Source organism: Hyphomonas sp. CY54-11-8, from assembly GCF_000682735.1.
In the GTDB taxonomy this organism is placed as follows: Bacteria; Pseudomonadota; Alphaproteobacteria; order Caulobacterales; family Hyphomonadaceae; genus Hyphomonas.
The window spans coordinates 226,155-308,429 of the sequence record NZ_AWFD01000023.1 but is presented as its reverse complement, the minus strand read 5'-3'; the positions used below and the strand labels follow the sequence as shown (position 1 = coordinate 308,429).

Annotated in this window: 92 protein-coding genes (1 of these 92 cut by a window edge); 43 read left to right on the top strand and 49 right to left on the bottom strand. The window is 62.1% G+C overall.

Annotated elements, in window-relative coordinates:
* The 9 genes from HY17_RS12725 to HY17_RS12680 form a co-directional block, all read right to left on the bottom strand.
* Positions 1 to 1,500: beta/gamma crystallin-related protein (locus HY17_RS12725; RefSeq protein WP_034766997.1), on the bottom strand; the 1,500-nt coding region annotated here is incomplete at its 3' end.
* A 70-nt stretch (positions 1,501 to 1,570) separates the two neighbouring features.
* Entirely contained in the window at positions 1,571 to 2,122 is a 552-nt protein-coding gene (gene rimM / locus HY17_RS12720) for a ribosome maturation factor RimM (protein ID WP_034766996.1), read from the bottom strand.
* A gap of 52 nt (positions 2,123 to 2,174) precedes the next feature.
* On the bottom strand, positions 2,175 to 2,882 hold the full coding sequence (locus HY17_RS19490; RefSeq protein WP_051600055.1) for a beta/gamma crystallin-related protein: 708 nt from the start codon (positions 2,880 to 2,882) through the stop codon (positions 2,175 to 2,177).
* A 184-nt stretch (positions 2,883 to 3,066) separates the two neighbouring features.
* The gene (gene rpsP / locus HY17_RS20745) at positions 3,067 to 3,510 is read right to left on the bottom strand and encodes a 30S ribosomal protein S16 (RefSeq protein WP_034766995.1); all 444 of its coding nucleotides are present in this window, start codon (positions 3,508 to 3,510) and stop codon (positions 3,067 to 3,069) included.
* A 37-nt stretch (positions 3,511 to 3,547) separates the two neighbouring features.
* The gene (locus HY17_RS12700; protein ID WP_034766994.1) at positions 3,548 to 3,859 is read right to left on the bottom strand and encodes a chorismate mutase; all 312 of its coding nucleotides are present in this window, start codon (positions 3,857 to 3,859) and stop codon (positions 3,548 to 3,550) included.
* Positions 3,856 to 5,313 carry a signal recognition particle protein gene (gene ffh / locus HY17_RS12695; RefSeq protein WP_034766993.1) on the bottom strand — a complete coding sequence of 486 codons (1,458 nt, stop codon included), beginning with the start codon at positions 5,311 to 5,313 and terminating at the stop codon, positions 3,856 to 3,858. The genes HY17_RS12700 and ffh overlap by 4 nt, the downstream gene beginning before the upstream one ends.
* Positions 5,314 to 5,514: 201 nt before the next feature.
* The gene (locus HY17_RS19485) at positions 5,515 to 6,105 is read right to left on the bottom strand and encodes a GNAT family N-acetyltransferase (protein ID WP_051600054.1); all 591 of its coding nucleotides are present in this window, start codon (positions 6,103 to 6,105) and stop codon (positions 5,515 to 5,517) included.
* A gap of 99 nt (positions 6,106 to 6,204) precedes the next feature.
* Positions 6,205 to 8,298: a prolyl oligopeptidase family protein gene (locus HY17_RS12685; protein WP_233348787.1), complete on the bottom strand. Its 2,094-nt coding sequence runs from the start codon at positions 8,296 to 8,298 to the stop codon at positions 6,205 to 6,207.
* 98 nt (positions 8,299 to 8,396) lie between these two features.
* Complete coding sequence (locus HY17_RS12680) at positions 8,397 to 8,990, bottom strand: hypothetical protein (RefSeq protein WP_034766991.1); 594 nt, start codon at positions 8,988 to 8,990, stop codon at positions 8,397 to 8,399.
* Between the two features lie 142 nt (positions 8,991 to 9,132).
* Between HY17_RS12680 and HY17_RS12675 the strand changes: the two genes are divergently transcribed.
* The 3 genes from HY17_RS12675 (at position 9,133) to HY17_RS12665 (ending at position 11,499) form a co-directional block, all read left to right on the top strand.
* A complete protein-coding gene (locus HY17_RS12675; protein WP_081813127.1) occupies positions 9,133 to 10,275 on the top strand; it encodes an AGE family epimerase/isomerase in 1,143 nt (380 codons plus the stop codon).
* A gap of 70 nt (positions 10,276 to 10,345) precedes the next feature.
* Positions 10,346 to 11,059, top strand: coding sequence for a 2,3-diphosphoglycerate-dependent phosphoglycerate mutase (gpmA, locus tag HY17_RS12670; protein ID WP_034766987.1), 714 nt, complete (start codon positions 10,346 to 10,348; stop codon positions 11,057 to 11,059).
* The gene (locus tag HY17_RS12665; protein WP_233348785.1) at positions 11,056 to 11,499 is read left to right on the top strand and encodes a bifunctional diaminohydroxyphosphoribosylaminopyrimidine deaminase/5-amino-6-(5-phosphoribosylamino)uracil reductase RibD; all 444 of its coding nucleotides are present in this window, start codon (positions 11,056 to 11,058) and stop codon (positions 11,497 to 11,499) included. The genes gpmA and HY17_RS12665 overlap by 4 nt, the downstream gene beginning before the upstream one ends.
* Here the strand turns inward: HY17_RS12665 and HY17_RS12660 are convergent.
* The gene (locus HY17_RS12660; RefSeq protein ID WP_034766985.1) at positions 11,496 to 12,545 is read right to left on the bottom strand and encodes a glycosyltransferase; all 1,050 of its coding nucleotides are present in this window, start codon (positions 12,543 to 12,545) and stop codon (positions 11,496 to 11,498) included. The genes HY17_RS12665 and HY17_RS12660 overlap by 4 nt on opposite strands.
* Before the next feature lie 133 nt (positions 12,546 to 12,678).
* On the opposite strand from HY17_RS12660, the gene HY17_RS12655 reads away from it, so the two are divergent.
* Positions 12,679 to 13,704 carry a glutathione S-transferase family protein gene (locus HY17_RS12655; RefSeq protein WP_051600052.1) on the top strand — a complete coding sequence of 342 codons (1,026 nt, stop codon included), beginning with the start codon at positions 12,679 to 12,681 and terminating at the stop codon, positions 13,702 to 13,704.
* Between the two features lie 76 nt (positions 13,705 to 13,780).
* On the opposite strand, the gene HY17_RS12650 is transcribed toward HY17_RS12655, so the two are convergent.
* Positions 13,781 to 14,257, bottom strand: a complete 477-nt coding sequence (locus HY17_RS12650) for an Hsp20 family protein (protein WP_034766983.1) — start codon at positions 14,255 to 14,257, stop codon at positions 13,781 to 13,783.
* Positions 14,258 to 14,458: 201 nt separating this feature from the next.
* On the opposite strand from HY17_RS12650, the gene HY17_RS12645 reads away from it, so the two are divergent.
* The 5 genes from HY17_RS12645 to HY17_RS12625 all read left to right on the top strand — a co-directional run bounded on the left by HY17_RS12645 (position 14,459) and on the right by HY17_RS12625 (position 17,640).
* Positions 14,459 to 15,361 carry a class I SAM-dependent methyltransferase gene (locus tag HY17_RS12645; protein WP_034766981.1) on the top strand — a complete coding sequence of 301 codons (903 nt, stop codon included), beginning with the start codon at positions 14,459 to 14,461 and terminating at the stop codon, positions 15,359 to 15,361.
* Between the two features lie 65 nt (positions 15,362 to 15,426).
* Positions 15,427 to 16,041: a TIGR02466 family protein gene (locus HY17_RS12640; protein ID WP_034766979.1), complete on the top strand. Its 615-nt coding sequence runs from the start codon at positions 15,427 to 15,429 to the stop codon at positions 16,039 to 16,041.
* Positions 16,042 to 16,054: 13 nt separating this feature from the next.
* On the top strand, positions 16,055 to 16,357 hold the full coding sequence (locus HY17_RS12635; RefSeq protein ID WP_034766977.1) for a putative quinol monooxygenase: 303 nt from the start codon (positions 16,055 to 16,057) through the stop codon (positions 16,355 to 16,357).
* Between the two features lie 97 nt (positions 16,358 to 16,454).
* Positions 16,455 to 16,985, top strand: a complete 531-nt coding sequence (ppa, locus tag HY17_RS12630; RefSeq protein ID WP_034766975.1) for an inorganic diphosphatase — start codon at positions 16,455 to 16,457, stop codon at positions 16,983 to 16,985.
* A gap of 25 nt (positions 16,986 to 17,010) precedes the next feature.
* A complete protein-coding gene (locus HY17_RS12625) occupies positions 17,011 to 17,640 on the top strand; it encodes a LysE family translocator (RefSeq protein ID WP_034766973.1) in 630 nt (209 codons plus the stop codon).
* On the opposite strand, the gene HY17_RS12620 is transcribed toward HY17_RS12625, so the two are convergent.
* The gene (locus HY17_RS12620; RefSeq protein WP_034766970.1) at positions 17,637 to 18,260 is read right to left on the bottom strand and encodes a carbonic anhydrase; all 624 of its coding nucleotides are present in this window, start codon (positions 18,258 to 18,260) and stop codon (positions 17,637 to 17,639) included. The genes HY17_RS12625 and HY17_RS12620 overlap by 4 nt on opposite strands.
* Positions 18,261 to 18,429: 169 nt before the next feature.
* On the opposite strand from HY17_RS12620, the gene HY17_RS12615 reads away from it, so the two are divergent.
* On the top strand, positions 18,430 to 19,029 hold the full coding sequence (locus tag HY17_RS12615) for a TetR/AcrR family transcriptional regulator (RefSeq protein ID WP_034766967.1): 600 nt from the start codon (positions 18,430 to 18,432) through the stop codon (positions 19,027 to 19,029).
* A gap of 98 nt (positions 19,030 to 19,127) precedes the next feature.
* Positions 19,128 to 20,180 carry an acyltransferase family protein gene (locus HY17_RS12610; RefSeq protein WP_034766965.1) on the top strand — a complete coding sequence of 351 codons (1,053 nt, stop codon included), beginning with the start codon at positions 19,128 to 19,130 and terminating at the stop codon, positions 20,178 to 20,180.
* 10 nt (positions 20,181 to 20,190) lie between these two features.
* Here HY17_RS12610 and HY17_RS12605 read toward each other — a convergent pair whose 3' ends face one another.
* A complete protein-coding gene (locus tag HY17_RS12605) occupies positions 20,191 to 20,739 on the bottom strand; it encodes a DUF1465 family protein (protein WP_051600051.1) in 549 nt (182 codons plus the stop codon).
* Positions 20,740 to 20,801: 62 nt separating this feature from the next.
* A complete protein-coding gene (locus tag HY17_RS12600) occupies positions 20,802 to 20,990 on the bottom strand; it encodes a DUF1192 domain-containing protein (RefSeq protein ID WP_034766963.1) in 189 nt (62 codons plus the stop codon).
* Positions 20,991 to 21,043: 53 nt separating this feature from the next.
* Between HY17_RS12600 and HY17_RS12595 the strand changes: the two genes are divergently transcribed.
* Positions 21,044 to 22,048: an NAD(P)H-quinone oxidoreductase gene (locus tag HY17_RS12595; protein ID WP_233348783.1), complete on the top strand. Its 1,005-nt coding sequence runs from the start codon at positions 21,044 to 21,046 to the stop codon at positions 22,046 to 22,048.
* 162 nt (positions 22,049 to 22,210) lie between these two features.
* Entirely contained in the window at positions 22,211 to 22,882 is a 672-nt protein-coding gene (locus tag HY17_RS12590; RefSeq protein WP_034766961.1) for a DUF1013 domain-containing protein, read from the top strand.
* A 147-nt stretch (positions 22,883 to 23,029) separates the two neighbouring features.
* On the opposite strand, the gene HY17_RS12585 is transcribed toward HY17_RS12590, so the two are convergent.
* The 3 genes from HY17_RS12585 to HY17_RS12575 are packed head-to-tail and all read right to left on the bottom strand — an operon-like array spanning position 23,030 to position 25,435.
* On the bottom strand, positions 23,030 to 23,554 hold the full coding sequence (locus HY17_RS12585; RefSeq protein ID WP_034766958.1) for a Smr/MutS family protein: 525 nt from the start codon (positions 23,552 to 23,554) through the stop codon (positions 23,030 to 23,032).
* Positions 23,555 to 23,563: 9 nt separating this feature from the next.
* Positions 23,564 to 24,787 carry a murein transglycosylase A gene (locus HY17_RS12580; RefSeq protein WP_034766956.1) on the bottom strand — a complete coding sequence of 408 codons (1,224 nt, stop codon included), beginning with the start codon at positions 24,785 to 24,787 and terminating at the stop codon, positions 23,564 to 23,566.
* A gap of 60 nt (positions 24,788 to 24,847) precedes the next feature.
* A complete protein-coding gene (locus HY17_RS12575) occupies positions 24,848 to 25,435 on the bottom strand; it encodes a Tim44/TimA family putative adaptor protein (protein ID WP_233348781.1) in 588 nt (195 codons plus the stop codon).
* Positions 25,436 to 25,588: 153 nt separating this feature from the next.
* On the opposite strand from HY17_RS12575, the gene secB reads away from it, so the two are divergent.
* Complete coding sequence (gene secB / locus HY17_RS12570; protein ID WP_034766952.1) at positions 25,589 to 26,101, top strand: protein-export chaperone SecB; 513 nt, start codon at positions 25,589 to 25,591, stop codon at positions 26,099 to 26,101.
* On the opposite strand, the gene dnaQ is transcribed toward secB, so the two are convergent.
* From dnaQ to HY17_RS12545, 5 genes are read right to left on the bottom strand one after another with little or no spacing between them, the layout of a single operon-like run.
* Positions 26,089 to 26,790 (bottom strand): DNA polymerase III subunit epsilon, encoded by a 702-nt coding sequence (gene dnaQ / locus HY17_RS12565; RefSeq protein WP_034766950.1) that lies wholly within the window; start codon positions 26,788 to 26,790, stop codon positions 26,089 to 26,091. The genes secB and dnaQ overlap by 13 nt on opposite strands.
* The gene (coaE, locus tag HY17_RS12560) at positions 26,787 to 27,395 is read right to left on the bottom strand and encodes a dephospho-CoA kinase (RefSeq protein WP_034766948.1); all 609 of its coding nucleotides are present in this window, start codon (positions 27,393 to 27,395) and stop codon (positions 26,787 to 26,789) included. Before coaE ends, dnaQ begins: the two co-directional genes overlap by 4 nt.
* Positions 27,392 to 28,207: a shikimate dehydrogenase gene (gene aroE / locus HY17_RS12555; RefSeq protein WP_034766947.1), complete on the bottom strand. Its 816-nt coding sequence runs from the start codon at positions 28,205 to 28,207 to the stop codon at positions 27,392 to 27,394. The genes coaE and aroE overlap by 4 nt, the downstream gene beginning before the upstream one ends.
* The gene (locus HY17_RS12550; protein WP_034766946.1) at positions 28,204 to 28,800 is read right to left on the bottom strand and encodes a Maf family protein; all 597 of its coding nucleotides are present in this window, start codon (positions 28,798 to 28,800) and stop codon (positions 28,204 to 28,206) included. Before HY17_RS12550 ends, aroE begins: the two co-directional genes overlap by 4 nt.
* A complete protein-coding gene (locus tag HY17_RS12545; RefSeq protein WP_034766945.1) occupies positions 28,797 to 29,639 on the bottom strand; it encodes a pyruvate, water dikinase regulatory protein in 843 nt (280 codons plus the stop codon). The genes HY17_RS12550 and HY17_RS12545 overlap by 4 nt, the downstream gene beginning before the upstream one ends.
* Positions 29,640 to 29,980: 341 nt before the next feature.
* On the opposite strand from HY17_RS12545, the gene hemE reads away from it, so the two are divergent.
* From hemE to HY17_RS12500, 9 genes are all read left to right on the top strand, one after another.
* Complete coding sequence (hemE, locus tag HY17_RS12540; protein ID WP_034766944.1) at positions 29,981 to 31,018, top strand: uroporphyrinogen decarboxylase; 1,038 nt, start codon at positions 29,981 to 29,983, stop codon at positions 31,016 to 31,018.
* A 2-nt stretch (positions 31,019 to 31,020) separates the two neighbouring features.
* The gene (gene hemH, locus HY17_RS12535; RefSeq protein ID WP_034766942.1) at positions 31,021 to 32,091 is read left to right on the top strand and encodes a ferrochelatase; all 1,071 of its coding nucleotides are present in this window, start codon (positions 31,021 to 31,023) and stop codon (positions 32,089 to 32,091) included.
* A gap of 13 nt (positions 32,092 to 32,104) precedes the next feature.
* Positions 32,105 to 32,533 carry a CopD family protein gene (locus HY17_RS12530; protein ID WP_034766940.1) on the top strand — a complete coding sequence of 143 codons (429 nt, stop codon included), beginning with the start codon at positions 32,105 to 32,107 and terminating at the stop codon, positions 32,531 to 32,533.
* A 158-nt stretch (positions 32,534 to 32,691) separates the two neighbouring features.
* A complete protein-coding gene (rho, locus tag HY17_RS12525; protein ID WP_369802201.1) occupies positions 32,692 to 33,981 on the top strand; it encodes a transcription termination factor Rho in 1,290 nt (429 codons plus the stop codon).
* Between the two features lie 16 nt (positions 33,982 to 33,997).
* Entirely contained in the window at positions 33,998 to 35,323 is a 1,326-nt protein-coding gene (gene mnmE, locus HY17_RS12520) for a tRNA uridine-5-carboxymethylaminomethyl(34) synthesis GTPase MnmE (RefSeq protein ID WP_034766938.1), read from the top strand.
* Between the two features lie 65 nt (positions 35,324 to 35,388).
* On the top strand, positions 35,389 to 37,254 hold the full coding sequence (gene mnmG / locus HY17_RS12515) for a tRNA uridine-5-carboxymethylaminomethyl(34) synthesis enzyme MnmG (RefSeq protein ID WP_034766937.1): 1,866 nt from the start codon (positions 35,389 to 35,391) through the stop codon (positions 37,252 to 37,254).
* A gap of 3 nt (positions 37,255 to 37,257) precedes the next feature.
* Positions 37,258 to 37,878, top strand: coding sequence for a 16S rRNA (guanine(527)-N(7))-methyltransferase RsmG (gene rsmG / locus HY17_RS12510; protein ID WP_051600049.1), 621 nt, complete (start codon positions 37,258 to 37,260; stop codon positions 37,876 to 37,878).
* Entirely contained in the window at positions 37,874 to 38,677 is an 804-nt protein-coding gene (locus tag HY17_RS12505) for a ParA family protein (protein WP_034767098.1), read from the top strand. The genes rsmG and HY17_RS12505 overlap by 5 nt, the downstream gene beginning before the upstream one ends.
* A 5-nt stretch (positions 38,678 to 38,682) precedes the next feature.
* Positions 38,683 to 39,597 carry a ParB/RepB/Spo0J family partition protein gene (locus HY17_RS12500; RefSeq protein ID WP_034766935.1) on the top strand — a complete coding sequence of 305 codons (915 nt, stop codon included), beginning with the start codon at positions 38,683 to 38,685 and terminating at the stop codon, positions 39,595 to 39,597.
* A 2-nt stretch (positions 39,598 to 39,599) separates the two neighbouring features.
* On the opposite strand, the gene holA is transcribed toward HY17_RS12500, so the two are convergent.
* Genes holA through HY17_RS12480 form a run of 4 tightly spaced genes read right to left on the bottom strand, consistent with a single transcriptional unit; the run spans position 39,600 to position 44,136 of the window.
* Positions 39,600 to 40,634 carry a DNA polymerase III subunit delta gene (gene holA, locus HY17_RS12495; RefSeq protein WP_034766931.1) on the bottom strand — a complete coding sequence of 345 codons (1,035 nt, stop codon included), beginning with the start codon at positions 40,632 to 40,634 and terminating at the stop codon, positions 39,600 to 39,602.
* Positions 40,634 to 41,107, bottom strand: coding sequence for an LPS assembly lipoprotein LptE (lptE, locus tag HY17_RS12490; RefSeq protein WP_034766928.1), 474 nt, complete (start codon positions 41,105 to 41,107; stop codon positions 40,634 to 40,636). The genes holA and lptE overlap by 1 nt, the downstream gene beginning before the upstream one ends.
* Entirely contained in the window at positions 41,104 to 43,668 is a 2,565-nt protein-coding gene (gene leuS, locus HY17_RS12485) for a leucine--tRNA ligase (RefSeq protein ID WP_034766927.1), read from the bottom strand. Before leuS ends, lptE begins: the two co-directional genes overlap by 4 nt.
* Positions 43,669 to 43,707: 39 nt before the next feature.
* On the bottom strand, positions 43,708 to 44,136 hold the full coding sequence (locus HY17_RS12480) for a DUF3576 domain-containing protein (protein WP_034766926.1): 429 nt from the start codon (positions 44,134 to 44,136) through the stop codon (positions 43,708 to 43,710).
* Positions 44,137 to 44,240: 104 nt separating this feature from the next.
* Between HY17_RS12480 and HY17_RS12475 the strand changes: the two genes are divergently transcribed.
* Positions 44,241 to 45,407, top strand: coding sequence for a porin (locus HY17_RS12475; protein WP_034766925.1), 1,167 nt, complete (start codon positions 44,241 to 44,243; stop codon positions 45,405 to 45,407).
* A gap of 160 nt (positions 45,408 to 45,567) precedes the next feature.
* Positions 45,568 to 45,945: an NtrZ family periplasmic regulatory protein gene (locus HY17_RS12470; RefSeq protein ID WP_139068925.1), complete on the top strand. Its 378-nt coding sequence runs from the start codon at positions 45,568 to 45,570 to the stop codon at positions 45,943 to 45,945.
* Here the strand turns inward: HY17_RS12470 and HY17_RS12465 are convergent.
* Positions 45,942 to 46,607 (bottom strand): thiamine phosphate synthase, encoded by a 666-nt coding sequence (locus HY17_RS12465; RefSeq protein ID WP_081813133.1) that lies wholly within the window; start codon positions 46,605 to 46,607, stop codon positions 45,942 to 45,944. The genes HY17_RS12470 and HY17_RS12465 overlap by 4 nt on opposite strands.
* On the opposite strand from HY17_RS12465, the gene HY17_RS12460 reads away from it, so the two are divergent.
* On the top strand, positions 46,582 to 47,247 hold the full coding sequence (locus tag HY17_RS12460; RefSeq protein WP_034766919.1) for a YggS family pyridoxal phosphate-dependent enzyme: 666 nt from the start codon (positions 46,582 to 46,584) through the stop codon (positions 47,245 to 47,247). The genes HY17_RS12465 and HY17_RS12460 overlap by 26 nt on opposite strands.
* Before the next feature lies 1 nt (position 47,248).
* On the opposite strand, the gene HY17_RS12455 is transcribed toward HY17_RS12460, so the two are convergent.
* Positions 47,249 to 47,758 carry a L,D-transpeptidase gene (locus tag HY17_RS12455; RefSeq protein WP_034766917.1) on the bottom strand — a complete coding sequence of 170 codons (510 nt, stop codon included), beginning with the start codon at positions 47,756 to 47,758 and terminating at the stop codon, positions 47,249 to 47,251.
* A 99-nt stretch (positions 47,759 to 47,857) separates the two neighbouring features.
* On the opposite strand from HY17_RS12455, the gene HY17_RS12450 reads away from it, so the two are divergent.
* Positions 47,858 to 48,544 (top strand): response regulator transcription factor, encoded by a 687-nt coding sequence (locus HY17_RS12450; protein WP_034766915.1) that lies wholly within the window; start codon positions 47,858 to 47,860, stop codon positions 48,542 to 48,544.
* 19 nt (positions 48,545 to 48,563) lie between these two features.
* Here the strand turns inward: HY17_RS12450 and HY17_RS12445 are convergent, their stop codons facing one another.
* Both HY17_RS12445 and HY17_RS12440 read right to left on the bottom strand, forming a co-directional pair.
* Positions 48,564 to 49,370, bottom strand: coding sequence for an exodeoxyribonuclease III (locus tag HY17_RS12445; protein WP_034766913.1), 807 nt, complete (start codon positions 49,368 to 49,370; stop codon positions 48,564 to 48,566).
* A gap of 308 nt (positions 49,371 to 49,678) precedes the next feature.
* On the bottom strand, positions 49,679 to 50,338 hold the full coding sequence (locus HY17_RS12440) for an outer membrane lipoprotein carrier protein LolA (protein ID WP_034766911.1): 660 nt from the start codon (positions 50,336 to 50,338) through the stop codon (positions 49,679 to 49,681).
* A gap of 231 nt (positions 50,339 to 50,569) precedes the next feature.
* Here HY17_RS12440 and trxA point away from each other — a divergent pair, with 231 nt between their 5' ends.
* The 4 genes from trxA to HY17_RS12420 are packed head-to-tail and all read left to right on the top strand — an operon-like array spanning position 50,570 to position 52,716.
* Positions 50,570 to 51,457 (top strand): thioredoxin, encoded by an 888-nt coding sequence (gene trxA / locus HY17_RS12435; RefSeq protein ID WP_034766909.1) that lies wholly within the window; start codon positions 50,570 to 50,572, stop codon positions 51,455 to 51,457.
* Positions 51,458 to 51,516: 59 nt separating this feature from the next.
* A complete protein-coding gene (locus HY17_RS12430; protein ID WP_034766906.1) occupies positions 51,517 to 52,167 on the top strand; it encodes an LON peptidase substrate-binding domain-containing protein in 651 nt (216 codons plus the stop codon).
* Positions 52,168 to 52,174: 7 nt separating this feature from the next.
* Entirely contained in the window at positions 52,175 to 52,399 is a 225-nt protein-coding gene (locus HY17_RS12425; RefSeq protein ID WP_034766904.1) for a Trm112 family protein, read from the top strand.
* Positions 52,396 to 52,716 carry a DUF971 domain-containing protein gene (locus HY17_RS12420; protein WP_034766903.1) on the top strand — a complete coding sequence of 107 codons (321 nt, stop codon included), beginning with the start codon at positions 52,396 to 52,398 and terminating at the stop codon, positions 52,714 to 52,716. The genes HY17_RS12425 and HY17_RS12420 overlap by 4 nt, the downstream gene beginning before the upstream one ends.
* Here HY17_RS12420 and HY17_RS12415 read toward each other — a convergent pair.
* Positions 52,706 to 53,956 carry an FAD-dependent oxidoreductase gene (locus HY17_RS12415; RefSeq protein WP_034766900.1) on the bottom strand — a complete coding sequence of 417 codons (1,251 nt, stop codon included), beginning with the start codon at positions 53,954 to 53,956 and terminating at the stop codon, positions 52,706 to 52,708. The genes HY17_RS12420 and HY17_RS12415 overlap by 11 nt on opposite strands.
* A 212-nt stretch (positions 53,957 to 54,168) precedes the next feature.
* On the opposite strand from HY17_RS12415, the gene HY17_RS12410 reads away from it, so the two are divergent.
* Positions 54,169 to 55,554 carry an ammonium transporter gene (locus HY17_RS12410; protein ID WP_034766898.1) on the top strand — a complete coding sequence of 462 codons (1,386 nt, stop codon included), beginning with the start codon at positions 54,169 to 54,171 and terminating at the stop codon, positions 55,552 to 55,554.
* A gap of 74 nt (positions 55,555 to 55,628) precedes the next feature.
* On the opposite strand, the gene HY17_RS12405 is transcribed toward HY17_RS12410, so the two are convergent.
* Positions 55,629 to 56,063, bottom strand: coding sequence for a hypothetical protein (locus tag HY17_RS12405; RefSeq protein WP_034766896.1), 435 nt, complete (start codon positions 56,061 to 56,063; stop codon positions 55,629 to 55,631).
* A 225-nt stretch (positions 56,064 to 56,288) separates the two neighbouring features.
* Between HY17_RS12405 and HY17_RS12400 the strand changes: the two genes are divergently transcribed.
* Positions 56,289 to 58,859 (top strand): DNA translocase FtsK 4TM domain-containing protein, encoded by a 2,571-nt coding sequence (locus HY17_RS12400; protein WP_233348779.1) that lies wholly within the window; start codon positions 56,289 to 56,291, stop codon positions 58,857 to 58,859.
* A gap of 95 nt (positions 58,860 to 58,954) precedes the next feature.
* Here HY17_RS12400 and HY17_RS12395 read toward each other — a convergent pair whose 3' ends face one another.
* Together HY17_RS12395 and HY17_RS12390 are read right to left on the bottom strand one after the other, a co-directional pair.
* Positions 58,955 to 59,971 (bottom strand): aldo/keto reductase, encoded by a 1,017-nt coding sequence (locus tag HY17_RS12395; RefSeq protein WP_034766894.1) that lies wholly within the window; start codon positions 59,969 to 59,971, stop codon positions 58,955 to 58,957.
* Positions 59,972 to 60,067: 96 nt separating this feature from the next.
* Positions 60,068 to 60,580, bottom strand: a complete 513-nt coding sequence (locus tag HY17_RS12390) for a prolyl-tRNA synthetase associated domain-containing protein (protein WP_034767090.1) — start codon at positions 60,578 to 60,580, stop codon at positions 60,068 to 60,070.
* 52 nt (positions 60,581 to 60,632) lie between these two features.
* On the opposite strand from HY17_RS12390, the gene HY17_RS12385 reads away from it, so the two are divergent.
* Entirely contained in the window at positions 60,633 to 61,370 is a 738-nt protein-coding gene (locus HY17_RS12385) for a DUF6065 family protein (protein ID WP_034766892.1), read from the top strand.
* The gene (locus tag HY17_RS12380) at positions 61,367 to 61,855 is read left to right on the top strand and encodes a GNAT family N-acetyltransferase (RefSeq protein ID WP_034766891.1); all 489 of its coding nucleotides are present in this window, start codon (positions 61,367 to 61,369) and stop codon (positions 61,853 to 61,855) included. Before HY17_RS12385 ends, HY17_RS12380 begins: the two co-directional genes overlap by 4 nt.
* A gap of 3 nt (positions 61,856 to 61,858) precedes the next feature.
* Here HY17_RS12380 and hisE read toward each other — a convergent pair whose 3' ends face one another.
* Positions 61,859 to 62,206, bottom strand: coding sequence for a phosphoribosyl-ATP diphosphatase (gene hisE, locus HY17_RS12375; RefSeq protein ID WP_034766889.1), 348 nt, complete (start codon positions 62,204 to 62,206; stop codon positions 61,859 to 61,861).
* Between the two features lie 97 nt (positions 62,207 to 62,303).
* Between hisE and HY17_RS12370 the strand changes: the two genes are divergently transcribed.
* Positions 62,304 to 63,119, top strand: coding sequence for a crotonase/enoyl-CoA hydratase family protein (locus tag HY17_RS12370; protein ID WP_034766887.1), 816 nt, complete (start codon positions 62,304 to 62,306; stop codon positions 63,117 to 63,119).
* Between the two features lie 3 nt (positions 63,120 to 63,122).
* Here HY17_RS12370 and hisF read toward each other — a convergent pair whose 3' ends face one another.
* On the bottom strand, positions 63,123 to 63,896 hold the full coding sequence (gene hisF / locus HY17_RS12365) for an imidazole glycerol phosphate synthase subunit HisF (RefSeq protein ID WP_034766885.1): 774 nt from the start codon (positions 63,894 to 63,896) through the stop codon (positions 63,123 to 63,125).
* Between the two features lie 188 nt (positions 63,897 to 64,084).
* On the opposite strand from hisF, the gene HY17_RS19480 reads away from it, so the two are divergent.
* Together HY17_RS19480 and HY17_RS12355 are read left to right on the top strand one after the other, a co-directional pair.
* Positions 64,085 to 64,849, top strand: coding sequence for a GGDEF domain-containing protein (locus HY17_RS19480; RefSeq protein ID WP_051600046.1), 765 nt, complete (start codon positions 64,085 to 64,087; stop codon positions 64,847 to 64,849).
* A gap of 48 nt (positions 64,850 to 64,897) precedes the next feature.
* Positions 64,898 to 65,596, top strand: coding sequence for a M24 family metallopeptidase (locus HY17_RS12355; protein ID WP_034766883.1), 699 nt, complete (start codon positions 64,898 to 64,900; stop codon positions 65,594 to 65,596).
* A 122-nt stretch (positions 65,597 to 65,718) separates the two neighbouring features.
* Here the strand turns inward: HY17_RS12355 and HY17_RS12350 are convergent, their stop codons facing one another.
* The 3 genes from HY17_RS12350 to hisH are packed head-to-tail and all read right to left on the bottom strand — an operon-like array spanning position 65,719 to position 67,904.
* Positions 65,719 to 66,477, bottom strand: coding sequence for a DUF4136 domain-containing protein (locus HY17_RS12350; RefSeq protein WP_034766881.1), 759 nt, complete (start codon positions 66,475 to 66,477; stop codon positions 65,719 to 65,721).
* A 42-nt stretch (positions 66,478 to 66,519) separates the two neighbouring features.
* Entirely contained in the window at positions 66,520 to 67,248 is a 729-nt protein-coding gene (gene hisA / locus HY17_RS12345; protein WP_034767085.1) for a 1-(5-phosphoribosyl)-5-[(5-phosphoribosylamino)methylideneamino]imidazole-4-carboxamide isomerase, read from the bottom strand.
* 8 nt (positions 67,249 to 67,256) lie between these two features.
* Positions 67,257 to 67,904, bottom strand: a complete 648-nt coding sequence (gene hisH / locus HY17_RS12340; RefSeq protein WP_034766879.1) for an imidazole glycerol phosphate synthase subunit HisH — start codon at positions 67,902 to 67,904, stop codon at positions 67,257 to 67,259.
* Positions 67,905 to 68,025: 121 nt separating this feature from the next.
* Here hisH and HY17_RS12335 point away from each other — a divergent pair, with 121 nt between their 5' ends.
* Together HY17_RS12335 and HY17_RS12330 are read left to right on the top strand one after the other, a co-directional pair.
* Positions 68,026 to 68,343, top strand: coding sequence for an AraC family ligand binding domain-containing protein (locus tag HY17_RS12335; protein WP_034766877.1), 318 nt, complete (start codon positions 68,026 to 68,028; stop codon positions 68,341 to 68,343).
* Positions 68,344 to 68,431: 88 nt separating this feature from the next.
* The gene (locus HY17_RS12330; RefSeq protein WP_034766875.1) at positions 68,432 to 69,868 is read left to right on the top strand and encodes an amidohydrolase; all 1,437 of its coding nucleotides are present in this window, start codon (positions 68,432 to 68,434) and stop codon (positions 69,866 to 69,868) included.
* A 68-nt stretch (positions 69,869 to 69,936) separates the two neighbouring features.
* On the opposite strand, the gene HY17_RS19475 is transcribed toward HY17_RS12330, so the two are convergent.
* The 3 genes from HY17_RS19475 to hisB all read right to left on the bottom strand — a co-directional run bounded on the left by HY17_RS19475 (position 69,937) and on the right by hisB (position 73,162).
* Complete coding sequence (locus tag HY17_RS19475; RefSeq protein ID WP_065383260.1) at positions 69,937 to 70,233, bottom strand: hypothetical protein; 297 nt, start codon at positions 70,231 to 70,233, stop codon at positions 69,937 to 69,939.
* 382 nt (positions 70,234 to 70,615) lie between these two features.
* On the bottom strand, positions 70,616 to 72,439 hold the full coding sequence (gene ftsH, locus HY17_RS12320) for an ATP-dependent zinc metalloprotease FtsH (RefSeq protein WP_034766874.1): 1,824 nt from the start codon (positions 72,437 to 72,439) through the stop codon (positions 70,616 to 70,618).
* Positions 72,440 to 72,565: 126 nt separating this feature from the next.
* Entirely contained in the window at positions 72,566 to 73,162 is a 597-nt protein-coding gene (hisB, locus tag HY17_RS12315; protein ID WP_034766872.1) for an imidazoleglycerol-phosphate dehydratase HisB, read from the bottom strand.
* Positions 73,163 to 73,285: 123 nt separating this feature from the next.
* Here hisB and HY17_RS12310 point away from each other — a divergent pair, with 123 nt between their 5' ends.
* Positions 73,286 to 75,034, top strand: a complete 1,749-nt coding sequence (locus HY17_RS12310) for a bifunctional diguanylate cyclase/phosphodiesterase (RefSeq protein ID WP_051600044.1) — start codon at positions 73,286 to 73,288, stop codon at positions 75,032 to 75,034.
* Here the strand turns inward: HY17_RS12310 and HY17_RS12305 are convergent.
* The 3 genes from HY17_RS12305 to HY17_RS12295 form a co-directional block, all read right to left on the bottom strand.
* A complete protein-coding gene (locus HY17_RS12305) occupies positions 75,031 to 75,549 on the bottom strand; it encodes a GNAT family N-acetyltransferase (protein WP_034766870.1) in 519 nt (172 codons plus the stop codon). The genes HY17_RS12310 and HY17_RS12305 overlap by 4 nt on opposite strands.
* Positions 75,546 to 75,977, bottom strand: coding sequence for a nuclear transport factor 2 family protein (locus HY17_RS12300; RefSeq protein ID WP_197020278.1), 432 nt, complete (start codon positions 75,975 to 75,977; stop codon positions 75,546 to 75,548). The genes HY17_RS12305 and HY17_RS12300 overlap by 4 nt, the downstream gene beginning before the upstream one ends.
* 78 nt (positions 75,978 to 76,055) lie before the next feature.
* Positions 76,056 to 77,111: a CoA ester lyase gene (locus HY17_RS12295; RefSeq protein ID WP_034766864.1), complete on the bottom strand. Its 1,056-nt coding sequence runs from the start codon at positions 77,109 to 77,111 to the stop codon at positions 76,056 to 76,058.
* 145 nt (positions 77,112 to 77,256) lie between these two features.
* Here HY17_RS12295 and HY17_RS20010 point away from each other — a divergent pair, with 145 nt between their 5' ends.
* Complete coding sequence (locus HY17_RS20010) at positions 77,257 to 77,433, top strand: YqaE/Pmp3 family membrane protein (protein ID WP_065383184.1); 177 nt, start codon at positions 77,257 to 77,259, stop codon at positions 77,431 to 77,433.
* A 26-nt stretch (positions 77,434 to 77,459) separates the two neighbouring features.
* On the opposite strand, the gene HY17_RS12290 is transcribed toward HY17_RS20010, so the two are convergent.
* Both HY17_RS12290 and HY17_RS12285 read right to left on the bottom strand, forming a co-directional pair.
* Positions 77,460 to 77,696 carry a hypothetical protein gene (locus HY17_RS12290; RefSeq protein WP_034766863.1) on the bottom strand — a complete coding sequence of 79 codons (237 nt, stop codon included), beginning with the start codon at positions 77,694 to 77,696 and terminating at the stop codon, positions 77,460 to 77,462.
* Positions 77,697 to 77,773: 77 nt separating this feature from the next.
* On the bottom strand, positions 77,774 to 78,688 hold the full coding sequence (locus HY17_RS12285) for a tyrosine recombinase (protein WP_112074153.1): 915 nt from the start codon (positions 78,686 to 78,688) through the stop codon (positions 77,774 to 77,776).
* A gap of 94 nt (positions 78,689 to 78,782) precedes the next feature.
* On the opposite strand from HY17_RS12285, the gene HY17_RS12280 reads away from it, so the two are divergent.
* The gene (locus HY17_RS12280; RefSeq protein WP_034766859.1) at positions 78,783 to 79,985 is read left to right on the top strand and encodes an MFS transporter; all 1,203 of its coding nucleotides are present in this window, start codon (positions 78,783 to 78,785) and stop codon (positions 79,983 to 79,985) included.
* A gap of 72 nt (positions 79,986 to 80,057) precedes the next feature.
* On the opposite strand, the gene HY17_RS12275 is transcribed toward HY17_RS12280, so the two are convergent.
* Entirely contained in the window at positions 80,058 to 82,025 is a 1,968-nt protein-coding gene (locus HY17_RS12275) for a DUF3604 domain-containing protein (protein WP_065383185.1), read from the bottom strand.
* 87 nt (positions 82,026 to 82,112) lie between these two features.
* Positions 82,113 to 82,275, bottom strand: partial view of a hypothetical protein gene (locus tag HY17_RS12270; RefSeq protein ID WP_034766857.1) — the 3' end only. 1,640 nt of this gene lie beyond the right edge of the window; 163 of the gene's 1,803 nt are visible here — the last part of the coding sequence; the start codon falls outside the window, past its right edge; it ends in the stop codon at positions 82,113 to 82,115.

The following is an 82,275-nucleotide window of genomic DNA, read 5'->3' as shown; positions in this document are numbered from 1 at the left end:
GGGCGCGCGCACCGCCGGCTGACGGACTTCCGGCGCACGGCGGACCGGGGTTGCCGGACGGCTTTGCGGCTCGATCCGGCGCATGCCCGGCGGGCGGGTGTCACGCGTTGGCGCAGCACGCACATCCGGGGCTTTTGGTGTCAGGCTGCGCGGCGTTCCCCGACGCTCAGGCGCGCTGATGCGCGGCTGTTCGATCCGGGCGCGGTTCGGTGCAGGCGTTGCGCGAACGCCTGTTCCGCTGCGCCCCGCCGGGCCACCCGACAGGCTCCGCTCAATCCGGCGTTCTTCCACGCGCTCACCCGGCCGGCGGACCGGTTGGGACGTCACTGCACGCGGGGGAGGCGCGGCCGATTGTGCAGCGGCGGCTTCAGATTGCATGTTCCGGATTCCCGGCGGCAGGCGGCCTGCCTTTGGCGGCGTACGGGCGGCGGAATCATAGGTGCCGGCGCTCACACCCGCCTGCGGCGTATCGCGTCTTGCGCGGTCCCTATCCCTATCGCCTCTGTCTCTGCGGTCACCACCTGTCCAGTCGCCCCGGCGTCCATCCCGGCCGTCCCGTTCATGGCGGTCCCAACGGTCATGACCGGTGCTGCCGACCGGGCGGATGGAGGAGATATTATCGTTCAGGCGCAGGCCGTTCAGCTTGTCGACCGAGGCATCGACGATCTGGCAGCGGCCCTGGAAATTGGCGTGCTCGCACACTTCCCATTTGCCGGACCGGATCTGGATTGACGACACATTGTCATTGAACCGGTACCGGCTGAGATCGCGGATGCCGCGATTGATGCCCAACGAAGCGCCGCGGTCATAGGAGTCGGTATACAGCGTGACCGCCGCATCGCGCGCGCCATAGTGCCCGCGCAGCGGCGGACGTTCCCGCCGGTAATGGGTCGAGGAATAATAAGGCTGGGAGTAGCCATACCAGCCAAACCCGTACGGGTCGTAGCCAAGGCGCGGATCGTAATAGCCATAGCGCCGGTAATCGGGCGAATAACCATAATGGTAGACCTGGATCGAGGTCGAGGCGCCGTAGCCATAGCTGTAGGTGTCATAGCCATACTGCTCGTCATCGACATAGCGGATGTAGCCATTCTCATCGCGCACGAACATCAGGCCATGCTCGGCATCTGTATATTCATATACAGGACGCACCGATGAAATCTCTGCGTCCATGCCATACCAGGCAAGATCCGGAACGTCATAGCGCAGGAAGACGCAGCGGCCGGTAAAGTCGCTGTGCTGGCAGACTTCCCACTGTCCAGACAGCACCGCGATGGAGCGGGCCCGGTCGTTGAACTGCAGGTTCGGCAAGGCGTAGATCGGGTCGTATATTTCGCGGGCTTCACCGGAATAATTGGCACCGCTGTAGAGGATCAGCGTTGGCGGTCCCTCTTCCATCGCGGGGTCATAGTCATAGGTTTCTGTCTGGGCCTGTGCCCCCGCAGCCATTGCGATTGGCGCGGCGAGCACTGCCAGGAGGCGGAGGAACCTTGTCATCATCGGCCATACTTTCACTCAGTCTGGCAGAAAGTATGGCAAATCCTGTCTGAACAACCCGCAACAAACTGTGTCAGGCCCCGGGCGGGGGTTCTTCCTCTTCCGGCTCAGCCATCCATTCGTCCAGCGTCGCCACCACGACGCGGCGCGCGGCGAGGTCCACAACCGGCACATCCGCGAGGGTAAAAGGCACGAACACGCTGCCGCCGCCAGTGAGGTCTATCTCCAGCAGATCCCCTGCCCCGAAATCCTGAACGGCGCGCACGCGGCCGGCCCGATCGCTGCCGCCCGCATAGACATCGAGACCAACGAGATCCTCGATATAGAATTCGTCCTCGTCCGCTTCCGGCAGGCTGGCGCGGGGCACGTACAGCAGGGTGCCGCGCATGGCGTCCCACGCTTCCTTCTGCTTCTGCTCTTTCGGGCGGACGATGAAATGCTCCTTTCCCGGACGGGCAGATTTCGGCGTCAGGATCACTTTGCCGGACTCATCCAGCAGGGGGCCGAAATCGAACACGGCGTCAGGATCGGCGGTGAAGCTTCTCACCCGTACATCGCCGCGAACGCCATGGGCGCCCTTCAGGACGCCCACCACGATCAGCCTGTTGTCTGCTGTCTTGTTCATGACGCCTGTGTAGCGGCGCGCGCGCCAAGGGCAAGCGGCAGCTACCGTCGCCTTAGCGCCACCCGCTGTACCGGCGGATGGACGAGATATTGTCGTTCATCCGGATTGGGCCGAGGTCGCCGGCCGTCAGGATCGCACAGCGGCCGCGATAGTTCGCGTGTTCGCACACCTGCCAGGTGCCGCCGCTGACATAGAAGGAGCTGGCCTTGTCGTTGAACCGGTACTGGCTGAGATCGGCGACATCCCGGCTGATCTCCATCGCGTAGCCGCGCTGATTGGAATCCGGGAACAGGACAACACCCTGTCTGCCACCCCAATCGCCCCGACGGCCATCGCGCCGGCCATCCCCGCCGTCGTCCCAACGGTCATGACGTCCACCCCGGTCATACCCGGCCGGGCGGATTGAGGAGATAGTGTCGTTCAGGCGGTAGGCATTCAGATGCCTTTTGCTGGCATCGATGATTTCACACCGGCCACGGAAGTTCGCGTCCACGCAGACTTCCCACACGCCGCGATTGATCGCGATGGATGAGGCCCGGTCGTTGAAGCCGATACGGCCAAGACTGGGCACCGCGCCGTCAATCCGGACGGCTTCTCCACGGAAACCGGCATTGGAATACAGGACGGCCCCGCCCTGGCGGCCCTGATAGTCCCCGCCGCGCCAGCTATCCCGGTCACCGCGATGATCGGCACTCGCAGGCAAGGCCAGGGCAGCAAGACCCGCCGCAAAGGCGAGCGCGGAAACAAGCGTCTTCTTCATAACAGGCTCCTTTTCGGACAGACCGCTTTTAGGTGAAGCGATCTGAACCCGATCAGGATTCCCCGTTATCCTGTGTTCAGCTTTTCGGTCGGTTTTCGGGCCGCATACGGAAAAGGCCGGCACCCTTCCCGGATGCCGGCCCTTCCATGGCCCGTCAGAGGGCGCCTGCCTGTTGGCGGGCAGCTTATTCGGAAGCGGCTTCTTCTGCCGGGGCTTCCTCAGCCGGTGCTTCTTCGGCCGGAGCGGCAGCAGCTTCAGCAGCGGCTTCTGCCGCAGCAGCGGCTTTCTCTTCACGTTCCTTGATGCGTTCCTGGGCTTTCTTGCCCGGCTCGCCCTTGTTCGGGTTGTTGCCGTGCGTCCAGGTCACGACCGGCTTGCCGTCGACTTCGAGCTGCGACAGGAAGCGGGCGACGCGTTCGGTCGGCTGGGCACCCTTGCGGACCCATTCAGCAGCTTTCTCGGCGTCGATCTGTACGCGGTTTTCCGAGTCTTTCGGAAGGCGCGGATCATAGGTGCCGATCTTCTCGATGAAGCGGCCGTCACGCGGGGCGCGAGCGTCGGCAACAACGACGGAGTAGAAAGGGCGTTTCTTTGACCCGCCGCGAGCGAGCCGGATTTTGAGGGCCATGGGGTTATCTCCTGTGTACTGGCGTCTCTGGAATGTTCTAGTCGGCCTCTAGGCCGCGGATGTGCTCATGATGGCGGATCACTTCCGCCACGATGAAATTGAGGAATTTCTCGGCAAAGGCCGGATCGAGACCGGAGTCCTGCGCCATGGCGCGGAGCCGTTCGATCTGTTCTGCTTCGCGGGTCTTGTCCGCAGGCGGAAGATTATGCTGAGCTTTCAGCTTGCCAACCTGTTGGGTCAACTTGAAACGCTCGGCCAGCGTGTGGACGAGGATCGCATCGAGATTGTCGATGCTGTCGCGGAACTGGCTCAGCTGGAACTTGGCCAGTGTCGTGTCGATGTCGGTCATTTCTTTTTACCCCCCAACAGGTCGCCCATGCCCGGCGGAAGCGATCCGCCGCCAAGGCCCGGCAGCTGCTGGCCGCCCATCTTTGCAAGATCAGCCTGCGAGATGCCGGCCTGCTGCGCCATGCTCAACATGTTCTTCATGCCGCCCTTGGTGCGCATCTTCTTCATCATGCCCGCCATCTGCTGGTGCATCTTTAGCAGCTTGTTCACGTCCTGCACCGTGGTGCCGGAGCCGGCGGCGATGCGCTTGCGGCGCGAGGCGTTGAGCAGCGCAGGCTTTTCACGCTCGGCTTTCGTCATGGAGGAAATGATCGCCTCCTGACGTTTCAGGACATTATCATCGAGGTTTGCCGCTTCCATGGCCTGCTTGGCCTTGCGGGCGCCGGGCAGCATGCCCATCAGGCCGCCAAGACCGCCCATCTGCTGCATCTGCCGCAGCTGATCAGCCAGATCGTTGAGGTCGAAGATGCCCTTGCGCATCTTCTCCGCCATCCGCTCGGCCTTTGCGGCGTCCATCTGCTCGGCAGCTTTTTCGACCAGCGAGACGATATCCCCCTGCCCGAGGATGCGGCCCGCGACGCGTTTCGCATCGAAGGCGTCGAGCCCGTCGAGCTTTTCGCCGACACCGAGGAACTTGATCGGCAGGCCGGTGACCGCACGCATGGAGAGCGCGGCCCCGCCGCGGCCATCACCATCCATCCGGGTCAGGACAAGGCCGGTCAGCGGCAAGCGCTCATGGAAACGCCGCGCGGTTTCGACCGCATCCTGGCCGGTCAGGGCATCTGCGACGAGCAACGTTTCCTGCGGCTGGGCGATCTCTGCGATCTCGGCCGCCTCGGTCATCATCTGTTCGTCGATACTGGTCCGGCCGGCGGTATCTAGGAAGAGAACGTCATAGCCGCCGATCTTCGCGGCATTCATGGCGCGCCGGGCGATGTCCGCCGGCAGCTGGCCCTGCACGATCGGCAGGGAGCTGACATTCTCGCCACACTGGTCTGCCAGAATTGCCAGCTGTTCCATGGCCGCCGGGCGGCGCACATCGAGCGAAGCGAGCAGGACTTTCTTGCGGCCCTTCTCCGACAGGCGCTTGGCCAGCTTGCCGGTCGTGGTGGTTTTACCGGAGCCCTGAAGGCCCGCCATCATGACGACGGCCGGCGGGCTGTCGACGCGCAGGCTGGTATCGGCGTCTTCGCCGCCCAACATGTCGACCAGACCGTCATAGACGATCTTGATAACCTGCTGGCCCGGCTTCACGGAGCGGATGACTTCCTCGCCTACGGCGCGGGTCTTCACCTTGGCGATGAAGTCCTTGACCACGGGCAGCGCGACGTCTGCTTCCAGCAGCGCAACACGGATTTCGCGCAGCGCTTCGGACACATCCTTCTCGGACAGCGCGCCGCGCCCCGTCAGGTTGTCGAAAATGCCGCCGAGCCGTTCGCTGAGGGCGTCAAACATCGCGTTACTCCTTATGCCGTCTGTCAGAACTGTCCTGACATGGGCACTCCATGGGTTCAACGCAAAGACCAAGAGCCCCGCTGAGCGACACTTCGCCGGGCGGGGGGCCTCGCTGTCCTCACGGGAACGGTCAAGGCGCGCTTCTGGATTTGCGCAGATTTGGCGCGCCTAAAGCACGCGAATGCCAGCGGCGTCAAGCTTTTAAGCCTGTTGCAACTCCCGCACCCGGTCCTGCAGCAGGGCGATTGCCGCTTTCGCCTCATCCCCGACCAGCGACAGGACGGCCATATCGGCCCATGTTCCGTTGGCCATGCGGAAATAGCTGCGCAGCGTGCCTTCGCGCTTGGCCCCGAACCGTTCGATGGAACGGATGGAGCGCTCATTGCTTTCCGGCGTCAGGATCTCGATCCGCCGCATACGCGAGGCATACGCACGCTGGATGGTGGCAAGTTGAACCGCCGGGACGATTGCGGTGCCGCGCATCTCGTCGACGATCCAGAGAGAAGCAATCCGCAACCGCCGGTGCGTGCGGGATATATCTGCATAGGCGACCACACCGGCAAAGGCGCCGTCCGACTTCCGCCAGATCGTGAACGGGATGTAGTCACCGGACTTTTTCAGCTCCAGCGTATGATCGAAATAGGAATGGAAATTGGTGCCGGTCGCGATCACCGGCATCCATTGCCACATGGCTTCGACCGCAGACGTGTTCATCAGAACGTCCCGGTCTGCTTCCGTCAGCACTTTCAGGCTGACCAGCTCGTTCTCAAAGCCCGGATCGTCCAGTTTCATGCCCTGACAGTCTCACGCTTGGGCATTTTGGCAAGGCTCCGGAATAGAAAAACCCGGCACTTCATCCAAATGTGATTTAAGCCGACCTGGAATCCGGACTCAGTTCGTGTCGGCCAGCTTCTGGCTGAGATAGGTGAATTCCAGAGCCGTCCGCTTGGCGCGCTCGGTCTGGTTGGCCGCCGCGGCATGTCCGCCATCGATGTTCTCGTAATAGAGGAATGGCAGGCCTGCCGCCTCGAACTTCTTCGCCATCTTGCGCGCATGGCCGGGGTGCACCCGGTCATCCTTCGTGGACGTCACAAAGAATGGCTCGGGATAGGGCTTTGACGCGTCGAAATTCTGGTAGGGCGAGATCGTCTCGAGGAAGGCCCGCTCTTCCGGCACTTCCGGAGACCCGTATTCATCGACCCAGGACGCCCCTGCCAGCAGGAGATGGTAGCGCAGCATGTCGAGCAGCGGGACCTGCACCACAACGGCATTCCAGAGATCCGGCCGCTGGTTCAGCATCACGCCCATCAGCAGGCCGCCATTGGAGCCGCCCATGATGCCGAGATGATCCGCGCTGGTCACGCCGGAGGCAATGAGATCCTCGCCCACGGCGATGAAGTCGTCATAGATGCGCTGGCGGTTCTGCTTCAGGCCGGCCTGGTGCCAGGCCGGGCCGAACTCGCCGCCGCCACGGATGTTCGCCAATACATAGGCCCCGCCCTGCTCCAGCCAGAGCCTGCCCGTCACGGGGCTGTAGGCCGGGTTCATCGACACCTGGAAACCGCCATAGGCATAGAGCAGCGTCGGCGTGGTCCCGTCCATCGGGATGTCTTTCCGCGCGACGAGGAAATACGGCACCTTCGTTCCATCCTTGGAAGTCGCGAAATGCTGCTCCACCTTCAGGCCTGCCGCATCGAACTTGGCCGGCACACTTTTCAGCAGGGCCGCCGCATCGCTCGCGGCATCGTATTCGAGCAGCGAGTCCGGGGTCAGGAAGTCTTCATAGTTCAGGAAGACGGTCTTTTCGTGCGGATTGGCAAAGGCGATGCTGGCCTGGCCTTCGCCCGGCAGCGCCACGCTCCAGGTCCGCCAGCCATCGCTGCCGGGTTCAGCCCGCATCACCTTGCCGACAGCCGTGTCGCTGACAGACAGCAGCATGGCGTCCCTGGCGATGGCAACACCTTCCAGCGCCTGCGCTTCGGAAGGCCGGTAAACGAGGGAGACTGCCGGCAGCGCCCGGGTCTCCATGAACGCGGCCACATCAAAGGCAACAAGATCGCCGGACCTGAACGCATCTGACTGGCCTTCCGGTGCCCAATCTTCCTGCAGGGAGACGAGGAACTGGCCCCGGTAAATGCCTTCCGGAGACGATTTCATTGGAATCGGCCACCGGACCGCCGTGGTCTCCCCTTCCGGGAACCACCAATAGCTCGACGTGAAGAAGGTTTCCGCCTCCACAGCGCCCTGAAGCACCCTGCCGTCATCCAGTTCCAGCGTCATCGGCCAGACGCCGACATCCGTCACTTTGCCGCGGAAGACTTCCTCAGCGCTTTCCAGGGATGTGCCGCGCGCCCAGCGTTTGACGACGAAGGGGTAGCCCGACTCCGTCACCGTGCCTTCGCCCCAGTCCGTTGAGATCAGCACCGTATCCGGCCCGGCCCAGGCGAGGCCCTGTTTGGCTTCCGGTGTGACGAAGCCATCTTTCACGAAAGTCCTGGTCGCCAGATCGAATTCGCGCTGGATCACGGCATCCTTGCCGCCATCCGACAACGAGACCATGCACTTATAGGTCCCTGTGCCTTTCGGCTCGAAACAGTTCGCGCCCTTGTAGACCCAGTTCTTGCCTTCCGATTCCGCCAGCTGGTCGAAATCGACCACGGTTTCCCAATCCGGTTCATCGGTGCGGTAAGACGCGATGGATGCCCGGCGCCAAAGGCCGCGCACATTGGTGTCGTCTTGCCAGAAATTGTAGACATAGCCGGAGCGCACCACGCCATAGGCAATGCGCTCCTTGGAATTCAGTGCATCCAGCGCCGCCGCCTCAAAGTCGGAATAACGGGGGTCCGCCTGAAGCTCGGCCAGCGTCCGCGCATTCTGCGCGCGAACCCAGGCGAGCGCGTCGTCCCCTTCAACTTCTTCGAGCCAGGGGTACGGATCCTCGCCCGGGAGAGACCCAGCAGGTTTCAGGGATTCTGTATCGGCCAATTTGCTCTCCGGAAATTGTGTCACTGCACATGTGGCGATCGCCAGTGCGACCAGACAAATGGAAATGCTGCGATTGAGCAACCCGCGGGATCCGCCAACTATTCGGCCCAGCGGCCAAGGCGTTCGAATTTCACCGATTCAACGATCAGCGCCCGGGACTTGTCCGGCACGACCGGGCGGATGCCGAGATAATCGACCCCCTGCTCGCCCTCAATGACCGGCACATCATATTCAAAGCTGTAATCCTGGAACTCGCGTTGCAGGTCGAACACCTGCCAGCCCGAATCACCGACCCGGCCGGCGGAATAATTTGCCTCCATCTGAAGGGCGCCCCGCGTATCCGCCGGGCGGGCCCGCACGGTGCACCGGACCGTAAAGCCGGAGAACTGCACTTCCATGTCCGCCGCCAGCCGGAAGTGGGGCCCAAGTTCGGGCGCTCTCTCGAGCGTATCCGCATCCACCTCGATATAAAGTTGTTTGCGTCCTTTCGGCCCGTCAATCAGCCGGGTGGTGGCATCCCCGCCGGCGACGACCTTGTTCAGATAGGCCCCGGAAACGGTGATTTCGTTGTAGTTCTGGCCATCCCCGGTCACTGCGCCGGACGGCAGGCGGCCGACGCCCGGCATGATGGCGATGCCCACCATTCCGGCCGCAACAAGCAGGGCGAGAGGAAAGAATATCCTGTCCTTCATCGGGGCCTTTCTCACTCTGGTGCGTTCGTAACGCTGCAACCGCCGGTCGCCGCTGGTCAACCGGGTCTGCTCCTGTTAGCAGGTGCTCGTCGGTTCTGGCGAGCGGCATTCGCCGACGCATCTGCTACGGGGTTTGCGCCATATGTCAAAGTCAGCCTTGAAGCGCCGGGCGCGGGAAGCCCGTCACTGGCTGATGGACGCCTGTTTTCCCCTCTGGTCTGAACGCGGTGTCGGCGAGCACGGCCTGTTCCGCGAATCGCTGACGCTCGACCACCAGGCCGGAGACCAGAAAACGACCCGCGTCCGTGTTCAGGGGCGTCAGACTTATGTCTTCACCGAAGCCCTGCGGATGGGCTGGAAGCCGGACACCGCCGCCGACCATATCGGTATGGGCCTGTCTACACTGGCAGGCCCGGCCCTGCGCAGCGACGGGCTCCCCGGATGCGTTCTGAATGCGGATGGTTCGGGTCTGGCCGACGATAGGGTCGACCTCTACGACATCGCCTTTGTCCTTTATGCTCTGGCTGAATCCGCCATCGCCCTCGACGGGGCGGAAGAGGCTCTGGCGGGCGCGGCGGCCATTCTCAAAACGGTCGATGCAAAACTGCGCGCCCCTGATGGCGGGTATTTCGAGCACATTCCCGGCATAGACCAGAATCGCCATCAGAATCCCCACATGCATTTCCTGGAAGCCTGCCTCGCCCTGCACCGGGCGAATCCGGAAGGCGGTCACCTGACCCGCGCGGGCGAGATCATCAGCCTGTTCGACCGGTTCCTGACCGCCGGACCGGGAGACCTGCTGGGCGAGCATTTCGCCCCGGGCTGGACCCAGCCGACCGGACGCGATGCAGAGATTGTCGAGCCCGGCCATCAGTTCGAATGGGTCTGGCTGCTGCATGCTTTCGCGAAGGCCAGCGGTACGCCGATCCCTCCCCGGGCGGAGACCCTTTACGTCTTTGCATGCTCTACGCTGGACGAAGAAAGCAGGGCCCTGCTGGAGGTGACCCGCGAAGGCGCAGTCGCCGACGGGTCGCGCCGTACCTGGCCACAGACCGAAGCCCTGAAGGCCCATCTCGCCATGTTCGAAGCGACTGGCGAGGAAAGCTTTGCCGCTGCTGCCTGCCGCAGTTTCGATGTGCTGATGGACGAACACCTGACCCCGGAAGGCGGCTGGATCGACAGGTACGACGCCACCGGCAAACCTGTCGCCCACATGATGCCAGCCTCGACAGGCTATCATGTCGTGCTGGCCATGGTGGAGCTGATGCGGATCATGGACGCTTGAATCGGCAGCGTTTTGCGCCGAAAAGGCCGCCAGACAGACATTCAGGACTATAAAAGGACCACTGATCGCGATGCCGAAGCTAGCTCTCGTCCGCCACGGACAATCCGCCTGGAACCTCGAAAACCGTTTCACCGGCTGGTGGGATGCCGACCTGACCGAAAAAGGCGAAGGCGAAGCCAAGAAGGCCGGCCAGTTGCTGAAAGGCGTCGACGCTGATTTCCGCGCCGCCTTCACCAGCTACCAGACCCGCGCCATCCGCACGCTTTGGCTGGCGCTGACGGAGATGGGACGCGCCTGGGTGCCGGTGGAAAAAGCCTGGCAGCTGAATGAGCGCCACTATGGCGGCCTGACCGGCCTCGACAAGGCGGAGACCGCCGCAAAGCATGGCGACGAACAGGTTCATGTCTGGCGCCGTTCATATGACGTGCCGCCGCCGCCGCTGGAAAAGGGCTCCACCTGGGACCTTTCCACCGATCCGCGCTACAAGGGCATCGACATTCCGGATACGGAAAGCCTGAAACTGACGCTGGACCGTGTGCTTCCTTATTGGGACGCTGAAATTGCCCCTGTGCTGAAGTCCGGCAAGGACGTCGTCATCGCTGCACATGGCAACTCCCTGCGCGCGCTCGTGAAGCACCTGTTCAACGTGCCCGACGACAAGATCACGTCCGTCGAGATCCCGACGGGCAATCCGCTGCTGATCGATCTGGACGATAGTCTGAAGCCGGTCGCCGTGCGCTATCTCGATGCAGACCGCGCCCAGGCGCTGCCGGACCTGCCGTGAGCAAACGGCGCGACCAGCGCATGATGGGGCGGGCGCTTGCGCTCGCCCGTCTCAATCAGGGCCTGACCGGCGTGAACCCGTCCGTCGGCTGCGTAATCCTCGATTCCCATGGTCACATTGTCGGGGACGGCGTGACCGGACGGGGCGGCCGGCCCCATGCGGAAGAGATTGCGCTGGAAGAGGCCGGAGAAGCCGCGCGCGGCGGTACCGCCTATGTCACGCTAGAACCCTGCCGCGAACGCTCGGCAGGCGGCAAGTCCTGCTCTGTGAAACTCGAAGAGGCGGGCGTAGCCCGTGTGGTCTGTTCTGTGCTGGACCCGCACCCGGTCGCCAATGGGGGCATCCTGCGCCTGCGCCGGGCAGGCATTCAGGTGGATGTCGGCCCCGGCCGCCACGCAGCCGAAGGCCTCTACCGCGCTTTTTTTGCGAGTGTCGGTTAGCCCGGGAACGGCCCTGCAAAATCGATGATCTTCTGATAGAAGGCCTTCGAGTCCCGCTGGAAAGCCGCCTTGTTGAACTGCGCTTCGTAGGAGGCGCGTCCGCCAGCGATGATCTTCGCGGCGAACTCCTCGTCCGTGATCACTTTGCTGAGCGCATTCGCCAGCGCACCGACATCGTTCTTGGGAATCAGAACGCCGTTCTCGCCGTCCTTCACATAGGCCGCAGGTCCGACGGCATCGGCGGCGACCAGCGGGCGTGACGCCGCCCAGGCATCCACCGTGACGGTTCCGAACGGTTCGTAGCGCGACGGAAAGGCCACCACGTCGCAAGCCGCGAGCAGCGCACCGCGATCGTTCCGCCAGCCGAGGAAGCGGACGCGATCGTCAAGGTTCAGCCGCTTGCAATGCGCGCGCAGTTCTGCCTCCAGCGGGCCCTCCCCCGCGATCCAGACATAGAGGCCCGGCACTTTGGCGGTGGCGTCGAGCAACGTGTCGAGGCCTTTCTTCTCGTGCAGGCGGGCAAGCGCCAGGGCGACCGGCGCATCTTCGGGCGTGTCGAGGCTTGCCCGGTCAACCGGGTCGGCGCCCTCAAAGTCTGCATAGGTGTGGATGATGCCGGACCGGTCCTCGCTGACCCCCTGTTCGCGGATATGCCGCAACAGGTCGATCGTCAGACCGACATGCCATTCGCAATTCACGAAGCGGGCAAGCTTGTAATAGCCGCCATACCAGCCGATCGAACGGTTGCGGTATTCCTTCGGTGCAAACTGCCCCGCGCGGCCCATCCAGTATTCGATAACATCCGGTTTGAATGTCTTGATCGCCTCACCCAGCACACGGCGCGTGGGAAACGGCCAGGCATTGTTGAACGGCGCCACATCGACGCCGATTCCGGCCTCACGGAATTTTTGTACGCGGAACTGATTGTCCGGCCGCGTCACGACGTGTTGGGTAAGACCGGCTTCGGCCAGAGCCAGAACCGATTCCAGCATGATATTTTCCGCGCCCCCCTCCGGGGCACCGGCCATCACGTGCATCACGCGCATCGGCCTCTCCTTCATGTCAGGTCAGGATATCTGGTGACGCGCATAGCCATTTACAGGCGCGGCGGCAAACACTGGTTGGCAGTGGGGGCTGAAATGCCTAAGCAGGGGCCGAGCCGAGACAGGAACCAAAGCCATGTCAGCCTATCGCCTCTTCGGCGCCGAAACCTCACCCTACTCACTGAAAGTGCGTGCCTTTCTGCGGTACAAGGGAGTCGAGTTCGAATGGATCACCCGGTCCCGCGACACGGAAACCGATTTCCGCGCACTGGCGCGTATCGCGACCGTGCCGCTACTGGTCGCACCTGATCGTCGGGTGAGCCAGGAATCGACCCGCATGCTGTTGGCGCTCGAAGCGGCGCAGCCGGAGCCGTCGGCCACGCCTGAGGATCCCGCCCTTGCAGCCCTGTCGCTGATCCTCGAAGACTATGGCGACGAGTGGCTGAACAAGTGCATGTTCCAGCAGCGCTGGGGCAACAAGCCGGACCGCGACCAGGCGGGCCTGCGCGCCTTGGTGCAGTTGTCGGGCGGCAAGCGCCCGCGTGCCTGGAAGAAGCCGTCGGTCCAGATTGCCGAGCGCATGGCCGACCGCCTGCCGCTGGTCGGTGCTTCGATTGAGAACCAGCCGGTGCTGGATGCGTCCTGGCGCCGCTTTGCGGAATTGCTGAATGCGCACCTGAAGCAGCATCTTTTCATTTTCGGGGGCCGTCCGGCCTTTGCCGATTTCAGCCTCGCCGCCCAGTTCCAGCAAATGCTGCTGGACCCGACCCCGGCAGAATGGCTGAAGGATCGCGCACCGTTCATCACGGCCTGGTGCGAAAACATGGATGACCCGAAAGCCGGGGGTCCGTTTGCGGACATAGCCGCACTTCAGCCGACGCTTACACCGCTGTTCGCGGAAGAAGTCAGCAAGACCTATCTGCCTTGGACGAAGGCGAACGCCGACGCCGTGCGCGCAGGCGAAGACAAGGTCTCCGTTGACCTCGAGGCCGGCACCTTTGTGCAATCGGCCCAGAAGCACGCTGCCGAAGCCTTCAATGCGGTCGACCGTCATGTCAGCCGCACACTGAAGGAATCGCTCGCGCTGGAAGACTTCCTCAGCGCCGCCAATTGCCTTCAGGTATTCCGCCATGCGGAGAAAGTGGCCAACGCCGGCGCCTGATGGTTCAGTTTAAAAGATAACGGCGCGCCCCGGTCAGGAGCGCGCCGAATCGTGTCTCAATCGGACAGGACCGGACTTAGGCTGCGTCAGCCTTTTTCTTACCGATCAGTTTCGGCTCCGGTGCTTCGGAGGTTCCGATCTCGATCTTGCGAGGCTTTTTCTCTTCCGGAAGTTCACGGACGAGATCAATTTTCAGGACGCCATGGTCCAGTTGAGCGCCGGTCACGAGAATGTGATCGGCTAGCTGGAAGCGGCGGATGAAGCTGCGCTGGGCAATGCCGCGGTGCAGATAGTCCCTGCCGCTGGCGTCTTCGGTTTCGGTTTTCTTGCCGGCAACGGTCAGCAGGCCTTCCTTCGTCTCGATCTCGAGATCGTCCTGCGTGAAACCGGCAACGGCAATCTCGATGGCGAAGGCGTTTTCGTCGACTCGCTCGATATTATAAGGGGGATAGCCCTGCGAACCATCCAAGCGCGCGGCCTGATCGATCATGTTTGCCATGCGGTCAAAGCCTACCATGGTGCGGTAAAGGGGGGTCAGATCTATATTCGACATGTGTTCAGTCCTCTGTCTCAAAGCAACTGGGAACACCCTGATCGGGGGGTTCCGTCTGGGGTTCGGACTTCGCAAACACCCGGCCCGAATGATGGCACCGGCACGAAACCCGGCCACGGCCCGCGTCGCAGCACCGTGACAAAGGTACATGTGGGTGCCTAAAAGGGCGGTTCAAGAGGTCCCATCGACGGAGAAACACAGATGAAAACCGCCGTATCCACTACCCTCCTTTCCCTGGCGCTGCTCGCCGGCTGCTCCCCCGCTCCGGCAGACAGCCCGGAAGCTGTTGCCGAACTCGATACCGCAGCCGCAGAGACGCCCACGCCTGAAAGCGCGCTGGAAGCCGCCATCGCCAGCGACGTGCGCTCGCCCGAGGAAAAAGCCCGCGACGTGTGGCGCCATCCGAAGGAAACGCTGGAATTCCTGGGCGTGGAAGCCGATGACACCGTCGTGGAAATCTGGCCGGGCGGCGGTTGGTACACCAACATCCTCGCACCCTACCTGGCCTCCGGCGGCGGCAAGCTGGTCGCTGTCCTGTTCTCGCCTGAAGGTATTGATGACGCCGAGCGCGTTGCCCGGATCGAGACGAACAATGAAAACTTCAAATCGAACTATACCGACCCGAAGTTCGGCACGATCACCTATTCCGGCTTCTCGGCAAACAGCGGCCCGTTGACCGAGCCCGGCACCGCGGACGTCGTGCTCACCTTCCGCAACATCCATAACTGGATGGCTGGCGGCTACGAACAGAAATTCTTCAACGACGCCTATGCGGCCCTCAAGCCCGGCGGCATTCTCGGCGTGGTCGAGCACCGCCTGCCGTCAACGGCCTTGCAGGACCCGAAAGCCCCGAGCGGCTATGTCCACGAAGACTATGTGCGCACGCTAGCGGCCAATGCCGGTTTCCAGTTCGACGGATCCTCCGAGATCAACGCAAACCCGGCTGACACCGCAGACCATCCTTACGGTGTCTGGACGCTTCCGCCGGTCAGCAACCAGCCGGACGAAGGCGAAGAAGCCCCCGAAGGCTGGGACCCGGAAGCCTACAAGGCCATCGGCGAAAGCGACCGCATGACGCTGAAATTCATCAAGCCGGCGGAATAGTCCGTCTCCAGAATTACCCCTGCCCCGCCGGCCAGTCCGGCGGGGTCTTTATTTTTGGTTCCGACATGACACTCAAGACCCTGTTCCCCACCTTCGTGAAAGAGGCAGCCCTCGGCACAGAAGCACTGCGCACCGAACTCGAAGCCGTCTGCTGGCTGCTGGAAGACGAGGACACAGCCGGCAACGACTGGTGCGACGAACAGGGTTATGACGGCTACACGTCCTACGCGTCGCTGGATGACCTGCCAGAACGCTTCCCAGAGTTCGCTGCACTGAAAGACCTGCTCGACCAGAAGGCTGGAGAATTTGCCCGTGAGCTGCACTGGGACATGAACGGCTTCCATCTGGAACTGGATGCGCTCTGGGTGAACATTCTCGGCGAAGGCGGCAGCCATTCCGGCCATATCCATCCGGGCAGCGTCATTTCCGGCACCTATTATGTCGCCGTGCCCGACGGCGCCGGCACGCTGAAGATGGAAGACCCGCGCCTCACCTTCATGATGGGCGCGCCTCAGCCAGCAGACGACGCGCCGGAAACCGCGCGCCGTTTCGTCTATCTGGAACCCAAGGAAGGCCACGCGCTTTTCTGGGAATCCTGGCTGCGCCATGAAGTCATGCCGAACCGAGCCGAAGAGCCGCGTGTGTCGATCAGCTTCAACTATGCCCTGATCCGAAACTGAGGAAGTTCCGCCCATGATCATCGTCACCGGCAGTGTCCACACCCAGCCCGAGACAGCGACAGAGCTCCTTGCCTTGTGCCTTGAACACTGCGCCCGCTCGCGCGCCGAAGACGGCTGCATCGCCCACAATGTTCACGCCGATTGCGATGATCCTGCCCGTCTGGTCTTCGTCGAATACTGGCGCGACATGGGTGCGCTGAAAGCCCATTTCGCGCTGAAAGAGAGCCGCAATTTCGTCAAAGCCGCCCGCCGCCTGTCTGCTGGTGGAACGCCCATGCGGATCTTCAAGGCGGAAGAAGTAAAGGCAGAGGGCTAAGACATTAGTCGTCTGCGGCAACGCCGCCCTTGACGTTCAGGTCTCAAAAGGCCATCGCCACGCGAACTCTCACTTCCTCCCTAAGCGAGCGCAGACAATGGACCTTTCAAAGATCAGCGCGGGCCAGAACCCGCCGGATGACCTCAACGTTCTGATCGAAGTGCCCCTCGGCGGCGACCCGATCAAATACGAGATCGACAAGGATTCCGGCGCCATGTTCGTCGACCGCTATCTCTACACCGAGATGCGCTATCCCTGTAATTACGGCTTCGTCCCGCATACGATGAGCCTCGATGGCGACCCGATCGATGTCATGGTCGTTGGCAACCGCCCGCTGGTGCCGGGCTCCGTCGTGCGCGCCCGCCCGGTCGGCGTTCTCATGATGACGGACGACAAGGGCCCAGATGAGAAGATCCTCGCCGTGCCGCACCCGAAGCTGACGGCCTACTACGACAAGATCGCGACCTATCACGATCTGCCGCAGACGCTTTGTGACAAGATCGCTCACTTCTTCACGCACTACAAAGATCTCGAACAGGGCAAATGGACCCGGATCGAGGGCTGGTATGGCATCGAGAAGGCCCGTGAGCTGATCGATGCCGCCGTAAAGCGCGGCACCGAGAGCTGATCCTCTAACCCTGACGGGGGCCTGAATGGACCTTTCGGTCTGGATTGCCCTGGTTGCCCTGTTCATTGCAGGCGGCCTGACCCCCGGCCCGGCTGTCATGCTGGTGATGAGCACCTCGCTGCGCTATCGCGCGCCGACGGCGCTCATCCCGGCCCTCGGCGTTGCCGCTGCAAACCTGATCTGGATTTCGCTGGCCGCCGGCGGCATCGCAGCCTTTGCGGCGCAATTCCCGGTATTGCTCAACGGGCTGAAGATCGCCGGGATCTGCTTTATCGCCTGGCTCGCCTGGTCTCTGGCCATGGCGGACCCGTCGAGCCCCCATGCCAGCGCGAAGGACGCCCCGCCGCGCGGAAAGCTGTTCGCCCGCGGCGTCGGCCTGCAGGTGCTGAACCCCAACGCGCTGGTCTTTTTCGGCCTGCTCTTGCCGTCCTATTTCGACATGACCCACCCGGTCGTACCGCAGACGCTGATCATGATGGCCACGATCACCGTGTGTGAAATGACCGGTCTGACGCTCTATGCCTGGTTGGCGGACGGCATGAACCACCATTTCGAATCGCCCGCCTTTACCCGCTGGTTCAATCGCGGGGCGGCGCTCGCCATGCTGGCATCAGCCATTTTTGCTTCAGTTTCGACGTTTACGCCGCACACTTAGCGGTCGACCACCTCGAACCGGCCGGTTTTCGTATTCCGCCAGTGCAATTCGCCATGTTTGATCGCAAACCAGGCGCCGTGCAGTTCCAGCTCGCCTGCGCTGACGGCTTTTTCCACGAAGGGGAAGCTCATCAGATTCTTGAGGGAGGTTTCGATCCCTTCTAGTTCCAGCGAGAATTGCGGATTGATCGACCCGGATTCGAGCACCCGGTCGCGCGCCTCATCGAGCAGCGAGACCCACGGGGTCACGAATTCGCCGATCAGCGGGTTGTCTCCACCGGCAAGTGACGCCTGCACACCGCCACAGCCGCCATGCCCCATCACTACGATGTGTTGTACCTTCAACACGTTCACCGCATATTCGAGCGCCGAGCTGACGCCGTGCAGCTTTCCGTCCGGCATGTAGGGCGGCACGAGATTGGCGACGTTTCGCACAACAAACAGCTGGCCGGGCGCCGCAGAAAAGATGTCAGAAGGCTCCGCGCGGCTGTCCGCGCAGGCGATCAGCATGATGGCCGGGCTCTGGCCCTCGCCCAGTTCGCGATAGAGGGCCGCTTGTTCAGAATAGACTCCGCCGCGGAAGCGTCTGTAGCCTTCAATTAGCTCTTCAATCGATTTCATGATTTCAATCCAGTTTCCAAGCCTGTTCCTGCCGGCGCTTCTCTATTGCATACTGCAGAAGTCGCCAATGTGAATCGGACATTGTTTACGTGTTTGGCCTAGTTTCAGGAACGAAGCCCCCGCAGTAACGCCGCAAGTGCCGCCTAGTTCCGCAAGGGAGACCATTCGAATGTCGACAGACGCCAGCGTGAAGAAGACTTCCCGCAAAGGCCCTTCGCGCAGCGAGGAGTCCCGCGCCGCCATCCTTGAAGCCACCCGTGCCGAACTGGCCGAAAGCGGCTGGCGGACTTTCAGCGTGGATGCCGTGGCCAAGCGGGCAAGCGCCTCGAAGCAGACGATCTATCGCTGGTGGCCGTCCATCGGCGCCATGTGCGTGGATGCGGCGCTGGCGCTGGTTCCGGACAGCCCCGATGGCGGACGCGATCCGCAGGAACGTATCGCCACGCTGATTGTCCCGCTAGAAGCGGCGGCCCGTACCGGAAATGGCCATGCAGTGCTGCGCGGCGCGCTGATGGCGGCGGCGGACGACCAGCATGCCGGCGAGGCCTGGCGCGCCTGGATGAGCCGCGACATCCGCCAGCCGATGCGAATGGTCCTTGCCGAACTGGCGGCAAAACGTGTGATCCGGCGCGATTTCGACCTGGATGAAGTGATCGAACAGCTGCTCGGGCCGCTCTGGCACCGGATCTGTGTGCTCCGCGCCCCGGTGAAAGAGGGCTACAGCGTGCAGCAGGCCCGATACGCCCTGCGCGTCTATTCGACGATCTGACACGTCAAAACCGGCTGAATCGCCTCCCTTCCGGACAAGCTTAATCCCTTCCTGCACGAATCTTGCAGCGGGTTTCCCCAAACAGGGAGGAGCCCCCCATGCACGCCGGACGGATTGCTTGGATCGATCACGTAAAAGGCCTTGGTATCATCCTCGTGGTGATGTCGGTCGCCGCGCTCGGTTTTGGCGCGCCCGATGGGGGATCCAACTGGATGCTGGGTGTTGCGGCATGGGCAGATCCGTTCGTCGTTCCGGCTTTTTTCCTGATTGCGGGCCTGTTCCTGCACCGCTCCCTTTTCGGATCGGCCCCGGCCTATTTTGACCGCAAGCTGCTGCGCCTCGTCTATTTCTTCACCCTTTGGCTAGCCATTGAGACGGTGATCCTGAACGCGGGCGCCTTCACCCGCGGCCCGGCGGAACTTGCGCGCATCTACCTTTCCGGCTGGATCGCGCCGCACAGCCCGCTCTGGTTCCTGCAGCAGCTTGCTCTCTTCTATCTCGTCACGCGTACCATCCGGCGGCTGAAAGCCCCGCGCGTGCTCGCCGCAGGGGCCTTGTTGCAGATGCTGGCCGCAGCGGGCCTGTTCCAGACCGGCTGGTCCGTGGCCGATCATTTTGCCAGTAATTACATCTTCTTCTACGCCGGCTATGCCGGGGCATCGCTGGTCTTTTCCTTTGCGCAGAGCGCGACCACGCGCTGGCGGGACATTGGCTGGGCCCTCGGTATCTGGGCTGGTGTGCACACAGCCTTTGTCGCCATGGGGATTGCCGGCCTGCCGATCGTCTCGCTGATCCTTGGCTTTGCCGGCAGCTTTGCCCTGATCGGTATGGGCGTTCTTCTTTCAACGCTGCCCGCCGCACACTTCATCGGCGATGCGGGCCGCCAGTCCATGGCCATCTATCTCGGCTTCTTCATTCCGCTTCAGGCGCTGGTGACTCTGGTACAGGCAAGCGGCATCTTCGCGGATGCCGGGGCGGCCAGCCTCGCGGTTGCCGCCGCCGCGCTGATGATCGCGCTCGGCATGCATCGTCTGGCGATGGAGACGCCGCTGCGGATGCTATATGTCCGCCCCCGGATTTTCAGGCTGAAGCGCTCTCAGACCTCGCAGCGCGGCACCTTGCTGGTTTCACCGACGCAGCCAGACGCATGACAATTGGCGCCTAGCGCCCGCGGTTCCACACCATGAGCGGATCGAAGGCGCCGGTTTCGGCGGCCTTCTGGAGCTGCGCGATCTGCTCCGACACCGGGTTTGCCCCGTTCGCCCTGGCCTGCACACCATAAAGCGCTTCATCAAGACGGCAGATCTGCTCGAACAATGCCTCTGACCGGTCCACCAGTTCCAGGAAGCGCACCGGCAGGCCCCTGCCCTCCTGCGCCTTCACGTCGAGCGGTGGATCCTCTCTCCGTATGCGGTATTTCTTGGCAGCAGCGTCGTCTCGTTTCATCTCGCCGTCGCGCACAGCCTTCTGCATGACCAGCCAGCTCGCCGCCTGCATCAGGCGCGTCGTCAGCTCCATGCTCCAGGCGGCATAGGTCAGTCCCGGCTCACGATCCAGCGTCTTGGCATGTTCGCGGCCCGGCCCGTCCAGATAGGTGGCGGTTTCCTCGACCAGCGCCATACCGCGCGTGAAGACGGTATCGAACAGCTTGCCGCCGGTGAACCCGTCCGACATGCTCATGCCTTCGTCCTGCGACTGTTCCGCTGCCATAAATCTGTCCCTGACGCTCTGGACACCAACACGTGCTTTACCATGGCGACGTTTATGTCCGCTTAATCCCCGCCGCCACCAAACAACGCATCGGCTGCTGATTTCTGGGCGCGTTTCTTCTCGATTTCCCGTTCGCAGGCGGCAATGCCGTCTTTCAGCTGCACAATGCGCGCTTCCAGCTCGTCCACCGACATCTGCTCCAGCGTCTGCGGTGTGTTCACGAGGATTGGCTCTTCATCCGAAATTGCCATCACCGCCTCCCGATCAGTCTCTTGGGGTTCATCAAAGCAGAAACTGCCCTTACATGCGACTCCTCAACACGGGAGTCATGCACATGGGCGAGACGATGAAAGCCGTCGAAATCGAAAAGGACGGGCCGCTTTACCTCGCGGACCTGCCAAAGCCGGAACCGGGCGAAAACGAGGTTCTGGTAAAGACGGCCTTTTCCGGCCTGAACCGCGCGGATCTCGTCCAGAGAGCCGGCGCCTATCCCCCGCCGCCTGGTGCCTCGACCATCCTCGGCCTGGAAATCTCCGGCACGGTCGAAGCTGTCGGCAGCGGTGTTACGCGCTGGAAAGCGGGCGACAAGGTCTGCGGTCTTCTGGCTGGCGGCGGCTATGCCGAATATGTCGCCGTCGATGAGGGCTCCCTCTTCCCGGTGCCGGAGGGCATGAGCCTCGACCAGGCCGCATGCCTGCCGGAAGCGATGATGACGGTCTGGGCCAATGTGTTCGACCGTGTCGGCCTGAAGGCCGGGGAGAATTTTCTATGCCATGGCGGCACATCAGGCATCGGCGTGATGGCCATCCAGATGGCAAAGGCGGCAGGCGCCGCGAAGATCTTCGCCACGGCCGGGACGGACGAGAAATGCCAGCTGGCCACCAGCCTCGGCGCGACCCGCGCGATCAACTACAAGACCGAGGATTTCGCCGAGATCGTCAAAGCCGAAGGCGGATCCGACGTCACGCTCGACATGGTCGGCGGCGATTACATCCAGAAGAACATATCCGCGGCCAATCCGGACGGGCGGATCATCAACATCGCTTACCAGAACGGCTTCCAGGCGAACGTCAATTTCGCCCCGGTCCTGATGAAGCGCCTGACGCTGGCGGCCACGACACTGCGGGCCCGGCCTCTGCCGGAGAAAAAGCGTATCCGCGACGCGGTCGAAGCCGATTTCTGGCCGCACATAGCCAGCGGTGCGATCATTCCGGTGCTGCAGAAAGTCTTCCCCGCCGCAGACGCCGAACAGGCCCACCAGCTGATGGCCTCCGGCACCCATTCCGGGAAAATCCTGCTGTCCTGGTAAAAAAGGCCAAATTTACAGACCCCTGTGGCTGATGCCTTTCCAATACAGGGCAGCTGTACTATAGAAACGGGCAAGGTTCAGCACGCGCCTGACCTCAACCGCCCGGCACGACGTGCCGGGCGGCTGCATTTCAGGCGGCGTAAAAACAACAGGGAGAGCCTCATGTCCGAAGTCCTCATGCCGAAGGCCACCGCCGTCTGGCTGCTCGACAATACCAGCCTCACCTTTGCCCAGATCGCGGATTTCTGCGGCCTGCACCACCTTGAAGTCAAAGGCATCGCCGATGGCGACGTGGCCGAGAACATGCGCGGCGTCGACCCGATCGCCGGCGGCATACTCTCGCGCGAGGAAATCCAGCGCGGCGAGAATGACGAGAGCTACCGCCTGAAAGTGGCAGAGTCGAAAATCGCCCACATCCCGCAGCCGAAGCGCAAGGGCAGCCGCTACACCCCGGTCATCCGCCGCCAAGACAAGCCGGACGCCGTGGCATGGTTCATCCGCAACCACCCGGAAGTCTCCGACGCGCAGATCTCCAAGCTGATCGGCACCACCAAGTCGACGATCAACAATGTACGCGACAAGAGCCACTGGAACTCGCCGAACATCCGCCCAGTCGACCCGGTGACGCTCGGCCTCTGCACCCAGATCGAGCTCGACGAAGTGATCGCGAAATCGGCCGAAAAGCGCCGCAAGATGGAAGCCGAGAAAGCCCTGCGCAGCGAGGGTCCGGGCCTCGCCCCGGCCCAGGACGATCCGGACGCCTACGACACGTCGGAAGAAGACGCCGCGAAAAAAGACGTCTCCGCCGACGACGTGTTCCGCGACTTCAGCTGATCCGGGCATACCCGTCCAAAAAGAAAGCCGGCGCTCTTCGGGTGCCGGCTTTTTTCATGTCCGCCTGAGTCTGCGATAATCCGGATAAGTCCGATATAGTCATGACGCGGTCCGGTTTGGTCCGGCAATGCACATGCGTGATCCGCGCTAAGTCTGCCTCAGGAACACATACCAGGCACCCGACCCGCCATGTCGCAGATGCGCTTCGGAATATCCGGACACGAGCGCCCGCGCCGCAGGCATCTCCAGCCAGCGCAGGAAGTTGCGGCGCAGGACGCCCTCCCCGCCTTTCCCCTTGCCTGTAATAACCAGCACACAGCGCGCGCCTTCCGCCTGTTTCCGGGCGAGGAATGCCGGCAACGCCGCATCGGCACTGATTTGGGTATGACCATGCAGATCGAACCGGCCAGCCAGTTCCAGCTTTCCCCGGCGCACGCGCTTCTCGTTAGCCCGGTTCTGCGGCACCGCTGGAGATTTTACCGCTTTCGGCATGGGCTTTTCCGGCGGTGCGGGTGGCGGTTTCGCCTTGCCATGGCGCAGCACCGGCTCGCCATGCTCCAGCGCGTCGATGAAGGTTTCAATATCTTCCGTCTTCGGACCGATCGGCTTCACCGTCCGCGCAACGCGGGCCCAGGCGCGGGCTTCATCAGGGGTCAGGCGACGGTGGCTCATGCCCGCCCCTTACGGCGCCGGCGGGATCATGTCGAGGCTGGCATAGCCTTCGGTCCGCATCCGCTGCGCCACGGCACGCGGCAGGAAAACCCAAAGGCGCCCTGGCGCATTCATCGTTCCGGCGCGGTCTCCCGCTTCGGTGCCCGTGCCGAAATAGATGTCGCCGCGCACGGCGCCCTTGATCGCGCCGCCGGTATCCTGCGCCACCAGCATGCCAGACCAGCCCCCGCCGAGGCCCGGCGCAGTGGTCTGCACAAACATGGGCACGCCAAGTGGATGAAGGCTCGTATCGACAGCCATCGAGCCAAGCGGTGTCAGCGGAACACCTTCCGCGCCGACGGGCCCTAAAGCAGGGTCGCCTTCCGCTTCAGCCCTGAAGAACACAAAGCGCGGATTCTGGTTCATCGCCATTCGCGTCTCCGCCGGCCCGGCCCGGTTCATCCAGGCACGGATGCCCTGCATGCTGGCCTCCCCGCTGGAGATGCGTCCGGTACGGATCAACCAGTTAGCGGTCGATTTGAACTTGTGCCCATTATGCGCCGCATAGACCGCGCGCATAGTCGTGCCATCCGGGAAGGTCAGCCGACCGGAGCCCTGGATCTGGAGGAAGAACACATCGGCCGGATGGGCATAAGCAATTGCCTGAACACCCGACGTCGTGATCTGGGCCCGCGAGGGATAGGGCCGCGTTGTGCCGTTCGGCAGGCGCTGCAACGGCTTGCCATTGTTCGGAATGAGGTCAGACGGCAAGGCCGGGACGGGTTCGGTGAAGGGCGGTGTCGGCGTCCGGCGCGCCTCATAGGTCGGTTCGAAATAACCTGTGAACTTGCGCGCGCCATCCGGCGGGATGATTTCGATCGGCACAAAGACCTGTTCGATCAGGGCGCGGGCTTCATCGTCGCTGCGGGCCGCGGAGAGGGCGCCGCAAGGCTCGGCCCAATCTTCCACCCGCCCAGCCCAAGGTGCAGCATCGGAAAGATAAGCTGTGATCTCCAGGCCGGAAAACTTTTCGCATGAGCGCTTGAACGCGCTGACTGCCGCTTCGAGTCTGGCAGCAGGCCAGTCAGGCAGGTCGGAAAAAGCAGCAGGCGTTTCCCATGCCGGAAGTTGCGGAGGTGCGGCCGGCAGTGGCGCTTCAGGCGCCGGAGGCGTGATCACCTTGATCGGTGCAGGCTGGGTCTGACAGGCGGCCAGCAGGATCAGGAGGATAAACGAACGGAAACGCAGCCACATGCACGCTTTATGGCGTGCTTCCGGCTGAAGTGTCACCCGGAAATGTTGTGCCGGCGGGCCCTAGTTGGCGACTTCGACGTCGTCCAGAATCCAGTTTGGATCATCTGCCCGGACATTGCGCATGAAGGTCCAGATTTCCTTCGCAGTACGCACCATTTCACCATCGCCCAGTTCGGCTTCGTAGCGAACCGCAACCCGCGCGATGTCCCCGTCCAGTTCTGCGCTTTCGATCTCCGCCTTGCGGATGCGCAGCAGCTCAAAGCCCGGCTGGTCCGGCGTCCGTTCGGAAATGGCCGCATCCCAGGCTTCGTAAACATCGTCGTCCAGCATGGGGCGGAGCTTGTCACGATCGCCGCGGGCAAAGGCCGAAACGATGATTTCATACGCTGCGCGAGCGCCTCTCATGAATGCAGGTGTGCTGAAGCTGCGATCGACATTGTAGATTTCTTCGAGTCCGCCTGCAGCCGGACCGGTGAATATCGGCTTATCTGCATGGGCCATTGCATCATCGCGGGTTTTCGCCTGGTTGGGCGCTTCATCGCCAGCAGTTGCCGGGGACGGCCGCTTCACGGGATTGTCATTGTCGCCCTTGCCGAGCGCAAAATACAGGCGCGACAGGACAAACAGCGCAACTGCTGCCAGGATCATGACTTGCATCACGGGGTCCATTGGTGGTGGCGTGTCCTTGCATTCGTGTTCACTCAACCCCCAAGATAGGGCCGACAGGCTGGAAGTGCCAGTGATCATTGCGCGTTAAGGGGCCGCATGCTAGCGCCCGCCCGGTAGAGTTGGGAGGTAGACATGACTGATACAAGTGCGCCGCAAGCACCAAACCAAGGCCAGAACGGCGCGACCCCGGCGGGTCTGCGCGTGCTCGGCCAGTATGTGAAGGACCTGTCCTTCGAGAATCCGGGGCATCCAGCGGTGCAGTCCCAGCCGAATATCGATCTTGGCATCGATGTCGGCGCAACCCCGCATGCCGACGGAAACGGGCTTTACGAAGTCTCGCTGAAATTGTCGGCCAAAGCTGTCGCAGACGGCACGGTGCTTTTCATCACCGAGCTCGACTATGCCGGCCTGTTCCAGCTTCAGAACGTGCCGCAGGCCCAGCTTGAGCCGCTGCTGCTGATCGAATGCCCGCGGCTGCTGTTCCCGTTTGCCCGCCGCATCGTGGCAGAGATCACGCGCGAAGGCGGTTTCCCGCCCCTGCTGATCGATCCCGTCGATTTCGTGCAGCTTTATCAGCAGCAATACCGCCGCGCGCAGGAAGCCGCCGCCGCTTCAGGCCAGGCGCCGCCCGCTCAGGACGCGTAACGCTTCCAGAAAGCTTCATCGCCAAGGTCGCTCACGAACGCCTCGTGGGCGGCTTTTTCATCCTCGGTCAGCCGGGATGCGAGCGATTTGGGACGCTGGCGCGCAGGCTGGAACTCTTCCACGATTTCGGTTTCGACGACGGCCTCAAACGAAAACGCCCGGGCCCGTCCGCCCATGAGCTCCAGGTACACCGCCGCGAGCAGCTGGCTGTCCAGCAGAGCCCCGTGGAAGGTCCGGCTTTCCAGCGAGATGTCGAAGCGCTTGCAAAGCGCGTCGAGGCTGGCGGGTGCGCCGGGGAACTTACGGCGAGCCATCGCCGCCGTGTCCACCCATCGGTCATCCGGAATCGGGTCCCGCCCGCACCGGCCCAGTTCCATGTTCAGGAATGACCGGTCAAATCCGGCATTGTGAGCAACCAGCGTGGCGTCGCCGATGAACGCCAGAAACGCATCGATCACTTCCGGCGCCTCAAACGGTGGCGCATCCTTGAGGTCATCATCGGTGATGCCGGTGATGCGAACCGTATCCGCGGACACTTCCCGGCCCGGATTGATCAGCGTCCGGAAAGTGCGGCCCGACGGGATGTGGTTGATCATCTCGACAGCGCCGAGCTCGATGATCCTGTCGCCCTCATTGGGGTTGAGGCCCGTGGTCTCGGTATCGAAAGCAATCTCGCGGATCTGACTCATGCATTGTCCCCTGCGGCCTTGCGATTCATCAGGGCTACTATGGCGCGAACATGATCGCGTGCAAACTCGAACCCATGCGCTGTCGACAGGATAAAATCCGCTTTGGCGCGCTTTTCGGCATCCGGCACCTGGCGCTTCAGAATGGCTTCGAAGGTTTCTTCCGTGACGCCCGGACGGGAAAGAACGCGTTCGCGCTGCACTTCCGGCGGCGCTGAAACGACGAGTACATAGTCGCAATAGCCTGACCCGCCGGTCTCGTAGAGCAGCGGAATATCCAGGACCGCAAAGGCCGCACCCGATTTCCGGGCGGCTTCCCGGAAATCCTGCTGCGCGGCGCCGGCAAGCGGATGGACGATGCTTTCCAGCCGTTTCATCGCCGCAGAATCGTTCAGTACGCGTTCGCGCAGCAAAGTGCGGTCGATGGCGTCTTCGACCTTTACACCGGGAAAGGCCGCTTCGACCGGGTCCACAGCCGCGCCGCCCTTTTGGTAGAGCTGGTGGACAGCCGCATCGGCATCATAGACCGGCACGCCCTCATCCCGGAACAGCGTGGCTGTGGCAGATTTCCCCATTCCGATGGAACCTGTGAGGCCGAGGATGATCACGTCGTTACCTCCACGAGCTTGCGGCAATGGGCCAACGCTTCCTTGGTGTCCGGCAAAACACCGAACCAGTGTTCAAAGCTGTACGCTGCCTGCGCCACCAGCATGCCAAGCCCGTCCATCGGCTGCCAGTTCTTGGCCAGCGCCTCTGCCCGGATGGCCGCAGCGGGCTTGCCGTAAGAGATGTCGTAGAAATACTGGCCGGTGGCTTCCGGCAAGTCGAGGCTTTTACCTGAATGCCCAAGGCTGAGCGTGTTGATCACGACATCGGCCGTCGCCGCTTCAGAGATTCCCTGTTCCAGTGAGCAGATATCCGCGGTGATGCCCGTCTCGGAAACCAACGTTTCCGCACGTTCGCGGGTCCGGTTCGCGATGGTAATCTCGGCGCGCAGGTCCATCAGGCTGATGGCGACCGCGCGGGCAGAACCACCGGCCCCCAGCAAGGTCACCCGGCATCCGGCCACTTCGATACCGGCATCCAGCAAGCTACGCACAAAGCCGGGCGCATCCGTGTTCTCGGCGCGCCACCCCCCCTGCTCCCGGCGTATCAGCGTGTTTGCGGCACCGATGCGGCGCGCGATGTCGCTTGTTTCATCTGCCAGCTCCAGCGCATCTTCCTTGTGCGGAAGAGTGATGTTGAAGCCGAGGGCGTTGCGTTTCGAAAGCGTTTCGAGCGCACTTCCAAGATTTCCGCGCTCAACCCGCAGCGCTTCATAGCTCGCATCGAAGCCGTGTTCGCGGATCCACATATTGTGGATCACAGGAGATAGCGAATGCGAGACCGGATCGCCGATCACACCCAGCAGCCAGGTCATGACGGCAGCACCCCCCGGATGCGGAGATAATCAAGCAATGGCAGCAATGGCAGGCCGAGAATGGAGAAGTAGTCCCCCTCGATCTTGTTGAAGAGCTGCGCGCCGAGGCTCTCCAGTTGGTAAGCACCGACAGTGGACAGAAGCGCCTCGCCCACCTGCTCGACATATTGTTCGATGAAGTCCTCGCTGAGCGGGCGCATGGTGAGCCGTGGCCGTGCGAGGTGTCTCCAGACAGGCTGGCCGTTTTCACATACGACAATGGCCGTCTCGAGCGTATGCGCCTTACCGGACAGTTTGCGCAGATGATCGCGTGCCCCATCCAGGTCCTTCGGCTTGTCGAAAGCTTCGTCACCGAGGGCGAGCATCTGGTCTCCGCCGATGACAAGCCCCGGCTGGCGCTGGGATATCTTGATGGCTTTCAGTTCAGCAAGCCGCATGGCCTGATCGCGCACGGGAAGGCCTTCGGCGCGCAACCCGGCTTTCATTGCATCTTCATCGACGTTCGGGCGAACAGCTGTGGCATCCACACCAGCAGAGGTCAGCAATCGCCGGCGGCTTTCGCTGCCGGACGCAAGAATCACTTCAAGACTCACAGATGCCCCCGGCGTTCGTTCAGCATGTTCAGAATTGCGGCGGCCGTTTCTTCGACCGAGCGGCGGGAGACATCGATCGTCCGCCACTTGTTGCGCTGGAACAGGCGGTTGGCCTGGGTCACTTCATCGCGCACGGCGTCTTCGTCGGCATAGATTGTGTGCTCGTCCTGATTCAATGAGATCAGACGCGCGCGGCGGATCTGCACAAGACGTTCAGCGCTGATCTTGAGCCCTACAATCATTGGGCCTTTGTCGCCCATCTTCTCTATGTGTGGCGGGAGCTGCACCCCTGGTACAAGCGGAATATTCCCGGCACGGACTTTCCGGTTGGCGAGATACACACAGGTTGGCGTCTTGGAGGTCCGGCTTACGCCCAGCAGGATCACATCGGCGCCGGTCAGGCTTTCAACATTCTGGCCGTCATCATGCGCCAACGTGAAATTTATCGCCTCCATGCGTTCGAAATAGTCTTCGTCCAGCGCGTGCTGTCCGGCGACTTTCTGGTTGGCCGAAATGCCGAGGTGGCGGCTGAGCATGGCAATGGAGGCGTCCAGCACCGGCAGTGTCGGAATGGATTTCTCGCGGCAGAAAGATTCCAGCCGTCCGCGCAGAACCTCGTCAGAGATTGTGTACCAGACCACGCCGGGCGCGGCTTCGATCTCACGCATCACGCGTTCCAGCTGGCGTTCGGACCGGACAAGGTAATAATTGTGCTCCAGCGCCTGCACATTCTCGAACTGGGCGCAGGCCGCGCGCTGGATGGCGTTCAGTGTCTCGCCCGTGGAATCGGAGACGAGATGCACATTGAAATAGATGCTGGGGCGTTGGGACCGAGTCATGGTCTCCTTGTCTTGCCGAGGTTTGGGGATTTCACAAGACCTGTGACTCGCCTGTGGATAGCGCTTTTTGTCCCGCTGGAATCACAAAAATCCCACAGGTGGGGGAATCCGACTCCGCGGAATCACCTTCCGTTCCGGCCTGTGACTCCAATTGGCCCGTTTACGTTTGGTTAACTATTGAATCCCGGGTGTTAAGACCCCCTTAATCCTGTCTGCCAACCTGTGACTCCTGTGTGGAATTCTCTGGACAAATCCGCACATCACCCTTTTTCCCACGGACTCACCGTCTAATAGTCATAAGCGCCCTGACGGGCTTGTTTTTTGTTTTTGGGAAAATTGCCATGGGCACCGATGGATCGAAAAAATTGCTTCAGGTTCTCGGTGGAGAGCGATTTGAACAGCCACCAGTTTGGATGATGCGCCAGGCTGGGCGGCACTTGCCCGAATATCTTGAGCTCCGGTCCCGGGCGAAGAATTTCCTCGACTTCTGTTACACGCCTTCGATGGCAGCTGAGGCGACGCTTCAACCCATTCGCCGCTACGGGATGGATGGAGCGATCCTGTTTGCCGATATTCTGCTGATCCTGGACGCGATGGGATTGGGCGTGAAATTCGAAAAAGGCGTTGGTCCGCTGGTAGAACAGATTTCCGGACCGGCTGACCTCGACCGCGTACCGGCTGTCAAAGCGGCCGACAGATTGTCTCCCATCTATGAAACCGTGTCCCGTGTGCGAGAGGGCCTGCCGACGGAAACAGCATTGATCGGGTTTGCCGGGTCGCCCTGGACGGTCAGCCTTTATGCCATCGAGGGGCGCGGAAAGACCGACAAGTCCGATGCCTGGCGTTGGGCACATGGCCGGCCGGAAGATCTGGCAGCGGTCATGGACAAGGTTGGCGAAGCGACGGTGGAGTATCTCGCCCGCCAGGTGGAAGCCGGTGCCGAAGCGCTGATGCTGTTTGACAGCTGGGCAGAAGGCCTGCCGGACAATATTTTTCGCGAAGTCATCATCGCACCAACCAAGAAGCTGGTCGCCCGCCTCCGCGAGCGCGGTGTAACCGTGCCGGTGATCGGTTTCCCGAGGGGCGCAGGCGTCATGCTGGAAGCCTATGCCAAGGAGACCGGCGTGACCGCGGTCGGGCTCGACACGGCGGCTGTGCCTTCCTTCGTGAATTCTGCGCTTCCAGCTGACATGCCGGTTCAGGGCCATCTCGATCCCCTGCTACTGATCGAAGGCGGTTCGCGCCTGGACGACCGGGTACGGGAATTGATGGCAGCTTATTCCAACCGCCCCCATATCTTCAATCTTGGCCATGGCGTCCGTCCGGAGACGCCAATCGTAAACGTCGAGCGCGTTCTGGAGATTCTTCGGGGAGGATGAGTATGGGCCGGAAAATCGCCGTCGTATTGTTCAATCTGGGTGGACCGGACAAGGCAGAGTCTGTCCGTCCATTCCTGAAGAACCTGTTCCGCGATCCGGCCATCATCACTGCACCGCTGCCAATCCGATGGTTCCTGGCGCGGCTGATCTCGCGCACGCGGGCCCCAAGCGTGATCAAGAATTATGCGATGATGGATGCGGGCGGCGGGTCTCCCCTTCTCCCTGAAACAATGGAACAGGCTGAAGCGTTACAGGCAGAATTGGCGAAGCGGCTACCAGAAGACGAGGTGCGCTGTTTCATCGCCATGCGCTATTGGTATCCATTCACTGAGCAGGCTGCGAAGGATGTGAAAGCCTGGGGCGCGGATGAAGTCATCCTGTTGCCGCTCTATCCACAATTCTCCACGACGACGACGGGGTCCTCGCTGACAGCCTGGAAGAAGGCTTACAAGGATCCGGTCCGGACCGTTTGTTGTTACCCGTTTGAGGAAAACTTCGTTTCGGCTCACGTCGAGCGGATCATGCAGGCCTGGGAAAAAGCCGGCCGGCCGGAGAATGTCTCCCTGCTCCTGTCCGCGCACGGTCTGCCGGAAAAGATCGTGAAAGACGGAGATCCCTATCAGTGGCAATGCGAAACCATGGCGGAGATGATCACGGGGCGTGTGCCGCGTGATTGGGAGGTCACTGCCTGCTACCAGTCCCGGGTTGGCCCACTGAAATGGATCGGCCCGCCGACCGAGGAAGTGATCGCCGAGAAATCGAAGGCCGGGAAAAACATCCTGATCGCCCCAATCGCCTTCGTGTCGGAGCATATCGAAACCCTGGTCGAGCTTGGCGAAGAGTACCGCCTCGTTGCGGAAGAACATGGCGCAGCGAGCTATACGCGTGTCGAGGCGCTGGGCACTCATCCGGAATTCATTTCCATGCTGGCTGGCGAAACGCTGGAAGCGCTGGGCATGAAAACGCCAATGCGTTCCTGTGGCGGCGACCGGCTCTGCCCCCATGAGTTCAGCGGATGTCCACACAAACAGCCAGTCCGCAAAGCCGGCCAGGCAATCAATCCGCAATCCTGAAGGATCGGCAGATATGCTCTACAACTGGATCAAGTCCGCACATTTGATCTTCGTCATCGCCACGATGGCGAGCCTGATGATTTATCCGCGCTACAAGATCCACCAACTGGCGAGCCAGCCTGGCGAACCCCTGTTTGAAACCATGAAGTCTGCTGCCAACAGGCTGCGCCTGATCGTCATGAACCCTTCGATTATCCTGATCTGGGTATTCGGCGGGCTTATGTTGTGGATGAACCCGGCCCTTCTGTCTCAGCCGTGGATGCATGTGAAACTGTTGTTCGTGACCCTGATCACCGCCATGCACGGTTACTATGTTTATGTTGGCAAGCGAATTGACCGCGGTACGTCGAAAGTGTCTGCGAAGACTCTGCGCATGCTGAACGAAGTGCCGTTCCTGATGATGATTGTCGTTGTGATCATGGTCCTGGTTCGACCGCTCTGACCGAGCCGGTTGCGCGCGAACTCTTGACGAACAGGGCATCCTGAGCCCATAAGCCCGTCAATCCGGTGCACAGTCCTTGTGCCTTGCGACATCTTTCCCGTCGCCCGGGCCTCCCAAAATCCGTCTCCCGCAGACCCCTACAATTGGAATCCATCGGCATGGCCTCTTCGATGCTCGACAACGTCACAAGCGTGACTCTTCGTGAACTCAAAGCGAAGTCTCCGGAAGAGCTGCTCGCCTACGCGGAAGAACTGGAAGTCGAGAACGCCTCCTCGATGCGGACGCAGGATATGTTGTTCGCAATCCTGAAGGAGCTGGCCGACAGCGAAGTGGAAATCACTGGCCAGGGCGTGCTGGAAGTCCTGACCGATGGCTTTGGCTTCCTGCGCTCACCGGAATCCAACTACCTACCCGGCCCGGACGATATCTATGTCAGCCCGGAAGTTCTCAAAAAGGGCAATATCCGTACAGGTGACACGGTCGAAGGGCCGATTGTGGCCCCGCAGGACAGCGAGCGTTACTTCGCCCTGACTGACGTTTCGCGGATCAACTTCGAAGAACCGGACAAGGCCAACAAGAAAGTCCACTTCGACAATCTTACGCCGCTCTATCCGGAAGAACGCCTGCGCATGGAAAGCCAGGATCCGACCCGGAAAGACCGTTCCGGCCGCGTCATCGATATCGTCGCGCCGATCGGCAAAGGCCAGCGCGCCCTGATCGTTGCGCCGCCGCGGACCGGTAAGACGGTGCTGCTGCAGAACATAGCGTCGGCCATCGAAGAGAATCACCCGGAATGCTACCTGATCGTCCTGCTGATCGACGAGCGACCGGAAGAAGTGACAGACATGCGCCGTACGGTGAAGGGCGAAGTTGTTGCTTCGACCTTTGACGAGCCGGCTACCCGCCACGTCCAGGTCGCCGAAATGGTGATCGAGAAGGCCAAGCGTCTTGTTGAGCACAAACGCGACGTCGTGATCCTGCTCGACTCGATTACGCGTCTTGGCCGGGCCTACAACACGACGGTCCCCTCCTCCGGCAAGGTCCTGACCGGCGGTGTCGACGCCAACGCCCTGCAGCGGCCGAAGCGTTTCTTCGGTGCCGCGCGGAACGTCGAAAACGGTGGGTCGCTGACCATCGTCGCAACCGCTCTGATCGATACGGGCAGCCGGATGGACGAAGTCATCTTCGAGGAATTCAAAGGCACCGGTAACTCCGAAGTCGTGCTCGACCGGAAGATTGCCGACAAGCGGACCTTCCCGGCCATCGACATCATGAAGTCCGGAACGCGGAAAGAAGAACTCATCACGCCGCAGGACCAGCTGTCGAAGATCTATATCCTTCGCCGTATTCTGGGACCGATGGGCACAAACGATGCCATCGACTTCCTGATCGACAAGCTGCGTCAGACGAAGACGAACGACGAATTCTTCGAAGCGATGAAAAACTGATCGGAGGCGTTTGGTCATGAGCGAGCGCGACACGATCTGCGCCCTCGCTTCGGGCCAGCCCCCGGCCGCCATCTGCATTCTCCGTCTGTCGGGCGACCGCGTCTGGAAAATTGCCGGCGCCCTGCTCGAGTGCGGGTTGCCGGAACCGCGCCATGCCACTCTCACCCGGTTTCGCGATGAAGACGGAAACCTGATTGATGAGGGCCTCGCCCTGTTCATGCCGGGGCCGCATTCCTACACAGGCGAGGACACGCTGGAGCTCTATCTTCATGGTGGGCCCGCAGTGATCAAACACTCACTTGAGGCGCTGTCCCGGCAGCCTGGGGTTCGCCTGGCGGAGCCTGGAGAGTTCACACGCCGCGCCTTCGAGGCTGGCAAGCTGGACCTGACAGAAGCTGAGGGCGTGGCCGATATCATCGAGGCCGAAACGGAAGCGCAAAAAGCCCAGGCCCTGCGCCAGCTGACAGGCGGCCTGACAGAGACCTATGATCGCTGGCGCGCAGAGCTGACAGGTGTGCTCGCGCTGATCGAAGTCATGGTCGATTTTCCGGACGAAGGCGACACGCCGGAAGACACGGTCCGGCCGATTCTCGACAAGCTGGATCTGATCATCGCTGAGCTCGAAGATGCACTCGGCGACCGGGGAATTGGCGAAAAGATCCGGGATGGGTTCCGCGTCGCGATCGTGGGACCGCCGAACGCTGGCAAGTCTTCCCTGCTCAACCGGATCGCCCGGCGTGAAGCGGCCATCGTGACAGATATTGCCGGTACGACCCGGGACGTTGTTGAAGTCCGTCTGGTGCTTGGTGGACAGGTCGTCTGGCTGGCGGACACAGCAGGCCTCCGAAAGACAGCAGACGTCGTTGAAGCGGAAGGTGTACGCCGGGCAGAGCGTGCAGCACGCGAAGCAGATCTCCGCATTCATGTCATCGATGGCGCCAATCCTGCCACGCCAGCAGGACCCGTTGAAGATCTGGATATCGTCGTCTTCAACAAGGCCGATCAACGGTCAGGAGCGTCGGCACCAGGGGGTGCCCTGCTCGTCTCGGCAGCGACCGGTGAAGGGATTGAAAAACTCGAATCCCTGATCGGAGCATTTATCTCCAACCGCGCCGCCTCCGTAGAAGCCCCGGTCATTACACGGGCACGGCACAGGGAGAAACTGAGCGCCGGTCTCGCCAGTCTGGTTCAGGCGCGCCAGCTGTTGGAAGACGATATGGGCGCCGAACTTGCAGCCGAAGATGTGCGCATGGCCCTGCGCCAACTGGGCGCCGTGATCGGGACGGTTGGTGTTGAAGATATTCTGGGCGCTGTCTTCTCCCAGTTCTGTATCGGCAAATGACCCCTAGGGTTTAGCGGCCCCCGGCGTTATATAGCCCGCTCATTATCCACAGGATGAACAGAGCCATGACGGGAACCTCCCGCTTCGATGTCATTGTAATTGGCGGCGGCCACGCCGGATGCGAAGCCGCATCCGCGGCCGCACGATATGGCGCAAGGACAGCGCTCGTCACGCACAAGATCTCGACAATCGGTGAGATGAGCTGCAATCCGGCCATCGGTGGACTCGGCAAAGGGCATCTGGTCCGGGAGATCGACGCGCTAGATGGTTTGATGGGCCGGCTGGCCGACAAGGCGGGTATCCAGTTCCGGATGCTGAACCGTTCGAAAGGCCCGGCGGTGTGGGGTCCGCGATCGCAGATCGACCGGAAGCTCTATCGCCAGGCGATGCAGGAAGCGATCCTGAACCATGAGAATCTGACGGTCATTGAAGATGGCGCTGAAGACCTGATCGTGGAAAACGGCCAGGTCGCAGGTGTGATAGGCCTGACCGGCGAAGAATACAGGGCGCCGAAAGTCGTTATCACGACAGGGACTTTCCTGAAGGGTGAGATCCATATCGGGGCAAAGCGGATTCCTGCCGGACGTGTGGGCGAGGCGCCTGCCATCGGCCTGTCGGACCGGCTGTACAGTCTGGACCTGCCGATGGGCCGACTGAAAACCGGCACGCCTGCCCGTCTCGATGGTCGCACCATTGCATGGGACCGGCTGGAAATGCAGCCCGCCGATGATGAGCCAGTACCCTTCTCTTACATGACCGACCGGATCGACGTCCCGCAGATATCTTGCGGGATCACGTGGACCACGCAGGAAACCCACGCGATCATCGAAGAGAACATGGAACAATCCGCCGTCTATTCCGGCGCAATCGCCGGGCGCGGACCGCGCTATTGCCCGTCGATTGAAGACAAGGTGAACCGGTTTGCAGACCGCGACCGGCATCAGGTGTTCCTGGAACCGGAAGGTCTCGACGATCACACGGTCTATCCGAACGGCATTTCGACGTCGCTTCCAGAAGATGTTCAGGAGCGTTTTGTCCGTACGATCCCCGGACTGGAGAGCGTGAAGATCCTCCAGCATGCCTATGCCATCGAATATGATTACGTCGATCCGCGAGCCTTGAACGCGTCACTCGAAGTGAAAGCGCTGTCAGGTCTTTATCTCGCAGGCCAGATCAATGGGACGACAGGTTATGAAGAAGCTGGTGCCCAGGGTCTGATGGCCGGTCTGAACGCTGCCCGCGCGGCCGGCGGGAAAGACCCAATCATTCTGGACCGGGCTGAAGCCTATATTGGCGTTCTCGTCGATGATCTGATCACCCGCGGCGTGACGGAGCCCTATCGGATGTTCACATCCCGGGCCGAATACCGCCTCGCCCTTCGCGCGGACAATGCCGATCAACGGCTCACAGAGAAAGGGATCGAAGCCGGATGCGTTGGTGAAACACGCGCGGCGATGTTTCACGTGAAACATTTGGCCCTGTCGGAATCCCGAAAAACGCTCCAAACCCTGTCATTATCCCCGGCGAAAGCCCGGGAGGCCGGGTGGAATGTTAATCAGGATGGTCGCATCCGCACCGCGTGGGAATATCTCGGATACAAAGACATATCCCTCGAGACCCTTTCCAAAGTCTGGCCGGAGCTTTCGGACTTCGATCCGGCCATCGCGGCGCAATTAGAAATCGAGGCGCTCTACTCCGGTTATATCGAACGCCAGGCCGGGGACGTCGAAGCGCTTCGCCGGGATGAGGCTCTCCGTATTCCCGACGCGATCGACTATTCGGCGATTGGTGGTCTCTCGAACGAGGTCCGTCAGAAACTCGAGGCCATCCGACCGGCCACACTCGGACAGGCGTCCCGTATCGAAGGTGTGACGCCGGGGGCGCTAACCGCGCTTCTCGGTCATGTGAAACGCCGCCGGAAGACAGGCTAGAATATGGAAAACCAGGATCGCGCGGCCTTTCTGGCCGCTGAGGATGTTTCACGTGAAACACTCGACCGGCTCGACCGTGTCATCGACACGCTGGATGCCTGGCGGCAGCGGAGCAATCTTATCGGACCGCGGGAGTGGCCCGTGATCTGGACCCGCCACGTCGCCGACTGTTTCCAGCTTCTGGATCATCTTCCAGAGGACGCAAAAGTCGTCGACCTCGGGTCTGGCGCCGGATTTCCTGGTCTGATCATCGCGGCTGCGCGGCCGGAGGGCCATGTAACCATGATCGAGAGTGTCGGAAAGAAATGTGCTTTCCTTCGTGCGGCAATTGAAGCGGCCGGCCTGAAGGCAACCGTTCGTCAGGAACGCGTGGAATCCACCGGGCCGATTGCCGCCGATTATGTCACTGCGCGAGCTTTTGCACCGCTACCGAAATTGCTCGACTATGCGGCGCCATGGCTGAAACAGGGTGCAACAGGGCTTTTCCTCAAGGGCGAACGCTGGAAAGAAGAATTGACGGAGGCCAGCCAAACATGGAACTTCGCTTATGAGGCGATTCCAAGCCGGGTTGGTGGGTCAGGTACAATTCTGATTGTCAGGGAGCTACGAAGTGGCAGGCATTAGGCCCAGAATCTTTGCCGTCGTGAACCAAAAAGGTGGCGTCGGTAAAACAACAACTTCGATCAATCTCGGGACGGCGCTCGCCGCCGTTGGCCGCCGTGTTCTCATCGTCGACTTCGACGCTCAGGGCAACGCATCGACGGGACTTGGGATCGAGCGGACGGACCGCGCAACAACGTCTTACGATATTGTCGTGGATCGTTTGCCGCTGGAGCAGGCGGTTCTGTCGACCATCGTTCCTCGCCTGGACATCGTGCCGGGGGATGAGAACCTGTCCGGCGTCGAGACGGAACTGGCCGCAGACCCGCATCGGTCCTATCGACTTCGCGAAGCGCTCCATAACTATGTTGATCGCGCCGAAGAGCAGGGCCTGCCGCGCTACGACTATATTCTCATCGATTGCCCGCCGTCGCTGTCGGCGCTGACGATGAATGCCATGACGGCGGCCGACGCACTGCTCGTCCCGCTGCAGTGCGAGTTTCTGGCACTGGAGGGCCTCAGCCAGTTGCTGCGGACCGTAGATGTTGTTCGTCAGGGCCTGAACCCGAACCTGGAAATCCAGGGCGTTGTGCTGACCATGTATGATCGCCGCAACAATCTCTCCGATCAGGTTGCTGATGAAGTCCGCGCCTTCTTCGGTAACAAGGTCTACAATACGGTGATCCCGCGCAATGTGCGCCTGTCGGAGGCGCCATCCTTCGGCAAGCCGGCGCTCCTCTATGATTATCGTTGTCCCGGCAGCGAGGCTTACATCCGCCTCGCGTCGGAAGTTCTTCAGCGCGAGAAGGCACGGGCGGCCTGATCAATATGGCGAACGAACCGAAACAGAAACCAAGCCGTCTCGGCCGGGGCCTGTCTGCCCTGATCGGTGAGGTCGAAGCGTCTACGCCCGCAAAGCCGGAATCTGGTGCTGCGCCGTCGGCGAATGGCGTCAATGAGATCTCGATCAAGAGCATCCGCCGGAACCCTGCACAGCCGCGCCGGACGTTTGATGAAACGGCCCTGCAGGAATTGGCGGAATCGATCCGCACCAAAGGTATCCTGCAGGCGATCCTTGTCCGTCCCGATCCGAAAGAGCCGGGCAAGTACCAGATCATCGCGGGGGAACGCCGCTGGCGCGCGGCCCGGCTTGCCGGCCTTGAATCCATTCCGGCCGTCGTCCGGAACCTCGATGAGCTGGAACTGCTGGAAATCGGAATCATCGAGAACGTCCAGCGCGCAGACCTCAACCCGATTGAAGAGGCCGAAGCCTATGAGGCGCTGATGAGCCGGTTTGGCCGGACGCAGGAAAGCCTGGCGAACAGCGTCGGCAAGAGCCGGGTGCACATCACAAATACGCTCCGCTTGCTCCAGTTGCCGGAGGCCGCGAGGGCCTATGTGCGTGAAGGCAAGGTCACCGCAGGCCACGCCCGCGCCGCGCTCGGGGCACCGGATCCGGAAGCTGTGATCGAAATGGCAGCGGAGCGTGGCCTCAGCGTTCGCGAAGTTGAGGCCCTGGTCAAAGGGGCCAAGGATGGCGGGACGCTTGAAGCCAAGCCCGCCAAGTCCAAGGCACCGGAAAAGGATGTCGATACCGAAGCGCTTGAAGCGGACCTCATGCGCCAGCTTGGCCTTCAGGTGGATATCCGGCACGGCAAGAATGGCGGTGAGTTGCGCATCAAGTATCGTGATCTGGAACAGCTGGATGATGTCTGTCGCCGGTTGACCCGCAAGAAGGCTTAATCTTATCGGGCGGCTTCAGCTGCACGCGCGAGATCATTCATCAGTACACGAACAACAGCATCTGTGCTGCCACCTGCGCGCTTCGCTTGCGCTTCGGCATCATAGATCCGTTCCAGGACGCGCGTGAGACGGCGAACCGGCCATTTGCTGAGGCGGGCGCGATAGGCGGGCCATTCGCTTTGCCAAACAGGCGGGCGCAGTTTCATATTTGGACTGGACTGGCCTTCTTCGATCCGGACATGCGCGTCCAGCATGCGGCGCACCTCAAACTGAAGGGATCGCAAGACGCTGATACCTGCGGTACCGGCCATTGCGAGTTTTTCGAATGCCGCATTGGCGGCGGCCGGGTGGCCGTCGAGCGTGGCGGAGATCGCGGTGGACAGAGTCTGCTCGAACTCTGTTGCACAGAGTGCGCGGATATCAGCTTCTGAAACAGATCGGCCGAGACCACGCGCGTATAGCGCGAGTTTCTCGATTTCAGAATTTGCCGCCATGCGGTGACCAGGCAGGTCGCCGACGAACAGGCGAAGGGCGTCCGGGTCGATATCGACCCCGGCTTCCGACAGCGCCTGCTTGGCGCGTTGCTCGATATCGACGCCCTCATCGGCGAAGAACTGAAGGCAGGCGGTTCGCTTTGCAGATTCCGCGGCAATTCGAAGTTTGGACTTCTTCTGCAGGCTACCAGCTTCTATGAGCAAGTGCGCGCTGAACCGGCGGTCGGCTTTGTCGCCTTCCTCGATCGCGTCGATCAGCAGCTTGGCGATCTTGTCTCCGCTGGTGCGCACGCGAACGACACGCGGATCGCCCAACAACGAGACGGCTTCCAGCGCATCGAAAAGAAGGGCTGGCTCTTTCCGGATTGTGTCGTCGTCCAGCAGGGTGACGTCGGCATGTGCACCTTTGCCTGCCCATGCGGAGATCAGCAGCTGGCCGTTATCGCTCGCAAGGCCTTCATCTTCTCCGAAGGCAAGCACGGCCCAGATATCAGGGTCCGGCTTACGGGCGAAGGAAGCAGCCTTCTTGCCCTGGAACAGCATCAGTTCTGCGTCGAGAGCTGTAGCCGAAGATCATCGACAATGCGGCCAGCCAGGACACGCATCACCCGATCGCTCGCATTGGTCTGGGCCGAGATGTCCCCATAGGGCTGGTCCGGCACAGAGAAGCTGGTTTCAGCATCCGAGCTTCCAGTGACCCGGACAGATTCTCCGGCCAGAACATAAGACGCGGCAGCCGTGTAGGACGAACGGGATGCGGCGCCGTCTGGCTTGAACTGAAGGCGTGTCAGCTGATCATTCAGCCTGACTTCCAGAATTGCTGTTGTGCTCAGGTTCGGCAGGCCCGCTGCGAGTTCCTTCTGAAGTTCACGGCGCAGCATGTAGCCGGCCCGACCCGGGATCTCTTTTACGGCAATATTGCCAGAGGCAAATGATGCGCTGCCGCCGGGCGCATAGACCGGCTGGAAGCCGCAGGCCGGAAGAACAAGAGCGAGCGCGATCAGGAAGCGTTTCATGCCACCACGATATTCACGATGCGGCCCGGCACGACAATGGTTTTCTTCACGGTCTTGCCTTCGATGAAGGACACGACTTCCGGCAGCGCATGCGCGACAGCTTCCACGGCCTCGTTGGATTCGCCCTTCGGCACAGTGATCTCGCCACGGCGTTTGCCGTTGACCTGAACGGCCATGGTCACGGCGTCGTCTTCGGTCAGCGTCTTGTCGGCGATCGGCCAGGGCGCAGCCGAAACAAAGCCTTCACCACCGATACGCTCCCAGCAGGACTCAGCGAGGTGCGGCATGAAAGGTGTCAGGCAGCGCGCCAGCATCGAAGCGCCTTCGAAGCGGGCCCCGATGGCTTCGCCTGCCGACTCGGCTTTTTTCAGTGCGCTGACCCATTCATGGATGCTGGCGACAGCTGAGTTAAAGCGGAATTCCTCAATCGCCTTGTCGATAGCAACGACCGCCTTGTGGCTGGCCTTGCGCACTGTGACGGAAGCGGTGTCATCGGCCGGGTCGGCCTTTTCAAGGTCACCCAGAGCATCGAACACGCTCCACAGACGCTGCGCAAACCTGCCAGCGCCTTCGACGCCGGCTTGTGTCCACTCCACGTCGCGCTCTGGCGGAGAGTCAGACAGGACGAACCAGCGTGCGACGTCCGCGCCGAATTGCGCGATAATCGCGTCCGGATCGACCGTGTTCTTCTTGGATTTCGACATCTTCTCGATCGGGCCGGGCGTCACGAGTCCGCCTGTTGCCTTTTCGATCCAGGTGTCACCTTCCTGCTCGACTTCGGACGGCTGCAGCCATTGTCCGGAAGCCGACTTGTAGGTTTCGTGCGTAACCATGCCTTGCGTGAATAGGCCGGCGAAGGGCTCGCCGCTCGGCAGGTCCAGCTCGCCAATGTCCCGCATCGCACGGGAGAAGAAGCGGGAATAGAGGAGATGCAGCACGGCGTGCTCGATGCCGCCGACATACTGGTCAACCGGCAGCCAGTAGGCGCGCTCTTCCAGGTCGTCCGCACTCGCAAAGCGGGCATAGTACCAGGACGAGTCGACAAACGTATCCAGCGTGTCCGTCTCACGACGGGCGGGCTTTCCGCACTTCGGGCAATCGACATGTTTCCACGTCGCATGCCGGTCCAGCGGATTGCCTGGCTGGTCGAAGGTCACGTCATCCGGCAGGCGCACGGGCAAGTCGCTTTCCGGGGCCGGCACCACGCCACAGCCTTCGCAATGGACAACCGGGATCGGGCAGCCCCAATAACGCTGACGCGAGACCCCCCAGTCGCGCAGGCGATAATTCACCGTGCCGGCACCGAGGCCCATGCCTTCAATCCGTTCAATTGCGGTACGCTTGGCGTCTTCGATACCAAGACCATCCAGGAATGCCGAATTGAAGATGGAACCGGGGCCCGTATAAGCCTCGTCGTCTACGGTGAAGCTCGCCCGGTCAGCGCCCGGGGGCAGCACAACCGGTGTCACGTTCAAACCGAACTTGCGGGCAAATTCGATGTCGCGCTGGTCATGCGCCGGGCACCCGAAAATGGCGCCGGTGCCGTAGCCCATCAGCACGAAGTTCGCGACCCAGACAGGCAGCGTCTTTCCGTCCACGAATGGGTGCTTGACCGTCAGACCGGTGTCGAAGCCCAGCTTCTCGGCTTTCTCGATGGCCTCCTCGCTGGTGCCGACCTGTGCGCATTTTCCACGGAAGGCCTTCAATTCTTCCGAATTTTCCGCCAGCTGGATCGTCAGCGGATGATCCGGAGACAGTGCAATAAAGCTCGCGCCGAACAGCGTGTCCGGGCGGGTTGTGAAAATCTCGATGCCGTCGTCGAAATTGGCCGGTGCATCAGCGTCCCATTCGAAGCGCATCTGCAGGCCTTCCGACCGGCCAATCCAGTTCGCCTGCATGGTGCGCACTTTCTCGGGCCAGCGCTCCAGCTTCTGCACTTCTCCCAGCAGATCTTCAGCGTAATGCGTGATCTTGAAGAACCATTGCGTCAGCTCGCGCTGCTCCACCAGCGCGCCGGAACGCCAGCCGCGCCCGTCGATCACCTGCTCGTTCGCCAGAACCGTATTGTCGACCGGATCCCAGTTCACCTTGGAGGCTTTCCGGTAGATCAGGCCCTTGTCCAGCATCTTCAGGAACAGGGCCTGCTGTGCGCCGTAGTATTCCGGGTCGCAGGTTGCGAATTCCCGGCTCCAGTCCAGCGACAGGCCGAGCTTTGCGAACTGGGCCTTCATCGCGGCGATGTTCTGATAGGTCCATTTGCCGGGATGGACGTTTTTTTCCATGGCAGCGTTTTCCGCCGGCATGCCAAAGGCGTCCCAGCCCATGGGATGCAGCACGTTATAGCCCTTGGCCCGCTTATGGCGCGCGACAACGTCGCCCATAGCATAGTTGCGGACGTGGCCCATATGCAGCCGGCCGGACGGATAGGGGAACATCTCCAGCACGTAGGCTTTCGGGGCGTCGCCCGCTTCCTTCGGGGATTTCGCCCTGAACAGGTCCGCCTTCGTCCAGGCTTCACGCCATTTTTGCTCCGCAGCTTGCGGATCGTACCGGGTGGCCATCGGCCTCTCCCCCTGATTTTTGTCTGATCAGACCGACTTCTAGCCGAGTTGCGAGTTCTTGAGATTCCGCGCGCGGTCAAGGATCGCATTTTCCAGCTGCATCGCGGTTTCCGGGTCGACCGGTGCGTCGACCCATGTGCCGTCCTGATTCACCTGGCGGAATACGGCCACTTTCACGCCATCAGCGCGTAGTCGCGTATCGAGAATATAGACGGTCGCCTTGATGCGCTCATTTTCGGAGCCCGGGAAACTCTTCCAATCATACACGATCAGGCCGCCGATCGGATCGGTGCTCGAAATGGGCATGTTGGTGAACGTGTCGAGTGAGGCGCGCCACAGATAGGGGTTCACCGTGCCGACATTCTTCGCGGTAACCTGAGCGTCTGCGCTGAGACGCTTGCCACCGCCCTGGCATCCAACCAGTGCGAACATGGCAGCAGCTGCCGCGGAGAAGACATATTTGTTCATGAGGAAAGTTCCCGAGCGCAATACCTTGTAGACCGGCGTTTGTATAACAACACGAGTCTGGGCTCGCCAGTGCTCATGTGTGCAGTATCCCGAAGGAGTTAAGCATGAAACGTCCGATCCTTCTGGCCCTGGTTTCGGTGAGCGCCAGCCTGCCCGCTGCGGCGCAGGAAGACTGGTCGATCTGGGAAACGGACTGGAAGGCAGAGGCCGGGCTCGTGCTGTCGCCTGGTGCGGACGAGCAAGCTCTTTACCGTCTGGGACTTGGCGTCGATACCAATCGTGTCCTGGATAATGGATTGGTGCTGGGTTTCGCCCTTCAGCTGGACGCGCAACAGGATCATCCTGCCCGTGCGGGATTCTCCGGTGTCGTTGCAGATCCGGCGATTGGCATGCCTGCGGTGGCAGGTGCCTTCAGTGGGCTGGCTCAGGCTCCCGGATTCGAAGATGATGGTGTCCGCAGTGAGCTACAGACGGCCTATCTTTACGTCGAGGGGGGGTATGGCGAAGTTCGTCTCGGCCGGGATGAGGGCGTTGCGAAGCGCTTCTCGCAAGGTGCGCCATCCTTGTTTTCGACGGTGTCGCTGCACGCTCCGAGACTGGACCCCGACGGGGGGGCGATTGTGCGCACAGATCATGACCTCACCGGTCCGGCGGCGAAAATATCCTACTCCACGCCGCGAATTGTCGGCTTCAAGGGCGGACTATCTTATACGCCTGACGCCAATGTCCGAGGCCTGGACCGGGATCCTGAGCGAATCCTGCCCGGCACAGCGGCCCTTTCCTTGTCGGATGCCGGGGAAGCCAGCCTGAGCTTCAATCACCGCTTCCGGGAAAGCGGCGTGCGGGTACGCGCAGCGACAGCCTGGAGCCGCGCGGATGTCGATGCCTCGCCCGTATCGCCTGTCACTTATGGTACGGTGGAAACCCTGTCTGTCGGCGCGAATGGGGAGTGGAAGAACACCATTGTCGGCGCCAGCTGGCAGAACAGCGATAACGGCCTGACAGGCCTCTCCGGCGATTATTCTGCCTGGACTGCTGGAATTACCCAATCCGCGCTCGGATTCGACTGGGGCGTCGAATATGGCCACGCAACGGACGATACCGCTGGCGTCGAAGGCGAATCCTGGCGGGCCGGACTCGCCCGTCCGGTGACAGACTCTGCCCGAATTGCGTTCGGATACCGGTATGACCAGCTGGATTTCGCGGCAGATGCATCTTCCAGGCCCCTCGGAGGGGACGGAATTGTGATAGAAATCACACTATCGCATTAGTTTATCAGGCGTGTCCGATAATTAATCTTCTGTTTAGGAGATCGGACCCCTAATGTTCGGTGAGGAAAACGGTGCAATTATGCGGCTTGGGCTTTTGCTCACTTGTGTATTCTCGGCGACGGTTCTGGTGATGCCAGCAGCCGCGCAGGAGGATTCCCGCGTGCCGACAGTCACCGTCGATGCGCCGCAGCTTTCCGAAACGCAGGCAGGAAAGGTCGACTGGTACCGCCAGTTCGCTATTTCCAAGCCGGCTGACGCCCGCCCGGTCTGGCAGGCCGAGCCGTCGGAAGACGTTTCCATGCAGTTCTCCGGCAGTGACCGCTGGGAATTCCGGATCGACAAACTGTCCCGCCCGTCTGCAAACCTCTCCCCGCTTCCGCGCCAGGAAATGCAGGCCGGTGCGACCTTCAAGATCACCCCGCGTTTCTCGGTTGGTGGTGAAGTCAGCGTGGGCGCTGACGATCTGAACGCCGTTTCGACCTGGGAAGACCGCGAAGTCGAAACCGGTGTCCGCCTGAAGTCCGCCTTCAAGTTCTAGGGCCGCGCTTTCGGGCCGAACACGGCCTCTATTCCTTCTATTGCTGCAATACCTGCTACAGGTGCGATAAATGATGCCGTGCCGGCATGAACACCACCGAGCGCATAGACCGGCAAGGTGGATGCACGAGCAAGCTTTCGGAATTTCAGGGCGCCGAGCGGCTTGCGGGCGCTGGGGCTGGCGGATGGGAAGGCCGTTGATAGCAGGGCTGCTTCAAACACCGTATTCTGTAATAATCGCAACTGTTGCGGCGTATGTGCGCTCACCGTCATCAAGGCAAAACGATTGCGCCAGCGGCGGGCTTTGCCCCGTTCTGCGAACGGCCAGTGCACACCGTCCGCGCCGACCTGCATTGCAAGCATAGGATCGTTGGCGATCAGCAGTTTCACATGCCGCTTTCGGCAGACTATCGCCAGATCAGCGGCAACTTGTTCGTGCCCCGGCTGACCATAGTGCCGGTAAACCAGACCATGCCATGACGATAGCCGACTAGCGGTGGCGACCGGATCCGGTGTCCGCGCCGGATCGGTCAGGTACAGGATCGGCGGCAAGCCGGATGGCAGGTGCCGCCCCGCGACACGTGCGGCGGTGCGGAGCTTGCGTTCGGCGCGGTTTCGGTCTTCCTGCGTCATCGTGATGACTGATACCGACACGCTCTCCATTGCCAAGCGCCGCGAGGCGGTGCTGGCCGAACTTTCCGACGCTGCCACCCCGCCGCCCCAGCTGGTGGCGGTCACCAAGACGCAGCCCGACGCGGCGATCGAGGAAATCCTCGCGACCGGCCAGCGCGTGTTCGGTGAGAACCGCGTTCAGGAAGCCGAAGCCCGCTGGAGCGGCCGCCGGTCCGCCTACCCGGACCTGGAACTTCACCTGATTGGCCCGCTGCAGACGAACAAGGCCGAGATCGCGGTGCGCCTGTTTGACGTGATCGAGACGCTCGACCGGCCGAAACTCGCCGATGCCCTGGCGAAGGCAATGACGAAAGTGGGCCGCGCCCTGCCCGTCCTGATCCAGGTGAACACCGGCGAAGAGCCGCAAAAGGCCGGGGTCGCGCCGTCGGATCTGAAGCAGCTGCTACAGTATGCGCGTGAGAAGGGTCTCGATGTGCAGGGTCTCATGTGCATCCCGCCAGTGGATGAGCCGGCCGGGCCGCACTTCGCCCTGCTCGCCAAGCTGGCGAAGGAAGCGGGTTTGCCGACCCTCTCCATGGGTATGAGTTCCGATTATGTGACGGCCGCGCGTTTCGGTTCCACCCATGTGCGGGTCGGGTCCGCCCTGTTCGGTCCGCGGGATTACGCCTGATCTAGAGCCGGATCTCGATCTCAGACCCGCGCGCAGACAGGCGCAGTATTTCCAGCATGTCTTCCAGCGTCACGGCCACACAGCCCGCTGTCGGGCCCCAGTCCGGCCGGGCAAGATGCAGGAAGATGGCGCTGCCCAGCGGCGGAACGGGCGGATCGTCATTGTGTCCGAGTTCAACAATCACATCGTAGATATGGTCTTCCAGCCAGAGATTCTCGTGGCTGGCGGCGTAGGGCAGTTTGACCCAGCGATTGTAGAGTGGGTCATCCGGCGCGTCGCACCAGCCGTCTTCCGGGGTGAGTGGCACGAGCGGCAACAGGGTTTTCGGGGCGTCCAGCCGGTCCGGTCTGTAGAAGACGCGCCGCATCGGCCAGGTGCCCGCAGGTGAAAAGCCGTCGCCTTCCCGCTTGTCTTCACTGGCGATGACGCCGCTGCGACCGACCGAGCACCGGGTTTCCCGTCCGGCCAGAAGGAAGCGTCCGTCTGCATAGGCTATGAAATCCGCGCTCACGGAATCCTCCCGCTCTTGTGATCGTTCGTGCGTTACATTCATATGGCATCGTGATGCGATATGGATAGAAGCAGCACTCACTCGGAACAGGAGAGTCGCATGGCTGCCAAGAAAACGGTCCTTCTGGTGGACGATGATGAAGACCTGCGCGAAGCGCTGGCCGAACAGTTCGAGCTGCACGACAGCTTCGAAACCCTTCAGGCTGCCAATGCGAACGAGGGGATCGAAGCCGCGACCAGCCAGCGCATCGACCTGGTCCTGCTTGATGTCGACATGCCGGACATGGATGGCCGCGAGGCTTGCAAGATCATGCGGCAGAAAGGCGTGCGCGCCCCGGTGATCATGCTGACGGGTCAGGATGGCGATGCCGACACGATCCTCGGCCTTGAGTCCGGTGCGAACGATTACGTGACCAAGCCGTTCAAATTCTCCGTCCTGCTTGCCCGCGTCCGTGCGCACCTGCGCAGTTTCGAACAGTCCGAGGACGCCACATTCAAGGTTGGCCCGTATGAGTTCCGCCCGGCGATGAAGCTGCTGGTGACCGATGAGGACAAGAAGATCCGCCTGACGGAAAAAGAGACGAACATCCTGAAATATCTCTACCGGGCCGGCGGCAAGCCGGTGGCGCGGGATGAGCTGCTGGCGGAAGTCTGGGGCTACAATGCCGCCGTCACCACGCACACGCTGGAAACGCACATCTATCGCCTGCGCCAGAAGGTCGAGCCGGATCCGGCGCATGCCCGCTTGCTGCTGACCGATGCGGGCGGCTATCGTCTGCAGCCGTGATTGTCCGGCCAGCTAAACTTTAACCTGCCTTGATCTGCACACTGACCGGTGCGTGGTCTGACGGTTTCCAACCGCCGCGCCAGCCGAGATGGATCTTGTAGCTGTCGACCAGCGTTTCGGGCAGGCCCGCGGAATTGACCCAGATGTGATCCAGACGGCGTCCGCGGTTCGAGGCCGCCCAGTCTTTCGCGCGATAGCTCCACCATGTGTAGAGCTTCTGATCGTCCGGCACGGCGAGGCGAGCAATGTCTGCAAACTTCGCCATGTTGCGGGAATCTTCCAGCCGCTCGGTTTCTCCAGGTGTGTGGGAGACGATTTTCAGTAACTGCTTGTGCGACCAGACATCGTTCTCATGCGGAGCGACATTGAGGTCGCCCACCAGTACGCGCGGCGTCTTGGTTTGCTTCTTGTAGGCGGGCCCGAGTTTTTCGAGGAAGTCGAGCTTGTGGGCGAACTTGTCGTTCTTCGCCGGGTCCGGATCATCCCCGCCTGCGGGCAGGTAGATATTGTGGATCTCGATGCCCGCGACTTTCGCGGCAATCACGCGCGAATGGCCTTCCCGGCACAGGTCCGGCGCCTCGATCCGCTCCAGCGGCAGGCGCGAGGCTATGGCGACACCATGGTGCCCGCCTTTCTGGCCGTTCAGGACAAGATGCTTCAGCCCCATCTCGTTGAAAGCCTTTACCGGGAATTCCCCGTCCTGGCACTTGGTCTCCTGAAGGCAGATCACATCCGGATTTTCCTGCGCAACGAAGGCTTCGATGTTCGGAGCGCGCAGGCGAACCGAGTTGATGTTCCAGCTGACGATCTTGAGAGGTTTAGGCATTCGGGCTGCGTAGCATTGTTCCCTGAAACGTCAACGCGCCCGAACGCGGGGAGTCCGGGCGCGCCTGACGCGGTTTCCAACGTCTCGCCGGGAGGGGAAGGCTCCGGCTGCGACAACACGGTGGTTCACAGCGGGGGGGTCGGGTGCTGCGCGGGGTTTGCCGTGTGTCGACAGTTGCAAAGATGTCACTACGGGCGAAAATTTCAAGTAAAATATGTGTTAAGTGCTTGAGTGACTCTTGGTAACACTCGCCCGGAAAGCGTGGGCTCCCGGGGCGAGTGGTTTCGGAATCTGTTGCAGTTGTTGCACTACTCGTCGTCGAAATCCCTGACGATGAAGAGGCGCGGATTGAGTTTCTTTCCGGTCACCACATTGTGCAATTCGACCTGAGTCAGGTTCCCTGCACTGTCGATCGTGCGCCAGCCGGTCAGGTCATGATCCGGACCGCTGAACAACAGGGTCAGCGTGCCGTCCATTTCGCCATCCGGATCGCGAAGGGTCACCGCCGCCTCATCGCCGCTTTCACTGACGTCCACAATCTCGGCCTCGGTCTCGAAATCGAGATTGTCGTCGAGCAGCAGGGCAAGCGGGGTGGAGCCGAGCGGCACGCGGTCGGTCGTCTCCAGTTCGGAGTCCTGCATCGCGACCGTCGTGCCATTGGCGACGATCAGAAGCGGGGAAGGGGCGTCATAGTCGAACCGCACCTTACCGGGGCGGGAAATGGCGAAGCTGCCCGTGCTGGTCGTAAAGTCCGGCGAGAGCTGGTCGAACCGGCCTGAGGCGGTCTTCACCTTCTCCATGGAGGCGGCGATGTCTTTCAGCAGCGCGGTGCGCTGGGCAGCGGTCATACCGGCCGGCGCCGTGGTGATCTTTGTCGGTGCCGCTTCGGGGGTCGCCTGACGCGCCAGCGCGAGGGGTGTGCCGGCGAGGGCGGCAGCAGCAACCAGGGCAGCGAGCTTGGTCTTCATCGAACGGGTCTCCTTTTCGTGACCTTGCGCTTACACTTAATCGCCTGAACCCTGCCTAAACAGGGCGGGATAAAGGTATTTTGGCCGCTTTTCGTTGGCCGCCATTCAGCTTCAGGGCAGGCACGGTGCAAGACCTGACCGCAGATGAACACGCAGGCGTGTCTGTTGTTCTGCTTGCGAAGTCTGGCCTGAACGCCCATCTTCCGGCCAGACTTTGAAGGAATACTAGCCATGGCCGATGCCGCAGCCCTGCACACCAAAGACACCACCGACCAGGAGTTCATGACCGATGTGGTCGAGGCGTCAAACACCCAGCCCGTGATCGTCGATTTCTGGGCCCCTTGGTGCGGCCCCTGCCGCCAGCTCGGCCCGGTGATCGAGAAAGTGGTCGAGAGCCATAATGGCGCGGTGAAACTGGTGAAGATCAATATCGACGAGAACCCGGCCTATGCCGGCCAGCTCGGCGTGCGCTCTATCCCGGCGGTCTATGCGTTCGACAAGGGCCGCCCGGTCGATGCGTTCATGGGCGCGCTGCCGGAAGGCCAGGTGCGCAGCTTCATCGAAAAGCTCGTCTCCGGGACCGATTCCGCCAAGGAAATCGCAGATGCGCTCGCGCAGGCAGAAGCTGCCAGCCAGGCCGGTGATATCGCGACGGCCGCACAGATCTACGCCGCGATCATTCAGCATGACCCGCAGAATGTCGCCGCGATTGCGGGCCTTGCGCGCTGCTACCTCGCCAATGGTGACAAGGAACGCGCCGCCGAAACGCTGGACATGGTGCCGGAAGACCAGAAGCACGACACCGCTGTCAAAGGCGTGCGCATGGCGATCGACATGATGGAAGACGCTCCGGCTGCCGACGAATTCGACGACTTGCTGAACGCCGTCATGGCGGCGCCGGAAGATCACGCCAAGCGGTTTGAACTGGCTGAGAAATACGCAGCGGCCCAGCGCTATGGTGATGCGGTCGATCACCTGCTGATCATCCTCGGATCCAAGATGGATTGGGAAGAAGGCAAGGCGAAGGAAAAGCTGCTCCAGATTTTCGAAGCGGCGGGCCCGACCGATCCGGCAACAGTCGACGGACGCCGCCGTCTCGCATCCCTTATGTTTGCCTGAGGCAGCCACCTCCCGCATAATGCCGTGATGCGAGGGGGCAACGGCGCCCCGGAGGCAAAATGAGCAGCGTAACCTATCACTCGGTGGATCAGTTGCCGGACACATTGACCGTGTTCCCGCTGCCGGGTGTCGTGCTGTTTCCCCACTGGCATCTGCCGCTCAACATCTTCGAGCCGCGTTACCTGAACATGGTCGACGATGCGATGGCCGGAAACCGGCTGATCGGCATGATCCAGAGCGTTGGCGGTGACCGCCAGAAGCCGGACCTGATTGGCGTTGGTTGTGCCGGGCGCATCACGTCTTATTCCGAAACGGATGATGGCCGTTACCTGATCACCCTGGCCGGCATTGCCCGCTTTCGCGTGCTGGAGGAGCTGGATGTGATGACGCCCTACCGTCAGGTGCGTCCGAACTGGGCGCCTTATGCGAACGATCTGAAACCAGATTCTGTGGTCGGTCTGCCATCGCGCGAGGATCTGGTCGCCGCACTGCGCAAATATGTCAGCAGTCACGACATGAAGGCGGATTGGGATGCGGTTGAAGTGGCTCCCGTCGATGCGCTGGTTCAGGCACTGGCCGCGGGCAGCCCGTTCTCGGTGATGGAGAAGCAGGCCCTGCTGGAAGCGCCCACGCTGAGAGACCGGGCCGACATGCTGATCACAATCCTGACAATGGATTCCGCTGGTCCAGATGACGGAACCCTGCAATAGGACGCCCATGACTGACGACACTTCCAGCACGCGCCGGCCCCATTCGGGCGTTGATCCGCGCCTTCTTGAAATCCTCATCTGCCCGCAGACGCGCCAGCCGCTTCACTACAATGCGGAAACGGATGAACTGGTCTCGCCCAAGGCACGGCTGGCTTATCCGATCCGGGGCGGTATCCCGATCATGCTGCCGGAAGAGGCGCGCGACCTGGACTTGGAAGAGGGCGGGGCATGAGCGCCATGGCCTGGCCCCTGAAGCTCGTCTTCCGCAAATCGGATGGCGCGCTCTATGCCGAATTCGATGACGGCAAGTCCGGTTCGGTTAGCTACAAGCGGCTTAGAGAACAGTCTCCGTCAGCGGCTGTACGCGGCCATGGTAGCGGGCTGCCTCCGCCGCAGGCGCCGGTGCCGGACGATATCAGTGTGCTTCGCGCCGACCCGGTCGGCCGTTATGCGCTCCGCATTGTCTTCTCGGACGGGCACGATAGCGGGCTCTATAACTGGGATCTGATCCGAAAACTCACCGTCGGCGACGAGGCCGTTACTGCATAAGGCTCGGCAGGTGCGGCTGGTCGGCGCTGGCCTGACGCGCCATCGCCCGGCGTAGCGGACCGATCTTGTTGGCCGCCGTCAGGGCAAGACCCCGCAGGGGTTTCAGCACAGCATTGTCGTTTGAAAAGGCCCGGTCGATCACATCCATGAACAGGGCCACGCTCGTCATGTCGAAGCGGCGCCATTGCTGGTAGCGCTCCAAGGCAGGCGCGGCACCATGGTCGAGGCCCACTTCACGCGACTCGACCATGATGTCGATCAGGGCAGCGACGTCCTTGAAGCCGAGGTTCAGGCCTTGTCCGGCCAGCGGGTTGATCCGGTGCGCCGCATCGCCCAGCAGGGCCACACGCGGCCCGGTCATTGCCCGGGCAAGGCGCATTTTCAGCGGATAGGAGATGACAGGCCCGTCGATCGTCATATGTCCGGCGAAATCCTCGAACCGCGCATTCAGCTCCGCCTCAATGTCCTCAACCGGCATCTTTGCCAGCGCCTCGGCGGCGCCGCGCTTCATGTACCAGGCCAGATTGGCCCGGTTGTCCGGCATCGGCAGGGTCGCAAACGGGCCTTCCGGCATGAACAGCTGGCGGGCGATGCCTTTATGCGGACGGTCCAGTTTCACATTCGCGGCGAAGACGGATTTTCCATAATCATGATCCTCCGTCCCGATGCCGAGGGCATCGCGAACCGAGGAATTCACCCCGTCGCAGGCGGCGACCAGCCGGGTGCGGATCCGGGTGCCGTCTTCCAGCACAACGGTCGCCGGACCGGGCCCGTCCTCCAGTCCCTTGAAGCGGGCGCCATTAAGGATAACGAGGCCCTGATCAGTGCCTGCAATCTGACCAGCAACCTCGTCCAGGGCCTTCTGAAGGTCTGCTGACGGGACCATTTGTCCTAGAGGTTGGCCGTCATCATCGTCCGGAAGATCCTCATTTCCGAAGATCACACCGGGGGCGCCGAAGACATGACTGCCTCCATCGGTGGCTTCCAGCCCATTCAGAGCCTCTGTTGTCCCTTCGAGCAGGGGGTGAACCCCGGTGGCCCCCAGCATCCGCCAGCTGCCGCGAACTATAGCAAATGTACGTGTATCCGTTGCAGGCGCTGCAGAAGGATCGCGCGCATCAATCAGGATTGTTGAGAAGCCGCGCTGGACGGCCAGAACCGCCAGAGAGGTGCCAACAGGACCGGCCCCGACAATAACGAGGTCTACAGGTTCGTTGGAGGCGAGGGATGGTTTCGACATGGTGACTAGCTACGCCTGTCTTAATCCTCCGTCTAGCGGTGGTAAGGAATTGGGCGTTTCGCCGCAACGCTGCACATGTTTTGACCACTCGTCTTGAGAATGGGCCTCAGAGCAGAGGCGCCAAGCGACTTTCTTGGGCACCCGAAATCATATCGGAGATGGGAGAGCGCGGGGGGTCCCGAGCTCCGAAACCTGCGACATGGAGGGGCCGAATGGGCCAGTTACTGAAAAGAATGACGCGCGGGGTGGCCTTGCTGCCCGCCTTCGCGTTGACGGGGGCGCTCGCATACGCACAGGACGCGGATCTGGAAGCACGGCTCGCTGCACTGGAAGAGTCTGTGAACAGCAGCGCGAGTTCCTATGTCGACAACTCCTACCTGTTCCTGATCGGCGGCATCATCGTCATGCTGATGGCAGCCGGCTTCATGTGTCTTGAGGTCGGTCTGGTGCGTTCGAAGAACGCTGCCATGCAGTCGATGAAGAACGTTGTGCTGTACGCTGTGGCCGGCTTCATGTTCTGGCTGGTCGGCTACAACATGGCCTATCCGGGCTCCACGATCCTCGGCGGCCTGCTCGGCACGACACCGGTTATCTGGAACGGCGGCGACCTCGAGGCCATGAGCGATGCGGGTTACGCTCCGGCTTCCGACTGGTTCTTCCAGATGGTGTTCGTTGCAACGGCTGCTTCGATTGTCTCCGGTACGGTTGCCGAGCGCGTGAAGCTCTGGCCGTTCCTGATCTTCACAGCTGTCCTGACCGGCTTCATCTATCCGATCGTCGTGTCCTGGGAGTGGGGCGGCGGTTACCTCGACTCCGAATGGGCCTTCTCCGACTTCGCCGGTTCGACGCTGGTGCACTCGACGGGTGGCTGGGCGGCTCTTATGGGTGCGCTGATCATCGGCCCGCGGACAGGCAAGTATTTCGGCAAGCAAGTGAACCCGATGCCGGGCTCCAACATCCCGCTCGCCGGTCTTGGTACTTTTATCCTGTGGTTCGGCTGGTTCGGCTTTAACGGTGCTTCGCAGCTTGCTGCCGGTACGGTGACGGACATCAACTCGGTCGCCCAGATCTTCGCCAACACGAATATGGGGGCTGTCGGCGGTACGCTGTTCGCCATGATCACCACCGCCGTCCTCTACAAGGGCAAGGTCGACGCCACGATGGTCTTCAACGGCGCGCTCGGCGGCCTGGTGTCCATCACGGCTGAGCCGCTGGCGCCGTCCATGGGCGCTTCGGTCCTTATCGGCGGCGTGGGCGGTGTCCTGGCTGTCCTGACCGTTCCGGTGCTCGACAAGTTCAAGATCGATGACGTCGTCGGCGCCATCCCGGTCCACCTTGTCTGCGGTATCTGGGGCACGATCATCGTTGCCGCTTCCTACGGCAACAACATCATGCCGAACGAAGCCGGTGACCCGAGCTATGTCGGCCAGCTGGTTGGCGTGGTCCTGACTGGTGTGTTCGTCTCGATCGCTTCCGTGATCGTCTGGATGGCCCTCAAGCTCACGATTGGCGTCCGCGCCAGCGAGGAAGAGGAAATGGCCGGTATGGACGTTTCCGAAGTTGGTCTCGAAGCCTATCCGGACTTCACCAACGCCTAAGGTTGCGGCTCTCCGAAACGAAAACCCCCGGCAGGATCTGCCGGGGGTTTTTTCATTGCGGGAGGGAAGGGGACTTACTGCTCCTGCGTTTCAGCGTCTTCCGGCCTGGCGGCCGGGGGTGTGTTCAGGTCCCCATCCTTCATCGCTTCGGATTCGCTCTCATAATAGGGCCCGCCCACGGCGACTTCCGCAGGTCCGTCCTGCGGGACGATGACTTCCTCGCGCTCGGCCGTGAAGACGAGCTCCTCTTCCGGCTCAGGCGTATCGGCGACGATCACCGGGGCCTTGTTCGTCAATTCGGCGATCTCGAAGGCGTTCTGTTCCAGCCGGGCGCGCTGCAGTTCGTTCAGGTCCTGAACGGACATGCCTTCCAGGTCAGCCGGGATTTCGTCAAAAATTTCGGCTTTGGAGGCGTTAACTGCAGAGGCATCTTCATTCATTTCCTGTGCATTTGCAGACATAACCGTTAACAGCGCAAAGGCTGCGGGTGTGATCAGGGCGCGTGTCATTTCGTGTCTCCTTTCGGGTTTCCTGATTGTCCTGTATCAATAGAGCATCAGGCCGGATGTTCCGTGATTACGGGAATTAAATGCACCAGGACCCTCATGGGACGGGGCAGGGACATGTACCGGCGTGAGCCGGATAATGCCGGATCCGAGCCCCGAAACGCCCCTCTGAAATCGTTAATTCGCCGCTGAAAAAGACTTTCGGGCATTTGCCCAGAGTTAAGGTTGATGGGCCAGATTGACCGCTCCACCGACAACACGGAGCCGTCCCCCTTCATGACCGACTATGCTTATGATGATGACGCAACCCATTTCAGCGTTAGCGATCCTGTCTGGCGCATCCTGACGGGTGCGGCCGCATTTGCGATCGGCGTTTTCATCTGTGGCAGTGTCGGCTCTTATGTTGCGACGGACCCTTCCTGGAATGCCGCGACCGATTCTGATGTTCAGAACCTGTTCGGGCGCTCAGGCGCCGTGTTCGCAGACCTTGCCCGTCAGACGCTCGGCTGGTCGGCATGGACCGCCGGTCTCGCGCTGATGATTGGCGGGGCTATGCGCACTGTGCTGATTGGCGCGCCGCGTGTGCATCGCTGGGTGAAGGGCTTCCTGTTTGTGCCGTTTTCGGCGGCCTTCTTCGCTGCCTGGCCGGTGCCGCAGTCCTGGCCGCTGAGCGCCGGGCTTGGCGGCGTGGTCGGCGATGGCCTGTTCCATTTCGCGGCCATGCCTTTCCGTGCGCTGATGCTGCCGTCCCCTGAAAGCTGGGCCGCCTTTTTCCTCGGTACGCTCGCCCTCTGGGCTGGTCTGTCGGCGCTCGGCTTCCGCCGCGGCGATGCCCGTCTTCTGAAGCATGCGGCCGCATCGTCCGGTGCTCGTGCTGCCCGTCAGGCCAGCGGGGTCGGCGGCTTGCTTCTTGCCATCGCACGTGCCCTCGCACCGAAGCGCAGGATCGAGGTCGAAGACGAGATGGTCGACGTCCGAGAAGATCGCGCCCGCGTCGTGCTGACTGATGACGATGAAACGCCCGGTTTCCTGCGCAAGCGCGGCAAGAATGTCATCGAGATCGAAGAAGACGACGACTTTGATGATGAAGCGGAATACCTCGACGACGCCGAAGACGATTACGATGACTACGAAGACGAAATCGACGACGAAGCCGACGATTATGAAGATGACGAGGATGAAGAGCAGGAGCGTAAGCCGCTCTTCACCTTGCCGAAGCCCAAGGCGAAGCCGCAGTCTGCAGCGCCGCGTGTCTCCAAGCCGGTCGAACGCCGCCGCAAGGCCGGACGCCTGCCGTCGATCGATCTCCTGGAACAGACGGTCGAACGCGCCGACTCGATCGATGAGGATGCGCTGCTCGCGAAGGCTGCGAAACTTTCAGACGTTCTGAAGGAGTTCGGTGTTCGCGGCCGCGTCAAGGAAGTGCGCCCGGGCCCGGTGATTACCCTGTTCGAAATGGAGCCGGCGCCGGGCGTGAAATCTTCCCGCGTCATCTCTCTGGCAGACGACATTGCCCGCTCGATGAGCGCGAAATCTGCCCGCGTCGCGGTTGTGCCGGGCAAGAATGCGATCGGTATCGAACTGCCGAATGAAGATCGCGATACGGTGTATCTCCGCACGCTGCTGCAATCGGACGCCTACACCGGCTCACGGGCCAGCCTTCCGATGGCGCTGGGTGAAGACATTGGCGGCGTGCCGACCGTGGTCGACCTGGCCAAGATGCCTCACTTGCTGATCGCGGGTACGACGGGCTCGGGTAAGTCGGTCGGTGTGAACGCGATGATCCTGTCACTGATCTACCGTCACACGCCGGAACAGTGCCGTTTCATCATGATCGACCCAAAAATGCTCGAGCTCTCGATCTATGAAGGCATCCCGCACCTGCTGGCACCGGTTGTGACCGATCCGAAGAAAGCCGTGAACGCGCTGCAGTGGACCGTGCGCGAAATGGAAAGCCGCTATGAACTGATGTCGAAAGCGGGCGTCCGGAACCTCGCGGGCTTCAACGAGAAAGCCGCGAAATACCGCAATGCCGGCGAGAACCTCGTTCGCAAGGTGCAGACCGGTTTCGATGATCGCGGCAAGCCGGTCTACGAAACCGAGATCCTGCCGACAGAGCATATTCCGAACATCGTGGTCGTGATCGACGAGATGGCCGATCTGATGCTGGTGGCCGGCAAGGAAGTGGAAGGCTGCGTCCAGCGTCTCGCCCAGATGGCGCGTGCGGCCGGCATCCACCTGATCACTGCAACGCAGCGTCCGTCCGTGGACGTCATTACCGGTACGATCAAGGCGAACTTCCCGACTCGTATCTCCTACATGGTGACGACGAAGATCGACTCCCGGACAATCCTCAACGAGCAGGGCGCTGAACAGCTGCTCGGCATGGGCGACCTGCTCTACCAGGCACCGGGCCATAAATCGACGCGCCTGCATGGCCCGTTCGTTTCCGATGAAGACGTCGGCGCGGTCACCGACTGGCTGCGTGAGCAGGGCGAGCCGGACTATGTGATGGATATCCTGGAAGCGCCGGATGATGGCTCCACCGGTTCGGCCGTGATGGATGCGATGCTCGGCACTTCAACCGGCGACGAAGAAGACGATCTCTTCTCGCAGGCCATCGCCATTGTTGTGCGCGACCAGCGCGCCTCGACGTCTTACCTGCAGCGCCGCTTGAAGATCGGTTACAACAAGGCGGCGGGCGTCATCGACCGGCTGGAGGAAGAGGGCATCATTTCCGCGCCGAACCACGCCGGCAAACGCGAAGTATTGGCGAACGGACGCCCCTCTCCGGAATGACCGTCGCCTGAACAATCTCACCCGGCTAAGGTGGGCAATTGGGGCAACCCCCGTTCGCGGTGAAATGCGAACGGGGGTTTCAATTTGTGGAGGTGTCAGCCCATCGGGTACTGGATGTCCTTCGTCACCGCGTCGCAGGCCTTCATCACGTCATCCGACAGGGTGAGGTCTGCAGCGGCGAAGATGTCGTCCAACTGGTCGAACTTCGAGACACCGACAATGGTGGAGGCCACGAATTTGTGCTGCTTCGACCAGGCGGTAGCGAGGGTGACGACGTTGATGCCGGCCTCCTTCGCGATGTCCATGAACCTTGCCGTCGAGGCGAGCGATTTCTCGTTCACGAAGCGGTGGGCCATCGCTGCCTGTCGGCCGCCAATCTCCAGATAGCGGGAGAAGCGTGCGCCTTCCGGCCGTGCGCCATCCTGATATTTGCCGGAGAGGACACCGCCGCCGATTGGGGAGTATGGGATCAGGCTGACGTCTTCCTTCACGCAGACCTTGGAGAGCGCGTCCTCGAAGCGGCGGTTGTTCAGGCTGAAATTGTTCTGGATCGTCTCGTAGCGAACGGTGCCGAGTCGGCTGGACGCTTCGAGGCTTTTCATCAGGCCCCATGCATCTTCGTTTGAACAGCCGACGATGCGGACCTTTCCGGCCTGGACGAGGTCATCCAGCGTTTCCATCGTCTCGTCATAGGCTGTGCCATGGTCCGGCCAGTGGGTCTGGTAAAGGTCCACATAGTCCGTTCCGAGACGGGTGAGGCTGTCCTCGATGGCTTTGGTGATGTTGTGGCGGTCGAGCGCGGTCATGCCGGCGCGCTGGCTGCCCTTGATCCAGCCATGTGAAGGTCCGCAGACCTTGGTCGCCAGGATGATGGAATCCCGGTCCTTGGTCTTCAGCCATTTGCCAACAATTTCCTCCGTGCGGCCGGCCCATTTGGTATCGGGCGGGACGGGGTAGTTCTCAGCGGTGTCGTAGAAATTGATCCCGGCGTCGAAGCTCGCGTCGAGAATCCGCAGGGATTCAGCCTCATCGGTCTGGGAACCGAAGGTCATCGTGCCCATACAGATATCGGATACATAGATGGCGCTTCGGCCGAGGCGGCGGTGTTGCATGTTGGCGTTCTCCCTGTCTTGTTGCGGCGACACTAGCGGCCAGAAACGGCATGACCAGAGGCGAGCGCGAACAAATTCGTGAGACGCCCGCCCGCCTTACTCTGCGTCGGTCAGCAGCTGGGTGAAATCGATCACTTCAAAGCCATGGCCGGTGGCGCGAACGAACTTTTCGAAATCCGCCTTTGAAACCGTCGTTGTGCCGGTATTGGTGAGCGGGTGGAAGTTGACCGGTTCATGTTCCATGAGTGCCGCGTCGACAAGGAACCGCACGCGGCCTTCGGTGTCGTTCATCAAGGCAAATGCGGTGACCGAGCCGGGCGTCACGCCGAGCAGTTCCTCCATGAGGTCTGGCGAACCAAAGGACAGCCGCTTCGTCCCGATCAGTTTGTGCAACTTGTTCAGCTTCAGCTGAGAGTGCGCCTCTGCCGCGATCAGGATGATGTTGCCGTCCTTGTCCTTGAGGAAAAGGTTCTTTGTATGCCTGCCGGGCAGGGTGCGTTTCACGTCCGTGCTCTGGTCCACGGTGAACACAGCCTCGTGCCACTGTGTCGAGTGCGCGATGCCCAGCTGGTGTAGATAGGCGAACAGGTCGTCGGGGGTTGCCGTCATGGGGCCCTTTGGGCCAAGACTTGTGGCCTCCGTCAAGCGCAGAGCCTCCCCCATGTTTCTTGATTGCTACAAAATCTACGATGTCGCGCCGGATCTGGTGCCTGCGCGGTCAAATCGTGACTGGATGGACGCCTTTACCGACCGCCATCCCTATCGTTGCCTGCCGCTGACCATGGCGAACTCCACGGGCTGGGAATTGCTGGCGCCGATGGACATCAAGATCGAGTGGAATGGCGGCCCGCGAAACGAGGACATCCGCCTGCTGACCCGTGGCGACCCGCGCAGCATCGAGAGTTTTGCCGGGGCGCACTTCGCCCGCGGCATCGTCACCTTCCACACCGGCCACCTCTTCCGCACGCCGCCCGGCTGGGGCGTCTGGGTGACTGGCCCGCCGAACTGGCCGAAGGATGGGATCTATCCGCTGACGGGCCTGGTTGAGACCGACTGGCTGCCATTCCCGTTCACGATGAACTGGCAGATGACCCGCAAGGGCAGCGTGATCTTCGAAAAGGGCGAGCCCTTCGCTTTCATCACACTGATGGAGCACAAGAAGCTGGAAGAGATTCAGCCGGAGCGGAAACTCCTGCGCTCGAACGAGGAACTGGTGAAGGAATACAATGCCTGGACGGAAAGCCGCGCCGACTTCAACAAGCGGCTTGGTGAGGGCGAAGAGAGCGCAATGAAGGAGCGCTGGCAGCGCCATTATATGCGTGGCGAAAAGCCGACCGGCGACAAGGCTGACAGCCACCAGACCAAGCGCCGCCTGAAGCCGCCGAAAGAGATTTCATGATCACAATCCGGGCCTATGCGCCCGCAGACCTGCCGGCCCTGCACGCGATCAACGAGCAGGGCGTGCCGGGCGTCAGCCGCGAAACACCCGAAGATCTGGCCAAGTGGCTATCTCTCTCCGAATGCCTCGTTGCGGTGGGGGAAGACGGCCAGCCAGTCGGTTTCCTGAATCTCGTGCCGCCGGGCACGGCTGCCTATACCAGCGACAATCTCCGCTGGTTCGAGGCGCGGGGCGGCAATGTGAATTATGTCGACCGGATCGCCATCGATGCGCGTGCGCGGGGCCAGCGGATCGGCGAAGCACTCTATCAGGCGGTGTTTGCGGTCTGCGCCGGGCGCTACGATGCCATTGGATGCGAGGTGAACCGCCTGCCGCCCAATCCGGGCTCGCTGCGCTTTCACAAACGGCTCGGTTTCGAGGAAGTCGGCGGCCAGGCCTTCGTGCCCGGCGAAAAGGAAGTGATCTATCTGGAGCGGAAGCTCTGACGCTCAGTCCTTGCGGCTCGCCTTTTCCACAATCCCGCTTGTACCTTGCCGTTTCTCCAGCGCAGTCGCCACATCGTCGAGGCTGACACCGCGCACGCGCAGGGCAACAAGGGCGTGATAGAGCATGTCGGCGGCTTCGCTGGCGACGCGTTCATTGCTTTCTTCGCGCAGGGCCTGGATGAATTCGCCGGCTTCTTCCTCCGCCTTGTCCGCGCAGGCGCCGACGCCTTTCGACAGCAGCTTTGCCGTCCAGGACGCGCTCGCGTCGCCCGTTTCGGCGCGCGTATCGATGGTCATGCCCAGATGGGCGAGGGCTTCGGCGAGGCGGTCGGCGGATCCGAGAATAGACATGGGGCCTCCATACTCTCCTTCCGCGAGGGGAGGAAGCCTGCCCGCTTGACGCAGGCTGCGCCTACGTCACTTTTACCTGAAACGAGGAGGATTCCAGATGAACGACCGGGTGACGATCACGCATCTTGAAGACGGCATCGCCGATGTCCGTATGGTGCGCACCGACAAGATGAATGCGCTCGACCCTGCCCAGTTCAAGGCGCTGGCCGACACGATCGAGGAGCTGCACGGCACAAAGGGCCTGCGCTGCGTCGTGCTGTCAGGGGAGGGGCGGGCCTTCTGTGCGGGCCTCGACCTGTCCAGCATGTCAGGTAATTCCTCCGGCGATGGGGAGAAGAAAAAAGGTGGCGCAACGGGCGACCTTGCCACGCGGGCCTTCGGCGATGCGAACCTCGCCCAATACGTCGCCTGGGGCTGGCGGAAGCTGGAAGTGCCCGTGATTGCGGCCGCTCACGGCGTGGCCTTCGGTGGCGGGTTCCAGATCCTGTCAGGCGCGGACGTGCGCTTCATCCATCCGGACACGCGCTGTGCGATCATGGAAATGAAGTGGGGCCTGGTGCCCGACATGGCCGGCTTCCCCCTGTGGCGGGGCAATGCGCGCGACGATGTGATCCGCGAGCTGACCTATACCAACCGGGAGTTCAATGGCCGCGAAGCGCAGGCCATGGGCTTTGCCACGCACGTCTCCGAGACGCCGCTGGAGGACGCGCTGGCACTGGCCAAGATCATCGCCAACAAGCACCCGGCCGCAATGCGCGGCGCCAAAACGCTGTGCAATGCGATGGCGGAGCTGTCGGACGCAGACCTCCTGATGCTGGAAAGCACCGAACAGCTGAAAGTCATCCGCACACCCAACCAGATGGAAGCGGTGATGGCCGAGATGCAGAAGCGCAAACCCGTCTTCGCGGAATAAAATTTAGAACGGGCGGACGGGCGCCCCGGCGGCATGCAATGCGCGCCGGGCGTCTGCCACGGTCGCTTCGCCGAAATGGAAGATCGAGGCGGCGAGCACGGCGCTCGCCCCGCCGTCCAGCACGGCGGCTGGCATGTCGTCCACGCTGCCGGCGCCGCCGCTGGCCACAACCGGAATGTTTACAACAGATGTGACCGCCTTCAGCAGCGGGATGTCATAGCCGGATTTGGTGCCGTCCTTGTCCATGCTGGTCAGCAGGATCTCGCCGGCACCGCGCTTTTCGGCTTCCTTTGCGAACGCCACCGCGTCGATGCCCGTGGCCGTGCGGCCGCCATGGGTGAAGATCTCCCAGTGGCCGCCTTCCTCGTCATTGACGCGCCGCGCATCGATGGCGACGACGACAGCCTGGCGCCCGGCCTTGGCGGCGCAGCGGGAGATGACGGAAGGGTCTGCGACCGCGGCGGAATTGATCGCCACCTTGTCGGCCCCGGCCCGGAGCAGCGCGACGAGGTCGTCTGCGCTGCGCACGCCGCCGCCCACCGTCAGGGGCATGAAGCACTGTTCTGCCGTCGCCGAGACGATGTCGAGCAGGGTGCCGCGGCCTTCGTGGCTGGCGGTGATATCGAGGAAACAGAGCTCGTCTGCGCCTTGCGCGTCATAGGCCTTGGCCAGCGCGACGGGGTCGCCCGCGTCCTTCAAGTCCACGAAGTTGACGCCCTTGACGGTACGCCCGTCTTTCACGTCGAGGCAGGGGATGATGCGGGTCTTGAGGCTCATGGGCATGGCTTTAGCCGGGAAAGTCCGCCCCGCAAAGCTGCGATCTGTCCCACACCTTATCCAACACCCCCTCCGGGGACGCGGCACCGTGTAAACACCGTGAATAGACCATGTATGGACCATGAATAGATCAAATTTCACAGACCTTCTGGACGGCCCCTTAAGCAGGAAACTGCATAAGGCGAGGCATGGGACTGGGACGGGATTGGATGCCGCCGCGCGACGTGCGCCGGGCGGTCAGGCTCGGGGCGATCATCACGATCGGCTCGATCTTCTTCACCGTCTTCCCCGTCTGGGTCTGGCTGCAGATCGACCCCGTCATCCGCTTGCGTGACATCTACATTTCCTGCGTCGTGCTGCCGACCCTGATCTCGCCGACCTGCAGCTTCTTCGTCCTGCGCGCCCAGATCCGGGCCGAGCGGCTGGCGGCGCTGAACGACCGGCTGGCCAATCATGACGAACTGACCGGCCTGCCGAACCGCCGCGCCTTTTTCGCGCGGGCAGGGACGCTGCAGACCGACGCGCATCGCAGCACCGACATTTTCGCCTGCGCCATTGCCGACATCGACAATTTCAAACGCATCAATGACACCCACGGCCATGATACGGGTGACCGGGTGCTGAAAGGGCTGGCCGCCGCGCTGGCAGACCTTGCCTCGGATGGCATCATCCTGGCCCGGCTTGGCGGGGAGGAATTCGCCGTCGCGGGCACGTTCGCCAGCGAGGCCGCCGCGCGCATCTGGTTCGAGGCGCTGGTGCGCGCCGTGGAACACCGCCATCCGGGAAACCTGCCGGTGACGATCAGCCTCGGCTGGTGTGTGGCGGAAGCTGCGGAGAATCTTTCCTCACAACTCAGCCGGGCAGACCATGCGCTCTACGAGGCAAAGGCCCGCGGCAAGAACTGCGCGGTGAAGACGGCAACCGCCGGGGCGCGAGTGGTGGCGGTGGCGTAAGTCGCCGCAAGGTTTGACACCCGGGCAAGGCCCCCTCATGTCTGGGGCATGACCGAACACGAAAAAGACGAAGCCGCCCGCTGGGCAAGAATGGTCGACGCAGAGGAACGCGCCTTCGCGCTGCTGGACGCAATCGAGGCTGCGGGCATCATGAAACCAGGCCGCACCGAAGGCGAGGTCGACCGCGACATCGAAACCATCGCGGCCGAGCAGTTCGGGATAAAGCGCAACTGGCACCAGCGCCTCGTGCGCGCGGGCGTCAACACGACCTGCATCTTCTCGGACATGCCGGACGAAGTGACCATCGGGCCGGAGGACACGGTCTATGTCGACATGGGCCCCGTCTTCGAACAGGCGGAGGCCGACGTCGGCCGCACCTATGCGATGGGGCAGGACCCGGCCCGCCACACGCTGGTCGCCGCGCTGCCCGAAGTGTTCGAGGAAATGCGCGCCTTCACCCTCAGCAAACCGGATGTAACGGGGGCGGAGGTTTATGACTTTGCCTGCCGCGCGGCGGAGGCGCGGGGCTATCATTTCGGCGGAAAGATCGCCGGGCACACCGTGGGGGAGTTCCCGCACGCCACCTGGCCGCTGGAACAGGCCCTCCAGCGCCTCTGGCCGGACAACCCCGAACCGCTGAGCACGCCCGACCATCTCGGCCGCCCCCGCTACTGGATTTTAGAAGCCCACCTCGTAGAGCCGGGCCGCCAATGGGGCGGCTTTTATGAGCGGCTTCTCAGGCTCTGATAGCACAGAGAATCATCAGCATCTGGAATAGCGCGCGGAGCCTATCGGGAACGGAGGCGGTGTTCGCGAGCTCTGCCTTAAACGGAAAATTGACGCCGGTCTTCAGGCCGTCGGTTTAGCGATCAAGGCGCAGAATTTCCCGCTACGCTCCGGATGTATGCCACACGCTCATCCGTGCCCGTGATTTCGGTGCGGACGACATCGCCTGTGTCGGTGGCGATGGTGTCGAGGGTGGCGGCGATCATGTAGGGGAAGGCCTGGTGCAGGTCGGCGCTGGTGCCGGTGCTGCCGATGTCGGTCTCGAAGGCTTTCTCCCAGTCGCTGGCGTCTTTGGCCGGGTCGACGAGATAGCCGTCCAGCAGGATGAAATGCGTATAGGTCGTGTAGGTCTTCGGCGCGAATTCAGAGCCGAGCGCGAACGTGGCGCCGGCGGACCGTCCGCTGGGCCCGAAGACGGCGGAGGATTTGCCGGAGCTTGCCGCCGCCGGGGAAAATTCCACGCCCTGGGCGGCCATGGTGACATGGTCAAATTCCGCCGTATCATTCACGCGCACGCGCTTTTCCGGCGCGCCCGTTCCGTAGCGCAGCAGGACCACCAGGTCCGGCTGGCTGCCTGGCGCGGCGCGGGTCAGCCCCTGGGCGCCAAAGGCCTGTTCGACATAGGTGGCATATTCGAGGAAGTCGGCATTCGTCGGGGCGATGCGGCTGTCCATCGGTGCCAGCGCGTAGGATTTCGCCGCGGCGGCCTCCGCGCTCGCCGAACTGCTGGCGGAGACATAATGTTCCGGGATGGCGGCCTGATCAGGCCCGGCTGCGGTGGCGCAATTGCCGAGCACCAGAAGCGATGCCAGCGCGGCACTCACTGAAAAAGCCCGAAGCATGGATTACTCCTGTAGGTTGCCTTCGGTCAACCTATCGGAAAGTCAGCCTCTCGCAAGCGCAATCGCTTCGGCGGGCACGATGTCCCCGTCATAAAGGGCGCGTCCGAGGATGCTGCCCGCGATGGGTGCATCCGCCGCCATCAGGGCACGGATGTCGTCCACGCTGGCGACGCCGCCCGAGGCGATGACAGGGATGGAGACCGTGCCCGCGAGCTCTGCCGTGAACGAAACATTGACGCCGGTCTTCAAGCCGTCGCGGCCGATGTCCGTCGCGACGATGGCGGCGACGCCGCAGCCTTCAAACGCCTTGGCGAGTTCGGTTGCCTTCATGTCGCTGGTCTCGGCCCAGCCTTCGACCGCCACCATGCCATTCTTCGCATCGATGCCGACGACAATTTGACCGGGCAGTGCGCGGGCGGCTTCCTTCACCAGCTCCGGATCGCGCAGGGCTACGGTGCCGAGGATGACGCGGGAAATGCCGGCCTCCAGCCACGCATCTATCTGCGCCCGTGTGCGGATGCCGCCGCCGAGCTGGACCGGCGCATCGGTGGCTTTCAGGATCGCCTCGACCGCCGCGCGGTTCACGGCCTTGCCCTCGAAGGCGCCGTTCAGGTCTACCACGTGAAGATGGGTGAAGCCTGCGTCCCGGAAGGATTTCGCCTGCGCCGCCGGGCTGTCGGAGAAGACGGTCGCCTGGTCCATCTCGCCGCGCAGGAGGCGCACGCACTGGCCGTCTTTCAGGTCGATGGCGGGGTAGAGGGTAAAGGTCATGCGTGTACTCAGGGCGCCCATTGCAGGAAATTGGAGAGGATCTTGAGGCCGGTCTTCTGGCTCTTCTCCGGGTGGAACTGCGTGCCGAACATGTTGCGCCGAGCCACCGCCGCCACGATCTGGTGTCCATAGTCGGCGGTTGCGGCGATGTCGGCCGGGTTGTCGGGCTTCATCGCATAGGAATGGGTGAAATAGACGTGCGGGTCGTCGCCAAGGCCGGCCAGCACGGGGTGAGGCTGAAGGTGGGTAAAGGTCAGCCCGTTCCAGCCCATGTGCGGCACGCGGAAGCCTTCGCCCGGCTCGATCAGCTCCACCGTGCCCTTGATCCAGCCGAGGCCGGCCGTGTAGCCGTCTTCGAGGCCCGCGGTCGCCATCAGCTGCATGCCGACGCAGATGCCGAAGAAGGGCTTCGCCTGCTTCAGCACCGCCTCGTTGAGCGCGTCCTCCACGCCCTCCCGGGCGCGCAGACCCGCGGCGCAGTCGGCAAAATGGCCGACGCCGGGCAGGACGATGCGGGTGGATTCGAGGATGACTTCGGGGGAATCGGTCACGATAATCTCGTGGCTCGTTCCCGCCAGCGCCGCCGCCTCCCGCAAGGCCCGTTCAGCCGAGTGGAGGTTGCCGGAGCCGTAATCGATCAGCGCGACCTGTGTCATGCGCGCGTGTTAGCGGGGCGGCGGGCAGAGGAAAAGGCATTTCGTGTCACGGGCGTGGTTCTTCCTTGTGGGAAAGCAGGCTAGGCTCGCGCTGCTGCCAGTATTGCACTTGAGGGTATCCATGCCGGAAATCATTAAGGATACGAAGACCTTCCGGGCTGACCGGGCCTGGGGGGCGCGAGATATCGCCCGCATCGACGGGGCGAGCGTGCGCCTGCACTGGACCGACCAGCCCTATGAATGGCACGTCAATGACGGCGAAGAGGTCTTCGTCGTGCTGCAGGGCGTGGTCGACATGCACTATCGCGAGCGCGGGCAGGAAAAGATCGTCCAGCTCTCGCCGGGGGACATGTTTGTCGCCGGAGTGGGGGACGAGCACGTGGCCCATCCCATCGGGGAGGCACGGGTGCTCGTGATCGAGCGCGAAGGCTCCGTCTGACAGTCCGCCGGTCCGGTTTTCCTTGTGCAAGGGCAGGGGCTGTCCCAATGTTCGCACCAGATTCGAGACCAAAACCGGAGCTTGCCCCATGCGCCCCATCCTGCCGCTTCTTTCCACCGCGCTCCTCGCCGCCTGTATCACCGGCCCCGCCTGGCCGGACAGCCGCGACGGGAAACTGATCGGGCAGGTGGAACAGAAGGCGGAGCTGTCGAGCAGCCTGTCGGACCAGATCTGGGAATGGGCCGAGGTCGGCTATCAGGAGGAAAAATCCTCCGGCCTGCTTCAGCAGACGCTGAAAGTCGAAGGCTTCGACATCGAGGCAGGCGTCGCCGGCATTCCGACGGCCTTCGTGGCCGAATACGGCACCGGCGGACCCGTCATCGCCATCCTCGCCGAGTTCGACGCACTGCCCGGTATCAACCAGACTGCCAGCCCCGACCGGGAGGAGCGAGACGGCATGGGCGCAGGCCACGCCTGCGGCCACAACCTCTTCGCGGCAGGCTCCACCACGGCGGCCATCGCCATCAAGGATTGGCTGGAAGAGACCGGCACACCGGGCCGAATCCGGCTCTACGGCACGCCGGCGGAAGAGGGCGGCAGCGGCAAGGTCTATATGGTCCGCGCGGGCCTCTTCAACGATGTCGACATCGCGCTGCACTGGCATGCGGGGGACCGCAACTCCGCTGCCGCGCGCACGACGCTGGCAAACCGCTCGGCCAAGTTCCGGTTCCGCGGGCTTTCGGCTCACGCGGCGGGCGCGCCGGAGAAGGGCCGCTCGGCGCTCGACGGCGTCGAGGCATTCAACATGATGGCCAACATGATGCACGAGCACATCCCGCAGGAAGCGCGCATCCATTACGTGATCACCTCCGGCGGGTCAGCCCCGAACGTGGTGCCGGACTTCGCCGAAGTCTTCTACTATGTCCGCCACCCGTCCGCCGATGGTGTCGAGGAGATCTGGCCACGCCTTGAGGCCGCCGCGAAAGGCGCCGCGATGGGCACCGGCACGACGGTCGATTGGGAAATCATCCACGGGAACAACCCGCTTCTGGTCAACGAGACACTCGCCAAGATGATGGATGAGAAACTCCGCGAAGTCGGCGGGGTTACCTATAACGAAGAAGAGCAGGCCTTCGCTACAGCCATCTATGAAACGCTGACCACACCGACCCTGCCGCTTGGCTCGGAATCCGAAGTGCAGCCCTACGAAGTCTCGCTCGGCTACGGCTCCACCGATGTGGGCGATGTGTCCTATGCCGTGCCGACCGTGGGCCTCAATACTGCGACCTGGGTGCCGGGCACGCCGGCACACTCCTGGCAGGCGGTTGCGGCCTCCGGCACGTCGATCGGCCACAAGGGCACGCAGGTGGCGGCAAAGACGCTGACACTGGCGGCGATCGAGCTCTTCACGAATCCGAAGCTGCGTGAGGAAGCCCGCAAGGAATTCGATGAGAAGCGCGGACCGGATTATCAGTACCGTTCGCTTCTGGGCGACCGCGACCCGCCGCTCGATTACCGGAAATAGAGGCCGGAAAACTCCGGACACGTCGCGCTGGCGGAAATGTGCGAAGTGGGCTTGCCCGCCCGCCGGCGTCAGCTGCGCGCCATGCCTTCATTGTCAGCCCGGTCCAGCGGCCGCTGATCGCGGGCCAACGCGTCTGCAAGTTCAGCGGGGTCGATGTTGACGAACCTCGTCTGTGTCCGAGCACCGCGTTTCGTGTGGACGATCATGGTGGTGTTTATCCGACGGAAAGCCAGAAAGGACGGGCTATCCAGCGGCTCTTCTTCCGTCTCGATCGTATAATTACCGGCAGGCCATTCCTCTTCGAGACTGTCGAGATAAAACGGGCTTCGGAATGTTACGAGTTGTTTTGAAATGCGATTCGTCATGGTGGTTCCTTTCCGGTCTCCACCTTTCACCCCTGTGGACTCCGGATTGATACGGGAAGCCGCATCCGGAAAGCGGGTCCGGACGCGGCCCCTGGGTGCGATCAGGCGTAGGGGGGTGCCCGACCGCATTCGGGAACAACTAGTTCTTCAGGGGGATTTCCTTGTCCTGCTTGCCTTGCTGGCGGGCTTGTGCTGCGCGCCTTTCCTCCAACGATTGCGGCTGTGAGGGCTTTCCAGGCTTGTCCTGTTTGCTTTTGTTGTTTTGGGAGGACATCGGATCGGCTTTCATCTGTACGGAAAAAATATTCCGTATCCCATATATGGGGATGCTAGCCGTCGATTACATCGGGCGTGCAGAATTAAAGACGTTTCCGCCGCCGGGTCAGACGCTGCGCTCTGTACTGGCGGCAGACGTCTTCAGAGCTTTGGCGATTTCGGAAATCTCGTCTTCGTCCAGTGTTTCCTTCCTGAGCAGGTCCTGCGCGCACTTTTCAAGAAGGTCGCGATTGTCCGAAAGGACGGCGGTGGTGCGCTGGAATGCGTCGCGGATGATGTCGGCCGTGGCCGCGTCGAGGCGTTCGGCCGTGGCTTCGCTGATGGACCGTGACCTGACGGCGGTATTGTCCAGGAAGAGGGGGCGGTCTTCCTGGAAGACCATGTGGCCAAGTGCCTCGTCCATGCCGAATCGCTCGACCATGCTGCGCGCGATGTCGGTGGCCTTGGAGAGATCATCGGCGGCGCCCGTGGAGACTTCGTCGAAAATCAGTTTCTCGGCAGCCCGTCCGCCAAGCAACACGCAGATCTTGCTGATCAGTTCTTCCCGGGTCATCAGGTAACGATCTTCCGTGGGCCGCTGGATTGTATAACCGAGTGCGCCGACCCCGCGCGGAATGATGGAAACCTTGTGCACCTTGTCCGATCCCGGCAGGGCGAGGGCCATGATCGCGTGTCCCATTTCATGATGGGCCACGATTCGGCGCTCTTTCTCGTTGAGCAGGCGATTGCGTTTCTCCAACCCGGCGACAATACGCTCGATGGCGGCGGAAAAATCCTCCATGCCAACTGCGGCCGCCCGGCGGCGGGTGGCCAGGATCGCTGCCTCGTTCACGAGGTTTGCCAGGTCGGCGCCTGTGAACCCGGTCGTCATCGATGCTACTGGCTCAAGGTCAACGTCCGGCCCCAGATGAATCTTGCGGGTGTGGACTTTCAGGATCGCGATCCGGCCCGCCTTGTCAGGTTTGTCGACGAGGACCTGCCGGTCGAACCGGCCGGCGCGCAGGAGCGCGGGATCGAGGATTTCCGGACGGTTGGTTGCGGCCAGCAGGACGATCCCTGACGAGGGATCGAAGCCGTCGAGTTCCGCGAGCAACTGGTTCAGGGTCTGCTCGCGTTCATCATTGCCGACGATCTGTCCGAGGCTGCGGGCGCGGCCGAGGGCATCAAGTTCGTCAACGAAGATGATCGCCGGCGCCATCTTCCGGGCCTGGGTGAAGAGGTCACGCACACGTGCAGCGCCGACGCCGACGAAGACTTCGACAAATTGCGATCCGCTGATCGAGAAGAATGGCACGCCGGCCTGACCGGCCACGGCGCGGGCCAGCAGGGTCTTGCCGGTCCCGGGCGGGCCGACCAGCAGCACGCCTTTCGGAACGTGCGCGCCGAGCCTTTCATATTCACCGGGATTCTTCAGGAAATCGATGATCTCCATGAGTTCGAGCTTTGCTTCATCGACACCGGCAACATCATCGAAGGTGACCCCGGTTTCCTCTTCGGCAAAGATCTTTGCGCCGCTTTTCCCGAGCGAAATGGCGCCGCCGCCTGCGCCGATCGACCGGCGGAACAGAAAGAAATAGAGCCCCAGAAACAGGATGAGCGGGGCCAGCATGGACACGAGCGCGCCGAAAACGGGGTTCGGCGGAACATTTTCGATTTCCACGTCCATGCCTTCGAGCCGGTCGGCGAGGGCTGGATCGACCAGGCTGGTCCGGAACCGTTCATTCCCGTCGACAGGCTGTCGAAACGTACCGGAGAGGGTGGCCCCCGAGATCGTCACCTTCTCGACCTGACCCTCGCGCGCAAGCTTTTCGAACTCGCTGTAGGACAGCCGTGCCCGGTCCGCCGGTCCGGATAGGAGAGCCTGCATCAGGAAATAAAGCGCGACCAGCGACATGAAGGGCCAGAGCTGGAATTCGTCGTCGTTCTTCATTCCGGTCCCTGATGCGGCTGGATCGCACGATACGTACAGATCACGCCACATGATAGGCAGCCGTCAGGCCGAAGGCAAAGACGATACGCCGCCGCACTTTGGGGTTTGTGGCAGGTTTGGTGGGATTTAGAGGCTGCCCTTGGTGCTGGCAGGCTTGCCGCCGAGCTTCGGATCGACTGTTGCCGCAGCGCGCAGGGCGCGGGCCGTGGCCTTGAAGCAGCTCTCGGCAATATGGTGGCAGTTCTCGCCGTAGAGGTTCTCCACGTGCAGGCACATGCCGCCATTGCCGGCGAGGGCATGGAAGAACTCCTTGAAGAGTTCGGTGTCCATCTCGCCGATCTTGTCGCGCGTGAATTGTACTTTCCACACCAGATAGGGCCGTTTGCAGAGGTCGAGGCTCGCCCGGCTCAGCGTTTCGTCCATGGGTATATAGGCCGTGCCGAAACGAGTGATGCCGGCAAAGTCGCCCAGCGCCTTCAGGATGGCCTGGCCGATGACAATACCAGTGTCCTCGACACTGTGGTGCATGTCGATATGCAGGTCGCCGTCGCAGCGCACAGTCAGGTCGATGGCGGAATGCTTGGAGAAGCTTTCCAGCATATGGTCGAAAAAGCCGATCCCGGTCTGGATGTCGGATTTTCCTGTGCCGTCGAGGTCCACGGTAACGGAAATGTCGGTTTCCTTGGTCTTGCGGCTGACGGTGGCGGTGCGGTTCTGGGTCATGGCTGCCGATATAGTGTTTAGATCGCGCTACAGCTAGCGCATCTTGTTCACTGATTTCTAAACATATTGGGGGAATGTGCGCCCGGGAACGCACGCCCTGTGGTGTGCCGAGGCGAGGTACCTTTGCGCAAGCTGTCGCAGATACGCCGGTTTTTCGGCTCAATGACGCTGCCGGCATTTGCCGCGACTGCCGGCGCGATTGCGGCTATTCTCGTTTTCTCTGCCGTTGTGGTGCTGGAACAAACCTATCGGGTTCTTGTCGAGGGCAAGGCATGGAGCGAGCTTGCCTCGCCGCCGGAAGTCATGGCCGGCCTCGTGCTGATGTCGATTACCGTCGCGGCCGGTGCGGCATTCCTGTTGGCCCGCTCCTTCCAGCGCTTCCTGCAGAAATTTCTCGCCTATCTGGACGATACGACGCCGGTTCGCCCGCGCGGCGTGGAATCGGTCATGTTCAAGGAGCTGCGCCGCCTGCGCGTGGCGGTGACGCGCCGCGTCAGCCATCTTCGCCGGGAAAACGAGCGCCTGACCAATATCGCTTATGTCGACCAGCGGACCGGCCTGCCGAACATGATCGCGCTGGAGGCCGAGATCGAGCGCAAGCTGCCGTTTGCTTCCTTCGATGCGCCGGCCGCTTTCTTCCTGCTGGACCTCGACCAGTTCGGCCGGGCCGCCGAACGGCTGGGCAGCCTCGCCACGAACTCGCTCCTGAAGTCGGTCGGGGAGCGCCTGACCGGCTGCATGTCCCGCCTTGAAGCACCGGTTGCCTCCAGCCTCGAAGGCGCGGTGATCGCGGCGCTGCATAATGACCAGTTTGCGATCTTCCTGCCGAACGCCATCACGCGGGAGAATGTCTCCAATATCGCGCGGGCCATACGTGTCGCCTTTGCGCAGCCCTTCGAAATCAATGGTCAGTCCGTCAGTGTCGGGATGTCCGGCGGGATCGTCATGGCGCCGGAAGATGCGGACTCGGCGCAGAAGCTGTTCCGGCATGCGGATCTTGCGCTCCAGCAGGTGCGCCAGGAATCGGCGTCCGGCTTCCGCTATTTCTCGCCGCGCCTCAACCGCGTGGCCCGTGGCAAGTACATGCTGGAAGCGGAGCTGCGCGAGGCTGTCGCCGCGCGTGAGTTCAAGGCCGTGTTCCAGCCGAAGGTCGACTTTGCCACCGGCAAGATCGTCGGCTGCGAGGCCCTTGCCCGCTGGCAGCGCGCCAATGGCAAGATCATTTCTCCGGCAGCCTTTATTCCGCTTGCGGAGGAAACGGGCCTCGTCAATCAGATTGGTGAGCAGATCCTCGAATCGGCCTGCGAATGCGCTGTCGTCTGGATGAAAGAGGGCTTCGATGTCTCCGTCGCGGTCAACGTGTCGCCGCGGCAGTTCATGACAGTGGACCTGACAAACCTGGTGCTCGAAGTCCTGAAGCGTACCGGCTTGCCGCCTGCACGGCTGGAACTCGAGATCACCGAAAGCATGGCCGTCTCCGATCCGACCAAGGTGGACCGTGTGATGCGTCCGCTGCGCGCGCTGGGCGTGAAGCTGGCACTCGACGATTTCGGCACGGGCCACTCGAACCTTTCCATGCTGACGCAGCTGCCGTTCGACGTTTTCAAGATCGACCGCCAGTTTGTCTCCGCGCTGGATGCCGACCGTCAGGCGCCGGCCATTGTCGAGATGATCCTCGCGATGGCAGAAACACTTGGCTTGAAGACGGTTGCAGAAGGCGTCGAGACGGAGCGCCAGGCGGAATTCCTGTCGCGCCGCGGCTGTTCCATGGCGCAGGGGTTCCTCTATTCCCCGGGCCTGCCGCAGGAAGGGTTCCTTGAACTGCTGCGCGGCTGGGAAACCCGCGCCAATGCGACCCGCAAGGCAGGCTAGGCGTTCCGGTGATAGACCGTGACCGGATGGTCGCGCAGCGTTGACATCGTCCAGAGCATGTACCCGGCCTTCTCTGCTACCCGGCGGGAGCCAATATTGTCTTCATCGATGATGCAGACGCTTTTGCCCGGATGGGCCTCGTCCAGCCATGTGTGCATAAGGCTCACCGCGTCGCTGCCGATGCCCCGGCCCCAGGAGGCGCGGGCGAAGGCCCAGCCCGCTTCCGGCCATTGCGAGAGGTCCGGTTTGATGCCCCGCTTGAAATCGGCAAAGCCGGATTCGCCGAGATAGGTGCCGGTTTCGCGGTCGATCACCGACCAGTTGCCGTAGCCCTTGATATCCCACATGCCGCGGCCGCGGACGCACGCGAACCAGACATCCTGCGGGCTGCGAGTCACGCCGCCAATATAGCGGACGACTTCGGCATCCCCCCACATGGCAACGGCGTGCGGGTAGTCAGCTTCTTCGAAAGGCCGGAGAATCAGCCGGTCTGTCGTCAATGTGGGTGGGTTCACGCGCCAGCCTTCATCTTCGCTAGCATGGCGCCCATGGCGGCATGCACGGTCTGGATGGCTTTCAGCGGACGGACCATCACCTTGAAGTCCGTGATCTGTCCGGCATCGTTCCACGCGATCATGTCGACACCGTTGACCTGGATGCCGTCCATCACGCACTCGAATTCCAGCACGGCCTTGTCGCCGCAATCGAAAGCGCGGACATAGCGGAACGTGTCGCCACCCAGCGTTTCTCCGGCGGCGGTGAGATAGGCCATCGTGACCGGCTTGCCTTCCTGCGGCGTGTGCACGACCGGGCTGCGGAAGACGACATCTTCGGCCAGCTGGCCGGACAGGCCCTCCGGCGAGTGATCGCTTTCCATCCAGTCGAACCAGCGCTGCAGGTGCGCCGAATAGCCGGTCATTGGGATCAGGTGTTGTCTTGCCATGTCGTATCCTCCGGCAGGCACCCTAAGCACTCGGCCGCGGCCGGGCAACTTTCGTTATTGGGGAAGGAGATGCCCGGATCAGTCCGCGTAGGCGGCGGCGAGATCCGGATCCTTCGAGGCGACGAGGTCGGCGAGATCGGAGATCACCTTGGCCTGTTTCCAGGTGGCATCGTCCTGCATCTTGCCGTCGATCATGGCGACGCCGGTGCCGTCCGGCATGGCGGCCAGGATCTTGCGGGCGAATTTCACCTCATTCGGATCGGGGCTGAACACGCGCTTGGCGATGGCGATCTGGTTCGGGTGCAGGCTCCACGTGCCGGAACAGCCGAGCAGGAACGCGTTGCGGAACTGCTGTTCGCAGGCGTCGAGGTCGGCGATGTCACCGAAAGGCCCGTAGAAGGCATTGATGCCGGCCATGCGGCAGGCATCCACCATGCGGGCGATCGTATAGTGCCACGGGTCTTGCTGGGCAGAAGCGCGGGCGCTGCCGTCTTCCTTCGGATCTTCGATCACGCGGTAGAAGGGGTGGCCGCCGCCAACGCGGGTCGTCTTCATCTTGCGGTCTGCGGCAAGGTCTGCCGGGCCGAGGCTGATGCCCTGCATGCGCGGGGAGGCAAGGGCGATCTCCTCGACCAGCGCCATGCCCTGGGCGGTCTCGAGGATCGCGTGGAACAGGATCGGGCGGGTGAGGCCGGCCTTTGCTTCCAGCTGGGCGACATACTGGTCGGCGAAGTGAATGTCCCAGGGGCCTTCGACCTTGGGCAGCATGATCACGTCCAGCTGGTGGCCGGCGTTCAGCACGAGCTGGGAGACGTCTTCCTGGAACCAGGGGGAGTTCAGCGGGTTCACGCGGCTCCAGAAGCCCGTACCCTTGCCCTGCCAGTCATACATGGAGGCCATTTCGATGGCGCCGGCGCGGGCGGCATCCTTGGCGTCGGCCGGGATCGCGTCTTCCAGATTGGCCAGGATCACGTCCACGCCGGGAGCCATGTCCGGCACTTTCGCGCGCACTTTGTCGAGATGCGGCGGGACGAAATGGATCATCCGCTCCAGCTTGACGGGAAGGTCCCGCATCGGCTCTGGCGCGCCGATGGCGAGCGGCTTGAAGAAATTACGCGGTGTTTTCTGTGACATGTTCTCTGCCCCTGACTTTTGCCGATACGCCTAGGGCGAATGTTGCAGCGCGTCAAATCGCCATTTGGCCGCGTTGGCGGCAGATGGAACGACTGTCTCGCCGGGGCGTTGATCCGGCAGAAGAGCTGACGAGAAAGGTAATATCATGTCCATTCTGATGATCCTGCTCACCTTCCTGTTCCCGCCTGTGCCTGTGGCACTCAAGGAAGGGATCGGTACGCAGCTTCTGCTCAATGTGCTTCTCACATTGATTGGCTGGCTCCCGGGCGTCATCCACGCCTTCTGGGTCCAGACCCGTGGATCGGACGCAATCGAGATCTAGGGTTTTGGTGAGGCAGCGGCCGCTATTCAGGCGTCGGCGGTCGTTTCACCAGCGGCCATGCGCTTTTCGGAGCGGATGGCGCGGCGGAATACGGCAATACCAATGGCGACCACACCAATCGCAGTCACGGCTTCCCCGCCCAGGATAACGGATGATCCGAAATGCATCTCTGCCAAGATCGACCAGGTGGCGGTGAAGAAGACAATGGCGGCGATCTCAGTGAGCAGCGCTGCCGGAATGATCGCTTTCATCAACGGGCCCATGGGGACTCTCCACATCTGTTGCCATCAATATCGTTCCACGCGCGCCTGATCGCAAGCGTGTTTAGCCGTTGTCGCCTTTAACTGCGGGCGAGGGGGTGGGCGGTTTCCAGCAGTTCGGCGAGCTCATCGGTGAGGACGTGGGTGTATATCTGGGTCGTCGCGATGTCGGCGTGGCCGAGGAGGGTCTGCACGCTGCGCAGGTCTGCGCCGCCCATCAGGAGGTGGGTGGCATAGGCATGGCGCAGGGCGTGGGGGTGTACCCGGTTCGGCCTTATACCGGCCATGATGGCGAGCTCTTCCAGCAACTGGCCGAGGCGGCGGCGCGTGAGGTGGCCTTCCTTTCCGCGCGATGGGAACACGAACTTCTCAGCGCGCGTCCGGGCGAGGCTGTTCTTCGGAAGGTGCTCTTCCCGCACGGCCAGCCAATCTGACAAGGCTGCCAGCGCCGGGCCGCCTAGCGGGCAGAGGCGTTCCTTGCCGCCCTTGCCGCGGATGATGACATCGCGCGTTACCCAGCGCTCGCCCTTGCGGCGGGGGAGGGAGCCAAGCGTTAGCGAGACGAGTTCCGATACACGCAGGCCCGCGCCATATAGCAGCTCAACCAGGGCCTTCAGCCGAAGGTCTTCGCCGCAGGCATCGATCAGCTGGGCCATTTCCTCACGCGACAGCACGTCCGGCACATCGCGGGAGGGTTTCGGCCCGTCCAGTTTTGCGGTCGGGTCGTCCTTGCGGTCGCCCTCTTCGAACAAGAAGCGGAAGAAGCGGCGCACGGCGGAGAGTTTGCGTGCCTGGGACGAGGGCGCCATGCCGCGCGCGGCAAGATCGGCTAGCCATCCGGCAAGATCGCGCGGGCCCGCGGTCTCCAGCTTGCCGCCGCAGTATTCCGAAGCGTCCAGCAGGTCGCGGCCATAGGCGTCGAGCGTATTGGGCGAAGCGCCCCGCTCGGCGGACATCATTTCAAGGAAGGCTTCAATACGCGCGCGATCAGACATGAAGCCAGTATGCGCGGGTCTGGTTGAGGGGGTGTGAACGAACGGCGTCATCCATTGGCTTGCGGCCGGGCGACATGCGCCGGAGAATGCGGTCATGCCGCAAACACCCCGCCCGCTTCGCGCTGCAATTCCACGCACTGTGTGGGCGCTTGGGCTGGTCAGCCTTTTCATGGATATCTCTTCCGAGATGATCCATGCCCTGCTGCCATTGTTCCTGACGACGGCGCTCGGGGCCAGCGCCATCTATGTCGGGATCGTCGAGGGGGTGGGGGAGGCGGCAGCCGCCATTGTGAAAGTGTTTTCGGGCTACGCGTCCGACCGGTTCGGACGGCGAAAACCGCTCATCCTGCTTGGCTACGGGCTTGGTACTTTGTCGAAGCCCCTTTTCGCCCTGGCGGGGGCGCCGGGCATGGTGCTTCTGGCGCGGTTCTCTGACCGGGTCGGCAAGGGCATTCGCGGTGCCCCGCGGGATGCGCTGATTGCGGATGTAACCCCGAAAGAGGTGCGCGGGCGCGCCTATGGCCTTCGCCAGAGCCTCGATACGGCAGGGGCCTTCATCGGCCCGCTGATCGCGATCGGATTGATGTTCCTGCTGGCTGAAAATATGCGCGCGGTCTTCTGGTTCGCGCTGGTGCCGGGGATGATTGCTGTTCTCTGTGTCTTGTTAGGCGTGGAGGACCAGGGCTCGGGGGGTGCGCCGGTTTCCCGGTCGCCGGTCCGGCTTCAGGACCTGGCGGGACTGGGACGGGCTTTCTGGGTGGTCGTCATTGTCGGTGTGGTCTTCACGCTCGCGCGCTTCAGCGAAGCCTTCCTTGTGCTGAAGGCGCATCAGGCCGGACTTCCGCTTGCCCTGGCGCCGCTTGTCCTGGTTGCGATGAACATTGTCTATTCGCTTGGTGCATATCCTGCCGGATTGCTGTCGGACCAGATGCCGCCGGCCCGTCTCCTGATTGTCGCGCTGCTGGCCCTTGTGGGTGCCGATCTTTGCCTTGCCCTGTCTGGCGGGCTTGCCGGCAGTTTTGCGGGCATTGCCCTGTGGGGTGTACACATGGCGTTCAGTCAGGGCTTGCTGTCGAAGCTGGTGGCGGACCGCGCACCAGCCGGGCTGCGGGCTTCAGCGTTCGGCTTGTTCAACATGTTCACCGGTATTGCGCTTCTGGTGGCCAGCCTTCTGGCCGGTATCCTGTGGGACCGGGCGGGTTCCTCCGCCACCTTCTTTACGGGCGCGTTCTTTTCCGCCTTGTCCATTCTCCTTGTCAGCGTGTTCCTTATGAAGAAAGTCAAGCCAGAGGCGTGAGGTGTCATGTCCGGCTGGAGGTCCGGGGGGCGCAGAGCAGGGTGTCTGCCTTGCGCGGCAAGCTAAATTGTCTCAGCCTTCAGGATTATACCAGACCGGGCTCGTCCAGGCGCGTTCCTGGATCGTGGAGGGCATGTCCGGATTGGGCGGCGTGCCGTTGCGTGCGGCATCCCAGCTGGACCAGCGGCAGGATGGGTTTTCCAGCACACGGACATAGTAGGCGGAGCGTTGGGCCGCGTCGAAGTCTGGGTCTGTCCAGAGCGCTTTCATCTCACCAACGCCTGTGCCGTCATCTGTGGAGCAGTCGGAGAGATTGACGCTGGCGCCATTATCCGGGCACCGATGAGTATCCGGATCGGGCAAGGCGCCGCCGGAACAGGCCGCGTCATAGACGGCCTCATGCGCGGTGCCGTCCGCATCGGTCCAGACCTTCACGACCTGCAGACGCTGCAGAGGATAGGAATCCGGATCGCGCATCGCCCAGGCGAGGATTTTCGGTGCGGTACCTGTGCCGGACAGCATGCTGCCCTGCGGCACGCCGGCCTCGTAAGCACTGGCGACAAGCTCCGGATCGGAGAGGATCGCCTCATCATAGTCGAAGCTCGCAAACATGCGGGCCTTCATGCGCGGGCCGGACGTGCCGAATGTCTCCTTGCGGCGAATGGCATCGAAGATGGCTTCGCGCGTGTTTTCATCCGCCCACACACCAGCAAGGCCCGAGGCGCTGTATTGTCTGGCAGCCAGGAGGCGGCGCATGTTCGGAACCATCACGCCATCGGCGGGAATGGACGCTTCGGCTTCGGTCGCGTCCCAGGTCATTGCGCCATCCGGCGGAATGGAATGGCGGGCTGCGGGATCTGCGCCATCTACCGGGAACTTGCCCCAGAACTTCTCTTCAATGAAGGGGCCGGCGCCGATATGGGTGTCGCTGGACCCGATGAAGCCGAACTTGAACGGGTTGAAGCCTTTCGTGTCGGCGAGGCCGAGGCCGCGCGCCAGCGCATTGCGGGCATAGTCCCCGATATGCGGCGAGGATTTCGCAGCGCTGCCGATGAAGGTCTCGTAGAGTTCGAAATTCGCCCACTCGTCATTCGGCGAGAGGGAGGGGTGAACTTCAGACGTGCCCTTGATCTGGGTGATCTCAATCACCGGCTCGTTGCGCATACGGGTGACAGCATAGTCCGCCGTCAGCTCGCCGCCTTCATAGGTTTCGGAGGCGAACATCTCGCCATTGGACGCGTTCGAATTGTGGGGGATGGACATGACGTCCCGACCGCCTGTGCGCTGGGCGTCCATCCAGGACCAGAGATCCTCCGGGTTCGGCGAATCGAGGGTGGAGAAAAGGCGCGCGGGCGCTTCGCCGCGGAATATGACATTGCGGTGCAGGTTCGCCGCCGCCGGGATTTCGGATTCCAGCACCGGCGTCATAGCCGTGAACTCATACCCGGCGAAGGTTGTGAACTTGCCGGGCTCGTAATGGCGTTCGGCCGCATCAATGGCGCGCTGCCAGGCCGAATCGATCACGTCCCGGTCGTAGATCTCCTCGATCTCGTCGCCGGAGACGATGGTCAGGCCGACATTCTGGAAGGATTGGGCCGGGTTCTCGGCATCTGGTCCGAACACGGTCTTTGCGAAGGCGGTCTGCGAGAGGGCCGTGCCTGGTGTTGCCATGGCCGGCATGATGCCCATGTATTCGCCGTGGTCGGTCACGGCGAGGAAATCGAGCGGGCCATTCAGCTGCACGTCATAGCCGCCGTCGGTGGTGATCTTCTCGCCCTTGGCAAAGCGGTAGGCATCGTCCGGCGTCGCACGGACGGAGGAAATGAAGGCGTCGAAGGACTGGCCGGTGTGGACGTGCAGGTCACCGAACAGGGCGACGCGGCCTGCCGGGGCAGGGGGCGCGGCTTTGGCTGGTGTGGTTTCGGCGAGTGTTTCCGGCGTGCTGGCCGCGGCGTCCGGCGCGGATGCAGTATCCTGCGGGGCTGTGCAGGCAGCCGCCAGCATCAGGGCGGCGAGGCTCGCCTGTCCCAGATATTTCATGAATTCCTCCCTCGGGCCTCTCGGTCGGGCCTTCCAATTGTGGCACAGCATCTGCCTTTTTCGGCAGAGATCAAGCGGGAGTTCGGATCAGGGCGTTTCTTTCCAGTAGCCGGTTGCCTCAAGCGCCAGCAGGCGCGCGGCGTCCCCTGCACCGATATCCTCAAGCGCGGCGAGGATCAGCATAATATCCGCAAGGCCGAGTTCGGATGGATCGCCATTGGTAAGCGAGACGGTCCGCAGCACGACTTCC

Coding starts and splice junctions, on each gene's coding strand:
- rimM (WP_034766996.1), bottom strand. CDS start 2,122: ATGAACAAGACAGCAGACAACAGGCTGATCGTGGTGGGCGTCCTGAAG.
- HY17_RS19490 (WP_051600055.1), bottom strand. CDS start 2,882: ATGAAGAAGACGCTTGTTTCCGCGCTCGCCTTTGCGGCGGGTCTTGCT.
- rpsP (WP_034766995.1), bottom strand. CDS start 3,510: ATGGCCCTCAAAATCCGGCTCGCTCGCGGCGGGTCAAAGAAACGCCCT.
- HY17_RS12700 (WP_034766994.1), bottom strand. CDS start 3,859: ATGACCGACATCGACACGACACTGGCCAAGTTCCAGCTGAGCCAGTTC.
- ffh (WP_034766993.1), bottom strand. CDS start 5,313: ATGTTTGACGCCCTCAGCGAACGGCTCGGCGGCATTTTCGACAACCTG.
- HY17_RS19485 (WP_051600054.1), bottom strand. CDS start 6,105: ATGAAACTGGACGATCCGGGCTTTGAGAACGAGCTGGTCAGCCTGAAA.
- HY17_RS12680 (WP_034766991.1), bottom strand. CDS start 8,990: ATGAAGGACAGGATATTCTTTCCTCTCGCCCTGCTTGTTGCGGCCGGA.
- HY17_RS12675 (WP_081813127.1), top strand. CDS start 9,133: ATGTCAAAGTCAGCCTTGAAGCGCCGGGCGCGGGAAGCCCGTCACTGG.
- gpmA (WP_034766987.1), top strand. CDS start 10,346: ATGCCGAAGCTAGCTCTCGTCCGCCACGGACAATCCGCCTGGAACCTC.
- HY17_RS12660 (WP_034766985.1), bottom strand. CDS start 12,545: ATGCGCGTGATGCACGTGATGGCCGGTGCCCCGGAGGGGGGCGCGGAA.
- HY17_RS12655 (WP_051600052.1), top strand. CDS start 12,679: ATGTCAGCCTATCGCCTCTTCGGCGCCGAAACCTCACCCTACTCACTG.
- HY17_RS12650 (WP_034766983.1), bottom strand. CDS start 14,257: ATGTCGAATATAGATCTGACCCCCCTTTACCGCACCATGGTAGGCTTT.
- HY17_RS12645 (WP_034766981.1), top strand. CDS start 14,459: ATGAAAACCGCCGTATCCACTACCCTCCTTTCCCTGGCGCTGCTCGCC.
- HY17_RS12640 (WP_034766979.1), top strand. CDS start 15,427: ATGACACTCAAGACCCTGTTCCCCACCTTCGTGAAAGAGGCAGCCCTC.
- HY17_RS12635 (WP_034766977.1), top strand. CDS start 16,055: ATGATCATCGTCACCGGCAGTGTCCACACCCAGCCCGAGACAGCGACA.
- ppa (WP_034766975.1), top strand. CDS start 16,455: ATGGACCTTTCAAAGATCAGCGCGGGCCAGAACCCGCCGGATGACCTC.
- HY17_RS12625 (WP_034766973.1), top strand. CDS start 17,011: ATGGACCTTTCGGTCTGGATTGCCCTGGTTGCCCTGTTCATTGCAGGC.
- HY17_RS12620 (WP_034766970.1), bottom strand. CDS start 18,260: ATGAAATCGATTGAAGAGCTAATTGAAGGCTACAGACGCTTCCGCGGC.
- HY17_RS12615 (WP_034766967.1), top strand. CDS start 18,430: ATGTCGACAGACGCCAGCGTGAAGAAGACTTCCCGCAAAGGCCCTTCG.
- HY17_RS12610 (WP_034766965.1), top strand. CDS start 19,128: ATGCACGCCGGACGGATTGCTTGGATCGATCACGTAAAAGGCCTTGGT.
- HY17_RS12605 (WP_051600051.1), bottom strand. CDS start 20,739: ATGGCAGCGGAACAGTCGCAGGACGAAGGCATGAGCATGTCGGACGGG.
- HY17_RS12600 (WP_034766963.1), bottom strand. CDS start 20,990: ATGGCAATTTCGGATGAAGAGCCAATCCTCGTGAACACACCGCAGACG.
- HY17_RS12595 (WP_233348783.1), top strand. CDS start 21,044: ATGCGACTCCTCAACACGGGAGTCATGCACATGGGCGAGACGATGAAA.
- HY17_RS12590 (WP_034766961.1), top strand. CDS start 22,211: ATGTCCGAAGTCCTCATGCCGAAGGCCACCGCCGTCTGGCTGCTCGAC.
- HY17_RS12585 (WP_034766958.1), bottom strand. CDS start 23,554: ATGAGCCACCGTCGCCTGACCCCTGATGAAGCCCGCGCCTGGGCCCGC.
- HY17_RS12580 (WP_034766956.1), bottom strand. CDS start 24,787: ATGTGGCTGCGTTTCCGTTCGTTTATCCTCCTGATCCTGCTGGCCGCC.
- HY17_RS12575 (WP_233348781.1), bottom strand. CDS start 25,435: ATGATCCTGGCAGCAGTTGCGCTGTTTGTCCTGTCGCGCCTGTATTTT.
- secB (WP_034766952.1), top strand. CDS start 25,589: ATGACTGATACAAGTGCGCCGCAAGCACCAAACCAAGGCCAGAACGGC.
- dnaQ (WP_034766950.1), bottom strand. CDS start 26,790: ATGAGTCAGATCCGCGAGATTGCTTTCGATACCGAGACCACGGGCCTC.
- aroE (WP_034766947.1), bottom strand. CDS start 28,207: ATGACCTGGCTGCTGGGTGTGATCGGCGATCCGGTCTCGCATTCGCTA.
- HY17_RS12545 (WP_034766945.1), bottom strand. CDS start 29,639: ATGACTCGGTCCCAACGCCCCAGCATCTATTTCAATGTGCATCTCGTC.
- hemE (WP_034766944.1), top strand. CDS start 29,981: ATGGGCACCGATGGATCGAAAAAATTGCTTCAGGTTCTCGGTGGAGAG.
- hemH (WP_034766942.1), top strand. CDS start 31,021: ATGGGCCGGAAAATCGCCGTCGTATTGTTCAATCTGGGTGGACCGGAC.
- HY17_RS12530 (WP_034766940.1), top strand. CDS start 32,105: ATGCTCTACAACTGGATCAAGTCCGCACATTTGATCTTCGTCATCGCC.
- rho (WP_369802201.1), top strand. CDS start 32,692: ATGGCCTCTTCGATGCTCGACAACGTCACAAGCGTGACTCTTCGTGAA.
- mnmE (WP_034766938.1), top strand. CDS start 33,998: ATGAGCGAGCGCGACACGATCTGCGCCCTCGCTTCGGGCCAGCCCCCG.
- mnmG (WP_034766937.1), top strand. CDS start 35,389: ATGACGGGAACCTCCCGCTTCGATGTCATTGTAATTGGCGGCGGCCAC.
- rsmG (WP_051600049.1), top strand. CDS start 37,258: ATGGAAAACCAGGATCGCGCGGCCTTTCTGGCCGCTGAGGATGTTTCA.
- HY17_RS12500 (WP_034766935.1), top strand. CDS start 38,683: ATGGCGAACGAACCGAAACAGAAACCAAGCCGTCTCGGCCGGGGCCTG.
- holA (WP_034766931.1), bottom strand. CDS start 40,634: ATGCTGTTCCAGGGCAAGAAGGCTGCTTCCTTCGCCCGTAAGCCGGAC.
- lptE (WP_034766928.1), bottom strand. CDS start 41,107: ATGAAACGCTTCCTGATCGCGCTCGCTCTTGTTCTTCCGGCCTGCGGC.
- leuS (WP_034766927.1), bottom strand. CDS start 43,668: ATGGCCACCCGGTACGATCCGCAAGCTGCGGAGCAAAAATGGCGTGAA.
- HY17_RS12480 (WP_034766926.1), bottom strand. CDS start 44,136: ATGAACAAATATGTCTTCTCCGCGGCAGCTGCTGCCATGTTCGCACTG.
- HY17_RS12475 (WP_034766925.1), top strand. CDS start 44,241: ATGAAACGTCCGATCCTTCTGGCCCTGGTTTCGGTGAGCGCCAGCCTG.
- HY17_RS12460 (WP_034766919.1), top strand. CDS start 46,582: ATGACTGATACCGACACGCTCTCCATTGCCAAGCGCCGCGAGGCGGTG.
- HY17_RS12465 (WP_081813133.1), bottom strand. CDS start 46,607: ATGGAGAGCGTGTCGGTATCAGTCATCACGATGACGCAGGAAGACCGA.
- HY17_RS12450 (WP_034766915.1), top strand. CDS start 47,858: ATGGCTGCCAAGAAAACGGTCCTTCTGGTGGACGATGATGAAGACCTG.
- HY17_RS12445 (WP_034766913.1), bottom strand. CDS start 49,370: ATGCCTAAACCTCTCAAGATCGTCAGCTGGAACATCAACTCGGTTCGC.
- HY17_RS12440 (WP_034766911.1), bottom strand. CDS start 50,338: ATGAAGACCAAGCTCGCTGCCCTGGTTGCTGCTGCCGCCCTCGCCGGC.
- trxA (WP_034766909.1), top strand. CDS start 50,570: ATGGCCGATGCCGCAGCCCTGCACACCAAAGACACCACCGACCAGGAG.
- HY17_RS12430 (WP_034766906.1), top strand. CDS start 51,517: ATGAGCAGCGTAACCTATCACTCGGTGGATCAGTTGCCGGACACATTG.
- HY17_RS12425 (WP_034766904.1), top strand. CDS start 52,175: ATGACTGACGACACTTCCAGCACGCGCCGGCCCCATTCGGGCGTTGAT.
- HY17_RS12420 (WP_034766903.1), top strand. CDS start 52,396: ATGAGCGCCATGGCCTGGCCCCTGAAGCTCGTCTTCCGCAAATCGGAT.
- HY17_RS12415 (WP_034766900.1), bottom strand. CDS start 53,956: ATGTCGAAACCATCCCTCGCCTCCAACGAACCTGTAGACCTCGTTATT.
- HY17_RS12410 (WP_034766898.1), top strand. CDS start 54,169: ATGGGCCAGTTACTGAAAAGAATGACGCGCGGGGTGGCCTTGCTGCCC.
- HY17_RS12405 (WP_034766896.1), bottom strand. CDS start 56,063: ATGACACGCGCCCTGATCACACCCGCAGCCTTTGCGCTGTTAACGGTT.
- HY17_RS12400 (WP_233348779.1), top strand. CDS start 56,289: ATGGGCCAGATTGACCGCTCCACCGACAACACGGAGCCGTCCCCCTTC.
- HY17_RS12395 (WP_034766894.1), bottom strand. CDS start 59,971: ATGCAACACCGCCGCCTCGGCCGAAGCGCCATCTATGTATCCGATATC.
- HY17_RS12390 (WP_034767090.1), bottom strand. CDS start 60,580: ATGACGGCAACCCCCGACGACCTGTTCGCCTATCTACACCAGCTGGGC.
- HY17_RS12385 (WP_034766892.1), top strand. CDS start 60,633: ATGTTTCTTGATTGCTACAAAATCTACGATGTCGCGCCGGATCTGGTG.
- HY17_RS12380 (WP_034766891.1), top strand. CDS start 61,367: ATGATCACAATCCGGGCCTATGCGCCCGCAGACCTGCCGGCCCTGCAC.
- hisE (WP_034766889.1), bottom strand. CDS start 62,206: ATGTCTATTCTCGGATCCGCCGACCGCCTCGCCGAAGCCCTCGCCCAT.
- HY17_RS12370 (WP_034766887.1), top strand. CDS start 62,304: ATGAACGACCGGGTGACGATCACGCATCTTGAAGACGGCATCGCCGAT.
- hisF (WP_034766885.1), bottom strand. CDS start 63,896: ATGAGCCTCAAGACCCGCATCATCCCCTGCCTCGACGTGAAAGACGGG.
- HY17_RS19480 (WP_051600046.1), top strand. CDS start 64,085: ATGGGACTGGGACGGGATTGGATGCCGCCGCGCGACGTGCGCCGGGCG.
- HY17_RS12355 (WP_034766883.1), top strand. CDS start 64,898: ATGACCGAACACGAAAAAGACGAAGCCGCCCGCTGGGCAAGAATGGTC.
- HY17_RS12350 (WP_034766881.1), bottom strand. CDS start 66,477: ATGCTTCGGGCTTTTTCAGTGAGTGCCGCGCTGGCATCGCTTCTGGTG.
- hisA (WP_034767085.1), bottom strand. CDS start 67,248: ATGACCTTTACCCTCTACCCCGCCATCGACCTGAAAGACGGCCAGTGC.
- hisH (WP_034766879.1), bottom strand. CDS start 67,904: ATGACACAGGTCGCGCTGATCGATTACGGCTCCGGCAACCTCCACTCG.
- HY17_RS12335 (WP_034766877.1), top strand. CDS start 68,026: ATGCCGGAAATCATTAAGGATACGAAGACCTTCCGGGCTGACCGGGCC.
- HY17_RS12330 (WP_034766875.1), top strand. CDS start 68,432: ATGCGCCCCATCCTGCCGCTTCTTTCCACCGCGCTCCTCGCCGCCTGT.
- HY17_RS19475 (WP_065383260.1), bottom strand. CDS start 70,233: ATGACGAATCGCATTTCAAAACAACTCGTAACATTCCGAAGCCCGTTT.
- ftsH (WP_034766874.1), bottom strand. CDS start 72,439: ATGAAGAACGACGACGAATTCCAGCTCTGGCCCTTCATGTCGCTGGTC.
- hisB (WP_034766872.1), bottom strand. CDS start 73,162: ATGACCCAGAACCGCACCGCCACCGTCAGCCGCAAGACCAAGGAAACC.
- HY17_RS12300 (WP_197020278.1), bottom strand. CDS start 75,977: ATGGCAAGACAACACCTGATCCCAATGACCGGCTATTCGGCGCACCTG.
- HY17_RS12295 (WP_034766864.1), bottom strand. CDS start 77,111: ATGTCACAGAAAACACCGCGTAATTTCTTCAAGCCGCTCGCCATCGGC.
- HY17_RS20010 (WP_065383184.1), top strand. CDS start 77,257: ATGTCCATTCTGATGATCCTGCTCACCTTCCTGTTCCCGCCTGTGCCT.
- HY17_RS12290 (WP_034766863.1), bottom strand. CDS start 77,696: ATGGGCCCGTTGATGAAAGCGATCATTCCGGCAGCGCTGCTCACTGAG.
- HY17_RS12285 (WP_112074153.1), bottom strand. CDS start 78,688: ATGTCTGATCGCGCGCGTATTGAAGCCTTCCTTGAAATGATGTCCGCC.
- HY17_RS12280 (WP_034766859.1), top strand. CDS start 78,783: ATGCCGCAAACACCCCGCCCGCTTCGCGCTGCAATTCCACGCACTGTG.
- HY17_RS12275 (WP_065383185.1), bottom strand. CDS start 82,025: ATGAAATATCTGGGACAGGCGAGCCTCGCCGCCCTGATGCTGGCGGCT.